General features: G+C 68.6%; 93 protein-coding genes and 1 tRNA gene (1 of these 94 cut by a window edge). 55 read left to right on the top strand and 39 right to left on the bottom strand.

Annotation, left to right across the window (positions count from 1 at the left end; genetic code table 11):
* From ACSVDM_RS19740 to ACSVDM_RS19720, 5 genes are all read right to left on the bottom strand, one after another.
* A partial coding sequence (locus tag ACSVDM_RS19740; protein ID WP_439266888.1) for a family 1 encapsulin nanocompartment shell protein occupies positions 1-336 on the bottom strand: 336 nt, incomplete at its 3' end.
* Between the two features lie 14 nt (positions 337-350).
* Complete coding sequence (locus ACSVDM_RS19735; RefSeq protein ID WP_439266886.1) at positions 351-1,400, bottom strand: Dyp-type peroxidase; 1,050 nt, start codon at positions 1,398-1,400, stop codon at positions 351-353.
* A 34-nt stretch (positions 1,401-1,434) separates the two neighbouring features.
* Complete coding sequence (locus ACSVDM_RS19730) at positions 1,435-1,761, bottom strand: cupin domain-containing protein (protein WP_067485336.1); 327 nt, start codon at positions 1,759-1,761, stop codon at positions 1,435-1,437.
* A gap of 107 nt (positions 1,762-1,868) precedes the next feature.
* Positions 1,869-2,360, bottom strand: coding sequence for a dihydrofolate reductase (locus ACSVDM_RS19725; RefSeq protein ID WP_439266884.1), 492 nt, complete (start codon positions 2,358-2,360; stop codon positions 1,869-1,871).
* Positions 2,357-3,160, bottom strand: a complete 804-nt coding sequence (locus ACSVDM_RS19720) for a thymidylate synthase (protein WP_439266882.1) — start codon at positions 3,158-3,160, stop codon at positions 2,357-2,359. The genes ACSVDM_RS19725 and ACSVDM_RS19720 overlap by 4 nt, the downstream gene beginning before the upstream one ends.
* Before the next feature lie 45 nt (positions 3,161-3,205).
* On the opposite strand from ACSVDM_RS19720, the gene cobF reads away from it, so the two are divergent.
* Both cobF and ACSVDM_RS19710 read left to right on the top strand, forming a co-directional pair.
* Positions 3,206-3,946, top strand: coding sequence for a precorrin-6A synthase (deacetylating) (gene cobF / locus ACSVDM_RS19715; RefSeq protein ID WP_357148248.1), 741 nt, complete (start codon positions 3,206-3,208; stop codon positions 3,944-3,946).
* Positions 3,947-3,960: 14 nt separating this feature from the next.
* Positions 3,961-4,830, top strand: coding sequence for an Fpg/Nei family DNA glycosylase (locus ACSVDM_RS19710; protein WP_225278627.1), 870 nt, complete (start codon positions 3,961-3,963; stop codon positions 4,828-4,830).
* Here ACSVDM_RS19710 and ACSVDM_RS19705 read toward each other — a convergent pair whose 3' ends face one another.
* The 3 genes from ACSVDM_RS19705 to ACSVDM_RS19695 all read right to left on the bottom strand — a co-directional run bounded on the left by ACSVDM_RS19705 (position 4,831) and on the right by ACSVDM_RS19695 (position 7,960).
* Positions 4,831-6,264, bottom strand: coding sequence for a dihydrolipoyl dehydrogenase family protein (locus ACSVDM_RS19705; RefSeq protein ID WP_439266879.1), 1,434 nt, complete (start codon positions 6,262-6,264; stop codon positions 4,831-4,833).
* The gene (locus ACSVDM_RS19700) at positions 6,261-6,506 is read right to left on the bottom strand and encodes a DUF2630 family protein (RefSeq protein ID WP_067485911.1); all 246 of its coding nucleotides are present in this window, start codon (positions 6,504-6,506) and stop codon (positions 6,261-6,263) included. Before ACSVDM_RS19700 ends, ACSVDM_RS19705 begins: the two co-directional genes overlap by 4 nt.
* 71 nt (positions 6,507-6,577) lie before the next feature.
* Positions 6,578-7,960 (bottom strand): PLP-dependent aminotransferase family protein, encoded by a 1,383-nt coding sequence (locus tag ACSVDM_RS19695; RefSeq protein ID WP_439266877.1) that lies wholly within the window; start codon positions 7,958-7,960, stop codon positions 6,578-6,580.
* A 79-nt stretch (positions 7,961-8,039) separates the two neighbouring features.
* Here ACSVDM_RS19695 and ACSVDM_RS19690 point away from each other — a divergent pair, with 79 nt between their 5' ends.
* Entirely contained in the window at positions 8,040-8,729 is a 690-nt protein-coding gene (locus tag ACSVDM_RS19690) for a pyridoxamine 5'-phosphate oxidase family protein (RefSeq protein WP_439266876.1), read from the top strand.
* Between the two features lie 144 nt (positions 8,730-8,873).
* Positions 8,874-9,563: a TetR/AcrR family transcriptional regulator gene (locus tag ACSVDM_RS19685; RefSeq protein WP_356985884.1), complete on the top strand. Its 690-nt coding sequence runs from the start codon at positions 8,874-8,876 to the stop codon at positions 9,561-9,563.
* Between the two features lie 28 nt (positions 9,564-9,591).
* Here the strand turns inward: ACSVDM_RS19685 and ACSVDM_RS19680 are convergent, their stop codons facing one another.
* A complete protein-coding gene (locus ACSVDM_RS19680; protein WP_439266874.1) occupies positions 9,592-10,872 on the bottom strand; it encodes a hypothetical protein in 1,281 nt (426 codons plus the stop codon).
* Positions 10,872-11,660, bottom strand: a complete 789-nt coding sequence (locus ACSVDM_RS19675) for a crotonase/enoyl-CoA hydratase family protein (protein ID WP_439266872.1) — start codon at positions 11,658-11,660, stop codon at positions 10,872-10,874. Before ACSVDM_RS19675 ends, ACSVDM_RS19680 begins: the two co-directional genes overlap by 1 nt.
* A gap of 64 nt (positions 11,661-11,724) precedes the next feature.
* Here ACSVDM_RS19675 and ACSVDM_RS19670 point away from each other — a divergent pair, with 64 nt between their 5' ends.
* The 4 genes from ACSVDM_RS19670 to ACSVDM_RS19655 all read left to right on the top strand — a co-directional run bounded on the left by ACSVDM_RS19670 (position 11,725) and on the right by ACSVDM_RS19655 (position 15,387).
* A complete protein-coding gene (locus tag ACSVDM_RS19670; RefSeq protein ID WP_439266870.1) occupies positions 11,725-12,330 on the top strand; it encodes a TetR/AcrR family transcriptional regulator in 606 nt (201 codons plus the stop codon).
* 17 nt (positions 12,331-12,347) lie between these two features.
* Positions 12,348-13,976 (top strand): acyl-CoA dehydrogenase family protein, encoded by a 1,629-nt coding sequence (locus ACSVDM_RS19665; RefSeq protein ID WP_439266869.1) that lies wholly within the window; start codon positions 12,348-12,350, stop codon positions 13,974-13,976.
* Between the two features lie 51 nt (positions 13,977-14,027).
* Positions 14,028-14,687 carry a nucleoside/nucleotide kinase family protein gene (locus ACSVDM_RS19660; RefSeq protein ID WP_439266867.1) on the top strand — a complete coding sequence of 220 codons (660 nt, stop codon included), beginning with the start codon at positions 14,028-14,030 and terminating at the stop codon, positions 14,685-14,687.
* A 151-nt stretch (positions 14,688-14,838) separates the two neighbouring features.
* Positions 14,839-15,387, top strand: a complete 549-nt coding sequence (locus ACSVDM_RS19655; RefSeq protein WP_439266865.1) for a potassium channel family protein — start codon at positions 14,839-14,841, stop codon at positions 15,385-15,387.
* Here the strand turns inward: ACSVDM_RS19655 and pgi are convergent.
* Positions 15,356-16,996 carry a glucose-6-phosphate isomerase gene (gene pgi, locus ACSVDM_RS19650; RefSeq protein ID WP_439266863.1) on the bottom strand — a complete coding sequence of 547 codons (1,641 nt, stop codon included), beginning with the start codon at positions 16,994-16,996 and terminating at the stop codon, positions 15,356-15,358. The genes ACSVDM_RS19655 and pgi overlap by 32 nt on opposite strands.
* A 116-nt stretch (positions 16,997-17,112) precedes the next feature.
* Between pgi and ACSVDM_RS19645 the strand changes: the two genes are divergently transcribed.
* Positions 17,113-18,570 (top strand): NAD-dependent succinate-semialdehyde dehydrogenase, encoded by a 1,458-nt coding sequence (locus tag ACSVDM_RS19645; protein ID WP_439266862.1) that lies wholly within the window; start codon positions 17,113-17,115, stop codon positions 18,568-18,570.
* A 92-nt stretch (positions 18,571-18,662) separates the two neighbouring features.
* Here ACSVDM_RS19645 and ACSVDM_RS19640 read toward each other — a convergent pair whose 3' ends face one another.
* Positions 18,663-18,956, bottom strand: coding sequence for a chorismate mutase (locus ACSVDM_RS19640; RefSeq protein WP_439266861.1), 294 nt, complete (start codon positions 18,954-18,956; stop codon positions 18,663-18,665).
* Between the two features lie 335 nt (positions 18,957-19,291).
* On the opposite strand from ACSVDM_RS19640, the gene pcrA reads away from it, so the two are divergent.
* Positions 19,292-21,889 (top strand): DNA helicase PcrA, encoded by a 2,598-nt coding sequence (pcrA, locus tag ACSVDM_RS19635; RefSeq protein ID WP_439266859.1) that lies wholly within the window; start codon positions 19,292-19,294, stop codon positions 21,887-21,889.
* A gap of 115 nt (positions 21,890-22,004) precedes the next feature.
* Here the strand turns inward: pcrA and ACSVDM_RS19630 are convergent, their stop codons facing one another.
* The gene (locus tag ACSVDM_RS19630) at positions 22,005-23,399 is read right to left on the bottom strand and encodes a DUF1731 domain-containing protein (RefSeq protein WP_439266857.1); all 1,395 of its coding nucleotides are present in this window, start codon (positions 23,397-23,399) and stop codon (positions 22,005-22,007) included.
* Positions 23,400-23,455: 56 nt separating this feature from the next.
* On the bottom strand, positions 23,456-24,523 hold the full coding sequence (locus ACSVDM_RS19625) for a M23 family metallopeptidase (protein ID WP_439266855.1): 1,068 nt from the start codon (positions 24,521-24,523) through the stop codon (positions 23,456-23,458).
* Positions 24,524-25,037: 514 nt separating this feature from the next.
* Between ACSVDM_RS19625 and sucC the strand changes: the two genes are divergently transcribed.
* From sucC to purH, 7 genes are all read left to right on the top strand, one after another.
* The gene (gene sucC / locus ACSVDM_RS19620) at positions 25,038-26,204 is read left to right on the top strand and encodes an ADP-forming succinate--CoA ligase subunit beta (protein WP_067485387.1); all 1,167 of its coding nucleotides are present in this window, start codon (positions 25,038-25,040) and stop codon (positions 26,202-26,204) included.
* Between the two features lie 12 nt (positions 26,205-26,216).
* Positions 26,217-27,134: a succinate--CoA ligase subunit alpha gene (gene sucD / locus ACSVDM_RS19615; protein WP_067485390.1), complete on the top strand. Its 918-nt coding sequence runs from the start codon at positions 26,217-26,219 to the stop codon at positions 27,132-27,134.
* Between the two features lie 201 nt (positions 27,135-27,335).
* Positions 27,336-28,358, top strand: a complete 1,023-nt coding sequence (locus tag ACSVDM_RS19610) for a DUF5336 domain-containing protein (protein ID WP_439266853.1) — start codon at positions 27,336-27,338, stop codon at positions 28,356-28,358.
* 189 nt (positions 28,359-28,547) lie between these two features.
* Positions 28,548-29,654 (top strand): RNA-guided endonuclease InsQ/TnpB family protein, encoded by a 1,107-nt coding sequence (locus ACSVDM_RS19605; protein WP_067485397.1) that lies wholly within the window; start codon positions 28,548-28,550, stop codon positions 29,652-29,654.
* A 77-nt stretch (positions 29,655-29,731) separates the two neighbouring features.
* A complete protein-coding gene (locus tag ACSVDM_RS19600; protein ID WP_439266852.1) occupies positions 29,732-31,222 on the top strand; it encodes a cell division protein PerM in 1,491 nt (496 codons plus the stop codon).
* A 56-nt stretch (positions 31,223-31,278) separates the two neighbouring features.
* Positions 31,279-31,935: a phosphoribosylglycinamide formyltransferase gene (purN, locus tag ACSVDM_RS19595; RefSeq protein WP_439266898.1), complete on the top strand. Its 657-nt coding sequence runs from the start codon at positions 31,279-31,281 to the stop codon at positions 31,933-31,935.
* Positions 31,932-33,497: a bifunctional phosphoribosylaminoimidazolecarboxamide formyltransferase/IMP cyclohydrolase gene (purH, locus tag ACSVDM_RS19590; RefSeq protein ID WP_439266850.1), complete on the top strand. Its 1,566-nt coding sequence runs from the start codon at positions 31,932-31,934 to the stop codon at positions 33,495-33,497. Before purN ends, purH begins: the two co-directional genes overlap by 4 nt.
* A 56-nt stretch (positions 33,498-33,553) precedes the next feature.
* Here the strand turns inward: purH and ACSVDM_RS19585 are convergent, their stop codons facing one another.
* From ACSVDM_RS19585 to rpmB, 5 genes are all read right to left on the bottom strand, one after another.
* Complete coding sequence (locus ACSVDM_RS19585; protein WP_439266849.1) at positions 33,554-33,985, bottom strand: hypothetical protein; 432 nt, start codon at positions 33,983-33,985, stop codon at positions 33,554-33,556.
* A 68-nt stretch (positions 33,986-34,053) separates the two neighbouring features.
* Positions 34,054-34,311 carry a 30S ribosomal protein S18 gene (gene rpsR / locus ACSVDM_RS19580; protein ID WP_067485410.1) on the bottom strand — a complete coding sequence of 86 codons (258 nt, stop codon included), beginning with the start codon at positions 34,309-34,311 and terminating at the stop codon, positions 34,054-34,056.
* 32 nt (positions 34,312-34,343) lie between these two features.
* A complete protein-coding gene (gene rpsN / locus ACSVDM_RS19575; protein ID WP_067485412.1) occupies positions 34,344-34,649 on the bottom strand; it encodes a 30S ribosomal protein S14 in 306 nt (101 codons plus the stop codon).
* On the bottom strand, positions 34,649-34,819 hold the full coding sequence (gene rpmG / locus ACSVDM_RS19570) for a 50S ribosomal protein L33 (protein ID WP_011211511.1): 171 nt from the start codon (positions 34,817-34,819) through the stop codon (positions 34,649-34,651). Before rpmG ends, rpsN begins: the two co-directional genes overlap by 1 nt.
* An 8-nt stretch (positions 34,820-34,827) precedes the next feature.
* On the bottom strand, positions 34,828-35,064 hold the full coding sequence (gene rpmB / locus ACSVDM_RS19565; protein WP_067485415.1) for a 50S ribosomal protein L28: 237 nt from the start codon (positions 35,062-35,064) through the stop codon (positions 34,828-34,830).
* A gap of 104 nt (positions 35,065-35,168) precedes the next feature.
* Here rpmB and mrf point away from each other — a divergent pair, with 104 nt between their 5' ends.
* From mrf to rpmF, 3 genes are read left to right on the top strand one after another with little or no spacing between them, the layout of a single operon-like run.
* The gene (gene mrf / locus ACSVDM_RS19560; RefSeq protein WP_439266845.1) at positions 35,169-36,473 is read left to right on the top strand and encodes a ribosome hibernation factor-recruiting GTPase MRF; all 1,305 of its coding nucleotides are present in this window, start codon (positions 35,169-35,171) and stop codon (positions 36,471-36,473) included.
* The gene (locus ACSVDM_RS19555; RefSeq protein ID WP_439266843.1) at positions 36,470-36,736 is read left to right on the top strand and encodes a type B 50S ribosomal protein L31; all 267 of its coding nucleotides are present in this window, start codon (positions 36,470-36,472) and stop codon (positions 36,734-36,736) included. The genes mrf and ACSVDM_RS19555 overlap by 4 nt, the downstream gene beginning before the upstream one ends.
* A 3-nt stretch (positions 36,737-36,739) precedes the next feature.
* The gene (rpmF, locus tag ACSVDM_RS19550) at positions 36,740-36,916 is read left to right on the top strand and encodes a 50S ribosomal protein L32 (RefSeq protein WP_439266841.1); all 177 of its coding nucleotides are present in this window, start codon (positions 36,740-36,742) and stop codon (positions 36,914-36,916) included.
* 123 nt (positions 36,917-37,039) lie between these two features.
* On the opposite strand, the gene ACSVDM_RS19545 is transcribed toward rpmF, so the two are convergent.
* From ACSVDM_RS19545 to ACSVDM_RS19520, 6 genes are all read right to left on the bottom strand, one after another.
* The gene (locus ACSVDM_RS19545) at positions 37,040-37,264 is read right to left on the bottom strand and encodes a hypothetical protein (RefSeq protein ID WP_067485421.1); all 225 of its coding nucleotides are present in this window, start codon (positions 37,262-37,264) and stop codon (positions 37,040-37,042) included.
* A gap of 496 nt (positions 37,265-37,760) precedes the next feature.
* Entirely contained in the window at positions 37,761-38,540 is a 780-nt protein-coding gene (locus ACSVDM_RS19540) for an MHYT domain-containing protein (protein ID WP_439266839.1), read from the bottom strand.
* On the bottom strand, positions 38,533-39,159 hold the full coding sequence (locus ACSVDM_RS19535; protein WP_225278646.1) for a GTP-binding protein: 627 nt from the start codon (positions 39,157-39,159) through the stop codon (positions 38,533-38,535). Before ACSVDM_RS19535 ends, ACSVDM_RS19540 begins: the two co-directional genes overlap by 8 nt.
* A complete protein-coding gene (locus tag ACSVDM_RS19530; RefSeq protein WP_067485423.1) occupies positions 39,140-39,511 on the bottom strand; it encodes a DUF742 domain-containing protein in 372 nt (123 codons plus the stop codon). The genes ACSVDM_RS19535 and ACSVDM_RS19530 overlap by 20 nt, the downstream gene beginning before the upstream one ends.
* Positions 39,512-39,517: 6 nt before the next feature.
* Positions 39,518-39,922: a roadblock/LC7 domain-containing protein gene (locus tag ACSVDM_RS19525; RefSeq protein ID WP_067485424.1), complete on the bottom strand. Its 405-nt coding sequence runs from the start codon at positions 39,920-39,922 to the stop codon at positions 39,518-39,520.
* Complete coding sequence (locus tag ACSVDM_RS19520) at positions 39,919-43,131, bottom strand: ATP-binding protein (protein WP_439266836.1); 3,213 nt, start codon at positions 43,129-43,131, stop codon at positions 39,919-39,921. The genes ACSVDM_RS19525 and ACSVDM_RS19520 overlap by 4 nt, the downstream gene beginning before the upstream one ends.
* A gap of 235 nt (positions 43,132-43,366) precedes the next feature.
* Here ACSVDM_RS19520 and ACSVDM_RS19515 point away from each other — a divergent pair, with 235 nt between their 5' ends.
* The 9 genes from ACSVDM_RS19515 (at position 43,367) to ACSVDM_RS19475 (ending at position 51,390) form a co-directional block, all read left to right on the top strand.
* The gene (locus tag ACSVDM_RS19515) at positions 43,367-44,053 is read left to right on the top strand and encodes a response regulator transcription factor (RefSeq protein WP_067485428.1); all 687 of its coding nucleotides are present in this window, start codon (positions 43,367-43,369) and stop codon (positions 44,051-44,053) included.
* Between the two features lie 9 nt (positions 44,054-44,062).
* Positions 44,063-45,520, top strand: coding sequence for a HAMP domain-containing sensor histidine kinase (locus tag ACSVDM_RS19510; protein ID WP_357148182.1), 1,458 nt, complete (start codon positions 44,063-44,065; stop codon positions 45,518-45,520).
* 88 nt (positions 45,521-45,608) lie between these two features.
* On the top strand, positions 45,609-46,883 hold the full coding sequence (locus ACSVDM_RS19505) for a S1C family serine protease (protein WP_225278648.1): 1,275 nt from the start codon (positions 45,609-45,611) through the stop codon (positions 46,881-46,883).
* A complete protein-coding gene (locus ACSVDM_RS19500) occupies positions 46,883-47,425 on the top strand; it encodes a MogA/MoaB family molybdenum cofactor biosynthesis protein (protein WP_181696798.1) in 543 nt (180 codons plus the stop codon). The genes ACSVDM_RS19505 and ACSVDM_RS19500 overlap by 1 nt, the downstream gene beginning before the upstream one ends.
* 4 nt (positions 47,426-47,429) lie before the next feature.
* Positions 47,430-47,621, top strand: coding sequence for a hypothetical protein (locus ACSVDM_RS19495; protein ID WP_067485436.1), 192 nt, complete (start codon positions 47,430-47,432; stop codon positions 47,619-47,621).
* 524 nt (positions 47,622-48,145) lie between these two features.
* The gene (locus ACSVDM_RS19490) at positions 48,146-48,823 is read left to right on the top strand and encodes an MspA family porin (RefSeq protein WP_439266833.1); all 678 of its coding nucleotides are present in this window, start codon (positions 48,146-48,148) and stop codon (positions 48,821-48,823) included.
* A gap of 66 nt (positions 48,824-48,889) precedes the next feature.
* A complete protein-coding gene (locus ACSVDM_RS19485; RefSeq protein ID WP_357397398.1) occupies positions 48,890-49,549 on the top strand; it encodes an MspA family porin in 660 nt (219 codons plus the stop codon).
* Between the two features lie 444 nt (positions 49,550-49,993).
* Positions 49,994-50,659 (top strand): MspA family porin, encoded by a 666-nt coding sequence (locus ACSVDM_RS19480; RefSeq protein ID WP_439266831.1) that lies wholly within the window; start codon positions 49,994-49,996, stop codon positions 50,657-50,659.
* Between the two features lie 62 nt (positions 50,660-50,721).
* Positions 50,722-51,390, top strand: a complete 669-nt coding sequence (locus ACSVDM_RS19475; RefSeq protein WP_439266829.1) for an MspA family porin — start codon at positions 50,722-50,724, stop codon at positions 51,388-51,390.
* A gap of 92 nt (positions 51,391-51,482) precedes the next feature.
* Here the strand turns inward: ACSVDM_RS19475 and ACSVDM_RS19470 are convergent, their stop codons facing one another.
* The 3 genes from ACSVDM_RS19470 to ACSVDM_RS19460 form a co-directional block, all read right to left on the bottom strand.
* Complete coding sequence (locus tag ACSVDM_RS19470) at positions 51,483-52,148, bottom strand: SAF domain-containing protein (protein ID WP_439266827.1); 666 nt, start codon at positions 52,146-52,148, stop codon at positions 51,483-51,485.
* An 86-nt stretch (positions 52,149-52,234) separates the two neighbouring features.
* On the bottom strand, positions 52,235-52,531 hold the full coding sequence (locus ACSVDM_RS19465; protein WP_067641772.1) for an FmdB family zinc ribbon protein: 297 nt from the start codon (positions 52,529-52,531) through the stop codon (positions 52,235-52,237).
* An 81-nt stretch (positions 52,532-52,612) separates the two neighbouring features.
* Positions 52,613-53,200 (bottom strand): 5-formyltetrahydrofolate cyclo-ligase, encoded by a 588-nt coding sequence (locus ACSVDM_RS19460; RefSeq protein ID WP_439266896.1) that lies wholly within the window; start codon positions 53,198-53,200, stop codon positions 52,613-52,615.
* An 87-nt stretch (positions 53,201-53,287) separates the two neighbouring features.
* Here ACSVDM_RS19460 and ACSVDM_RS19455 point away from each other — a divergent pair, with 87 nt between their 5' ends.
* The 5 genes from ACSVDM_RS19455 (at position 53,288) to ACSVDM_RS19435 (ending at position 57,475) form a co-directional block, all read left to right on the top strand.
* Positions 53,288-54,214 (top strand): UTP--glucose-1-phosphate uridylyltransferase, encoded by a 927-nt coding sequence (locus ACSVDM_RS19455; RefSeq protein WP_439266825.1) that lies wholly within the window; start codon positions 53,288-53,290, stop codon positions 54,212-54,214.
* Positions 54,215-54,260: 46 nt separating this feature from the next.
* Positions 54,261-55,520 (top strand): molybdotransferase-like divisome protein Glp, encoded by a 1,260-nt coding sequence (gene glp, locus ACSVDM_RS19450; RefSeq protein ID WP_067485931.1) that lies wholly within the window; start codon positions 54,261-54,263, stop codon positions 55,518-55,520.
* 12 nt (positions 55,521-55,532) lie between these two features.
* Positions 55,533-56,183, top strand: a complete 651-nt coding sequence (locus tag ACSVDM_RS19445; RefSeq protein WP_067485934.1) for a GNAT family N-acetyltransferase — start codon at positions 55,533-55,535, stop codon at positions 56,181-56,183.
* Positions 56,184-56,319: 136 nt separating this feature from the next.
* The gene (gene sepX, locus ACSVDM_RS19440; protein ID WP_439266823.1) at positions 56,320-57,315 is read left to right on the top strand and encodes a divisome protein SepX/GlpR; all 996 of its coding nucleotides are present in this window, start codon (positions 56,320-56,322) and stop codon (positions 57,313-57,315) included.
* An 87-nt stretch (positions 57,316-57,402) separates the two neighbouring features.
* Positions 57,403-57,475: transfer RNA gene (locus ACSVDM_RS19435), tRNA-Ala, on the top strand.
* A 120-nt stretch (positions 57,476-57,595) separates the two neighbouring features.
* Here the strand turns inward: ACSVDM_RS19435 and ACSVDM_RS19430 are convergent.
* Together ACSVDM_RS19430 and ACSVDM_RS19425 are read right to left on the bottom strand one after the other, a co-directional pair.
* Positions 57,596-58,450: a hypothetical protein gene (locus tag ACSVDM_RS19430; protein ID WP_439266821.1), complete on the bottom strand. Its 855-nt coding sequence runs from the start codon at positions 58,448-58,450 to the stop codon at positions 57,596-57,598.
* Between the two features lie 329 nt (positions 58,451-58,779).
* A complete protein-coding gene (locus ACSVDM_RS19425) occupies positions 58,780-59,649 on the bottom strand; it encodes an alpha/beta fold hydrolase (protein ID WP_439266819.1) in 870 nt (289 codons plus the stop codon).
* 54 nt (positions 59,650-59,703) lie between these two features.
* On the opposite strand from ACSVDM_RS19425, the gene ACSVDM_RS19420 reads away from it, so the two are divergent.
* A complete protein-coding gene (locus ACSVDM_RS19420) occupies positions 59,704-61,665 on the top strand; it encodes a BTAD domain-containing putative transcriptional regulator (RefSeq protein WP_439266817.1) in 1,962 nt (653 codons plus the stop codon).
* 452 nt (positions 61,666-62,117) lie between these two features.
* Positions 62,118-62,966, top strand: coding sequence for an SDR family NAD(P)-dependent oxidoreductase (locus ACSVDM_RS19415; protein WP_439266815.1), 849 nt, complete (start codon positions 62,118-62,120; stop codon positions 62,964-62,966).
* 8 nt (positions 62,967-62,974) lie between these two features.
* Here ACSVDM_RS19415 and ACSVDM_RS19410 read toward each other — a convergent pair whose 3' ends face one another.
* Positions 62,975-63,451 carry a GtrA family protein gene (locus ACSVDM_RS19410; RefSeq protein WP_439266813.1) on the bottom strand — a complete coding sequence of 159 codons (477 nt, stop codon included), beginning with the start codon at positions 63,449-63,451 and terminating at the stop codon, positions 62,975-62,977.
* A gap of 143 nt (positions 63,452-63,594) precedes the next feature.
* Between ACSVDM_RS19410 and ACSVDM_RS19405 the strand changes: the two genes are divergently transcribed.
* Positions 63,595-64,539: an ATP-binding cassette domain-containing protein gene (locus ACSVDM_RS19405; RefSeq protein ID WP_439266811.1), complete on the top strand. Its 945-nt coding sequence runs from the start codon at positions 63,595-63,597 to the stop codon at positions 64,537-64,539.
* The gene (locus ACSVDM_RS19400; protein ID WP_067485464.1) at positions 64,536-65,312 is read left to right on the top strand and encodes an ABC transporter permease; all 777 of its coding nucleotides are present in this window, start codon (positions 64,536-64,538) and stop codon (positions 65,310-65,312) included. Before ACSVDM_RS19405 ends, ACSVDM_RS19400 begins: the two co-directional genes overlap by 4 nt.
* On the opposite strand, the gene ACSVDM_RS19395 is transcribed toward ACSVDM_RS19400, so the two are convergent.
* On the bottom strand, positions 65,296-68,439 hold the full coding sequence (locus tag ACSVDM_RS19395) for a BTAD domain-containing putative transcriptional regulator (RefSeq protein ID WP_439266809.1): 3,144 nt from the start codon (positions 68,437-68,439) through the stop codon (positions 65,296-65,298). The two genes, ACSVDM_RS19400 and ACSVDM_RS19395, sit on opposite strands and share 17 nt — an antisense overlap.
* Positions 68,440-68,589: 150 nt before the next feature.
* Here ACSVDM_RS19395 and ACSVDM_RS19390 point away from each other — a divergent pair, with 150 nt between their 5' ends.
* Positions 68,590-69,219, top strand: a complete 630-nt coding sequence (locus ACSVDM_RS19390; RefSeq protein ID WP_439266808.1) for a hypothetical protein — start codon at positions 68,590-68,592, stop codon at positions 69,217-69,219.
* Positions 69,220-69,279: 60 nt separating this feature from the next.
* Here the strand turns inward: ACSVDM_RS19390 and ACSVDM_RS19385 are convergent, their stop codons facing one another.
* A complete protein-coding gene (locus ACSVDM_RS19385; protein WP_067485468.1) occupies positions 69,280-70,770 on the bottom strand; it encodes an MDR family MFS transporter in 1,491 nt (496 codons plus the stop codon).
* Positions 70,771-71,061: 291 nt separating this feature from the next.
* On the opposite strand from ACSVDM_RS19385, the gene ACSVDM_RS19380 reads away from it, so the two are divergent.
* A complete protein-coding gene (locus ACSVDM_RS19380; RefSeq protein WP_439266806.1) occupies positions 71,062-71,988 on the top strand; it encodes an alpha/beta hydrolase in 927 nt (308 codons plus the stop codon).
* Here the strand turns inward: ACSVDM_RS19380 and ACSVDM_RS19375 are convergent.
* Positions 71,981-74,158 carry a hypothetical protein gene (locus ACSVDM_RS19375; RefSeq protein ID WP_439266804.1) on the bottom strand — a complete coding sequence of 726 codons (2,178 nt, stop codon included), beginning with the start codon at positions 74,156-74,158 and terminating at the stop codon, positions 71,981-71,983. The two genes, ACSVDM_RS19380 and ACSVDM_RS19375, sit on opposite strands and share 8 nt — an antisense overlap.
* A 182-nt stretch (positions 74,159-74,340) precedes the next feature.
* On the opposite strand from ACSVDM_RS19375, the gene ACSVDM_RS19370 reads away from it, so the two are divergent.
* The 6 genes from ACSVDM_RS19370 (at position 74,341) to ACSVDM_RS19345 (ending at position 81,739) form a co-directional block, all read left to right on the top strand.
* Positions 74,341-74,784 carry a GyrI-like domain-containing protein gene (locus ACSVDM_RS19370; protein WP_067485472.1) on the top strand — a complete coding sequence of 148 codons (444 nt, stop codon included), beginning with the start codon at positions 74,341-74,343 and terminating at the stop codon, positions 74,782-74,784.
* Entirely contained in the window at positions 74,781-75,221 is a 441-nt protein-coding gene (locus ACSVDM_RS19365; RefSeq protein ID WP_067485474.1) for an AraC family transcriptional regulator, read from the top strand. The genes ACSVDM_RS19370 and ACSVDM_RS19365 overlap by 4 nt, the downstream gene beginning before the upstream one ends.
* A gap of 309 nt (positions 75,222-75,530) precedes the next feature.
* A complete protein-coding gene (locus ACSVDM_RS19360) occupies positions 75,531-77,678 on the top strand; it encodes an Rv1355c family protein (RefSeq protein ID WP_439266802.1) in 2,148 nt (715 codons plus the stop codon).
* A 68-nt stretch (positions 77,679-77,746) separates the two neighbouring features.
* A complete protein-coding gene (locus tag ACSVDM_RS19355) occupies positions 77,747-79,564 on the top strand; it encodes a putative bifunctional diguanylate cyclase/phosphodiesterase (protein WP_067485939.1) in 1,818 nt (605 codons plus the stop codon).
* The gene (locus tag ACSVDM_RS19350) at positions 79,565-80,533 is read left to right on the top strand and encodes a GAF domain-containing protein (protein ID WP_439266800.1); all 969 of its coding nucleotides are present in this window, start codon (positions 79,565-79,567) and stop codon (positions 80,531-80,533) included.
* Positions 80,534-80,611: 78 nt separating this feature from the next.
* Positions 80,612-81,739 carry a glycosyltransferase gene (locus ACSVDM_RS19345; RefSeq protein ID WP_439266798.1) on the top strand — a complete coding sequence of 376 codons (1,128 nt, stop codon included), beginning with the start codon at positions 80,612-80,614 and terminating at the stop codon, positions 81,737-81,739.
* 15 nt (positions 81,740-81,754) lie between these two features.
* Here the strand turns inward: ACSVDM_RS19345 and ACSVDM_RS19340 are convergent, their stop codons facing one another.
* Together ACSVDM_RS19340 and soxR are read right to left on the bottom strand one after the other, a co-directional pair.
* Positions 81,755-82,507 carry an isocitrate lyase/PEP mutase family protein gene (locus tag ACSVDM_RS19340; protein ID WP_439266796.1) on the bottom strand — a complete coding sequence of 251 codons (753 nt, stop codon included), beginning with the start codon at positions 82,505-82,507 and terminating at the stop codon, positions 81,755-81,757.
* A 32-nt stretch (positions 82,508-82,539) separates the two neighbouring features.
* On the bottom strand, positions 82,540-83,025 hold the full coding sequence (soxR, locus tag ACSVDM_RS19335; RefSeq protein ID WP_067485487.1) for a redox-sensitive transcriptional activator SoxR: 486 nt from the start codon (positions 83,023-83,025) through the stop codon (positions 82,540-82,542).
* A gap of 121 nt (positions 83,026-83,146) precedes the next feature.
* On the opposite strand from soxR, the gene arcA reads away from it, so the two are divergent.
* On the top strand, positions 83,147-84,382 hold the full coding sequence (gene arcA / locus ACSVDM_RS19330) for an arginine deiminase (protein WP_439266794.1): 1,236 nt from the start codon (positions 83,147-83,149) through the stop codon (positions 84,380-84,382).
* Positions 84,382-84,738 carry a GntR family transcriptional regulator gene (locus ACSVDM_RS19325; RefSeq protein WP_439266792.1) on the top strand — a complete coding sequence of 119 codons (357 nt, stop codon included), beginning with the start codon at positions 84,382-84,384 and terminating at the stop codon, positions 84,736-84,738. Before arcA ends, ACSVDM_RS19325 begins: the two co-directional genes overlap by 1 nt.
* Positions 84,739-84,742: 4 nt before the next feature.
* On the opposite strand, the gene ACSVDM_RS19320 is transcribed toward ACSVDM_RS19325, so the two are convergent.
* A complete protein-coding gene (locus tag ACSVDM_RS19320; RefSeq protein ID WP_439266894.1) occupies positions 84,743-86,293 on the bottom strand; it encodes a dolichyl-phosphate-mannose--protein mannosyltransferase in 1,551 nt (516 codons plus the stop codon).
* 195 nt (positions 86,294-86,488) lie between these two features.
* Between ACSVDM_RS19320 and rsmI the strand changes: the two genes are divergently transcribed.
* The gene (gene rsmI, locus ACSVDM_RS19315; RefSeq protein WP_084456794.1) at positions 86,489-87,316 is read left to right on the top strand and encodes a 16S rRNA (cytidine(1402)-2'-O)-methyltransferase; all 828 of its coding nucleotides are present in this window, start codon (positions 86,489-86,491) and stop codon (positions 87,314-87,316) included.
* Between the two features lie 51 nt (positions 87,317-87,367).
* Here the strand turns inward: rsmI and metG are convergent, their stop codons facing one another.
* On the bottom strand, positions 87,368-88,933 hold the full coding sequence (gene metG, locus ACSVDM_RS19310) for a methionine--tRNA ligase (protein ID WP_439266790.1): 1,566 nt from the start codon (positions 88,931-88,933) through the stop codon (positions 87,368-87,370).
* A gap of 22 nt (positions 88,934-88,955) precedes the next feature.
* Here metG and ACSVDM_RS19305 point away from each other — a divergent pair, with 22 nt between their 5' ends.
* From ACSVDM_RS19305 to rsmA, 5 genes are all read left to right on the top strand, one after another.
* On the top strand, positions 88,956-89,789 hold the full coding sequence (locus ACSVDM_RS19305) for a TatD family hydrolase (RefSeq protein ID WP_439266788.1): 834 nt from the start codon (positions 88,956-88,958) through the stop codon (positions 89,787-89,789).
* 173 nt (positions 89,790-89,962) lie between these two features.
* Positions 89,963-91,090, top strand: coding sequence for a transglycosylase family protein (locus tag ACSVDM_RS19300; RefSeq protein WP_439266786.1), 1,128 nt, complete (start codon positions 89,963-89,965; stop codon positions 91,088-91,090).
* A 167-nt stretch (positions 91,091-91,257) separates the two neighbouring features.
* Entirely contained in the window at positions 91,258-92,337 is a 1,080-nt protein-coding gene (locus ACSVDM_RS19295) for an alpha/beta fold hydrolase (protein WP_439266784.1), read from the top strand.
* 62 nt (positions 92,338-92,399) lie between these two features.
* A complete protein-coding gene (locus ACSVDM_RS19290; protein ID WP_439266782.1) occupies positions 92,400-93,542 on the top strand; it encodes a lipase family protein in 1,143 nt (380 codons plus the stop codon).
* Positions 93,543-93,576: 34 nt separating this feature from the next.
* Entirely contained in the window at positions 93,577-94,458 is an 882-nt protein-coding gene (rsmA, locus tag ACSVDM_RS19285) for a 16S rRNA (adenine(1518)-N(6)/adenine(1519)-N(6))-dimethyltransferase RsmA (protein WP_439266780.1), read from the top strand.
* Positions 94,459-94,500: 42 nt separating this feature from the next.
* On the opposite strand, the gene ACSVDM_RS19280 is transcribed toward rsmA, so the two are convergent.
* On the bottom strand, positions 94,501-94,707 hold the full coding sequence (locus tag ACSVDM_RS19280; protein ID WP_067485507.1) for a cation transporter: 207 nt from the start codon (positions 94,705-94,707) through the stop codon (positions 94,501-94,503).
* A gap of 173 nt (positions 94,708-94,880) precedes the next feature.
* Here ACSVDM_RS19280 and ACSVDM_RS19275 point away from each other — a divergent pair, with 173 nt between their 5' ends.
* Positions 94,881-94,974 carry the 5' portion of a 4-(cytidine 5'-diphospho)-2-C-methyl-D-erythritol kinase gene (locus ACSVDM_RS19275; protein WP_439266778.1) on the top strand. It continues 833 nt past the right edge of the window, so only the first 94 of its 927 coding nucleotides appear in the window; it begins with the start codon at positions 94,881-94,883; the stop codon falls past the right edge of the window.

The raw sequence follows: 94,974 nt of genomic DNA, 5'->3' as shown, positions 1-94,974 counted from the left end.
GGCGATCTTCTGGGCGGCGTCTTTGAGGTTGTCGAGGTCGGCGTCGGGGGCGCCGCGTTCGATGTCGTCGAGTTCGGCGCGCTGCAACGTGAAGGGCACCCGGAGTTCCACGAGCGGCTGCACCACGCGCTGGTGTGCCTGCACACCGTCGTCGGGGGAGTCGATCGGGGTGAGCCTGCCGCGGTTGAGCGCCGAGTAGCCGACGCCGTGCGGGCCCGAGACGTCGACGACCCGGCGTCCGGCGATATTGCGCTTGAACGTGCGGGTGGCCTCCTCCTCGATCTCGGCCCAGGCCTCGTCGGTGATCGGCGCGAGTTCGCGATGCAGGTTGTTCATTCGGATACTCCTTCTCATCGAGTTTTCATCGAGCCGATGGCGAGGGCGCCGTCGGAACCCGCTGCGGAGGTATTTGCCCGTTCCACCGGAATTATCTCGGGCAAGGGTCCGGATTCCGCCTCGTCGGCGATGTTCGCGGGCGCGTCGGGCAGATCGTCGAGGAAATCGACGGTCGGGGTGAAGAACAGGGTGCCGGTCACCGCGACGGAGAAGTCGAGGATGCGGTCGTAGGCGGCTTCCTCGGTGCCGAGGAACATGCGCTCGAGCATCCGCTCGGTGACGCTCGGGGTGGCGGCGTAAGCGACGTAGTAGGTGCCGAACTCGCCGTCGGCGACCGAGCCGAAAGGCATGTTGGCGCGGACGATCTGACGTTCGGTGCCGTCCTCGTCGACGATGGTGTTCACCGCCACATGCGAATCGGCGGGCTTCACATCGTCGGGCAATTCGTAGTCGCCGAGCTTGGTGCGCCCGATCACCCGCTCCTGCTCCTCGATCGACAGGGCGTTCCACTGGTCGAGCGGGTGGGTGTACTTCTGCACGATCACGTAACTGCCCCCGGTGAATTCGGGGTCCTCGGCACCGATCAGGGCAGCGGCGGCCGCGGCACCACCCTCGGGGTTCTCCGTGCCGTCGACGAAGCCGAGCAGGTCGCGCTGTTCGAAGTAGCGGAACCCGACCACCTCGTCGACGACCGTCGCCGCGCCACGCAGCCGTTCGGCGATCACCATGCCCAATTCGAAGCACGGGCCCTGGGTTTCGGCGCGGATGTGGAAAAGCAGGTCGCCGGGGGTGGCGGGCGCGCTGTGCACCGGACCGTTGTATCCCGGGAACTCGTGCAGCTCAGCCGGTTTGGGCCCGGCGAACAGGCGGTCCCACGCGGCGGAACCGATCGAGGTGATGCAACTCAGGCCCTCGCCGGGCACCCGGAATCCGACCGATCGCCGTAAACCGTTGATATCGGCGAGCACATCGCGCACCACCGATTCACCGCCCTCGTCGATGGTGAAGACGAGGAAGAGCGCGGCAGGCGACAGTGGATCGAGAATCGGTTGTGGCTCACCCATGGCGTCCAGAGTACGACGCCGTACCGACAGGTACTTATTTGGCGACGGTGAGCAGGAAGGTCACGTCGTCGATGGCTTTGACGCTGTGGCGGGCGCGCGGAACCACGATCAGATCGCCTGCCGAGCCCTTCCACTCGTCGGTGCCCGCGATCAGTACGAGCGTGCCGGTGAGGACCTGGATCGTCGCGTCGCCGGCATTGTCGTGTTCGGCCAGGCTCTGCCCTTCGGCCAGCGCGACGACGGTCTGGCGCAGGGCGTGGGTGTGGCCGCCGATGAGGGTTTGCGAACTCCGACCACTCGTCGAGGTGGCCGCCAGCTTCAACTGTTGACGGGCCACCGCGGTCAGCGATTTCTTGTCCATGGGAACGCGCCTTTCGCAGGCTTCTCGCGGGCAGGTCTTCGCCTGGGAGTATGCCCGACATCACACCCGCGCTCGGGCGTTTTGCCGCGACCGTTAGCGACGTGTTGTCACTGCCGGACGTAGTGCCGAATGCGGTAGCGCAGGCCGTTTTCGGCGGTACGCCACGGGGTATCCGGTGCGTGCCATTCCGCGCCGATGACCGGGGCGAAGGCATCGCCTGCCACCGTGGTGTCGACCTCGGTGACCAGCAGCGTGGTCGCCAGCGGCAGCGCCTGGCGGTAGATCTCGCCACCACCCGCGATCCAGGTGTCGGCGGTGCCGGTCATGGCCAGCGCGTCGGGCAGCGAGGCGGCGCGTTCGGCGCCCTCGGCGGCCCAGTCGGACTGGCGGGTGACGACGATATTGCGTCGACCGGCCAGCGGCCGGAAGGCGGCGGGCAGGGAGTCCCAGGTGCGCCTGCCCATGATCACCGGGTGGCCGGTGGTCGTCTCCCGGAAATTGACCATGTCCTCGGGCAGCCGCCACGGGATGGTGTTGTCGACGCCGATCACACCGTCGTTGGCCTGCGCCCAGATCAGGCCGATCATGCGGTCGCTCACACCGCCACCGGCGCCTTGATGGCCGGGTGGTGCCGGTACCCGGACAGTTCGATGTCGTCGTAGGCGTAGTCGAACAGGCTGGTGGCCGGGCGCAGGTGCAGGGTGGGGAAGGGGTAGGGCTCACGGGTGAGCTGTTCACGCACCTGGTCGACGTGGTTGTCGTAGATGTGCACGTCGCCACCGGTCCAGATGAACTCGCCCGGCTCCAGCTCGGTCTGCTGGGCGACCATCAGGGTGAGCAGCGCGTAGCTGGCGATATTGAACGGCACACCGAGGAACAGGTCGGCGCTGCGCTGGTACAGCTGGCACGACAGCTTGCCGTCGGCGACATAGAACTGGAAGAAGGCGTGGCAGGGGGCGAGCGCCATCTTGTCCAGGTCGGCCACGTTCCACGCCGACACGATCATCCGGCGCGAATCCGGGTCGGTGCGCAAGGTGTGCAGCACCTGGGCGATCTGGTCGATGTGGGTGCCGTCGGGAGTCGGCCAGGAACGCCACTGCACGCCGTACACCGGGCCGAGCTCGCCGTCCGCGTCCGCCCATTCGTCCCAGATGGTGACGCCGTGCTCGCGCAGCCACGACACGTTGGAATCGCCTCGCAGGAACCACAGCAACTCGTAGACGATGGACTTCAGGTGCACCCGCTTGGTGGTGATCAGCGGAAACGCCTCGGCCAGGTCGTAGCGCAGTTGATGGCCGAAGATGCTTCGGGTGCCGGTGCCGGTCCGATCGGCTTTCGGCGTGCCGTGTTCGAGCACGCGCCGGAGCAGATCTTCGTACTGCGTATCAGGGGTGGCCACGCCTGCCGATTCTACTGCTGTGCGCACCTGGCAAGCTCTGCGCGTATGCGCAAGCTCTACGTGATCGGTATCGGTGCCGGCGACCCCGACCAGGTGACGATGCAGGCAGTCAAGGCCATGCGGCGGGCCGAGGCGTTCTTCGTGATCGGCAAGGGCGCCGAAAAGCAGGAACTCGTCGACGTGCGCACCGCGATCCTGCGCGAGTACGTCGACGGCCCGCACCGGGTGCTCGAGATCGCCGACCCGCCACGCGACCGCGCGCCCGCCGACTACACCGGTGTGGTGCAGGACTGGCACGAACGGCGCGCGGTGCTGCTGGAAGAGGCCTTCGAGCAGGTGGACGGCGACGGCGCGATCCTCGTCTGGGGCGATCCGGCCCTCTACGACAGCACCCTGCGCATGGTGGAGCGGGTGCTCGACCGTGGGCGGGTTCGGTTCGATTACGAGGTGATCCCCGGCGTCACCAGCGTCGCGGCACTGGCCGCCGCCCACCGGGTGGTGCTGCATCGCATCGGTGAACCCGTGCACATCACCACCGGGCGCAAACTGCGCGAAGAAGGCCTCGGCCCGGGTTCGACGGTGGTGATGCTCGACGGCGAATGCTCGTTCACCGAGGTGCCCGGCGACGATATCCACATCTGGTGGGGCGCCTATCTCGGTATGCCCGACGAGATATTGATCGAAGGCAATCTGCGCGAGGTGGAGAAATCCATTCTCGAACGTCGTGCGCGAGCGCGCGCCGAAAAGGGCTGGATCATGGACGTCTACCTGTTGCGTTCCGAATAGCTAGACTGACGCTTGTGCCCGAGTTACCCGAGGTAGAGGCGTTGGCGCAGTTCCTCCGGGATCATGCGGTCGGTGCGGTGGTGGGTCGCGTCGACGTGGCCGCGCTGAGTGCGGTGAAGACATTCGATCCGCCGGTGACCGCGCTGTCCGGCCGGGACGTGACCGGTGCGGGCCGATGGGGCAAGTTTCTCGGAATGGATTGTGGTGGGCTGTGGTTGATCACCCACCTGTCACGTGGCGGCTGGTTGCGGTGGGTCGACGAACCGAATCCGTTGCCGCCCAAGCCCGGCGGTAAGAGCCCGCTCGCCCTGCGCGTGCATTTCTTCACTCCCGAAGGCGCGACACCCGCCATCGACCTCACCGAGGCGGGAACCAAGAAACGCCTCGCGGTGTACATAGTGGAGGATCCGCAGTCGGTTCCCGGCATCGCCCGGCTCGGTCCCGACGCGCTCGCGGTGACCGAGGACGAATTCGCGGCCCTGCTCCGGGGCACATCGCAGCGCATCAAGACCGCACTGGTTGATCAGACCCTGCTGGCCGGTATCGGCAATGCCTATTCCGACGAGATACTGCACACCGCACGCATTTCACCGTTCGCGAATACGAAAACGATGCCAGCCGAAACTGTTTCGCAGTTGTACGCGGCGATGCGTTCGGTATTGCTCGATGCCGTCGACCGTTCGACCGGGCAGGACGCGGCCCGGTTGAAGGGGGAGAAGCGATCCGGCATGCGGGTGCACGCCAGGACGGGGCAACCGTGTCCGGTGTGTGGCGACACGGTGCGCGAGGTGTCCTACGCGGAGCGCTCTTTTCAGTACTGCCCGACCTGTCAGACCGGCGGCAAGGTGCTCGCCGACCGGCGGATGTCGCGGTTGCTCAAGTAGTCAGCGGTCCCGCCAGGTTTCCAGCAGCCGTAACCAGAATTCGCTGACCGCGGGAAACGCGGGTACCGCGTGCCACAGGGTGTCCAGGGGTACCCGACCGACCACCGCGATGGTGGCGGCGTGCAATTGCTCGCCCATGTCGGGCCCGACGAAAGTGGCGCCCAGAAGGCGGTTTTCGGCGGTGTCGACGACGATCTTCGCGCGGCCGTGGAAATCGTCGCGCGACAAGGCGGAACCGGCTACCGAGATATCCATTTCGACGGTGTCGACCGCGTACCCGGCCTTGCGGGCTTGCTGCTCGGTCAGGCCGATGGCGGCGAGTTCCGGTGCGGTGTAGACGACTTGGGGAATCTGCTCGTGGTCGGCGCTCGCGGTGTAGCGGCTCTTGTCCAGCGGCGATCCCTGTGCGCGAGCGGCGATGACATCCCCGCACACGCGGGCCTGGTATTTGCCCATATGTGTCAGTGCCGCACGGTGGTTCACATCGCCCACCGCGTACAGCCATTCACCGGGAACATCGCGGACAGTCAGGTGATCGTCGACGTCGAGATAGCCTGCCGACAGGCCGACGGTGCCCAGGCCGAGGTCGTCGGTCGCGGGTGCGCGACCGGCCGCGACGACCAGCTCGTCGGCCTCCAGCTCACCGTTGTCGAGCACCAAGGTGACCGGGCCGCCGTGGATGCGGCCGACCCCGGTGTCGGCGGGGTCGCGGCGCGACACCATCAGCGCCTCGGTGTTCAAGCGAACCTCGACGCCCTTGTCGCGCAGACCTCGCAGCACCAGATCGGCGGCGAAGGGCTCGACCCGTGGCAGCAGCCGGTCACCGCGCACCAGCATGGTTACCTCGGCCGCGCCGAGCTCGATCAGCCAGGTCGCCGCCTCGCACGCGACGACACCGCCGCCGATGATCGCGACCCGGCGCGGTACGACCGTCAGATTGGTGGCGTCGCGCGAGGTCCAGGGCAGGGCATCGCGCAGTCCGGGGGTGTCGGGAATCGCGGCTGTTGTTCCGGTCGCGATCACGACGGCGTGCCTGGCGCGCAGTTCCCGCACCCCCGCGTCGGTGTGCACTTCGACCCGCCGCTCCCCGGCGAGCCTGGCCGCACCGCGGACCGGGTCGATGCGCGCCGATTTCGCCCAGTCGACCTGGGAGGTGTCGTCGCGATGGTGGACGAAGGTGTCGCGGCGGGCGAGCACATCGGCCACCTCGGGGCCGCTGGCCGTCAGCCCGGGCAACCCGGCGGCGAGATCGAGCACGGCACCAGTGCGCAGCAGTGTCTTGCTGGGAATGCACGCCCAGTAGCTGCATTCGCCGCCGAACAGTTCCCGCTCCACGAGCGCGGCGGTGCGGTCGCTGCCCGCGATGGCGTACGCGGCGGCGTTCTCGCCCGCCGGGCCGCCACCGATCACGATGACGTCGTACTCGTCGGTCACTGCAAGTAGCCCTCGACCTCACGGGGCGAGCGCATCTGCGTGTCTTCGGGAGAGGCGTCGGCGCCTGCGCGGGCGCGGCGCTGGCGCAGCAGATCCCAGGCCTGGTCGAGCATCACTTCCAGCTGGGCGAGCTGCTTGCGCTCGCTGACCGGGTCGATCTCGCCCGCCGTCGCCTTGGACCGCAGTTCGTGTTCTTCGTCGACCAGCTGCTTGATCTTGGCCAGGATGTCCTGATCGGTCATGTGCTCACCACTTCGATTCTCGGAGGGGTAGTGCCGGGCGAACCGCGACCCACGCGGGGTCGTGGTCCATGCTACGACCGCCGGGTGACATGGGCGGCGAGACAGTCGGCCGCGATCGGGACGGCCCGGGCCAATTCGGTGCTGGTCAGGGCCGTGTAGCCGAGGGCGACACCGAACCTGTGCGGCGTGGCGAGGTGGTGGCGGGCCAGCCCGTCGAGCAGGACTCCGCGGCTTCGGGCGGCATCGACCGCGGCGGCCTCGGCGGCGGCGTCGGGCAGTTCGACGACCACATGCGACCCGGCATCGTCACCGAGGACCGGCAGGCCCCGGTCGGCGAGCTCACCGACGAGCAGAGCGCGCCGTGGCGGGACCACCCGGCGCAGGCGACGCAGATGCCGGGCGAGGTCGCCGTTGCGGGCGAATTCGGCCAGCACCAGTTGGCCGGCCGGGCTTGGTGAACTGCCGATGCGGGCGCGGTGCGCGAGGACGGCCGCGGTGATGTCGGGACGAGCGACGAGCCAGCCGACACCGAGGGTGGGGGCGATGATCTTGCTCGTGGTGCCGAGGTGGACCACCACGTCCGGGGCCATCGCCGCGAGCAGGGGCAAGGGCGCGGTGTCGTAGCGCAATTCGCCGTCGTAGTCGTCCTCGATGACCAGAGCGCCGGTGCTGCGGGCGAATTCGACCAGTTCCACCCGGCGCCGGGCAGGCATCCGCGCACCCATCGGAAACTGATGTGCCGGTGTGCAATACACGGCGCGAACACCCGGCGGAATGCGGTCGACACACAGTCCGTGCGCGTCGACGGGCACCGGGAGCACCGTCGCCTCCGCGGCCTGGAACGCGCCGACCGCGCGCAGATAGCCGGGGTCTTCGATGGCCACGGTGTCGCCGGGACGGAGCAGGGCCGCGGCGAGTTCGCCGACGGCGGTGCTCGTGCCCGCGGTCGCCAGTACCACCGACGACGCGCCCGCGGCCAGTCCGCGATGCCGGAGCAGATGCTCGGCGACGGCATCGCGATAGCCGGGCTCACCCGCTCGATCCTTGCGAGCCTCGGGTGCGCGGTCACCGGCCGAGCGCCACGCGCGGCGCCAGGCCGCGCGGTCGAGGGCCTCGATGCACGGTGCGCCTGCGGCGAGGTCGAGCAGGGTCGGTGCGTCCGCGATGCCCTTCATCGCGACGGTGCTCGGCGGTGCTGTCGCGGGGGCGGTGCTCAGGTAGGTGCCGGACCCGCGTCGACCGGTGAGCCAGCCCTCGGCGTGCAATTGGTCGTAGGCGGCGGCGATCACGGCCCGGCTCACTCCCAGCCGTTGTGCGAGGGTGCGCGAGGGCGGTAGCCGGTCGCCGACGCGTAGGACGCGGGTGGTCGCGGCGGTGCGCAGGGCATCGGCCACCTGTACCGACAGGGGTTCGGCGGCGGAGCGGTCGAGCGGGATCGGGAAGTCGTCGAGCATCGCCCACCTCTGATTGGACTGTCGTTCCTGCGTCGAATTGGACCTGTGCGAAGGCCAATCGTGCGGCGATGCTCATCTTATGAGCACGCACACCAGAACGCCGCTGTCCCCGACCCCGCGCACCACGGTGACCAGATCCAAGGAACGCGCCCGCAGCGACCGGGCCGAACTGGACGCGGTGCTCGACGCGGGACTGATCTGCCACCTCGGAGTCGTGCTCGGTGGTTCGCCGGTGGTGCTGCCGACCGTGTACGGCCGGGCGGGCGACACGATCTACCTGCACGGTTCCACCGGTGCGGGCAATATGCGCGCCGCCATCGGCACCGACATCAGCATCGCGGTGACTCATGTCGACGGCCTGATCTATGCCCGCTCCGCCATGCACTTCTCGATGAACTACCGGTCGGCGGTGGTGCGCGGGCGGGCCGAACTCGTTACCGACGAGGACGAACGGCTGGAAGCGCTACGGGTGATCGTCGAGCACGCGGCGCCCGGATCCTGGGACCGTGTCCGCCCGCCCAGCCGCAAGGAGATGGCGGCCACGATGGTGCTGGCCCTCGACCTCACCGAGGCGTCGGTGAAAGTCCGGACCGGCGGGCCGAAGGACGACGAGGACGACATCGCCGCAGGCGGGGTGTGGGCCGGGGAGCTCCCACTGCGGCAGGTGTGGGGTGTGCCGGTGCCGTCGGCGGACCTCGAACCGGGGATCGAGGTCCCCGCCGAGGTGGTGGGGCGGGTGGATTCGGCGATGCCGGTCGCGCTGCGGTAGGGAAGGGGTCGACGTTCCGCAGACTGCTGCGGATGGTCGTCGGGCTGGGTGATTCGATCAGTCGCGTAGTGCGGCGATGGAGTCGCGCGATTCGCTCGTCGTGGCACCTCGGTGGGCGGGTGCGCGCTCGGTACAGTCCCGCTTATGCCGTCGAGTCCGCTCAGCGGGGGCGAGCCGCCCGAACAGTTGTCGTGCACCGAGGATCGGGTGGTGGACGCGGCCCTGGCAGTGCTCGACGAGGGCGGGGCGGGTGCGCTCACGGTCGAGGCGGTTGCGGAGCGACTCGGCGTCGACCCGGCCGCGCTGGCTTGCGATCGGAGCGGACTGGAACGGGCCGCCATCGAACGCGTGCTCTCGAACGTGCGGCTCGGGCCGCTCTACGACCGGGGCGTCGAGTGGGTCTCGGCGGTGATCCAGTTGGCGCTGAGTATGCGGTCGCGGCTGTGGGAGCATCCGGCGGTCGCGGTGCTGATGATGTCGGGTCCGCACGACGGTCCGGCGGCGGACGGGCCCGCCGCACGCGATATCGAGGAGGCGTTGTTCGCCTGCTTCGCGCGCGGTGGTCTGCATACGCAGATGCGGGCGCACGGGGTGTACGCGGTGCTCGTCTATGTCCTCGGTTCGACGGCGCTCGATATCGCGGAGACCGACGGAAGACCGCCGCTGCCTGCTGATTCGGAGCGGATCGCGCGGCGGCGCGAGCAGCTCAGGGACCTGGATGTGGATCGCTGGACGCGTACCGCCGCGCATGTGGACGAGATCGCGGCGTGGACCTCCGTCGACCAATTCGTCTGGGGGCTGAGGGTTCTGCTCGTGGGTATGACGGCGAATTGAGTTGCTGCGACCCGGAGGCCATGCGATCTCACCAGGGCTCGGCGGACAACCCGGCCTTCGACAGCACGAGATCCGCTGCAGCGGTGAGTGATTCGCATGTGTCCAAGCTGACGAGCGCCAGGGTGTAGGTGTCGGCCAGACGGGAGAGGTAACCGGAGAGGCGAGTACGTGGAAAATCCGTGATGCCCGGATGGATCGCGCGGGCGGCCACGCGGGTGCATTCGTGCGGGCCGACGGTGCGCAGGGCGTCGGGCATTGTGCCGATATTGGAGCACAGGATGTCGCGCTCACCAGCACCTTTGCTGAGCTTGTACGCCAAGCGATCGGGGAGTACTTGCAGGATTTCCTCGGGCAACCCGGCAGGTGCCGACATGCGGCGTAGATAGGCGTCGCGGGCTTTGACGCGAATCGTCTCCGGGGTGTCGGCGCGATCGATCCGGATCTCGGTCACGGCGAGATCGTTGTCCACGCGTGGTTCGTCGCGGGTGTCCACCGGCAGGCTCGCGGTGATGGTGTCGTCACCGAAGCCGTTCTCCCACAGCATGTTCGCGACCAGGTAGATGAACAGACTGTTCGGCGTACCACTGGTTCCCGCCGCGACGGAATCCCATTGTGCGGCATCGAAAGCCAGCAGAGAGCTGCGGACGGTGCGACCTGGAGACGCCGTGGAAGCGATGGCCTCGGGCGGTCGGGGAACACCGTTGCGCAGTGCGCGCGCGGTCCCGCCGAGCACCGTTGCCCACTGCGTCCGAGCATCGGTCCAGTCCGAACGGGCCTCGTCCGCGGACCGTTCGCGGCACTGGTGTCGTGCGGTGGAGGTGACCGCAGTCGACGCATGTTCTGTAGGTGCGCCGTTCAGCGATCGCAAGGCCAGCGCGACGGCGTGGATCAGTCCGCGTGCGTCGGCAAGGGCGTGCGAACAGGTCAGGGCGACAACGGTTCCGCCGTCTGCCAGAGGTGCCGCCGACAGCCGCCAACCGGGGAAGTACTCGGGATCGAGGTCGGCGCCGAGCGTATCGGCCCACGGCAGGATTTCCTCCGCACGCAGGGGAGCACGGTGGGCGTCGGCCGCGTGGTAGTCGAGCGGGTGGGTTCGGACGGTGGGCCGCCAGGCGCGGCGGGCGCCGGGGACGCGGGCGCGGACGACTCTGCGGCCCAGCGGACCATGACTCAGGTCGTGGTGGATCTGTCGCAGCAGAGCCGGATCCATCGCGTCCGGCGTTCGCCACAGTCCCTGCAGGGCGATCGGCGTGCCCATTCCCCGATGGGTACGCAGGAAGATCTCGTCGACGACGGTCAGGCGGTCCATTACGACGTGGAGGCGGCGCCGTGCCTGCCCGCGCCCGCGGCGAAGCGGGCCGCACCCTCCAGCGCTCCATCGGCGAGAGCCTTGACGCCGTGCGCGAATTCGATGCGCAGCGCCTCGTCCTCGGAATAACCGACCTGGTCGTACACGGATTCGCGGTCGGAACGCAGACAGGTCTGCGGGAGCGCCGCGAGTTGCCCGGCCAACTCCTCGGCCACCCGGCGCGCATCCCCGGTGGGAACCACACGGGTGACCAGTCCCATCTGCAACGCTTCGGGTGCGCTCACCGGCCGACCGGTGAGAATCATGTCCAGCGCCCGCCCCTCGCCGACGATGCGCGGCAGACGTACCGTGCCGCCGTCGATGAGCGGCACACCCCAGCGGCGACAGAACACGCCGAACACGGCGTCCTGTTCGGCCACCCGCAGGTCGCACCACAGTGCCAGCTCGAGCCCACCGGCTACCGCGTGCCCGGACACCGCGGCGATCACCGGTTTGGACAGCCGCATCCTGGTGGGACCCATCGGTCCGTCACCGTCGGGCGTCGCCTGGTTGCTGCGGTCGGTGCCGAGCGATTTCAGATCGGCGCCGGCGCAGAACGTGCCGTGCTCGCCCCACAGCACCGCCACCGAGGCGGTCGGGTCGGCGTCGAACGCGCGGAAAGCCTCGGCCAGGGCGCGGGCCGTCGGCCCGTCGACGGCGTTGCGGGCGTGGGGACGGTTCAGGATCACCGTGGTGACCGGCCCCGCCTTCTCGACACGCACCGAATCGGACGCGGGACCTGAGCTCATAGCTCGACCATACGACGAAACCCACCCTTGTGTGAAGAGGTGAATCAGTGGTTCACTTCTTCGTATGGTGTACCGGAGGACGCCGGCCGTGCAGGCCCGGCTCGACGCGCAACGTGCGCTGATCGTGCAGGGTGCGACGGCTGTGCTCTCGCGCGACGGGTTCGCCGGCTTGTCGATGGCCGCGGTGGCCGCCGAGGCGGGTATCGCCACCGGCACGGTGTACAAGCAGTTCGAGAACAAGGCCGCGCTGGTGTCGGCCGTGTTCGAGAAGGTCGTGGCCCGCGAGGTCGCCGCGGTGCGCGCGGCGGTCGCCGAGGGCGACGTGCTGCAGCGGGTCAGCGCGGCCGTGGAGACCTTCGCCGGGCGGGCGCTCAAGAATCCGCGACTCGCCTACGTATTGCTGGCCGAACCCGTCGACGCCGCCGTCGACGTGCAACGCCTGGAATTCCGCCGCGCCTTCACCGCCTCGTTCGAAGCGGCCATCACGCACGGTATCGCTGAAGGTGCACTGCCACCGCAGGATTCGCACCTGTCGGCCGCCGCGCTCGTCGGCGCCATCGGCGAGGTGCTCGTCGGCCCCCTCGCCACGGCCCCGCCCGCCGAGTCCGTCGTTCCCGAGCTGGTCGCTTTCGCCGTTCGCGCGCTCGGTGCGCGCCCGGAATCGTTGTAGCCCTAAGGAGTTCCGCCGTGATCACCCATGACGTGTTCAATCAGGTACCACCGCTCGTCCCCTTCGACGCCTCGCGCAATCCCGCGCTCATCGAGGGCCTGCACCGGGAAGGTGCGGGCTGGGTCGAGGCCGAGGTACGTGAACTCGGGGCTCTCGCAGGCGGTGTCGCCGCACAGGAATGGGGCAGGCTGGCCAACGAGTACCCGCCGGTGCTGCACACCCACGACCGGTGGGGGCACCGCGTCGACGAGGTCGAGTTCCATCCGCACTGGCACGACCTGATGAATGTGGCGGTCACGCACGGCCTGCACGGCTCGCCGTGGCTCGACGAGCGCCCCGGCGCGCACACCGCCCGCGCGGCCAAGTTCTACACCTGGGGTGTGGCCGACGCCGGGCACATGTGTCCCATCTCGATGACCTACGCGGTGGTGCCCGCGCTGCGTCACAACCCCGAACTCGCCGCCCGCTTCGAGCCGCTGCTCGGCTCGCGCACTTACGATTTCGGATTGCGTGAGCCCTCGACGAAAGCCGGGTTGATCGCGGGCATGTCGATGACCGAGAAGCAGGGCGGCTCGGACGTGCGCGCCAACACCACCACCGCCACACCGCAATCGGACGGGTCGTACCGCATCGTCGGGCACAAGTGGTTCACCTCGGCGCCCATGTCGGACATGTTCCTCACCCTCGCGCAGGCGCCGGGCGGGTTGTCGTGCTTCCTGCTGCCGCGCGTGCTGCCCGACGGCACCCGCAACCCGATCCGGATCCAGCGGCTCAAGGACAAGCTCGGCAACAAGTCGAACGCCTCCTCGGAGATCGAGTACGAGAACGCCACCGGGTGGCTCGTCGGCGCCGAGGGTGCCGGGGTGAAGACGATCATCGAGATGGTCAATATGACCCGCCTCGACTGCGTGATCGGCTCGGCCACCGGCATGCGGGTCGGTGCGGTCACCGCCGTGCATCACGCCAGGCATCGAGAAGCGTTCGGCGCGAAGCTGATCGACCAGCCCGCCATGCGCAATGTGCTGGCCGACCTGATCGTTGAATCCGACGCGGCGACCACCGTGATGATGCGTCTGGCCGGGGCAACCGACCGTGCGGGCAGCGACCCGGCCGAGGCGGCGCTGCGCCGGATCGCGCTGGCCATCACCAAGTACTGGGTGTGCAAGCGGGCGCCCGCGCACGCCGCCGAAGCGCTGGAATGCCTCGGCGGCAACGGGTATGCCGAGGAATCGGGGATGCCGCGCCTGTACCGGGAGGCGCCGCTCATGTCGATCTGGGAGGGGTCGGGCAATGTGGCGGCGCTGGACGCCCTGCGCGCCATGGGGCGTCAGCCGGAGACCGTCGAGGCCTACTTCGCCGAGGTCGGCCTGGCTCGTGGCGCGGACCCGCGGCTCGACGACGCCATCGACCGGGTCGGCAAGGAACTCACCGACCTGTCCGATATCGAGTACCGGGCGCGCCGGGTGGTCGAGTTGATGGCGCTGGTGTTGCAGGGTGCGCAGTTGGTTCGCCACGGTCATCCGGCCGTCGCCGATGCGTTCTGCGCGACCCGGCTGAGCGGCGACTGGGGTATCGCTTACGGCACCTTGCCGGTGGGTGTGGACACCGGTGCGATTCTCGAGCGAGGGTTCGTCGATACGCACTGAGCCGGCTCCGGCCGATCCTTCGCATGGCCGGGCCGGCGGTACCGTGATCGCGTGGCTCGAGCGGACGATATTTTGACAGCGGGGGACCTCGCCGGGCTGGTGCCGGCGCGCGCGGACCGGCTTCTCCTCGGTATCGCGGGCCCGCCGGGCGCCGGTAAATCGACTCTCGCGCAGCGTCTTTGCCACGAGCTGAATCGTCTCGGGCGCAGTGCGGTCGTCGCGCCGATGGACGGTTATCACCTGCGCAACGACGTGCTGCGAGCCAGGGGCGCGCTGGCCCGCAAAGGCGAGCCCGACACCTTCGACGCGGCCGCGTTCGTCACCGGCCTTCGCCTGCTCCGGGAGACACCCGTCGGCGAACCGGTGCCGTGGCCGCTGTTCGATCGGGCCGTCGACGAACCGACCGAGGGCGGTGTGATGGTGCGCGACGAACGCGTAGTGGTCGTCGAGGGGAACTACCTGCTGCTCACCGACGCGCCGGGTTGGGCGCCGGTACACGGACTGCTCGACGAATGCTGGTATCTCGACGCGCCACGGCAGGTGCTCACCGAACGCCTGCTCGACCGGCACGTCGAAGGCGGGCGCACCGAGGATGAGGCGCGGGTGAAAGTGATGGACAGCGACCTGCGCAATGCCGACCTCATCGCCGCCACCCGAAGCCGCGCGGATCGCGTTTTGAGCGCGACGGGCCGTGGCTACGCCCTGGCCTGACCGCCCCCACCCTTTCGCGCCGCCGCACCCCTTCGCGCGGCCACGGCCCTTCGCCACGTAGCCCCCCTTCCCCGCGCGGCACCCTTGTCGGCCGCGGCACGCCGGGCGTGTGTCGCGCGGAAAGCGGCGGGCTCGGCGCAATCATGGACTGATGAAGCGACGAGTCCCCGTGCACGCGGTCCGCAACGGCGCGGCGGCGGTCTGCGCGCTGCTGCTGTACTACAGCGTTCCGGTGGGGTGGGTGTTCGAACTCGACGCGTGGCCGGGGCGGGTCGCCGGGGTCGTCGTATTCGTCGCGAGCGTTGCCGGGCTCGGCTGGCTCGTGTGGCGGCGGATCGAGCACCTGCTCGCGGAGTCGACCGCGGTGGGCGAGCGGGTCGACGGGGTACTGCTCGTGCTGTGCATCGTGTGCGTGGTGTTCGCGCTCGTCTACTACCGCATGCAGCAGCTACACCCGAACCAGTTCACCGGGCTCGAGACCCGGACCGACGCGCTGTATTACACGCTGGTCACCCTCGGGACCATCGGCTACGGCGACATCCACGCCACCGGGCAGGCCGCCCGCATCGTGACCATGGTGCAGATCGTGTTCGACCTGGTGGTGCTCGGCACCCTGCTCGCCATCGTCACCACCAGCGTCACCAGCCGGATCCGCGCCGCGAACGAGGTCAGCGCCGCCGCGCGCGATACCACTCGATGAGCGCGTCGGTCGACGAGTCACCCACCGACTCAGGGTTTTCCGACCCGCTGAGCAACGGCATCAGGGCGAGCGCCTGCTGCTTGCCCAGCTCCACACCCCACTGATCGAAACTGTCGATACCCCAGATGATTCCCTCGACGAACACCTGGTGCTCGTACAGTGCGATCAGCTGACCCATCGTCGACGGTGTGAGCTCCGGCGCCATGATCGTGGTGCTCGGCCGATTGCCGGGCATCACCTTGTGCGGCACCAGCTTCGGATCGGTGCCCTCGGCCGCGATCTCCTCGGCGGTCTTGCCGAACGCGAGCACCTTGGTCTGCGCCAACAGGTTGCTCATCAGGATGTCCTGCATGCTGCCGGTGCCGTCGCGGGTCGGTAGGTCGTCGGTCGACCGGGCGAAACCGACGAAATCGGCCGGAATCAGCCGCGTGCCCTGATGCAGCAGCTGATAGAAGGCGTGCTGGCCGTTGGTACCCGGCTCACCCCAGAAGATCTCACCCGTCGACGACGTGACCGGAGTACCGTCGGCGCGCACCGACTTGCCGTTGGACTCCATCGTCAGCTGCTGCAGATACGCGGGGAACCGCGCCATATCGTTCGAATACGGCAACACCACACGCGATTCCGCGCCGAAGAAATTCGAATACCAGACGCCGAGCATCGCCAGCAGCACCGGACCGTTCGACTCCAACGGTTCCGCCGCGAAATGCCGGTCCACGGCGTGCATTCCGCTGAGGAACTCGCCGAACCGTTCCTTGCCGATGGTCACCATCACCGAGAGACCGATCGCCGAATCCACGGAGTAGCGGCCGCCGACCCAATCCCAGAAACCGAACATGTGCGCGGTGTCGATACCGAAAGCCGCCACCCGCTCCGCGTTCGTCGATACCGCGACGAAATGCTTGGCCACCGCGTCCTCACCGAGCGCCGCGACCAGCCAGCGCCGCGCCGCCGTCGCGTTGGTGAGGGTCTCCAAGGTGGAGAACGTCTTCGACGCGACGATGAACAACGTGCGCGCCGGATCGAGACCCGCCAGCTTGGACACCAGATCGGCCGGGTCGACATTCGACACGAACCGGGCCTCGATCTCCGGATCGGCATAGTGGCGCAACGCGCGATACACCATGTCCGGCCCCAGATCCGAGCCACCGATACCGATATTGACCACCGTGGTGATGCGCTCACCGGTGGCCCCGCGCCACGCACCCGAGCGCACCGAATCGGCGAACTCACCCATCCGGCGCAGCACGTCGTGCACGGCGGCATCGGCGTCGGTGCCGTCGATGTCGAGCTGCTCACCCACCGGCAGACGCAACGCGATGTGCCCCACCGCGCGGTCCTCGGAGGTGTTGATGTGCTTGCCGGAATACATCTCGTCGCGTCGCTGCGGCACCCCGGCCGCGCGCGCGAGATCCACCAGCAGACGCAAGGTTTCGCGGGTCACACGATGTTTGCTGTAGTCGATGTGTAGATCGGCCACCTGCACGGTCAACTCCCGGCCGCGCGCCGGATCCTCGGCGAACAACTGCCGCAGATGCAGAGGTGCGACAGTGCGGTGATTGGTTTGCAGTGCCTGCCAGGCCGCCGACGCGGTGATGTCGCTGCTCACCCGCCCGAGAGTACTGGGTTATCGGAGCGCTGGCGCGCTCGAGTGGTGTTCTTTTCGGGGTGATCGGTCTGGTGTTTGGCCGGAATTCGGACGGGGGGTCGGCATAGGGTGGGGGCATGGTTTCTGAACGGGATGTGATCGAGTTCGTACCAAAGGGTTTGTGGATCGGGTCGGGGCCGGTAGACGCTACCGGCGGGGCCACATTTCCCGTGCACAATCCGGCCGACGGGTCGGTGATCACCGAGGTGGCGGATGCGACGCCCGAGGACGCGATGCGGGCGCTCGACGCGGCGGTGGCGGCCGGGCGGGAGTGGGCGCAGACGCCGTCGCGGGAGCGCGGTGAGATCCTGCGGGCGGTGTTCACCGAGCTCACGGCGCGGGCCGAGGAGTTCGCGTTGCTGATGACGCTCGAGATGGGCAAGGCGCTCGGGGAGAGCCGCAACGAGGTGCGTTACGGCGCCGAGTTCTTCCGGTGGTTCAGCGAGGAAGCGGTGCGGGTGCACGGGCGGTATCTGCACGCGCCGTCGGGCACGGGGCGGATCATGGTCGCCAAGCAACCGGTGGGCCCGTGCCTGGCGATCACGCCGTGGAACTTCCCGCTGGCCATGGGTACCCGCAAGATCGGTCCGGCGCTGGCGGCCGGCTGCACGATGATCGTCAAGCCCGCGTCGGCGACGCCGCTGACCATGCTCGCGCTGGCCCGCCTGTGCAGCGAGGCCGGACTGCCCGACGGTGTGCTGTCGGTCGTCACAACCAGCCGTTCCGGTGCCGTCACGGGCCCGCTGATCGACGATCCGCGCCTGCGCAAGCTCACCTTCACCGGGTCGACCGAGGTGGGTAAGAAGCTGGTCTCGTCGTCGGCGAACCGGCTGCTGCGCACCTCCATGGAACTGGGCGGCAACGCGCCCTTCGTGGTGTTCGACGACGCCGACATCGACAGCGCGGTGGCCGGTGCCATGCAGGCGAAACTGCGCAACGGCGGGGAGGCGTGCACGGCTGCCAACCGGTTCCACGTGCAGCGCGGTGTCGTCGCGGAATTCACCGAGAAGCTGGTGGCGGCGATGACCGAATCGGTGGTGCTCGGGCCGGGGACGGACGCCTCTACGACGCTCGGCCCGCTGGTGAGCGCCGAGCAGCGCGAGACCGTCGCCGAACTCGTCGACGACGCGGTCAGCACCGGCGCGAAGCTGCTGCTCGGCGGGGAGACCCCCGACGGGCCGGGCTGGTTCTACCCGGCCACCGTGCTCGCCGACGTGCCGCCCGCCGCCCGCATCCTGCGCGAGGAGGTGTTCGGTCCCGTCGCGCCGATCGTCGCCTTCGACACCGAGGAGGAGGGCGTCGCCGCCGCCAACGACACGCAATACGGCCTGGTCAGCTACGTCTACACCCGCGACCTGGATCGTGCGCTTCGGGTGTCGGAGGCGATGGAGACCGGGATGGTCGGCGTGAACCGGGGTGTCATCTCCGACCCGGCCGCGCCCTTCGGCGGCGTCAAGGAGTCGGGCTTCGGCCGCGAGGGCGGGACCGAGGGCATCGAGGAATACCTGGACACGAAGTACATCGCCCTCACCTGAGCGAAAAAATAACCGCCCCGGGGATGTTGTCGCACCCGGGGCGGCTTTTCGTGAGCGGCGATCTGGACGACCGCCGCGTGGTTGGAGTGGGCCTAGCGGCCGAGACGTCCGCGACCGAGGCGGAGCAGGAGCATGGCGAGGGTGTGGCCCTCCTGGCCGAGCTCACTGAAGCGTTCGAGCACTTTCATCTCACGGCTGTGCACCAGCCGGGGACCCCCAGAGGCCATCCGGGTGCGCCCGATGATCCGCGAAATTTCGCTCCGGCGTTTGATCGCGGCGAGGATGGTGGCGTCGAGTTCGTCGATTTCGAGGCGAAGCTTCTCGATCTCCGCCTCAGATTTCGGCAGTGCCGCCTCTGACCCGGCGGTTGTAGCAGGGGTGCTCATCATTCATCTCCTCGTGTCAGAACTGGGATCGGTCGATACGGACGTCGTGTTACCGATCTGTTCCTTCACCCTGAAAAACTTTCCGGCTGGGCGCCTGCCGCCACGATATCGGATCGATTGCCGATCCGGACAGGCGAAGCGGCGCTGACCACGCGGCCCAGTCTGCCACGGGTCGGTAGGTATGCAAAACAGTTGTGTTTGTGAATCCGCTGAGAACATTCACACGGGTGGGTACGACACCGGTCGTCGTCGGGTTCACTCGCGGTTTGCCCGCCGGTGGCCGCGCCGACGGCGGTTGGCCGCTTGTCGGTGCCCGCCGGTAGCGTGGACAGACGATGGATATCACGGTCGCTCCCTCCGCAGACGAAACGTCGTCCACCGCGCCGAACACCCCGGTCGCGGCACCAGACAGCACCGCCGCACCGCAGGGTGACGGCGGTGGCGGTGGTGCGGCTCGCAGCGGTCTTGCCGAGGCTGCGGCCCGGCACAGCGCCGAACAGGAACAGCGCCGCAAGGAGCGCGAACAGCGTCGCGCCGAGGAAACCGAGCGGCTGCTCGACGGGCTCAACCCGCAGCAGCGCGCCGCCGTGGTGCACGCCGGTTCGCCGCTGCTGATCGTGGCGGGAGCGGGCTCGGGCAAAACGGCCGTGCTCACCCGTCGCATCGCCTACCTGCTCGCCGCACGCGGAGTGCAGACCGGACAGATCCTGGCCATCACGTTCACCAACAAGGCTGCTGCCGAGATGCGGGAGCGGGTGGCCGGGCTCGTGGGTCCGCGCGCCGCGAGCATGTGGGTGTCGACTTTCCATTCCAGCTGTGTGCGTATTCTCCGTATGCAGGCGGCTTTGCTGCCGGGTCTGAATTCGAATTTCTCCATCTACGATGCCGACGATTCGCGCCGATTGCTCACGATGATCAGCCGCGATTTCGACATCGATACCAAAAAATATTCGGCGCGGTTGCTGTCGACGGCCATCTCCAATTTGAAGAACGAATTGATCGGGCCCGAACAAGCCGCCCGCGACGCCGAGGCCGACGACACCGAACTGCCCGCGCTGGTCGCTCGCGTGTACGGCGAATACCAGAAGCGGCTGCGCGCGGCCAATGCTCTCGATTTCGACGATCTGATCGGTGAGACGGTCGCGCTGCTGCAGAACCACCCGCAGGTGGCCGAGTACTACCGGCGCCGGTTCCGGCACGTCCTCGTCGACGAGTACCAGGACACCAACCACGCCCAGTACGTGCTGGTGCGCGAACTCGTCGGCCACCACGGCGATTCCGGCGACGAGCAGGTGCCGCCCAGCGAGCTGTGCGTCGTCGGCGACGCCGACCAGTCCATCTACGCCTTCCGCGGCGCGACCATCCGCAATATCGAGGAATTCGAACGCGATTTCCCCGATGCCGAAACCATTCTGCTGGAACAGAACTACCGCTCCACCCAGCACATCCTGTCGGCGGCCAACGCCGTGATCGCCCGCAACGAGGGCAGGCGTGAGAAGAAGCTGTGGACCGATTCCGGTGAGGGCGAGCTCATCACCGGCTACGTCGCCGACAACGAACACGACGAGGCGTCGTTCGTCGCGAAGGAAATCGACCGGTTGGTCGACGCGGGCGAGGCCACCTACGGCGATGTGGCGGTGTTCTACCGCACCAACAACAATTCGCGTGCGCTGGAAGAGATCTTCATCCGCATGGGGCTGCCGTACAAGGTGGTCGGCGGTGTCCGCTTCTACGAGCGCAAGGAAGTGCGCGATGTGGTGGCCTACCTGCGCGTGCTGGAGAACCCCGACGACGCCGTGAGCCTGCGCCGCATCCTCAACACCCCGCGCCGTGGCATCGGCGACCGTGCCGAGGCCTGTGTCGCGGTGCACGCCGAGCAGCGCGACATCGGTTTCGCGGCGGCCCTGCGCGACGCGGCCGACGGCAAGGTGGCGCTGCTCAATACCCGTGCGCAGCGGGCCATCGCCGGTTTCCTCGACCTGCTCGACGAGATCCGGGCGGCCGGACAGCGCGCCGACAGCGAGTACCCCGATGTGGGCAATGTGGTCGACGCGGTGCTGGACCGCACCGGTTATCGCGCCGAACTCGAGGCCTCCGACGACCCGCAGGACGGCGCGCGGCTGGACAACCTCAACGAATTGGTCAGCGTCGCCCGCGAATTCAGTTCCGAGGCGTTCAACAACGCCGAGGCCGCACGCGAGGAGGGCCTGCTGCCCGAGGTGGGCGACGGTGAACCCGAACCCGGTTCGCTCGCGGCGTTCCTCGAACGGGTGTCGCTGGTCGCCGATACCGATCAGATCCCGGACGAGGGCTCCGGGGTGGTCACCATGATGACCCTGCACACCGCCAAGGGCCTGGAGTTCCCGGTCGTTTTCGTCACCGGCTGGGAGGACGGGCAGTTCCCGCACATGCGGGCGCTCGGCGATCCGAACGAGCTGGCCGAGGAACGCAGGCTGGCGTACGTGGGCATCACCCGCGCCCGTCAGCGGCTGTACCTGTCGCGAGCCGTGGTCCGGTCGGGCTGGGGACAGCCGGTGTCGAACCCGGAATCGCGGTTCCTGCAGGAGATTCCGCAGCATCTGCTGGATTGGCGCAGGCTCGAACCGGTGGTGTCGCCGGTGCAGCGTGGCCGTAGGCGCGGCGAGGACAGCGGGTTCGACCGGGACTGGACGCGTGGCGACGGCTGGGACCAGCGGCCGGGCGTGCGCGGCGGCACCGGCACCCGCAGGCCGGCCCCCGGCGGTGCGGTGAAGCGCAACAACACCGACCTCGTTCTCGCCGTGGGAGACCGGGTCACCGACGACAAGTACGGCCTGGGCCGAGTGGTCGCCGCCGACGGTGTCGGCCCACTGGCGACCGTCACCATCGACTTCGGCACCGCCGGAAAGATCCGGCTGATTCCCCAATTCAGCCGGACCATCGTCAAGTTGTGAATTGGTGGCCAACCCACTGATCTCGTCAGAACATGGGTAACTCCTCAACCACCTCCCGGCCCTCATGGTCCGACGTGAGCCCGACTGCCAGCAGTCGAGCTCCCGGACGGCACGCCTAATTCGCGGGGAGGCGGGTGGGCAGGAGGTCGGTTAGGGCCTTGTCCAGGGTGGGGTAGCGGAAGGTGAAGCCGGTTTTCGGCAGCACCTCCGAGGTGGCGTGACGGCCGGTGAGACCGAGTGCCGGATCCGAGCGCAGCACAACCGCGCCCACCGACAGGATCGCTTTCGGCGTCGGCGGGGCCGCCGGGCGATGCAGCATTCGGCGCAGCGTCGCCATGAGTTCGGCATTGCGGACCGGGTTCTCGGTGGCGGCCACCAGGATGCCGTCGGGGATGCTCACCTCGGGATCGAGTCCGAGGCAGGCCCGCACGATGCGCAGCCAGTCCTCGATGTGGATCCAGCTGAACCATTGGTCGCCGGGGCCGACCCGTCCGCCGAGCCCGGCCTTTGTGAGCTGGCTCAGGCGTTTGAGCGCCGGGGCGTCCGGGTCGAGCACGATGGATGTGCGCAGGATGGTCCAGTGCGCGGCCTGGGCCGGGTCGAATGCCTGCTCCCACGGCTCGGCGACGCCGGTCATCTGCGGCAGCCCTTCGGGCACGGGTGTTGTTTCCGTGCAGCGCGTTTCGCCCGCGTCCGACCAGATGGCGGTGGTGCTGGCCTGCACCCAATAGTCGACCGGGGTGTCACGGGTGCGGGCGGCGGCGACCAGTGCCGTGGTGGAATCGACCCGGCTGCTGCGCAGTTCGGCGATATTGCGTTCGGTCGGCCTGCAGTCGACGAGTTTGCCCGCCAGGTTGACGACCGCGATCCGGCCGGGTTCGCGGAGTTCGGCGGCCCAGGCACCGACCGAGCGGCCGTCCCATTCGGTCTGCCGGAACGGTATTCCGGGGTTGCGGCGCCGGGTGAGCAGGGTGACGCGCTGACCACGGCAGGTGAGGTCGGCGGCGATCTGCACGCCGAGCGCTCCGGTGCCACCAGCGATCACCACGTTCAAGGCGTCGTCGGCCGGGACGAGGCCGGCGAGCCGGGCCAGGCGCGAGAAGTTCACGCGCGCACCGGTTTCGATGAACGGTCCGGCCGCCGCCCGCATCGCCGCTGCCGACACACCGCTGAAGCGCAGTTCCTGAGTGATCTCTGTTCCGCCCGCGCACGGTTCGAGCCGCCAGGTGAGCACCATGGTCCCGGCGGGTTCGGGCTGCTCGATGGTCAGCTCACGTTCGGGCACAAGAGTTGTCACGGTGAACGGGGCGCCGAACCGCTCGTGCACGCGCGCGGACAGTTTCCCGTTGGGCACATAGTCACCGGTCGCACCGACGGCGACAGGCCCGTGCATCCGCACCGCACGCACACCCGGATTCCATTCCGGCCACTGCGTGAGATCCCCCAGCACCGCCCACACCGATTCCGGTGGCAGGGCAATGAACTGCGTGTACTTCGTCGTACCAGCCATACGAAAACGCTACCCCGCTAACGGGAAAGCGGAACCGTGCTGCTGGTCACCCGTCCTCAGTCGCGCTGGGCGCCCAGACTGATGCCGCGGGTGGCGAGCCAGGGGATGGGGTCGATCTTGTCGGTGCCGTTCTGCCACACCTCGAAGTGCACGTGCGGGCCGGTGGAGAAGCCGCGGTTGCCCATGGTGGCGATCTGGTCGCCTGCCATCACGCGTTCACCCTGCGAGACCGTCGCGGTGTCGATGTGACCGTAGATGGTGACGGTGCCGTCGTCGTGCAGGATGCGCACCCACATGCCGAAACCGGAGGCAGGGCCCGCTTCGATGACGGTGCCGTCGGCGACCGCGTAGATCGGGGTGCCGATCGGACCGGCCACGTCGATGCCGAGGTGCTGCACACCCCAGCGGGCGCCGAACCCGGAGGTGTAGTTACCGGTGGTGAATTTGGCGAACAGGGGCCGCAGTTTGGCGGACTCCTGGGCGGCCAGGTCTTCGGCGAACTTCTGGCCCTTGGCGAGGATGTCGTCGAAGTGGCTCCTGTCGGCCACGGCGGTGGCGTCGAGTACCTGCGGCGACGAGCCGGTGACGTGGTCGGCGACCTCGGTGGTGCTCATCGACTGGGCGGCGATCTCGTGGATCTGGCCCGCGGCTTCGTAGTCGACGCCCGTGTCGGGCTGCTGCGGGGAGGCCATGGCGGCCTGGCCGGCCGCGACGACCGCGCCTGCGGCGACGGCGATGACGGCGGCGCGGCCCTTCAGCGCGGTGGGCGGTGCGGGCACGCGGTGGGCACCGCCACGCCGCTCGGCGCGACGCGGTTCGGGTGCCGGGGTCTCGGGTTCGGCGGGCGCCCAGTCTGTTTCGTAGGTGCCGGAGTCGTAGGAGCCCGACTCGTCGGCGGTCCATTCGTCCTCGGCGGGCGTCCACGAGGCGTTGTCGGACCAGGCGTCGTTTCCGGACCAGGAGTTCTCGGTGTGCCAGGAATCGGTGCTCGGCCAGGCAGGCTGCTGCGGTTGTGGCGCGGCGGCGCGGGGGCTTCGCGGGTGCGAGGTGAACTCGTCGGCGTACCGGTAACGGTGGCCTGAGCTGTTGCGATCTTCAACTGGGAAGGTGGAGCGGTGGTTCATCGGCTACGCCTGACGTTCCTCAAGCTTGTCGTCCTCCTCAGTCCTGACCTGCCAGTCGTGACCTGGTTGTCGTGACCTGGTTGTGACATCGACCGCATTGACGGTAACGAAGCGATTGCAGAGTGGCAAGCGCTGGTCGAGAACCTACACTTGTCTGTGAGATTCGTCACCGTAATGCTGCAGAATAACTCACCGATTCGCGACACTTCGGGTGAGGTCGATCGACGACATAACGTAGTAGATGGCGGGGCGTTCCCCCTTTAGGTGTTCCGACCTGCCACGGCACCGAAAAACTACTCACCAGTAGCCTTGGCCAGCGGTTTTGGTGACCTCCCCGCACCCGTCGTGACCTGCGCCACTTAGGATGAATGTGGTCGTTTAGCCCTCCCCGTGACTAGTTAGAGTCCGACCGACCCGCTAGCTGACCCCTCGAGCGACCTGCAACCAGTCGCTACGGCAAGTCGGGCCGCCAACAAAGACGTTGTCATAGCAACGCAGACGAGACGGTGAGTACATGGATCTCTTCGAATATCAGGCGAAGGAGCTCTTCGTTAAGCACGGAGTGCCTTCGTCCGAGGGTCGTGTTTGCGACACGGCCGAAGAAGCACGCGCCATTGCCGAGGAAATCGGCAAGCCGGTCATGGTCAAGGCGCAGGTCAAGGTAGGCGGTCGCGGCAAGGCGGGTGGCGTGAAGTACGCCGCCACCCCGGAAGACGCGTTCACCCACGCGCAGAACATCCTCGGCCTCGACATCAAGGGCCACATCGTCAAGAAGCTCCTGGTCGCCGAGGCCAAGGACATCGCGGAGGAGTACTACATCTCCTTCCTGCTCGACCGCTCCAACCGCACCTACCTGGCCATGTGTTCGGTCGAGGGCGGCATGGAGATCGAAGAGGTCGCCGAGAAGACCCCCGAGCGTCTGGCCAAGATCCCCGTCGACGCCGTGAAGGGTGTCGACCTGACCTTCGCCCGCGAGATCGCGGAGAAGGGCCACCTGCCCGCCGAGGTGCTCGACGCCGCGGCCGTGACCATCCAGAAGCTGTGGGAGGTCTTCACCAAGGAAGACACCACCCTGGTCGAGGTCAACCCGCTGGTGCGCACCCCGAACGACGAGATCCTCGCCCTCGACGGCAAGGTCACCCTGGACGAGAACGCCGAGTTCCGTCAGCCCGGCCACCTCGAGTTCGCCGACGTCGACGCGACCGACCCGCTCGAGCTCAAGGCCAAGGAGAACGACCTCAACTACGTCAAGCTCGACGGCGAGGTCGGCATCATCGGCAACGGCGCCGGTCTGGTCATGTCGACCCTGGACGTCGTCGCCTACGCGGGCGAGAACCACGGCGGTGTGAAGCCGGCCAACTTCCTCGACATCGGCGGCGGCGCTTCGGCTTCCGTGATGGCCGCGGGTCTTGACGTGATCCTCGGTGACGCGCAGGTCAAGAGCGTGTTCGTCAACGTCTTCGGTGGCATCACCGCGTGCGACGCCGTGGCCAACGGCATCGTGGGCGCGCTCGAGGTGCTCGGTGACGCGGCCACCAAGCCGCTGGTCGTTCGCCTGGACGGCAACAACGTCGAAGAGGGTCGTCGCATCCTCGCCGAGGCCAACCACCCGCTGGTGACGCTGGCCCAGACCATGGACGAGGGCGCCGACAAGGCTGCCGAACTCGCCGCAGCGAAGTAAGGAACAGCGAACATGTCCATCTTCCTGAACAAGGACAACAAGGTCATCGTCCAGGGCATCACCGGCGGCGAGGGCACCAAGCACACCGCGCTGATGCTGAAGGCGGGCACCAACGTCGTCGGCGGTGTCAACGCGCGCAAGGCCGGTACCACGGTCAAGCACACCGACAAAGACGGCAACGAGATCGAGCTGCCCGTGTTCGCTTCGGTGGCCGAGGCCATGGAGAAGACCGGCGCCGACACCTCCATCGCGTTCGTGCCCCCGGCCTTCTCGAAGGACGCCATCATCGAGGCCATCGACGCGGAGATCCCGCTGCTCGTGGTCATCACCGAGGGCATCCCGGTGCAGGACTCCGCCTACGCGTGGGCCTACAACGTCGAAAAGGGCGAGAAGACCCGCATCATCGGCCCGAACTGCCCCGGCATCATCACCCCCGGCGAGGCGCTGGTCGGCATCACCCCGAACAACATCACCGGCAAGGGCCCGATCGGCCTGGTGTCGAAGTCGGGCACGCTGACCTACCAGATGATGTACGAGCTGCGCGATTTCGGTTTCTCCACCGCGATCGGCATCGGCGGCGACCCGGTCATCGGCACCACCCACATCGACGCCATCGAGGCGTTCGAGAAGGACCCCGAGACCAAGATCATCGTGATGATCGGCGAGATCGGTGGCGACGCCGAAGAGCGCGCCGCGGCCTACATCAAGGCCAACGTGACCAAGCCGGTCGTCGGCTACGTCGCGGGCTTCACCGCCCCCGAGGGCAAGACCATGGGCCACGCGGGCGCGATCGTGTCCAGTGGTGGTGGCACCGCGCAGGCCAAGCAGGAAGCGCTCGAGGCAGCGGGTGTGAAGGTCGGCAAGACGCCGTCCGCCACCGCCGCGCTCGCTCGCGAGATCCTGGAGAAGGCGTCCATCGCCTCTGCGTAATCCGCAAATCACACTGTCGAAGGCCGCTTTCAGGTTTAGCCTGGGCGGCCTTCGTCGATTCATCCACAGGCGGTGGTTTATCCACAGCCTGCATCGGTAGGTGATGACCGCGGGCGTGGCGTGCAGTAGCGTCAGGTATCGGATCAGGCACCAGTCAGTTCGACGCGACCGATGCGCACGACTCGACAAGGAGACGACGACATGTCCTACCCGACAGGGGGCTCCGGGTACAACGCACCCGCGACACCCGCCGCGCCCGCGCAGGGCCCGAGCACCGGAGCCGCCGCGGCTGCGTCCGTGGACGACGGTGGCGCCAAGGGGCTGCCCTTCATTCTCACCGCCGCGGGCGCCGGACTCGGCGTTGTCACCTTCCTGCTCGGCTTCGCGCCGTTCATCGGTTTCTCCCTCGGGGCGAAAACCGAGACCAGCAGCATGTTCGATTCCAGTGCGGGCGGTTACGCGGCGCTGATCCTGGCCGCCGCGATCGTGGCCGGTCTGTCGCTGCTGCCCAAGCTGAACAACCTCCCCGTGGCCGTCGCTCTCGCCGCGGCCGGATTCGTGGGCGTCGTGGTGGCGCTCATCAGCATCGAGAGCGCGGAACTGCAGTGGGGCGCCTTCGTCGTCTCGGTCTTCGCGTTCGTCGTCACCGTGTTGCTCGTGGTCGCGCTGCTGTTCCAGCTCGGCATCATCAAGCCGCCTGCGCCCAAGCCCGCGCAGCCGCAGCAGCCGGGTCAGTACGGGCAGTACGGCCAGCAGGGTTACGGGCAGCAGGGATACGGCCAGCCGGGTCAGCAGCAGTCCTTCGGTCAGGGTGGTTACGGCCAGGCCTCGACCGGTGGGCAGTACCCCACGCAGTCGCCCTACGGTCAGCAGAGTTCGCCGTCGATGCCGCAGGCGCAGCAGCCGTCCTACGGTCAGCCGGGTCAGCAGCAGGGTTACGGCCAGCCGCAGCAGCAGTCGCCCTACGGCCAGCAGTACGGCGCCGCGCCGCAGCAGCAGCCCTACGGTGGGGCCCCGCAGGCGCAGCCGCGTCCGGATGAGAGCGCAACCCAGACCTTCGGTGGCCAGCCGACCGGTCAGCCGTTCGGTGCGCCCAATTACGGTGGCGCGCAGCAGGGTTCGGCTCCGCAGCCTGGGCAGAGTCAGCCGTTCGGTGGCGAACAGAACGCCGACCCGGCGGCCGACGCGACCACCGCGTTCCGTCCCAGCGACGACCAGAAGTAGGAAAAACCGACGGCTGGTTGTGGCCCCAGGTTTCGATCGCGAGCCCACAGGTGTGCCTGTGGGCTCGCGGCGCGCCTGACCCGCGCTCGCCGGGGAAGCTGCCACGCTGAATTGGCGTCGGCCATATCGAGCGGAGACACGGCAATTCCGTGCCCGTCTCTTACATTTTGATGTGCTAATTTGTAAGCCATGTCGCAGGTGGTGAAGCGGGCCTACAAGTTCCGCTTCTACCCGTCCGGTGCACAAGCCGCGGAGCTGTCGCGCACGTTCGGATGTGTTCGCCTGGTCTGGAACAGAGCATTGGATGCGCGGCAGCGTCGTTACGCGACGGAGTCGAAGTCGACCACTTATGTGCAAGCGTCCGCTGAACTGACCAAGTGGAAGAGCTTGCCGGAGTTGGCATTCCTCAACGAGGTCTCTTCGGTTCCGCTCCAGCAAGTGCTCCGGCATCAGCAGGCGGCCTTCGCGGCGTTCTACGCCAAGCGCGCCCGCTACCCGAGATTCAAGTCGCGAAAGCGTTCGCGTGCGTCCGCCGAGTACACCCGATCGGGTTTCCGGTGGCGCGGCGGGGAACTGACTCTCGCGAAGATGGCCGAACCGCTCGATATTCGGTGGTCCCGGCAGATGCCAGACGGGGCAGTGCCGTCGACAGTCACCGTTTCGTGTGACAGCGCGGGTCGGTGGTTCGTGTCCTTGTTGGTAGAGGAGACCGTCGCCGCGCTGCCATCCACACCGCAGACAGTCGGCGTCGACGTTGGGTTGACCTGTTTGGCTGTCCTGTCAACGGGGGAGAAGATCGTCAATCCTCGTCACGAGCGTGCCGACCGGCGCAGGCTGGCGAAGGCACAACGCGACCTGGCCCGGAAGATGAAGGGGTCGAACAATCGGGAGAAGGCCCGCCGAAAGGTGGCGCGTATTCATGCCCGGATCACCGACCGGCGTACCGATTTCCTGCACAAGTTGTCCACGAGACTGATTCGCGAGAACCAAGCGGTCGCCATCGAGGACTTGACGGTGCGCAACATGGTCGCCAACCACGCCCTGGCCCGTGCGATTTCGGACGCGAGCTGGCGGCAGCTGCGTTCGATGCTGGAGTACAAAGCGGACTGGTACGGCCGCGAGGTGTTGGTGGTGGATCGCTGGTACCCGTCGACCCGGGTGTGCTCGCATTGCGGTGCATTGCACGCCAGGCTGCCGCTGGACGTTCGCGAGTGGACTTGCCGCTGTGGCGCCGTCCATGATCGGGATGTGAACGCGGCTCGTAACATCCTCGCTGCCGGGCTGGCAGAGAGGTGAAACGCCTGCGGAGTCGGTATAAGTCCGGTCGGGAGTTCTCCCGACCGGCGGCCGATGGTGATGCAGGAATTCCCGCCGTGTACGGCAGGGAGGATGCCAAGAGCTCCCGTAACGCCTCCCGTAACCCCTCCCCCGGGGTCGAGCCGCCCTGGTGGTCGCTGCCACCGGACCGGGCGCGGGCCCTGCTGCTCGTCGCCGCCCGGCCGACGATCTGCGCGCTGACCGCGATGATCGTCGTGGTGCTGCTGGTGATGCTCACCTCGGGCACCGAACTCACCAGTGCGCCGGGCGCGGTCGCGGCGACCTGGCTCGCGGCTCATCAGATTCCGCTCACCGTCGGCCGGACCACCCTCGGTCTGCTGCCGCTGATACCGACCGTCGTGCTGGTGTGGCTGGCCGCCCGCGAATGCGCACGGGCGGTGCCGAACCGGCCGACGCCGGTCGACCTGGGCTGGCTCACCGCCGCCGTACTCGCCGGGCCGCTCGTCATGACCTCGGTGTGCCTGGCCGTTGTGGGTGATGCCGCGGGCGTCACGCCACTCGAACCGCCCGGTGTGGTCACCGCTTTCGGCTGGGTGCTGGTGCTGTACCTGGCCGCGGCCGCCGCCGGGATCTGCGCCCGAGCCTGGGATTCGCTGTGTGCGCTGCTCCCCGCGGAAATCCCGGAGTGGGCGGTACTCGGTGCGCGCGCCGCCCGCCGCACCGTGCTGCGCATGCTCGGCTGCGCGGCGCTGGCGACGGTGATCTCGTTCGGCACGCACCTGTCCCGCGTCGGCGAGACCTATCAGCAGGCACACGATGTGACCGATGTGCTCGGCATGACCCTGCTCTCGCTGCTCTACCTGCCGAACGTGATCGTCGGCGCCGCCGGGATGCTCAGCGGTGCCGCGGTGCAGTTCGGGATCGGATCGGTGGGATTGTTCGGTGTGAGCGCCGGGCAGGTGCCGCCGGTCCCCGCGTTGATCCCGCTGCCCACCGGTCCCGCCGCCGCGTGGTGGCCGGTGCTGCTGCTCGTGCCGCTGGCCGTCGGCGTGCTCGGCGGCGTGGAGCTCGGCCGCACGAGCGACGACCGTCCCGGTGCGCCGTGGGCGACGCTCACCTGTGCCGGCCTGTCGACGCTCACCTTCCTGGTCCTGGCGATCCTGAGCAGCGGTCAGCTCGGCGCCGTCGGTTGGGTGGGGCCCGATCTGTTGATGCTGGTCGTGCTGATGATCACCTGGTTCGGTTTCGGCGGCTTCGTCGGCATGGTCTTCGCCCGCCGCTTCCTCGCACCGGCCGTCGATTACGACGACTACTCCTACGACGAAGACGACGATTACTACTACGAGGACGACGACGAAGACGAGGACGACGACTACGCCGACGATCACGACTACGCGGACGACGACCACGAATACCCCGCCGACCCGGCCGTGGAGGTCGACGCCGAACTCGTCGAGGACATCGACGACGAACCCGAGGTGAGCATCGCCGCCCCCGGCTCGACGACCCCGCCGACCGACGACATCGTCGACGCCGAGGTGGTGGAGCCGGACCTGCCGGAGGGTGACGGGGACACCGGTCGTTAAGCTCGACCCGGCGCATTGTCGATCGCCGCCACCCGACCACACGCAGGAGTAGAGCGCTGACGTCCTCGTTTGCCCAGTGGAAGCCCGCACGGACCCCGGCCACCCTCGTCGTCCTCGCCTCGGGCACCGGCTCGCTGCTCAACGCACTGCTGGCCGCCGCCCGCGAACCCGGTTACCCGGCGAAGATCGTCGCTGTGGGTGTCGACCGGGTATGCCAGGCCACCGAACACGCCGAGGCCGCGGGCGTCGACCACTTCCGGGTCGCGGTCAAGGATTTCGACGACCGAGCCGCCTGGGACCGCGCGCTCACCGACGCGGTCGCCGCGTTCGAACCCGACCTGGTCGTCTCGGCAGGCTTCATGAAGATCGTCGGCCCCGCGTTCCTGGAACGCTTCGGCGGCCGGTTCATCAACACCCATCCCGCGCTGCTGCCGTCGTTTCCCGGCGCGCACGGTGTGCGTGACGCGCTGGCCTACGGCGCCAAGGTCACCGGCTGCACGGTGCACCTGGTCGACGGCGGGGTCGACACGGGCCCGATCCTCGCGCAGGAGGCGGTCGACGTGCTGCCCGGCGACGACGAGGCCGCGCTGCACGAGCGCATCAAGGTTGTCGAGCGACGGTTGCTGGCGCAGGTCATCGCCGCCGTCGCGACGCGAGGCATTGTCTCCGACGGACGAAAGGCAGAGATACCAGATGAGCGAGCACACCGGTGAGTGAACGTAAGGCGATCCGCAGGGCGCTGGTGAGCGTCTACGACAAGACCGGGCTCGTCGAGCTGGCCACCGGACTGCACGCCGCGGGCGTGGAGCTGGTGTCGACCGGTTCGACCGCGGGCAAGATCGCCGAGGCGGGCATTCCGGTCACCCGGGTCGAGGACCTGACCGGTTTCCCGGAGACCCTCGACGGCCGCGTGAAGACGCTGCACCCGCGCGTGCACGCCGGCATCCTGGCCGACACCCGCCGCGCCGAGCACCTCGACCAGCTCACCGAGCTCGGTGTCGAGGCGTTCGAGCTCGTGGTGGTCAACCTCTACCCGTTCACCCAGACCGTGGCCAGCGGCGCCGGTGTGGACGAGTGCGTGGAGCAGATCGACATCGGCGGTCCGTCGATGGTGCGTGCCGCCGCCAAGAACCACCCGTCGGTGGGTGTGGTCGTCGACGTCACCGACTACGACGACGTGCTCGTGGCCGTGAAGTCGGGCGGCTTCACCCTCGCCGAGCGGACCGCGTTGGCCGCCAAGGCTTTCCAGCACACCGCGAACTACGACGTGGCTGTGGCGAGCTGGATGGGCTCGGTCGCCGTGCCCGCCGTGCAGCCCGAGACCGAGCAGTTCCCGAGCTGGGTCGCCGGTTCGTGGGAGCGGGCGGCGGTGCTGCGCTACGGCGAGAACCCGCATCAGGCCGCGGCGCTGTACACCAGCAACGACGGCACCGTCGGCATCGCGCAGGCGCAGCAGTTGCACGGCAAGGAGATGTCGTACAACAACTACACCGACGGTGACGCCGCCTGGCGCGCCGCGTTCGACTTCGACGAGCCCGCCGTGGCGGTCATCAAGCACGCCAACCCGTGTGGCATCGCCGTCGGCGCCGATATCGCCGAGGCCCACCGCAAGGCGCACGCCACCGATCCGGTGAGCGCCTACGGTGGCGTGATCGCCGCCAACCGTGAGGTGAGCGTCGAGATGGCCGAGCAGGTCGCCGAGATCTTCACCGAGGTGATCGTCGCCCCCGGTTACGCGCCGGGTGCCGTCGAGGTGCTGCAGCGCAAGAAGAACGTGCGCGTGCTGGTCGCTGAGCCGCCGCGCCGCAAGGGTGTGGAACTGCGTCCGATCAGCGGCGGTGCGCTGCTGCAGGACCGCGACGTGCTCGACGCCGCGGGTGACGACCCGGCCAACTGGACCCTCGCCGCCGGTGATCCCGCCGATGCCACCACGCTGGCCGACCTCGAATTCGCTTGGCGCGCTTGCCGTGCGGTGAAGTCGAACGCGATCCTGCTGGCCGACGACGGCGCCGCTGTCGGCGTCGGCATGGGGCAGGTGAACCGGGTCGACTCCTGCAAGCTGGCCGTGGAACGCGCGGGGGAGCGGGCCAAGGGTTCGGTCGCCGCCTCGGATGCCTTCTTCCCGTTCTCCGACGGCCCGCAGATCCTGGTGGCCGCGGGCGTGCGCGCCATCGTCCACCCGGGTGGTTCGATCCGCGACAAGGACACCGTGGAACTGTGCAAGGAAGCGGGCGTCACGCTGTACCTGACCGGGGCGCGTCACTTCGCGCACTGAGTTCGCTTGCCCCGCAACGGGTGCCGCGCCGTCACGGTGCGGCACCCGCTGCTGTTTCAGGCCGCGTCGACGACCTGCCGGGAGCCCAGCGGCGCGTCGAGGGTGATCTCCAGCGTGCCGAGGACGGCCTCCATCGTGCACATCCGCCCGACGGCGTCGGCGGGGGTACCGGCACGCAGTGCGACGGTGACCGTGTCGGCCGTTTCGGTGACGACGGCGTCGACGCCGTTGCACTGGGGATTGCCGGTCTGGAAGTCGACCGCGATGGCTGCCTCGCCCACCCGGCGCCACGCGGTGAACGGCAGCGGATGCGGGTCGACCAGGTTCGGGTCGGCGGTGAACGGCCGGCCGACTCCGGGACCGGTGCTTTCCGGGCGGGTGTTCGTCGGTGCCGAGGTGGGTGTGGTGTCCCCGGAACTCGCGCAGGCCGGTGCGAACAGCACGGCCAGGCTCGCGACGAGGGCGAAGCGGCGCGACAGCGGTGTCATGGCGTCCACCCTAGCCACGGCACGAAAACGGCCCCGGAGCACCAGCTCCGGGGCCGTCTGTCACGAGCTCACTTGGTGGTCGTGAACGGCAGCAACGCCATCTCGCGCGCGTTCTTCACCGCGACGGCGACCTGGCGCTGCTGGCGCGGGGTCAGCCCGGTGACGCGGCGGCTACGGATCTTGCCGCGATCGGAGATGAAGGTGCGCAGCAGGTTGACGTCTTTGTAGTCGACGTACTCGATGCCCGCGGCGATCAGCGGGTTCTTCTTCGGCTTGCGGCCCTGCTCGGCGCGTGCCTTCTTGGACGGTGCTCGCTTCACTGCCATGGGATTTTCCTTCTCACGAGATCAGTGGGTGTCTACCAGCTCGATTTGTGGACCCCAGGGAGCTCGCCCCGGTGGGCCATCTCGCGCACACGTACCCGGGAGAGCCCGAACTTCCTGAGATGGCCGCGTGGCCGGCCATCGGCTGCATCCCGATTGCGCAATCGTACCGGACTGGCATCGCGGGGCTGGGCGCGCAGTTCGGCCTGGGCCGCCGCGCGCTCGTCGTCGCCGGTGCCCGGCTTGCGGATGATCTCCTTGAGCTCGGCACGGCGCGCGGCGTAGCGCTCGACGATCACGCGCCGCTGCTCGTTACGGGCGATCTTCGACTTCTTCGCCATCAGCGCTCCTCGCGGAAGTCCACGTGCTTGCGCACGACGGGGTCGTATTTGCGCAGGACCATCCGGTCGGGGTCGTTGCGGCGGTTCTTGCGGGTGACGTAGGTGTAGCCGGTGCCCGCGGTGGACTTGAGTTTGACGATCGGCCGCAGTTCGGTCGATTTCGAGGCCATGGGTGCTCCTAGATCTTGTCGCCGCGAGCGCGGATACGGGCCACTACGGCCTCGATCCCGTCGCGGTCGATGGTCTTGATGCCCTTGGCGGAGACCGTCAGCGTGACGCGGCGGCCCTCGCTGGGCAGGTAGTAGGTCTTGCGCTGGATGTTGGGGTTCCAGCGGCGGTTCGTGCGCCGGTGCGAATGCGAGACGGCTTTTCCGAAGCCGGGCTTGCGTCCGGTGACCTGGCAGTGGGCCGACATGCGACCTCCCTCCACGGTTATGACAACCATTTTCGACAATGCTTATTCCGCACTGTACCGTTGCCCTCGAAGTAAATGAAAATCGTTATCGAAAGGGGTACCGGGTGCGTGACCAGTCCGACCGGAGAACACCCGTGGTGCTGCTGGCCGGTTTCGCCGGACCCGCCATGACCGGCGTCGAGCACATCGCGGCGGTGCTGAGCGAGGATGCGGGCACGGTCGTCGTGCACCACGACCTCGCCGAACTGCGCGAGGGCGTGGTTCGGCGCACGGTGCGCACCGCGGGCAACGTGACGACCACGGTGCTCGAACTGGCGCACGGCTGTGTGTCGTGCACGCTGCGCGCCGATCTGCTGCCGATGCTGTGCACCCTCGCCGCCCGCGAGCCGGTGCGGCGCATCGTGCTCGCCCTCGACCCGGCCATCGAGGCCGAGGCGCTGTGCCACGCGATCGAGACCGTCGAGGTGACCGGTGTCGCCGACCGGGTCGACGGTCCCGCCGCCCGGAATGTGCGCATCGAGGCCGTGCTGACCTGCGTCGACGGCAACCAGTGGCTCGCCGACGCCACGGGTGACGAGGCGCTGGCCGACCGTGGTCTCGCCTCGGCCGACGACGAACGAACCGTCGCCCAGGTGGCAGTCGGCCAGGTCGACTTCGCCGACGCACTCGTGGTGCTCGCCGACGGCGTGGAGCCCCTCGACCGCGAACGCCTCGACGCGGTGCTCACCCGGCTCGCGCCCGGCGCACCGACCGCCTGGCTTCCCGACCTGTCCGGCTTCGACGCCGTGGAGGTGGGCGCGCTGCTCACCCGCGTGCCCGACGATGCCCGGCGCGGCCGCATCTTCGACGCCCACGCACCGCTGCTGCGCGGTCAGCCGCCGCTGAGCACCGACTGCGGTGTGTCGATCATCGAGTTCGCCGCCCGCAGGCCGTTCCATCCGGCCCGGCTGCACGACGCCCTCGACGTGCTGTTCGACGGTGTGGTCACCGCGCGCGGCCGGATCTGGCTGGCCACCCAGCCCGACCAGGTGGTGTGGCTCGAATCGGCCGGCGGTGGGCTGCGCGTCGGCGGGGCGGGCAAGTGGCTGGCCGCGATGACGCCCGAGGAGCAGGCCGAGGTCGATCCCGCGCGGCGCGCGATGGCGGCGCTCGGCTGGGACGACCGGTTCGGCGACCGCGATGTGTCGCTGGTGGTCCTCGCCCACGACGCCGACCCCGCCGAGATCCGGCACGCCCTGCACTGGGCGCTGGTGGAGGACGACGAACTGCTGCTCGTCGATCGCGCCCCCGAGCGGGTCGCGCGGTGGGAGGACCCCTTCGGCGAATGGCACGAAGACCCGTGCGCCGACCCCGCCGAGGCTCCGGCCGCGGCGAGCGAGCACACCAACCCGAGAGGAGAAACGGCATGAAAGCGGGCATCCACCCCGAGTACCACCCGGTCGTGTTCGAGGACGCGAACACCGGCAAGAAGTTCCTGACGAGGTCCACGGCCACCAGTGACCGGACCGTCGAGTGGGAGGACGGGAACACCTACCCGCTGCTCACCGTCGACGTGACATCGGATTCGCACCCGTTCTGGACCGGCACCGCGCGCAATCTCGACACCCAGGGCCGGGTGGAGAAGTTCGAGCGCCGCTACGGCAAGCGTTCGCGCCCGGGCAAGGAGGGCTGAGGCATGGCGGTTCCCAAGCGCAGGATGTCGCGCTCGAACACCAGGAGCAGGCGTTCGCAGTGGAAGGCCGAGGCGCCGCAACTCGTCCCGGTGACCGTGGCGGGTGTCGAATATCGGGTGCCACGTCGTATCGTTGGTGCCGTACGGAAGGGCATGATCGATCCCGCGCGGATCTCCTGACCTTTCCGAGGTGTTCGAGAGCCGGTTCGGAGGGGACAACCCGAAGCGGGGTATCGGACAAAATGCAACGGCCTGCCGGGGTGTGAACCCCGACAGGCCGTTGCCATGTCAGCCGGTTACTTCTCAGCCTTCTTGCTCGGCGAGGGCGACCAGTGCGACGGCGAGCTTGATGTACTTGTTGGTGCCGAGGTCGGCGATGGTCTTGATCTTCAGCGCATCGAGCAGCTGCTGATCGACGCCTGCGGCAAGCCCCGCGAGGGCCGACGGCGGCGCGGACAGGATTTCCTTCAGCGTCTTGTTCTCGTATTCCTTGTCGAGAACTTTGTCGAGCACCACGTTGACGGCCATGCGAACTCCTTCGAACGAACCTTGGATGTGCCGGGCGAGACGAAAGCGCCCTGCGGGGACGATAACCCGCCCGAGGCCCGGATGTGGGCCTAACGCACCGTCTGCCGTGTGAGCTGGGAAGCCTGGTGTCCAGGGGGCTTACTGGGCACTTGTAATGCCTGGTCAGGGGCTTGTCCGGGAGGTGGGGGCAATCGCCCGGTTACCGTTGTGACGCATGCCACGTGGACTTGCCGCTAGAGAAAGCTTGCCGACCGATTGCTGAACGCCCAGATACCAACTCGGGGTTTGTTTTTCGGCACAGTAAAATTCCTGAATCACTGATGCGTAGTCCTGCACGGGTATGTACTCTCGTGCGGGAGGGCGGGTTCTCCTACCAAGGAGAACCCGCTCATCGCCACTTCAGGGGCGGTTTTCGCCCGAATCCACCACCGCCGGGCCGCATTCGGGCAGCGGGGCGGAAGACGGTAAAGATTCCGGCAAACCGGACGTTAGCCAGTTATCGCGCACCGACGGTTTCGGCCTTCTCGGCGGCCTCGATGGCCTCGCGCCGATCGGGTGCCACCAGGATCGCCGTGATGGGCACAGTGAGGCCGAGTGAACCGAGCACGAACATCGGGAACACCAGGTCGAACAGCTGCAGTCCGTCGGGTGTGCGAGCGCCGGAGTTCACGTCGAATTCCAGCGCGCCGACCGCCGTGTAGTACAGCGCCGCGACACCGACGGCGAACAGCAGTGACAACACCACGCGCAGGGCGATCAACCGCACCGTCTGACCGGCCCACAGCACGCCCGTGCACAGCGCCATCGACATCAGCAGTACGAGCCCGATGAGGCCGAGCGACTCCGTCACGGTGCCCTGCACCGCGAGCGCGTCCAGGGTGAGATAGGTCGACAGGCCGACACCCAGCCCCATCGTCAGCCCGCCGATCACGAGCCGAGGCAGATCGAGACGCCGCCCGCCGATCAGGAATCCGGCGAACACGGCGATCACCGCGATGGCGGCCGAGGCCGTGCCGAGGGCCAGGTTGTAGCGCACCGCGCTGCCCTCGACGTGAATGCCGAGCAGCGCGACCGAATTCGCCAGCCACAGGCCGACGCCACCGAGCGAGACGGCGGCCATCGTGAGCCACACGATGCGGAACCGCACCGAGTACTTGGCGTGGCGCACACACGCGAACGCCACGACCGCGCCGACGGCCGACAGATCGAAAGCCAGCCACGCCACGCCCGTACCGCGACCGAACACCTCCGCTCCGGTCGCGAGCAGATCAACCACGCCTGCCAGCTCCCTCGAATTGCTGCGGCTCGAGTTGGGCGATGGCGTATTCGGTCACCGCCGCCAGCGCCTGACGCACCTCGACGGCGTTGCGAGCGTCGATGTCGACGATGGGGATGCCCTCACGCACCGACAGCGCTTCGCGCAGTTCGGCGATCGGGAAACGCGGGGCGTTCGGGAAACGGTTGACCGCGATCAGGAACGGCAGCCCGCGCGCCTCGAAGAAGTCGACGGCGGCGAAGCTGTCTTCCAGCCTGCGGGTGTCGATCAGCACCACCGCGCCGATGGCACCGCGGATCAGGTCGTCCCACATGAACCAGAACCGCTTCTGGCCGGGCGTGCCGAACAGATACAGCACCAGGTTGCCCGGCAGCACGATGCGGCCGAAGTCCATCGCGACGGTGGTGGTCTCCTTCTCCGGCGTCTCGGCGAGATCGTCGATGCCGTCGGAGAAATGGGTCACCATCGCTTCGGTGCGCAGCGGAACGATCTCCGACACCGAGCCGACGAAGGTCGTCTTCCCGGCGCCGAAACCGCCCGCCACCACGATCTTCGTCGAGGCGACCCGTTGCTCGGGTGCCTGCTGGCGCGGTGCGCCCTCAGAGGCCACGGAGTCCACGCAAAGTCCTCTCCATCAGTGATCGGCGTTCGTCGTAGCTCGCCTGCTCGGTCAGCGTCGAGTGCACTCGAAGTATCCCGCCCACAACGAGATCGCCGATCATCACCCGGACCATACCCAGTGGGCGTGACAGGTATGCCGCGATCTCGGCGACCGAGAGGCGATGTGTGGCAAGGCGCACTATCTCACTTCGTAGATCGCCTGCGGGCCATTCCAGGTGTGCGGTATAGGAAACCGTCTCCACGACCGCCTCCAAGGGCAGCGCGATCGCGGGTTCGGTGCGGCCTGCGGTCAGGGCATAGGGCCTGACGCGTGTGGTCGGCCGGATTTCGGATCCGTACGGGCTCGACATCTCACCTCAGCCGGCGGAGCGGGCGGTGGCGGTGACCGCCGAGCCCACCCGGTCGACGAGCAGTGCCATCTCGTAGCCGATACGGCCGATGTCATGGCTCTTGTTGGCCAGAACCGCCAGGTGCGAACCGTTTCCGACGCTCATCACCAGCAGGTAGCCGCGCTGCATCTCGACGATCGACTGCATCACCTTGCCGCCGTCGAACAGCTGCGCCGCACCGGTGGACAGGCTCGCCAGGCCCGCGGTCACCGCCGCGAGTTGTTCGGCGCGGTCGGCGGGTAGATGCGGGCTGGTCGCCTGCAGCAACCCGTCGGCCGAGACCAGCACCGCGTGCGAGACGCCGGGCACGTCCCGGGTGAAGCGGGCGACCAGCCAGTTCAGATTCTCGTCTGTGGGGTGCGCGTTGCTCATTCGAGGCCTCCGTCGTTGTACTGGATCTCGGCACGGCCACTGCGGACGCCGCTGAGATGTCGGGTCAAGTTGTTGCGGATCTCCTCGGGATCGCGGGCGCCCGCTTCCTCGGCTGGTGCCAGTCCGCCGGGCACCAGCTGTGCGCCCGGTTTACGGATCGGCAGTCCACCGGAGGTGCGTGCGGAGGTCGGTGGCTTGTCCGCACTGGCCGCCGCCGTCCATCCCGCGTCGCCGGGGGAGCTCCATGATGCCCCGTTCGACGCGGATTCGCTTGCGGCTGTGGAAGGTTCGACGAGCCACTCGGAAACCATGCGCTGATAGATCGGCGTCGGCGCCTCACCGTTGACCGGCTGCAACCTGGTCGAGGAGGTGGGCACGGGGTCGGCAGCGGAGTCCTCGACGGGCTCGGCCGGCTCGGGTGGTGCTTCGTCGAGCGGGTGCAGGCGCGCGGGGGAATCCTGTCGCTGCTCGTCGACCGGTTGCACGACGGCGGACGGGTTCTCCGCGGACCGGTCGGTGTCCGAGCCGCTGCCGTCGAGCGAGTGGAGGCCGGTCGGCTGGGCCGTGTCCGGGCCGGAGCTCGAGCCGCTGTCGAGCCGGTGGAGATCGGCCGAGGGCGCCGGATCGCGGCGATCGTCGAGTGATCCCGAGTGGGATCGCTGTGTCGCGTCGTCGGTGTCGGCGCGGCTGCCGCCCGATCGTTGCGGGAGGGCCGACGGTGTCGCGTCGGCCGGGTCGCGGCGACCCTCGGAAGGTCGCGGGTCGGGCGAGGCCGGGCCGCTGTCGAGCGAGCGCGGGTCGGCCGAATCGGTGCGAGCGCCGCCGAGCGGTTGCAGGCGCACGGGAGCGGCCGGGTTCTGTGCCTGACGCCCGTTCGAATCGTGCTGGGGCGCTTCGTCGGAGCGGTTGCGGGTCGGTAGGGGCCAGGCGGCCGCTGGCTGCCCCGTGGTCGGCCGCACCGGCGGCGGGACCTGCCAGGACGCGGACGGGGTGCGCTGGGGAAGCCCGGTGGACTCGGTCTTCGGCTCGGGTAGGTCCTCGACCGGGTGCTCGGCCCACAGCCCGCTCGGCGTCTCCTCGACCGGCTCGGATTCCGGCGCTGCCGACGGAACCCGTTGCGGCAGGCCTGCCTTGGTGAGCGGCGCGCGGTATTCGCTGGCGTCGTAGGCGCCGGTTGTCGAACCGTATTGCGGCGGTACCAGCGGGTTCGCCACCGGGATCAGCGGGTTCGGTGTGCCGACCGGCATGATCGGATTGGGTCCGGTGATGTCGGCGGCGGTGAGGCCCGACGGGACAAGCGGATTCGGTCCGGTCGACACCAGCGGGTTGGGCCCGGTGGCCGGACCCGAGGAGGGCGGCGGGGGAGCGACGAGCGCACTGGGCAGATGCACGCTCGCGGTGATCCCCGGCTGCGGCGCCGAACCGTTGGTGCGGCGCAGGCTCACGGTGATGGTGTGCCGCTTGGCGAGCCTGCCGACCACGAAAAGACCCATCCGGCGGGCGGTTTCGATGGTCACCTCACCACCGGAGGCGAGTCGCTCGTTGGTGGTGCGCAGATCGTCGGCCGACATGCCGAGGCCGCGGTCGGTGATCTCGATCAGGTACCCGCCGTCGACGGCCCGGCCCACGATCACCGCCACCGAGGTGCTCGGCGGCGAGTAGCGCAGCGCGTTGTCGATGAGCTCGGCGAGCAGGTGCTCGATGTCGACGGCCGACTCACCGGCGACCACGCCGTCGGGCACGTTCCCGATCTCGACACGCTGGTAGTCCTCCACCTGCGACACCGCGCTCCAGAGCATGTCCGACAGCGGGACCGGCGGCAGATGACCACGGCGCAGGGCGGTACCGGCGAGCACGAGCAGGTTGTCGCCGTTGCGGCGCATGCGGGTGGCGAGGTGGTCGAGGCGGAACAGGGTCTGCAGGCGTGAGGGGTTGTCCTCGTCGTGCTCGAGTTCCTCGATGAGCGCGAGCTGCTGCTCGACCAGCGACTGGCTGCGCCGCGACAGCGTCTCGAACATGTTGCCGATCTGCAGGCGCAGTCGCGCCTGGTCGGCGGCCAGGTTGAGGGCCTGCTCGTGCATCTCGTCGACGGCGCGGGCGAGCTGACCGATCTCGTCGGTGGAGTGCACGCCCACCGGCGCGATCTCCGGGGTCGCGCCGCCGCTGCGCACCACGGCGAGCTCGTCGGGCAGCTTCACGTGCGCCACCTCGAGCGCGTCGCGGCGCAGCCTGCGCACCGGCACGACCAGCGTGCGCGCCACCGCGAGCGCCAGCGCCAGACCGGAGAGCAGCATGCCGAGCACCAGGGTGGCCTCACGCAGCGCGGCGGTCTGGGCGGTCGAGGTGTTGAGGTCGAGGGTCTTGTCGATCTCGTCGAGCAGACCGGAGATGGTCGCCGCGTAGGTATCGGCGCTGACCTGCAGGGTGTTGAGCACCGCCGCGTTGGTCGTCGGGTCGCCGTTGTTCTGGCTGAACACGCTGATCCTGGTCTGGACCGCGTCGAGCAGCGAGGCCATGCTGCCCGCGTTGCCGGGCAGGATCATCGCGTAGGTCTTGATCATGGTCTGCTCGGAACCGAGTTCGACCAGCATCCGCGCGCGAGCGCTCTGGCTCGTTCCCGCGTCGGGCGACACGACGAGCGTGCGTTCCCGGGTGAGCACCCGCCGCGCCTGGTGCAGCGCGGTGAGCTGCAGGAAGTAGCGCTGCACGACATAGTCCTCGACCACGGGGGTCTTGGCGAGGGCGTTGCCGATGCGTTCACCGATCTCGTCGGTCTGTTCGCCGACCATCGCGGGCGAGCCGCTGCGCACCGTATTGCGCAGTGTGGCGCCGGTGGTGGTCGCGGCGGTGAGTTCGTCGGCGACTGCCCGGTCGATGCTTGCCATGCGCAGCGCGCTCTGCACCTCGGCGAGGGCTTGGTCGTAGGTGGTGAGCGCGGCGTCGGTCTGTGGGTCGGCGATCGCACCCCAGTTGGCGGTCGCGGCGACGGCGAGTTGTTCGGTGGCGGTGGCGAATTTGACGACGGGCCGGATGACGGCGGCCTGTTCGGTCGCCGCACCGAGTTGGGTCATGGTCTCTAGTTCGGCATTGATGCGCAGCACGGCGAACGTGGTCGCGAGCATCACCGGCAGCACGAGAACCACACCGACCTTGCGCGTTACCGACCAGTTCGACAGGCTGAATTGCCAGGAGCGCGATGCAGGTTCCATCCGCGTGCGTTGCCTCTGCTTCCACGTGTGACCCCGGCCCGCGCGGGGGAGGTCGCGGACCGATGCGAGCGCAGAACCAACTGAAGGTCTTCTTTTATCGCAGGAAAGATACCGTGCCGGGTGGTCAACGGCAATCCGGGCAGGACAGCCCGAAATCGCCGAATATGTGCTGACGCAACGCCGACCACCGCCACCCTCTCAGTACGTTCTCAGTCGCTAACGGCAAACTGAGCACATGCGCATTCTGGTTGTCGACGACGATCGTGCGGTGCGGGAATCACTGCGCCGATCACTGAGCTTCAACGGCTACACCGTCGACCTGGCCGTCGACGGCATGGACGCTTTGGAGAAAGTCACAACAGCCAGGCCCGATGCGCTCGTTCTCGATGTGATGATGCCCCGTCTGGACGGCCTCGAAGTGTGCCGCAGGCTGCGCAGTACCGGCGATGATCTGCCGATTCTCGTTTTGACCGCGCGCGATTCGGTCTCCGAACGCGTGGCCGGGCTCGATGCGGGCGCCGACGATTATTTGCCGAAGCCTTTCGCGCTGGAGGAATTGCTCGCGCGTTTACGCGCTTTGCTGCGCAGGCGGGCGCCCGATCTCGGCGAAGCATCCGAAGCGATGGTGTTCGCTGATCTGTCGCTGGACCCGGTCACTCGCGAAGTTTCGCGCGGCGAACGTTCGATCAGCTTGACTCGTACCGAGTTCTCGCTGCTGGAGATGTTGATGGCCAATCCGCGCCGGGTGCTCACCAGGGGGCGGATCCTGGAAGAGGTGTGGGGTTACGACTTTCCCACCTCCGGCAACGCGCTCGAGGTCTACATCGGCTATTTGCGGCGCAAAACCGAGGCCGACGGCGAGGAACGCTTGATCCACACCGTGCGCGGCGTCGGGTACGTGCTGCGCGAGACCCCTCCCTAGGCCGCGGGCATGGCACACAAGGAACCGGTGGTCGCCGGGCTCGGCCGTCCGCTCGACCCCGGCGAGATGCGCCCACCGATGCCGCTCACGCGCTCGGTGTCGCTGCGCTGGCGGGTCACCCTGCTGGCCGCCTCGGTGGTGCTGATCGCGGTGGCCGTCACCTCGATCGCGGCCTACGCCATGGTCGCGCGCGCCCTCTACGCCGACGTCGACGCGCAGCTCGAGGCGCGGGCGGCGACCATGATCAACAACAATTTCGAGTCGATCGGGTTCCAGTCGATCGTGCTCGCCGGGTTGTACTCCAACGAGGTCGGCGTCGCGCTGATCTATGCCGATCACAAGCCGTATATGCCGCCGCAGCAGACGATTCCGCCGGTCGGCGCCCAGGAACTGGCGGTGGCCGACGGCAAGCTGAACTCCTCGCTGCGCACCGTCGGTGACCAGCGCGTCCTCGCGGCGCGCACGCACAGCGGCGCCACCCTCATCATCTCCCAGAAGCTCTACCGCACCCGCGAGGTGCTCGACCGGCTGGCCTGGCTGCTGTTCGTCGTCGGCGCCTGCGGTGTGGTGCTCGCCGCCGCGGCCGGTACCGCCGTCGGCCGCACCGGTCTTCGCCCGATCGCGCGCCTGACCGCCGCGACCGAGCGGGTCGCGCGCACCGACGACCTCACCCCGATCCCGGTCACCGGCGACGACGAATTGGCAAGGCTCACCGAGAGTTTCAACACCATGCTGCGCGCCCTGGCCGAGTCTAGGGACCGGCAGCGCCGTCTCGTCGCCGACGCCGGACACGAGCTGCGCACCCCGCTCACCTCGCTGCGCACCAATATGGAACTGCTCATCGCCTCGAGCAGGCCGGGTGCGCCACGGGTGCCCGACGAGGACATGGTGGAGCTGCGAGCCGACGTGGTCGCCCAGATCGAGGAGCTGTCCACGCTCGTCGGCGACCTCGTCGACCTGGCCCGCGAGGACGCCCCGGAAACCGTCTACGAGCGGGTGGATCTCGGCGAAGTGGCCGAGCGGGCGCTGGAACGCGCGCGGCGGCGGCGCGCGGGCATCACCTTCGTCGCCGACCTGCGCCCGTGGTTCGTCTACGGCCACGAGGCAGGCTTGGAACGCGCGGTGCTCAATGTGCTCGACAACGCGGCCAAGTGGAGCCCGCCCGACGCGGTCGTGCGGATCACCATGCGCCCCGCGGGCCCGGGACTGCTGGAACTCGCCGTCGCCGACGCGGGCCCCGGCATTCCGCCGGGCGAACGCGAGCTGGTGTTCGAACGCTTCTACCGGACCACCGCGTCCAGGTCGATGCCCGGTTCCGGGCTCGGGCTCGCGATCGTGAAACAGGTGGTGACCAAGCACGGCGGAACCATCGCCATCGACACCTCCGACCGGGGTGGCGCCCTGGTTCGCATCGTCCTGCCCGGTGAGGCGGCGCCCGTGGCAGTGGAACCGGACGAGGCGTCGTGAACCGAGTCTCGGGCAACTGACGGGCCGGTCTCAGGCGCTTCTCAGTAGCCGTCGCCAAGCTTGTCGGCAAGCGTGAGAGAAGGTGACCATGAACGACGATCCCCAGCAGCGGCCCGCCGACCACCCCCTCGGCGGCCACGGCCCGGGACAGGCGGATCACCCCGCCACCGTGCCGGGTAGCCACCCGTATGGGCCCGCGCAGCACGGCTACGGACCCCAGCCGTACCCCCAGCAGCCCTACACCGCCCCGCCCGCGGCCCCGCGAAAGCCGCTGCGGCTCGGGTTGATCGCCGGAGCCACCGCGCTGGCGCTGGTGAGCGGCGGCGTCGGCGGCGTGGTCGGCGTGCTCGCCGCCGACTCCGATCCGGCGCCGGTGACCAACGCGCTCGAGGCGCCACGACCCGAGGTGAACAACGCCGCCAACGCGCCCGCCGGGTCGACCCAGGCGGTGGCGCAGCGGGTGCTGCCCAGCGTGGTGATGATCAAGGTCGCGGGCACCCGCGCCTCCGGTGAGGGATCGGGGGTCGTGCTGTCCTCGGACGGGCTGATCCTGACCAACAACCACGTCGCCGCGGGTGCCGGCTCGGGGGCGAAGATGGAGGTGGTGTTCAGCGACGGCAGCACCGCGCCCGCCACCATGATCGGCGCCGATCCGGTGTCCGACCTGGCCGTCATCAAGGCCGACAAGACCGGCCTCACCCCGATCGAACTGGGTACCTCCGACGGACTCGCGGTGGGCCAGCCGGTGATCGCGATCGGGTCGCCGCTCGGCCTGGCAGGCACCGTCACCACGGGCATCGTCTCGGCGCTCAACCGGCCCGTCTCGACCAGCGGTGAGGGCACACCGAGCCAGGTGAACCCGGTCATCGACGCGATCCAGACCGACGCCGCGATCAACCCGGGCAACTCCGGCGGCGCGCTCGTCGACGGCCAGGGCAAGCTCATCGGCATCAACACCGCCATCGCCAGCCTCGGCGGCGAGATGTCGGGCGCGCAGAGCGGATCCATCGGCCTCGGCTTCGCCATCCCGGTCGACCAGGCGCGCCGCGTGGCCGACGAACTCATCAAGACCGGCAAGGCCACCTACGCCCAGATCGGGATCAAACTGCGTCCGCTCGACACGGCCGCCCGGGTGCTCGAGGCGACCCCGGACGGGCCCGCCGCCAAGGCCGGCATCCCCGCGGGCGCGATCATCACCCGCCTCGACGACCGGCCCATCGATTCCGGCGACGCGCTGATCGCCGCCGTCCGTTCCCGCCAGCCAGGAGACACCGTGAAGATCACCTACACCGACGAACAGGGCGGAAACGCCAAGACCGTGGACGTCACGCTCACGGCCGCCGCGGCGGAGAGCGGCCGATGATGCGATCGAACGCGGCACTGTCGTGCGTAGGCGCTACGGTGATGACCATGGACATCGATGCTCCCGTGGCAGGGCGGGCACTTGTAGTGGTCGTCGACGACCGGACGGCGCACGGCGGCGTCGACTCGCTCGGCCCGCTCGTCACCGAATTGCTCAACGAAGCGGGCTTCCTGGTCGACGCCTCGGTGACCGTGCAGGCCGACGAGGTCGAGATCCGCAACGCGCTCAACACCGCCGTCATCGGCGGTGTGGACCTGGTGATCTCGGTCGGCGGCACGGGTATGTCGCCGCGTGATGTCACCCCCGAGGCCACCGCCCAGGTGCTCGACCGGGAACTGCCCGGCATCACCGAGGCGCTGCGCGCGTCGGGTCGCGTGGCGGGGTCGCTCGACGCGGGTCTGTCGCGCGGGGTCTCCGGCATTTCCGGCAGCACCCTCGTGGTGAACCTGCCGGGCACCCGCTCGGCGGTGCGCGACGGCATGGCCACCCTCGGCCCGCTGGCGAGCCGGGTGATCGGCGAACTCTCCGGTCTGGACGAGTGATTCGGTGAACGCGTCGGACAGCACATCGCCCGAGGAGCGCGAGGCCGCGCGGCGCAAGGCCGCCGAAGCGGCCCGGCTCGCGCGGATCTTCGGCGATGTGCTGCCCGAAACCACCGCTGACGAGCGCGGGGACGGTTCGCGCGGTTCCGATGACGACGAGTGGCTGCGTTCGCAAATACCGCCGCACCACGGGTGACCGCCCCGTTATCTGCCTTTCCCGCTACGTGATAGCCAACCGGGGTTAATCCAGTATTAACCCATTGCGAAGCGGCTACATTTTCCGAGGACCACACTTCATGTGTGGTCCTTTGTCGTATAAGCGACGGTTTGCGGTTCGGGAAGCGGAGCTGTTCATCCCACTTGACAAACCCGAAGCTCAGGGCATTCATGCATGTCAAAGCATGTGGCGATGTATGAACTTGTGCCGGGCGTCACAGTGAAATTTACGAACTCTACGGTTGCTGGAACTAGAACGCAGCGTTTAATGTTCGCCATCCAGACCCACCACAATCGGTCCCCGCAGTACTCAACTTCTGTGCGTTGAACATCCGGTGCAGCCCTACCCTCGGGTAGCTCCGCCGACCCCGGCCGTATCGCCGAAATAACAGTCGGTTACGTAACGGCAACAAAGGGGCGACACACTGAGCTGGGCCTGTGAGGTCCACCCGTCCGGTCACGAAAGTCGAGACCGGCTGTTAGAGAACACTGATGAGGGGAAGTATGAGCGAGAACCGCACCACCGGTGTGCGCCGCAGCGCCCGTGCCGCGGGCGTCGGCGCTGCCGCGGCCGCCATGGCCATCGGCCTGCTGTCGACCGGTGCCGCCAACGCAGATACCTTCGTGCCGTTGCCGGACGGTCAGAAGGCAGGCCCCGGGGTGACCATCACCCGTACCGGCGAGCACGCCCTGATTTCGCCGTCGATGGCGGCCAACGGCGCAGGTCGCGTCGTGTGGGTCTCGGGCTCGGCCATCGCCGACGTCACCGCGACCCCCGAGGGCGAGGCAGGCCCCTGGAACGGCCCGAGCGGCCGCGACGGCTCCAACAACTCTTCCTCGCACGGCACCTCCATCCTCAGCACCGGCTACATCGTCGGCTGCCAGGTGAGCATCGCCGACGACGCGATCGGTGCCGGTGTGTCCGGCGGCGTGAGTACCGGCGGCGTCAACGCGGGTGGCTCGATCGGCGTGAACCTGGGCCCCGGCGAGGTCAAGTTCGTGCAGATCAACTCGAAGGACATCGTCAAGGCGGGTGTCTACGCGATCGATTACCAGGACGCGGAGATCGAGATCCAGGGCTGCGCCGGTTACGCGCAGGCCCGGGCGTACACCGTGGTCGAGATCATCGGCGACCACTACTCGAAGACCACCCTGTACGGCATGCCGTTCAGCATCGGCTGACGTCTTTCGAACCGGTACGAATCCTCTTCTCGCTACGGCGAACTCACTCCTCGAGGGACAAATCCTATGATCAACCGTAAGTTCATGGCGCGGATGGCGGGCGTCGGCGCCGCGGCCTCCGTGGCTGTCGGCCTGCTCTCCACGGGCGCGGCCAATGCCGATACCTTTGTGCCGCTGCCGGGCGGCCACATCACCAAGACCCTGTCCGACGGCACCGTCGTCGACATCAGCCTGGTCGGCGAGTCGGCCCTCATCAGCCCGTCGATGGGTTCCACCCCGGTGCACCGCAACGCGTGGGTGTCGGGCAGCGCGCAGGTCACCGTTTCCACCGGTGGCGCGGGCAAGATCTACCCGGGCTACACCGTCGGCTGCCAGGTGAACATCGCCGGCGGCGGTGTCTCCGGTGAAGGCAATGTCGAGTCCGACTGGGAAGGCAACGCCGCGGGCGGCGTCGGCACCGGCGGCGAGCTCTCGCTCGGCCCCGGCCAGGCGAAGTCGTTCTACGTTCTCGACATCGAGAAGGCCGACGACTACGGCAACGAATCGCACAGCAAGAACAACAAGTTCAAGAACGGCAGTGGCTCGGTGACCTGGTCGGACACCACCATCGGCCTGTCCGGCTGCGCCGGCTACGCGCAGGCTCGTGCCTTCGTGAGCGTCGAGGTCGAGACCGACAATGTGATCAGCTGGGTCACCCTGTGGGGCCAGCCCTTCAGCCTCGGCTGATCTGTTGTCCCGCCTCCCCGCGAATTCAGGCCAGACCTGGGCGCGGGGAGGCTTGCGTCGGCGGCCGGACCAGGATGGTGGCGGGGTCAGCCCGTCCCCGGCGAGTTACCCATGTTGGTGCGAGATCAGCTGATCGGTAAGCGAAAGGGCCCGTGCGTGTGCACGGGCCCTTTCGGCGTTCGCTGGACATAGCCAAGGGCTCTCATTATGTTTGTTGCGAATCGACTGCTCTCGCGGTCGGATTCACCCGCGTTTCGTTCGCCGATCGGCTCAGCTCGCGCCGATTCGGTGACCGCAGGCTTCTCGATCCACCTCCCGGCAGGACTGTCTGTCCTGTTGCCAGCGGTGCTGTGCCCTTGTGGCACACCTCAGCTGGGGCCGGGTGCGTTACAGATATCGACCTCGATGGTCGAGGTCGATTTTGCGTATACCTCGAGGGGAACAATGAGCGAGAACCGCACCAATCGTGTGCGCGGCGCCTGGAGCGCAGGCGCCGCGGCGACGGTGACGATCGGCCTGCTGTCGGCCGGTGCCGCCAACGCCGATACCTTTGTCCCGCTGCCCGACGGTCATAAGGCCGGGCCTGGTCTGAGCATCACCCGCGTCGGCGAGAAGGCGACCATCTCGCCTTCGCTCGCCGCCAACGGCGCGGGCCGGGTGGCCTGGGTGAGCGGCAGCGTCGTGGCTGACGTCCAGCAGACACCCGAGGGTGAGCCCGGGCCGTGGAACGGTCCGTCCGGTCGTCCCGGCTCCAATAATTCGTCCACACATGGCACTTCGCAGCTCAATACCGGCTACATCGTCGGTTGCCAGGTGAGCATCGCCGACGACGCGATCGGTGCCGGTGTGTCCGGTGGCGTGAGCACCGGTGGCGTCAGCGCCGGTGGTTCGATCGGGCTCAACCTGGGCCCGGGTGAAGTGGCGTTCGCGCAGATCAGTTCGAAAGACATCACCAAGCCCGGCGTCTACGCCATCGACTACCAGGACGCCGAGATCCAGGTGCAGGGCTGCGGCGGTTACGCCCAGGCCCGCGCGTACACGGTGGTCGAGATCATCGGCGACCACTACTCCAAGACCACGCTCTACGGCATGCCGTTCAGCATCGGCTGAGCCGGACGACCGCCGAAAATCCTGCCAGCTCGATCGAATTCACCCTCGAGGGGTCTACTGAGATGATCAATCGCAAGAGTATGACGCGGGCGGCGGGCGTGGCTGCCGCCGTGTCCTGCACCATCGGGCTGTTCTCCGTCGGCGCCGCCCATGCCGACACCTTCGTGCCGCTGCCCGGCGGCGAGATCACCAAGACGCTGTCGGACGGCACCGTCGTGAACATCAAGATGGTCGGCGAATCGGCAACCATCAGCCCGTCGATGGGGTCGACTCCGGTGCACCGCAACGCGTGGGTGTCGGGTAGTGCCCAGGTGTCGGTGTCCGGTGGTGGTGACGCGTCGGGCGGCAAGATCTACCCCGGCTACACCGTCGGCTGCCAGGTGAACATCGCCGGTGGTGGTGTGAGCGGCGAGGGCGAGGGCGCGGTCGATGATGCGGGCGAGCCCTCCGCCGGCATCGGCACCGGTGGCGAACTGTCGCTCGGACCGGGCCAGGCGCAGTCGTTCTACGTGCTCGATCTCGAGAAGGCCGACGACTACGGCAACGAATCGCATTCCAAGAACAACAAATTCAAGGGTTCCAACGGCTCGGTGACCTGGGCCGACGAAACCATCGGCCTGTCCGGCTGCGGCGGGTACGCGCAGGCGCGCTCGTTCGTGAGCGTGGAGGTCGAGACCGACAATGTCATCAGCTGGGTGACGCTGTGGGGTCAGCCTTTCAGCCTCGGCTGAGCGTGACCGGGGCCGCTCTCCTCGAGGGCGGCCCCAATTCCCTTGCGCGATGCAGGTTTCGGCCCACCTCTACGTCGCGCTCACGGACGGTGTCAATGGAACACCACAGTGAGCGCTGTGCGTAAGGACGCCCCGGCCACCGCGGTCGCGTACTCGGTGGCCAGCGCGACGAGTACTACCCGTTCGGCCCGACGATCGGTCGTCGCCGTCACGAGCACCACTGCGGCATCTTTCGCCAGCGTGCGCGCCGGTGCGTCGGCCCCGGGCCCACCGGCGTCGTCCACGCCGACCACATCCACCCGGTCGCCCGCACGCAACACCTCGGCCACCGCCGAATCGGCCAATCGGATCGGCACGATGCGGGCGTCGTCGGTGCCCGCCGCGGCCGCCGCCAAGCGCGGACCGACCACCCGCAGATCGGTGAACGTCTCGCCCGCACGCATGGCGCCGGTGAGCGTCGCACCGAGCAGGGGAGCGGTATCGGTGACGAAACCGGTGGGCAGAGTTCGGGTTTCGTGCTGATCGACCCGCACGTCCTCGGCGGTGAGCACCCGTCCCGGTGACAGATCGTGGGCCGCGACCACCACCGGTTGCCGTGCCCCACCCGGATCGCCACGCACGAACAGGACGACGGCGACAACGGCGAGCGCGGCGGCCACGATGCGCCGCGCCAGCAGGGCATCGGCCCAGGCAGGGCGATTACCGAGAGCGAACCGCCAGGAGCTGCCACGTCCCAGGTCGGCAAGGCTGCGAGTCATGCCCGAAGCCTAGGAACGCGGCGACAGCACCGACAACGGCGAAAAGCCCGCCTGTGGACAACTCGGGGGTGTGGAGAACTTTTCGCTCAGCTCGCGGCGGCGGGAGCGGCGGCGCTCGACGTCGACCCGCTCGCGGACGACCCGCTCGACGAGGAACTGCCGTTGCCGTCCGAGGACTTCGCCGGCTCGCTCGCGGTGGACGCGCCACCACGGCTGTCGGTGCGGTAGAAACCGCTGCCCTTGAACACAATCCCGACCGAGTTGAACAGCTTCCGCAGCTTCCCCGTGCACTGCGGGCATTCCGTCAGTGAATCCTCGGAGAAGGACTGAACGATGTCGAAGCGGTTGTCACACTCGGTGCACGCGTACGAATAAGTTGGCACAGGATCCTCCGCAAGTCTCGTCGATCTAGCACTCTACCGCCGACACTGCCAACCTCGCCAATCGCCTTTTCATTCCGCCGCTCACGCGCGGGGATCACCCAGCTCGCTCAGGCCCGCCTCGGGCGTCAACGCCCAGCCCATCCGATGGTCGTGCGGTTCCTCGGGCAACTCGACAACCAGCTCCACGTCCCGGACCACCGCGATCAACCGCGCGCCCGCACTGGCCACGCCGAGGGTGCGGTCGTAGTACCCGGCGCCGCGGCCGAGGCGCACGCCGCGCCGGTCGACCGCGAGCGCCGGGACGAGGATCGTGGCGGCCTCGGCGACCACCGGTGGCGGCAAGGTCTCGGTGGTCGGTTCGAGCAGGCCGTAGCGCGCGGGACGCAACGAATCGGCGCCCGCGTAGTGCGCCCAGCTCAGCGGTCCCGGCGCTCCGGTGACGGGCAGCAACACTGTGGCGCCGCGCTCGCGCAGCGCGTCGAGCATGCGCAGATCGCCCGGTTCGGTCTTCGTCGGCACGTAGGCGCACACCACCTCATCGGCCCCGGCCAGCAGGGCCGCGGTGGCCGCGAGGGCACTCGCCTCACGGGCGTGTTCGGCGGGTCCTACGGCGGCCCGGGTGGCCAGGATCTCACGTCGCCACGCATATTTCGTGCGCTCACCGGGCATCTCCACAGCGACCACCCTAAGCTCTTGCCGACGCCGGATCGTCGCGACGGGCGATCGGACGGCACGCTGAATGGATAGGGTATGCGCATGACAGACAAGACTTCCGGTTTCCGCACTGCGGTTGTCCCCGCGGCCGGACTCGGAACGCGGTTTCTGCCTGCGACCAAAACGGTGCCCAAGGAACTGCTGCCGGTAGTCGACACGCCCGGCATCGAACTGGTCGCCGCCGAGGCCGCGGATTCCGGTGCCGACCGCCTCGTGATCGTCACCTCGCCGGGCAAGGACGGCGTGGTCGCCCACTTCGTCGAGGACCTCGTCCTGGAGAGCACCCTCGCCGAGCGCGGCAAGTTCGCGCTGCTCGAGAAGGTACGCAAGGCGCCGGGCCTGCTCGACGTCACCTCCGTGGTGCAGGAGGAGCCGCTCGGTCTCGGTCATGCCGTCGCTCAGGCCGAGCCAGTCCTCGACGCCGACGAGGATGCGATCGCGGTGCTGCTGCCCGACGACCTCGTGCTGCCGTGCGGTGTGCTCGAGACGATGAGCCGGGTCCGTCGTGAGCGCGGCGGCACCGTGCTGTGCGCGATCGACGTGCCGAAGTCGCAGGTCAGCGCCTACGGCGTGTTCGACGTGGAAGACCTGGCCGAGGGCGCGGAGGCCGATGTGCTCCGGGTGCGCGGCATGGTCGAGAAGCCCGACCTGGCCGACGCGCCGTCGACGTTGGCCGCCGCCGGCCGCTACCTGCTCGACCGCGCGATCTTCGACGCCCTGCGCCGCATCGAGCCGGGCGCGGGCGGCGAGTTGCAGCTCACCGATGCCATCGCCCTGCTCATCGCCGAGGATCACCCGGTCCATGTGGTCGTCCATCGTGGGTCGCGCCACGATTTGGGCAACCCGGGCGGTTATCTTCGAGCTGCCGTCGATTTCGCCCTCGAGCGGGACGAATACGGGCCGCAACTGCGCGAGTGGCTGCAATTCCGGCTCAGCCCGGAATGGGACCCGCAAGCGCCGGTCGCGTAAAACGATGGGAACCGGCGAAGCCGTCGCCGATACACACAGGAGCTCGATGCGCTCGGTTGAGGATCAGCTGATCAAGGTCACCGCGGCAGCGGTCGCGCCCCGGCCGGTCCGGGTGGCGATTTCCGAGGCCCAGGGTTTGCTGTGCGCCGAGGACGTGGTCACCGAGCGGCCGCTGCCCGGCTTCGACCAGGCCGCCATCGACGGCTACGCGGTGCGCAGTGTCGATGTGAGCGCCGCCGGTGCCGAGGTGCGCGACGAAGAGGGCGAACTCATCGACCTCACCCTGCCGGTGGTCGGTGAGGTGGTCGCGGGCTCGCGTCAGCCGATCCGGCTGCAACCGAGGCAGACGGTGCGCGTCGACACCGGCGCGCCCATGCCGACCCTGGCCGACGCGGTGCTCCCCGTCGACTTCACCGACGGTGGCCGGGCCAGGATCAAGGTGTTCGAGCCGGTCCGCTCCGGCGATTACGTGCGCCGCGTTGGCGACGACGTACAGCCCGGTGACGTGGCGGTCCGCGCCGGAACCATCATCGGCGCGGCCCAGGTGGGCCTGCTCGCCGCCGTCGGCCAGGACAAGGTGCTTGTGCATCCGCGCCCCCGGCTGTCGGTGATCTCCATCGGTGGCGAACTGATCGATATCGACCGCACACCCGGCCCCGGCCAGGTCTACGACGTGAACTCCTACGCGCTGGCCGCCGCCGCACGTGACGCGGGCGCCGACGTGAACCGGGTCGGTATCGTCAGCGCCGACCCGCGCCGCCTGCGCGATGTGGTCGAAGGTCAGCTGGTGCGCTCGGAGGTCGTGGTGATCGCGGGCGCGGTCGGCGGCTGGGCGTCGGAGCAGGTGCGTGAGGCGCTCGACGGGCTCGGCGAGCTCGAGGTGGACCGGGTGGCCATGCACCCCGGTTCCGTCCAGGGCTTCGGCCGGCTCGGGCGCGACGAGGTGCCGACCTTCCTGCTGCCGTCGAACCCGGTGAGCGCGCTCGTGGTGTTCGAGGTGATGGTGCGGCCGCTGATCCGCATCGCGCTCGGGCGGCGTCAGCCGATGCGGCGAATCGTCAACGCGCGCACCATCACTCCCATCACCTCGATGCCGGGCCGCAAGGGCTACCTGCGCGCCCAGCTGCTGCGCGACGAGGCCACCGGTGACTACCTGGTGCAGCCGCTCGGCAACGGCAACGGCGGCTCCTCGCATCTGCTCGCGACGCTGGCCGAGGCCAACAGCCTGATCGTGGTGGAACCCGACGACACCGATTTCCGCACCGGCGACGAGGTGCGGGTCGCGTTCCTGGCGCAGCGCGGCTGAGAAGTGGAGTCCATGAACGTCTTCCGGGCCGGACAGCATCCCGGGTGGCCTGCTCGTCTCGGTCCGGTGATCGTGGCGGGCGGCCAGGTCACCTTGCGGCCGGTGCGATTTCGCGACGCCGCCGCCTGGAGCCGGATCCGGCTGCGCGACCGCGACCACCTCGAACCGTGGGAACCGACCGGTCGCGGCAGTTGGGAGGCGCGCAACCACGCCTCCAACTGGCCGTCGCTGTGGACGAGCCTGAAGGCCGAGGCGCGGCGCGGGGCGATGATTCCGCTGGTCATCGAGGTCGACGGCCAGTTCAGCGGGCAGCTCACCATCGGCAATATCGTGCGCGGGGCGCTGCGGTCGGCCTGGATCGGGTATTGGGTGGCCAAGGATCTGGGCGGTCAAGGGGTGGCGACGGCGGCGCTCGGGCTCGGGCTCGACCACTGCTTCGGGCCGGTCGGCCTGCACCGGGTGGAAGCCACGGTGCGGCCGGAAAACCTTGCCAGCCAAGCCGTTCTGCGCAACGTCGGGTTCCGGGAAGAGGGTTTGCTGCGTCGTTACCTCGACGTCGACGGCGCCTGGCGCGATCATCTGCTGGTGGGCTTGACTGTCGAAGAGGTCATGGGCACCGTCGTAGATCGCCTGGTCAGGGAGGGTCGAGCGGCGCTGCCGTGAAAATTCTGTTACTCATGTGGCAGGTGTGCACGGCGCGCCTGCCACACGGGCGCGCGTGCCCGAATTAACCTACGGACGTCGGTAGTGCGTCCACGGATGGACAACACGTTGGCGGGGACGGGAGGTGATGACCGCGATGCCTAATTCGATCCTGTGGATCGGACTGGTCGTTCTGTGGGTATTCGTCCTGTTCCCGATCCTCGCGGACCGGCATCCCCGGATCCGCCGCACCACCGACGCCGCACTCGCCACGCGCGTGCTGCACCGTGGCGGGGCCGAACGACGGATTCGCATCGGGGCGGCGGGCGGACACGAGAGTGACCCCGACTATCGCCCCCGTGTGCTGACCAAGCGCCCCCACCGTACCGATTCGGAGGATCGGATGACGACCGATGAGCCCGTCACCGAAGGCGATGACGAAAAGCCCACCGTCACAGCAGAACTCGACGACATCGAGCACGGCCCCGACGAAGAACCCGACAACGACGCCGAACTCACCGCCACCGAGGCCGACGACGCAGCGGCCGAACCGGATTCGGGCGAGGCCGTAGTGGAGGAGCCGCCGGTCTCGGCGCGCATCCCACCCGCACCACCCGCCCGCCTCGACGACCTGCCCGAACCCGCCGCGCTCGACGACGACGAGGACTTCGTGCCGTCGCGGCGCGGACGCGGCGGCTACGACCCCGAGGCCGACGCCATCGCCCGCGCCGCCCGCTACAGCTTCCGCCAGCGCGCGGTGCTCGGCCTCATCGTCGCCGTCATCCTGTTCGCGGCCTTCGGTCTGCTGCTGAACTCGATGTTCTGGTGGGCCTGCGGCCTGTCCGCCGCCGTGCTCGCCGGCTACCTGGCGTACCTGCGCAAGCAGGTGCACGTCGAGGAGGAGATCCGGCGCCGCCGCATGGCCCGCCTCGCGCGCGGTCGCACCCGCGACACCGCCACCGCCACCCCTGAGGCGGCCACCACGCGCCGCACCATGGACCGCGACACCGCCCGCGCCCTGCGCCGCCGCTCCACCCTGCTCGACACCGACGACGAGGACCCGATGTTCGAACACCTCGAAACCTTCGACCCCGCCACCGCCCGAGCCCTACGCCACCGGGTCACCGACCTCGGTCGAGCCGTCGGCGAATAACCGGCAAAACAGCAGGTCAGCACACCGATTCGGTATCCGGCCGCACCGCCTGATACAGTGTCACAGCGCGGTTCGCCAGAGCCGCACGGGGCTATAGCGCAGTTGGTAGCGCGTCTCGTTCGCATCGAGAAGGTCAGGGGTTCGATTCCCCTTAGCTCCACAGTTCGAGTCAGGCCGGGTTCCGAAGAAATTCTTCGGAACCCGGCCTGACTTGTTTCCCCACTACGTCACCCGTTGGTTGAAGTGAACGAAACTTGGATGCTCGCCCTGCCGAAGTCGATCACCGATGGGCGATTATTTCGATCCGGCCGATGTCCTCGTTGGTCACGTAGAGATGATGGGTGGCGGGATCCACTGCAGCTCCCCAAGTGGACGAACCGTATTCGGTGGACGGGGTGATGCCGGAGAGGCGTGCGGCGGTGAGCGTGCGGTTACGTGTATCGATCATCGACACAGTGCTGTGTGCCATACCGGTGAGGTAGACGGTGTGCTCGGCGGGATCGATGACGGCCGCGTAGCCGGTCACCCGATCGCCCAGCGAGACGCTTCCCGCTGGCGTGCGGCTCGCGGTATCGAACAGCGAGACCGAGTGCCCATTGAAATGGGTCACGTAGGCGGTGTGCGTTGGGTGGTCGATGGCGATGTGCACGGGATCCTTCCCGACAGCGATATTGGTGCTGACGGTGTAGGTCGTCGGGTCGATGACGGAGACGTTGCCCTCGTTGACGACCCACAGGTGGTGTGTGTTCGGATCGACCGCCAGGCCGGTGGGATAGCCGTCGACCACAATCGTGGCGCGGACAGTTCGAGTGATGGCGTCGATCGCGGTGACGGTTCGGGAGAGGCGATTGGCGACGTAGAGGGTGCTGCGGTCCGGATCCACTACGACTGCGAAGGGGTCACCCTCGAAGTCGATTGTCGTGGTGACAGTGTCGGTATCAGGACTGATAACCATCACCTGGCCTGCCGAGTTACCGCAGACAAGGTAGACGAGGTGGGTGACCGGGTCCACCGCGATCGACTGGGGCCCGTGCGGATACACCTTGCCCACCGGTATTCGGGCGGCGACGTCCCGCGTGCGGGTGTCGATCACGGAGACTGTCTGCTGATCGGTGGAGTCTGCGTAATGGGCCACGTATGCCCTGCGTGTTCCGGGATCTATCGCAACGCTGCGTGGGTTTTCGCCCACAGCTATCGTCGCCTCCACTCGGTACGGGCCGGGACCGATACTCGAACCGCCGATGGTGGCCGGATCGGTGGTCGTAGGTGCGGCAACGGAGGTTGTCGATGGCTGGGTGGCTGGCCTCGGTGCGCTGCACCCGGAGAGGGAAATCCCCACCGCTACCGCCAGACCGAGTACAGCCACGAGCCTTGTCTTCGAGAGCATTTGCCGAAACCTATCAGCGAACGCGCTAACCAGCCGACCGTGATGTGGAACTCCGGGACAGCCGCGGACCGAGGTTGTCAGCGGGTGAGTAGGGTGCGGATTTCTGTGGCGACCAGGGCTGGATCCTGTTCGGCCATGAAGTGGCCTGCTTCGACTGTGCGGTGGCGGAGGTCGGGGGCCCATGCTTTCCAGAGGGCGGTGGCGTCGTAGCCGAGGGCAGCACCCCAGTCCTGTTGCAGCACGGTGACCGGCATGGTGAGGGTGTTGCCCGTTGTTCGGTCGGCGCGATCGTGGTCGACGTCGACGGTGGCCGAGGCGCGGTAGTCGGCGACGATGGACGGGACCGCTGCCCGGCTCGCGGCCAGGTAGGTGTCGCGGACCTCCGCCGGGAGGGCCTGCGGATCGAGGGTCCAGGCGTCGAGGAAGTAGCCGAAGAAGTCGTCGGCCGCGGCCGTGATCATCCGTTCCGGCAGACCCGGCGGCTGTGCCATCAGATAGAGGTGGAAGCCGATAGCGCCGACGGTCCCGTGCAGCGCATCCCACATGTCGAGGGTGGGCAGTACGTCCAAGCAGGCGAGATGAGTGATGACCTCCGGGTGATCCAGCCCGGCCCGGAATGCCACCAGCGCGCCGCGGTCGTGCCCGACCAGCGCGAAGCGATCGTGGCCGAGAGCGCGGGCCAGTGCCACGATGTCGGCGGCCATGACGCGCTTGCTGTAGGTGTCGCCGTCGTCGAGCGGCTTGTCGCTCGCGCCGTAACCGCGCAGGTCGGGGCAGATGACGGTGTGTTCGGTCGCGAGGTCGGCGGCGACGTGCCGCCACATCAGACGGGTCTGTGGAAAACCGTGCAGCAGCACAATCGGGCTCCCCGATCCGCCGACGGCCGCCGAGAGTCGCACCCCGTCGGCTACCTCGATGATGTGGGTCTCGAAGTGGGGGAAAGTCATGGTTGCTCCATTCGTTCGGTCCGGTCCAGAGTGCGTGCCGCGAATGAGCAACCGATGAGCGTCGGTACGGTACGTCGGGTGGAGATCGGTGTGTTCGGGGCGGTGTGGGCGCTCGACGCGGCCGGTGCGCCGGTCGCGCTCGGTGGGCCGCGGCAGCGCGCCGTACTGGCCAGACTGGTCGCCGCCCACCGCCGGGTGGTTCCGGTGGACGTGCTGGTGGCAGACCTGTGGGACGAACCACCCCGCGACCCCGTCGGCACGGTGCGCACCTTCGTCGCCGCGTTGCGCCGGGGCCTCGAACCCGAGCGCGCGCCGCGCACGCCTGCCCGTGTGTTGGTCACCGAGGGGCCCGGCTACGCGCTACGCCTGCCCGACGACGCGGTCGACGTGTGGCGCTTCGCCCACACGGTGGAAGCACTCGGCGACGCGCCACCGGCCCGCGTGGTGACCGGGCTCAGTGAAGCGCTGAGCTGGTGGCGCGGACCCGCTTACGCCGAAGCCGGCGAAGCGCCGTGGGCGGTTGCGCCGCGAAGCCGGCTCACAGAACTGCGCTCGCTAGCGGTCGAGCGGCTGGCCGCGGCGCGGATCGAACTCGGTGACACGGCCGCCGCCGTCGCCGATCTGGACGCGCACGTCGTCGAACATCCGTGGCGGGAGGACGCCTGGCACCTGCTTGCGCTGGCGCTGTACCGCGCCGGTCGGCAGGCCGACGCCCTCACGGTGCTGCGGCGCGCGCGGGCGATGCTGCGCGACCATCTCGGTCTCGAACCCGGTCCTCGCCTGGCCCGGCTGGAACAAGACGTCCTGCGCCAAGCCGGCTACCTGGATCGCACCGGTGACGCGGCACGGCTGTGGGCGCAGGCGACCGCCGCCTACGACAGCACCGTCTCCGACCGTGTTCGGCTCGAATCCACGGTCGGTTTGATGCGCGACCTGGCCGTCACCGGGGGTGCGGGACTCGATGCGGCACAGCGGCATCGGGCCGCGGCCGTCACCGCCGCCGAGCAACTCGGCGACCCGATCCTGACCGCGCGCGTGATCGGCGCCTACGACGTTCCCGCCGTGTGGGCCCGCTCCGACGACCCGGCCCGGGCCCGGTCGCTGGTCCGCAGCGCCGAACGCGCGCTCGCCGCGATACCGGGCGGGCCCGCCGCGCTGCGCTGCCGACTGCTGGCGACGATCGCGGTGGAGTCCCGCGGCGTCGACGCCGGACCGCGCGCCGAACGCGCCGCCCGCGAAGCCGAGTGTTCGGCGCGCGAAATGGGGGATGCGCCATTGCTGGCCTATGCCTTGAACGGTGTCTACATGCAGAGCTTCGCCCGTACCGGTCTGGCTGCCGAACGTGCGGTGCTCGGAGAGCGTCTCGTGGCCCTCGGCGAGGAGCACGGCTTGGTACGGACCGCCGTCCTCGGTCGCCTGATAAACCTGCAATCCGCTTGTGCCACAACTGATCTCATGCTTGCCGACACTCATGCGCGAGCGGCCGACGAGCTGTCGGCCCGGCACGACCTGCCGCTGGTCGGTGTCTTCACCACCTGGTATCGAGCCCTGCGCACGGCGGTCACCGAGCCTTTCGACCAGGCACGGTCCGCTTACCAGCGCGCCGCCGAACTTCTGCCGGGGTCCGGGATGCCGGGGCTGGCCGACGGACTGCTGCCTCTGGCGCTGCTCGGTCTGCACCTTCAACACCACCGCCCGTTCCGGCCCGAGCCGGGCACGGAGTGGGGACCGGCGGAGCCGTGGATCCGTCCGCTGCTCCTGGCTGAATCCGGCGACCTCGAGGGCGCGCGTCTCGCCCTGCGCGGCCTGCCCGATCCACCGAGAGATCCGCACGCCGAAGCACTCTGGTGCGTCCTCGGCCGCGCCGCGCTGCTGATCGGTGACCAGGACGCCATCGCCCGCGCCCACACCGCCCTGCTACCCGCGGCCGCCGAATCCGCAGGTGCGGCAGGCGGATTGTTCACGGCCGGCCCCGTCGCCGATTACCTCGCGGAACTGTCGGCGGCCCGGAACTGACGGCCTCGCGCAACCCCGCGATGGCGCTTGCCTCGCGAAAGTGCGCGCTCCTTCGGTTCGGCAAATCGCAGCAGTTCGACGGCCGCATCGAGGATGTGGTCCGAGTCGTACCCCATAGCCCCGTTCAGAGCAGGCTCGCGACGAGGCGGTGGCTACGCTCGGTCATTGCCTCCGCGGAGTGCTGTGGGTGCTGTAGCCACCAATCGACCAGAGCCGCTACCACTCCGGTCCACGCCGCGACCAGGGCGGATCTGTCATCGGGTCCGTCAGTCCTCGGTGAGCGAGAAACGACGAAACGCCCTGCTCGGCTTCGGCGGCGATCCGGGCTCTGGCCGCTCGGGCCGCTTCGGCGGCGGTGAAGATCGCGGCCGGTGACTTACCATTTGGTCAATTCGCTGGAGAGTCGCTGCGAGGCAGTCGGCCCCACTCACCTCCGAACCAGGGCAGGCGCAATGAACAATCCCGTGACGAAGGTTCTTCTCAATCCCGCACCTTCCGCCAAATCCGTGCTGGGTGCGGCTCTTTCGGGGCCGGTCGACCTCAGCGGGAAAGTTGTCGTGCTGACCGGGGCGTCGTCGGGGATCGGTGAGACCACCGTGCATCTGTTGGCGAGCCACGGTGCCCATATCGTCGCCGTCGCCCGCGATCGGGAGCGGCTCGATCAGGTCTGCGCCGACATCGCCGCCGCGGGTGGGAGCGCGCACGCGGTGCCGTGCGATATGACGGACGCCGATCAGGTCAGCGCACTGGCCACGACGGTGCTCGACCTGTTCGGGGTACCGGACATCATCATCAACAACGCGGGACGCTCGATCCGGCGCACGGCGCTCGACGCCGCCGAACGGGCGCACGACTACGAACGAACCATGGCGGTCAACTACTTCGGGCCCGTCCGGCTGACGCTGGCGATGCTTCCCGCGCTGCGCCTGGTGAACCGCGGCCACATCATCAACATCGGTACCTGGGGAACCACCGCCGGGGTGATGCCGAAATTCAGCGCCTACCACGCTTCCAAAGCCGCCCTCGCCGCCTTCGGCCGCAGTGTCGGCGCGGAATGCCACGGCACCGGTATCAAGGTGACCACCATCGGATTCCCGCTCGTGCGCACTCCGATGATCAGTCCCACCGCCGAGTACGACAGCCGAGCGGCCCTCACCCCCGATCAGGCCGCGCAGTGGGTGCTCACCGCCGTCCGGGACCAGCCGGTCGAGCTGTACCCCGTCTACGCCGGAGTGCTGCGACTGATGTCGGCCCTTTCCCCGCGCCTCACCGACGCTGTCGTCCGAGCCGCCGGTATCTGAGCCGGGGATCAGAAGACCAGGTAGCGGAGGCTCAGGAAGCGGGCCAGGCCGACGGCGGCCATGATCGCCAGCATGGCGCCGGCCTGGGGGAGGTCGCCGAGGGTGGGGGCGAAAGACTCTAGGGCGGCCAAGGCGGCTGTGGTGATGCCCAGGCCGATCAGTGCGAGGCCGCCGCCCTGATATTGGGCCGTGAACCAGGGGACGGCGGTGGTGCGGAAGGTGAGGCGGCGGTGTAGTTCGTTGGCTATCACCGTGCTCACCACGGAGCCCGCGACATTGGCGCCGAGCGGGCCGAGGCCGGTGCAGGACATGAACAGCAGCACGTAGGCGATGTTGCTGACGCCACCGACCACCGCGAAGCGCAGCAGCTGGGCGACGGCATGGTCGCCGAGCGCGAACCGGCGGCCCCAGGTGTACAGACGGGACCAGTCCGGCGCGGGGGCGACGAGGGGACCGAAGACGGGGGCGATGGCGATGCTGTTCACGAGAGGAACCGTCGCCCGGTGCGCTGACGCGGACCTGACGCCGCACTGACAGACATCGCACACGGCATGACGCTGATGTGTGTCAGGGGAGGTGTCAGGTCGCCGTCAGTTCGGTGTCAGCCTGCCCGGCGACTGTTGTCGGCATGAACAGCACAGCAATCGCCGCCTCCGGGCTGCGGAAGTCCTACGGGGACAAGAAAGTTCTCGACGGCATCGACATCACCGTCGAAGCGGGCAGCATCTTCTCCCTGCTCGGCCCGAACGGCGCGGGCAAGACCACCACCGTCAATGTGCTCACCACGCTGCTTCAGGTCGATGCGGGAACGGCGCGGGTGGCGGGCCATGACCTGATGGCGGAGACCAAGGCGGTCCGTAAGGCCATCGGCGTCACCGGGCAGTTCGCCGCCGTCGACGACCTGCTCACCGGTGCGGAGAACCTGCGGCTGATGGCCGACCTGCACCGCCTGCGCGGTGCCGCGGGCAAACGGGTGATCGCCGACCTGCTCGAGCGTTTCGACCTGGTCGAGTCGGCGAACAAGCAGGCGGGCAGCTACTCCGGCGGTATGCGCCGCAAGCTCGATCTGGCGATGACGCTGGTGACCAAGCCGCGGATCATTTTCCTCGACGAACCGACCACCGGCCTCGACCCACGCAGCCGCCGCACCATGTGGGACATGGTGCGCGAACTGACCGACGAGGGCGTGACGATCTTCCTCACCACCCAGTACCTCGAGGAAGCCGATCAGCTGGCCGACAAGATCGCGGTACTCGACCAGGGTCGCATCGTCGCCGAAGGCACCGCGAGCGAACTCAAGCGCCGAATTCCCGGCAGCCACATCAAGTTCCGCTTCACCGGTGCCGTCGAACTCGCCGCCGCCGCCCGTGCCCTGGCCGACTCCGTTCCCGACGAGGACTCGCTCACCCTGAGCGTCCCCGGCGACGGTGGAACGAAAAATCTTCGCGCGCTGATGGATCAGCTCGCCGCCCACGACCTCGAGGCCGACGAGGTCTCCATCCACACCCCCGATCTCGACGACGTTTTCCTCGCCCTCACCGGGCGCGCAACCCAGGAGGCCGAAGCCCGATGAGCACCACCACGTCCAACCCGCTGTCCAGCGCACTGTTCGATTCGTCGGTCATGTTGCGGCGCAACTTCACCCACATCACCCGCAGCCCGGTGACCATCTTCAACGCCGCGCTGATGCCGGTGATGATGATGCTGATCTTCGTCTACGTCTTCGGTGACGCCTTCGATGTCGGCGAGAACTACATCGACTACGCGGTGCCGGGCATGCTCATGCTCGCCATCAGCTACGGCCTGTCCGGCACGGCGGTGTCGGTGAGCTCGGACATGACCAAGGGCGTCATCAACCGGTTCAAAGTGATGGACGTGTCGCGCGGTGCCGTGCTCACCGGGCATGTCGCGGCGAGCATCGTCACCAATGTGATCGCCCTGACGGCCGTGCTCGGCGTCGGTTTCGCGCTCGGTTTCCGGTCACCGGCGAGCGCGGTGCAATGGCTCGGCGCGCTCGGTGTGCTGCTGGCGACCGCCTTCGCCGCCGCCTGGCTCACCGTCGCCCTCGGCATGGCCGCCAAGACCCCGGAGGCCGCGGGGATGTCGGTGGTTCCGCTGCTCATGCTGCCCTTCCTGAGCAGCGCGATCGTGCCCGCCGAGAAGATGGGGCCCGGTGTGCGGCAGTTCGCCGAGTACCAGCCCTTCACCCCGATCATCGAATCGGTGCGCGGTTTCCTGGCCGGCACGCCGTCGGGCGGCCACACCGTCGCCGCCTTCGCCTGGTGTGCGGGCTTCGCGGTGATCGGCTATGTGTGGTCGCGCTCGACCTTCAGCAAGCGAGTGTGAGCTCGACCAGTTCGGTGACATCCGACTCCGACCCACGAGCCACCGCCTCGGCGAAGTCCGCTTCGCCGAGGCTTCGGCGTGTCTGCTCCTCGATGCGGGCCGCGTCGGGCAGCGACAGGTCGGGCACGCCGCGGGTGACGGTGGCGGCACCGAGCAGGCGGGCGGCCTGCTCCGGTTGTTCGGCGCGCAAGGCCAGATCCGCGATCCCGACGAGGATCTGGGCCAGCAGCGCCGCGTGACCGGCGCTCGATGCGGCCTGGAAGGCCGCGCGGTGGCTGGTCCGTGCCTCGTCGAGATCGGCGGCGAGATAGCCGCGCAGATCGTGGGCCATGGCGCTCACGACCGGTTGTCCGGCCTCGTCACCGAGCAGTTTCTGTGCCAGTTCCATCTGCTGTTGCGCGAGCACGGGTTCGCCGCTCCACCTGGCCAATTCGGCGCGGACGAGCGCGACCTCGGCCAGTGAGGTCGGCCAGCCGGTGCGGTCCGCGCACTCCTGCGCGTGCGCCAGCGCCGCCTCGCTCGCCTCGCTGTCGTCGAGCAGCCAGTACAGCTGGGCCTGGCGTGCGCGCATGCGTACCACGGCCTCGAGCGTGCCGACCTCGGTGACCACCGCGATCGCCTCGTCGAAAAGCGCGCAGGCGGCATCGAATTCGCCGCGCATGGCCGTACGGTTGGCCAGCTCGGTCAGCGCGAACGACATTCCCCAGCGCTCGCCGATGACGCGGAATTCCGCGAGCGCCTGCTCGAGCAGTTCGTCGGCCGCGCGGCCCGGATGGCCGAGCACGGTGCGCAGCTTGCCCAGTTGCAGCCGGGCCAGTGCGCGCACCCACGGATCGTCGTCGGCGAGCAGCGATTCGAACGCGGGCAGATAGTGCTCGGGTCCGGCCAGGATGCGCTCGAGCGCACCGGCGAACCGCAGCGCGGGATGCCCGCCCCGGCTGTCGCGGCCGTACCGGTTGGCCTTGCGGATCCACTCACCGACCTCGTGTTCACCACCGCGACCACCGCTGAGGAAGTGCACGACCAGGGCATACACCGTTGCCCGTGTCTCGTCGTCCACGTCGCCGGACAGTTCGGCGGCGGCCAGGACGAACTCGGTGCCCTCACCCTTGTAGCCGGCCAGCCACCAGTACCAGCCGGCCGCGGCGGCCAGGCGCATCGCGGCATCGGCGTCGGCGGCGGCGAGGGCCGTGCGCATGGCGACCGCGAGGTTGTCGTGGTCGGCCTCGAGTACGGCGAGCCAGTCGAGCTGCTCGGCGCGGCGCAGGTGCGGTTCGGCGGTGGACGCCAGGGCGATGAAGTGCGAGATGTGTGCTCGGCGTGCGGATTCGGCGTCGTCCGCCTCGTCGAGGCGTTCGGCCGCGTACTGCTTGATGGTCTCGAGCATGCGGTAGCGCGGCTGTGGATTCTCCGACACCGTGAGCAGCGACTTCTCGGTCAGCGTGGTGAGGTGTTCGAGCACCTCCCAGTCCTGCACCGTCGCACCGTCGGCGCAGACCTGTTCGGCCGCTTCGAGACTCGCACCACCGGAGAACACCGCGAGCCTGCGCAGCACGGTCTTCTCCGCGTCCGACAGCAGTTCCCAGCTCCAGTCGACCACCGCGCGCAGGGTGCGGTGCTGGGCGATCGCGGTGCGGCTGCCGCCGGTGAGCAGGCGGAACCGGTCGTCGAGGCGGTGGGCGAGCTGTTCGAGCGACATGGTGCGCAACCTCGCCGCCGCCAGCTCGATCGCGAGGGGGATACCGTCCAGGGCGCGGCACACCCGCGCCATCGTCGCCAAAGCCGTTGCGTCCGAACCGAGGTCGCCGCGCACCGCGCCCGCACGGTCGCGCAGCAGGACGACGGCGGGGGAGGACTCGATCGCCTGCGGGTCGGCGTTCTCCCTCGGCACCGTGAGCGGCGTGACCTGCCACAGCGCCTCGCCGGTGATGCCGAGCGGTTCCCGGCTCGTCGCCAGGATGCGCAGACCCGTGCACTCGCCGAGGATCCGGTGGGCGAAGGTGGCGGCGGCCTCGATCACGTGCTCGCAGTTGTCGAGGATCAGCAGGGTTTCCCGGTCGCCGATGGCGGCGACGAGCCGGTCCATCGGTTCGGCGTTCGGGGTGTCGCCGATCAGGGCGTCGCGCCTGCCGAGTGCCGCGAAGGCCAGCTGAGCGAGGTCGCCGCTCGCGTCGGTGGCGGCGAGTTCCACCAGCCACGCGCCCTCGGGGAGGTCGTCGAGCATGGTGCGGGCGGTTTCCACCGCCAGCCTGGTCTTGCCCGAGCCGCCGGGGCCGGTGATCGTCGTGAGCCGGTGTGTCGCGAGGAGTTCGCGCACCACGGCGATGTCGCCGTGCTTGCCGATATAGCTGGTGAGTTCGGCGCGCAGGTTCGTCGAGCGCTGCGCGGGCCGGGCGCCGACCTCGCCACGCAGCAGCGCGACGTGCAGCTCCGACAACTCCGGTGACGGGTCGACGCCGAGTTCGTCGGCCAGCGCCTCGCGGGTGCGCTGGAACACCACCAGCGCCTCGGCCCCGCGACCCGCCGCGCCGAGCGCGCGCATCAACGCGGCCACCAGCCGTTCCTGAACGGGATGCCGCGCAACGACTTCGGTGAGTTCGGCGACGACCTCCGGGCCACGACCCAGCCGCACCTCGGCCTCGTACCGGTCCTCCATCGCGGCCAGGCGCAGCCCTTGGAAACGGGTGATCACCGGGTCGAACGGGGCACTGTCGGCGACATCTTGCAGCGGCTCGCCGCGCCAGAGTTCCAGTGCCTCGCGCAGCAGTTCGGCCTGACGCGGGTCGTCGGTGCCGCGCGCTTCGTCGAGCAGCCGTTCGAAGCGCACCGCGTCGACGGCACCGGGGTCGACGGCGAGACGGTACCCGCCCGCTTGCACCTCGAGTGAACCGTCGGGCAGCAGTCTGCGCAGCCGGGAGACCAGCGCCTGCAAGGCATTCGCGGCGTCGGCCGGGGGTTGTTCGTCCCAGATCAGGTCGACCAGGCGGGTCTTGGGGATGGCGCGGCCCGGTTCCAGCGCGAGGGCGATGAGCAATGCCCGCAATCGGGCGCCGGGTATCGCTATCGATCCACCGTCTGCTGTCCGGATCTCCAGCGGCCCGAGCATTCCGATCTGCACGTCGCCCATTGTGCACCGGGTGACCGGGCGATGCCCAGCACAGCTGGTCGCCTGTCCGGATATGGTGTCCCCGGGTGCGTCAGGGTGGTGTCAGCCTCGTGTCAGCGCCGGTCGCGACAGTATGGTCATCAACCGAACGGATCCACCGAGGAGCACCCGATGTACACCTTCGCCACCACCGCACCGGTCACCGTCAGCGTCGATGTCCTGTCGGCAGGCGTCACCGTCATCGCCTCCGACCGCACCGACGCCGTGGTCACCGTCGCGCCGTCCGATCCGGGCAAGAAGGGCGACGTGCGCGTCGCCGAACAGACCGAGGTGAACTTCGCCGACGGCAAGCTCACGGTGGTGACGCCCAAGAGCTGGCGCACCCACAGCCCGTTCGGTGGCAACCCGTCGATCGAGCTGACCATCGAGGTGCCCACCGGCTCACACCTCACCGGAACGGCCGGGGTCGGGCAGCTGCGCGGCAACGGTGCGCTCGGCGCCTGCGACCTGACGATCTCCCTCGGCGACATCGTCCTCGAACGCCCCGCGGGGCCGGTCACCGCCAAGGTCGCCAAGGGCGACATCCGCATCGGTGAGGTGACCAGCGGCGAGATCCGGGTGGAGACCTCCATGGGCGAACTGGAGGTGGGCATCCGCCCCGGCACCGCCGTGCAACTCGAGACCGAGGCGACCGTCGGCGCGGTGCGCAACACGATCGTGCCGGTCGCCCCGAACGGTGAGTCGGTGCGTCTGCACGCGCGGAACACCGTCGGCGACATCATCATCCGCCCCGCGGCCTGACCGGCCGGGAGGACGACGAAGCCCCCGTCCACGAGGAACGGGGGCTTCGCTGGGAACAGGTCAGTTCTTGACCAGCTCCGGGGTTTCCTCCTCGGCGTCCTGCACCGCCGGGGCGGCGTGCGGGTCGGCCGCCGCGCGAGCGGGCAGCAGCACCGCCATCGCGATGACGATCAGCGCGAGGACGGCGGAGACACCGAAGGCCAGGCGCATACCGTCCAGGCCGGCCGTCGCCGGGTCGGTGCCCGCGTCGATGAGCGAGGTACTGCGCGCCGACATCACGGTGACCACCAGCGCGGTACCGAAGGCCGCGGCCACCTGCTGCAGGGTGCCGAGCATCGAGCTGCCGTGCGAGTACAGGTTCATCGGCAGGGCGCCGAGGCCGAGGGTGAACACCGGGGTGAACGTGGCCGCCAGCGACACCATCATCAGGATGTGCAGGCCGAGCAGCTGCCAGTAGGGCATATCCGTCGAGATCTGGGTGAAGCCCGCCAGCGAGACGGTGATGCCGATCGAGCCGGGGATCACCAGCACGCGCCCGCCGAACTTGTCGAACAGCTTGCCGACGGTCGGACCGAGCAGACCCATCGCCAGACCACCCGGCATCACCAGCAGACCGGTTTCCAACGGGCTCAGGTGCCGCAGGTTCTGCAGGTACAGCGGCAGCAGGATCATCGAACCCATCATCGCCAGGAACGCGACCGACATCAGCACGAGTGCCTTGGTGTAGGTGCCTGCCAGCAGCACGCGCAGGTCGAGCAGCGGGGTGCCGGTGCGCTGCAACCGGATCTGACGCAGCGCGAACGCGCCGATCATGGCCAGGCCGACGGCGACGATCACGATCGCGGTCGTGTAGTCGTCACCGTGGAACTTGCTCAGCCCGTACACCAGCCCACCGAAACCGAGCGCCGCCAGCGCGACACTGAGCAGGTCGATGGCCCCGGCCTCCGGCTCGCCGACGTTCTCGAGCTGGCGAAGACCCAGCCAGGTGACGATGCCGGTGATCGGCAGCATCAGCACGAAGAGCAGTCGCCACGAGTCGATCTGGGGCACGCTGATCTGCAGCACCAGCCCGGACACGACCGGACCCATCGCGGGCGCGACCGAGATGGCCAGGGTGACGTTGCCCATCACCCGGCCGCGATCCTTCTCCGCGACAACGGTCATCAGCGTGGTCATCAGCAGCGGCATCATCACCGCGGTGCCACCGGCCTGGATGATCCGGCCGATGAGCAGCACGGCGAAGGTCGGCGCGACGGCCGAGAGCACCGTGCCCGCCATGAAGGTGGCCATCGCCGTGGCGTAGGCCGTCCTGGTCGTGACCCGCTGCAGGAACCAGCCGGTGGTGGGGATGATCGCCGCCATGGTGAGCATGAACGCGGTGGACACCCACTGCGCGGCCACCTCGGTGACCTTCAGATCCTCCATCAGGCGGGGGATCGCGTTGATCATGATGGTCTCGTTGAGGATCACGACGAAGGTCGCGAGCACCAGGACCCGGATGACAGTTGGTGTCCGCTCCTTCGCGGCAGGTGCGGATATGTCGGCTGGCATTCGGGTAAACCTCCGGGGCGGGGAACGGCGGGTGTGCGGGCACCACAAGAAAGAAGACGGGGGCCGTCGGTCCAACTCATCGGGCGCGGGCAAGTATTCCGGTCACCACCGACACAAATCATCTGGTTTTCCGGGTGCCGAGTGCTCGGCTATCGGTGGAAACAGCAGCTCACCAGCACCTCATAGGACATACGTCCAGGTCGCAGTGACCCTGGTCACCATCCGGTGGCGGTGACGGGCGACCGCGTGTGTTTCCGTGTCGAACCCGGGAGCAGGGGGTATACCGGATCGGTGACTACATCGAGGGTGTGGCTTGCTGTGGTGTGCGCGATCGTTGCTGTTGTCGGTGGGGGCCGGGCGACAGCCGAGCCGGGGGCTCATGTGACGGGGGAGGTGCCGTTGGGCGGGCGGGCCGCCCAGCTCGACGTGTACTCACCCGCGATGGGGCGGGTCGTGCAGAACAAGGTGATCAAGGCGGCGGGTGCGGGTGCGCCGACGCTGTACCTGCTCACGGGTGCCGGCGGTGGCGCCGACGGCATCTCCTGGTGGGACAACACCGATGTGCGGCACTTCTTCGCCGACAAGTTCGTCAATGTGGTGATGCCGGTCGGCGGTGCGTTCACCCTGTACACCGACTGGATCTCCGACGATCCCGCCGTCGGCCGCGTGCGGTGGGAGACCTACCTGACCGAGGAACTGCCCGGCGTGATCGACGGCGCGCTCGCCACCAACGGCCGCAACGCCATCGCAGGCGTATCGATGAGCGCGGCGTCGGCGCTGGATCTGGCGATCCAGGGCGGTCCGAGGTTCTCGGCGGTCGCGGCGCTGAGCGGATGCCCGTGGGCGGCCGACCCGATGGGTATCGCGATGGCGAGCGCCCAGGCTGTGCGCGGCGGCGGCAACCCGGGCAACATGTGGGGTGTGCCGGGCGGGCCGACCTGGCGCGAACACGACGTCTTCGCCAATGCCGCTCGCCTCGCGGGCAAGTCGATCTTCCTCGCCGCCGCGACGGGCGCACCGGGTGCCGCCGACCGTGGTCTGCCGATGCCGCCGCTCGAGACCATCGCGGGCGCCTGCACGGCCGCCTTCGCCGGGCGCCTCGCCCAGCTGGGTATCCCGGCCGTGCACGTGCACCGGCCGACCGGTTCGCACACCTGGGGTCAGTTCGAGGCCGACCTGCACGAAGCCTGGCCGCACCTGGCCGCCGCGATCAGCTGACCGCGACGCGGGGGCGTTCGGCGGCCGGCTCCTCGACCGCCGGTTCGTCCTCGCGCCGGTACCACCAGTGCAGCGCCGCGATCCCCAGCACGGCCAGTAGCGCCGCCGTGAGGCTGATCGACAGGCCGGGCGGTCGCCAGGTGATGGTGAGTTCGGCGTTGTGCGTGCCAGGCGGAATGTCGACGGCGAGGAAGGTGCCCGCCACCGCGCGGGTCGGGATCTCGCTCGGGCCGAGGGTGGCCGTGTAGCCGGGCCAGGCCAGGCGGGAGAAGACGATCCGTCCGCCGGTGCCGGAGGAGACGGTCGCGCGGTTGGTGAGCCCGGCCTCCGACATCACCGTGGCGTGGACACCGGATTCGTGCGCGATCATGTCACCGGGGGAGGGCAGCGGATTCACGCGTTCCAGCACCCAGATCTGGTGTTCGTGGCCGGGGTAGCGGACGAACGCCCAGCCCGGCGGTGCGGGCTTCTCGCCCGCGTCCGGGTACTGCGCGCGTTGCAGCACAACGCGATCCAGTCGCATCAGGTCGACGATCGGCGTGTCGGTCGACGGTTCGACGGCGAACACCCGGCGATAGGCGTCCGGGCAGGTGCCACCGTCCCACGCCATGCACAGCAGGCCGGCGAAGGCGGCGTGCCCGACAGGGGTGTACCCGTTCACGTATTGCAGGCCCATGTTCTTGGCATAGCTGCCGAGCGCGATCGATCCGTAAGTGCCCGCGAGCGTGCGCTCCTCGTCGCGCACCGCGATGCGGTCGGCCAATTGCAGTGTGCGCCCGCCGAAATCGGGGAAGGCGGCGAGCATCTCCGAGCGCCGCTCCGGGAACCCGTAGGACAGCGGGGTTTCGGGAGCAGCCGCGACCTGCGCGAACGCGATGGGCATGGTCGCGGCGATCATCGCCGTCGCCGCCGCGGCCGCGCCACGATGACGCGCGAGCCACAGCGCACCGGCGCCCATCGCCACGACCTCGACGACGGCGAGCACATGCCGGACGAGGAGTTCCGGTGCGGCAGAGAAGGATCGGATGAACAGCAGCCCGATCAACGCGCCCGCCGCCGCGTACCGCCGCCGCGACGACGCGAACGCCCCGTACCTGCTGAGCAGGACGCAGACGAGCACGAGCACGGCGATGGCGAGCATCGGCAGCACCCGCGCGGGCCAGCGCAGCGGCCCGATCGCGCCGGGTCCCGCCGTCCACATCAGCGTCGCCACCCCGAACAGGGCGATGCCGCTCCACTCGCTCGCCGTCTTCGCCGCCGCCTTCCAATCGATGAAGGCGAGCGCCGGAATCGCGAACCACGCGATGTAGACCATCGGCAGTGGTTGCACATGCCCCCACCACGCGGTGAACGCCGGAACCGTGCTCGGCAGACTGGCATTGAGCGATTCCGACCACGGCACCGTGAGGAACGGATCATTGTGGATGGTCGAGACGTCGCCGCGCCAGGTGGCCTGGGACGACAGCAGCAGCGGCAGATTCGCGATCAGCGAGGCCAGCGCGGCGAGACCGGCGGCGGTGAGCATCCGCAGCACCGGCACCCACTTGCGCTGATACAGGTACTCCCCGGCGGCCACGGCCACGATCATCAGCGCGGCTTCGACCGCCGGGAAGACGTATTGGATCGTCAGCGCCAGGTACAGGAACACGAACAGCGGGATCGGGCCGGATCGTTTGCGCGCGTAGAGCACCGCCGAGGCCCAGGCGTGCACGAGCCACGCGGTGCCCGTCTGGGAGGTGAACCAGCTCGCCTCGTCGAAGAACAGGAACCAGCCGCTGAAGGGGAACGCCACACCGGCCAGCGCCGCCCACGGCGCCCGCGCACCGTAGGCCAGGCAGATACGGAACACGCCGAGCGCCGCGATCGCGGAGAACACGAACTTCACGGCCGTGGCGTAACCGGCCAGATCGTCGAACGAGGGCGCGAGCAGATACACCAGCAGCTGGGCCGGGTTGTAGAGCCCGGCCTCCTCGAGGCTGTAGTTGCCCGCCATCCATTCCCACGGGACCATCGCCGGGAAACGGCCGGCGCGCAGTTCGGCGCCGAGCAGCTGCCACATGGGCACGTACTGCGCCTCGGTATCGTCGGTGTAGAAGTGCCGCGCGTCGCCCAGCAACACCGCGATGTACCCCGCCAGGACCGCGAGAACGACAAGTCCTGCCCACCGCATCACTTGTTTTCGCGGTTCGAGCGCCGCGCGTACCCACACGAGCGCGGGAGCTTAGGGCATGGAGGTGAATCGGACAATGCCCCGCGTGGTGATGGACGTTTGACCAGCTCAGCTGTGGTTAGGTGGGGTCGACCGATGTTGATAGCATGGCGCAACCGTGCCGACCTTCGAGAGAGTCATCAATGCAGTTCGAAATCGTCGAGCGGGACGAGACCTGGGTGGCCGGTTTGCCGGTCCGCAGTCCCAAACGCGCACTCGGTAAGCTGCGCGACCACGACCTCGAAGCCGCCTGGTCGGCGGTCCTGCACCAGGATCTCGGCGGGCCACTGGCCAGCGCCTACACCGATTTCAGCGGCGAGCTGGGCACCTACAACACCCAGATCGTCGGCTATCAGTGCGATTCGCTCGACCAGGTCACCCGTGGCCATCTCGCCGCCCGGCTCCCGCGCGGCGCCTACGCCCGCTTCTCCTCGGTCGGTAACTTTCCCCAGGTGATGACGGATCTGTGGACCCAGATCGCCTACGCCGAGGAACACAACCAGATCAAACGCACCTTCACCGGCGATTTCGAGTGCTACCCGCACGCGTACAAGATCGACCTGTACCTGGCGGTCGATCCGCGATGACCTACACGATCGTGGTCCGCGGCGGGGCGCTCTACGGCGGCCTCGCCGTACCGCGCGTGCATCCCAGTTTCAAGGTCTCCAACAGCGATCTGATCGAGTTCCTCAAGGACCGGCTGCGCGACCGTCCCGGCGGGCGCGAACCACTGCACACCGTTTACGTGCCGGACCCGGCCGGCAACTGGAACGCCCTGGTCGCCCGCGAATTCGCCACGCCCGACGAGGTGCCCGTCGGTGACCTCATGGTCAGCGTGCCCAAGGGCATCTACGCCCGCTTCGCGCCCAACGGCGACTACCACGACCCGGTCGAGGACGTGTGGGCCCAGGTCGACGACGCCACCGCCTCCGCCGAGATCTCGCGCGCCTACCGCGAGGAGATCGAGGTCTGGCACGGCCCGACCGACGTGGAACTGTTCGTCTCGATCCAAGTCGATAACTGATGGGTAGCTGCATTCGGACCGTACGGTCTGCGAAAATTTACTCAGTGCACCCTAACCGCTTCTGACCTGCGGTTATTTCAACTGGCTCAGAAGGTTTCCGGGAAATTAGCCACTTGTCTGGTGGATTCGTAACCGATGACGGATACTGCACCAGTCGGCATCTATGGGACGCCGACCCCTTGCGGGCGTGAAGCATGGAGTAGGAACCCGATGGCTGTCGATGCAGCATGCGGCGAAACGCGGTTGCGGCGGATTCACCGTCACACCACCGCGGTCGCGACGGCACATTTTCGTGGGGTCGATCGCTAGATGAACGAACAAGCACCACAGACGGCGGACTACCGGCCACGTCTGCTCGATCCGCGCGACCCCACCGACCGGGCAACCTTGCGGCAGCTCGCCGACACACCTGGCATCCAGACCGTCGACCTGCGCGCCGGACTGCGTGCCGAACTCGATCAGCTCACCGGCCCACCGCCGGGTCTCGACCCCGGCGAGGAACGGTGGGTGCACTACCCGTGGCGCAACGCGCTCGTCGCCGTCCTCGGGCCCGACGCCTTCGCCGCGATCCGCTCGGACCGCAACCGCAACAAGCTCACCCGAGACGAACAGCGGCGGCTGCGGGAACTGCGCGTCGGCGTCGTGGGGCAGAGCGTCGGCCATTCGGTGGCCTACACGCTGGCGCTCGAGGGCACCTGCGGGCTGCTGCGCCTGGCCGACTTCGACACCATCGAGCTGTCGAACCTCAACCGGGTCCCGGGCGGGCTGTTCGACGTCGGCGTGAACAAAGCGGTGGTCACCGCCCGCCGCATCGCCGAACTCGACCCGTACCTGCCGGTGGAGATCTGGCAGACCGGTGTGCTCACCGAGACCGCCGACGAATTCCTCGACGGGCTCTCCCTCGTCGTCGAGGAATGCGATTCGCTCGACATCAAATTCGCGGTCCGCGAGGCCGCCCGCCGCAGGCGCATCCCGCTGCTGATGGACACCAACGACCGCGGCCTGTTCGACGTCGAACGCTACGACCTCGAACCCGGCCGCGAACCCTTCCACGGCCTGCTCGGTGCGACCACCGGCGCCCAGCTCGCCGGTCTGGACACCAGGTCCAAGGCACCACACGTGCTGCGCATCCTCGACCCGGCCCAGCTGTCCGCGCGCATGGCCGCCAGCCTGGCCGAGGTCGGCGAAACCATCACCACCTGGCCGCAATTGGGCGGTGAGGTGCAGCTGGGTGCCGCGATCGTCAGTGCGGCGGTCCGCCGGATCGGGCTCGGGGTGAAGCTGTCGTCGGGCCGAACACGCATCGATCTCGAGGCCGCCCTCGATTCGCTCGCCGAACCCGGCTACCTCGACGACGACGCCGACGACCACGCCACCGAACTCGACGACGAGCCACCGCCCGCCGACACCATCGGTGCGATTCTCGCCTGCGCACAGCGCGCGCCCTCGGGTGGCAATGTGCAGCCGTGGATCCTGCGCGGCGACGACGAGCTCATCGAGATCGCCCTCGATCCGACGGACACGACGGCGATGGACGTCGACCTGCGCGGCAGCGCGATCGCCGTCGGTGCCGCGCTGTACAACGCCACGGCGGCGGCCGCCGCTCACGGTTTGCTCAGCGACACGCAACTGCTCGTCGACGAGCCGTCGGCACCCCTGATCGCCCGCCTGCGACTGCGTCCCGGCACCGACGCCGAGCTCGCCGCCGACTACCCCCTCGCCTGCGCGCGCCACACCAACCGGCGCCTCGGCAATGCCGCCGACCTCCCGGATTCGGTGCTGCCCGCTCTCGCTCGAGCAGCGGGGGACCAGGCGATCGTGCACGCGATCACCGGGCGCGAACGCCTCGCCGAGGCCGCGGATCTGCTCGGTGCCAGCGATCGCGTCCGCTATCTCACTCCGCAGCTGCACCAGCAGCTCTACGCCGAATTGCGCTGGCCGGGCGAGGATATCCGCACCGGCATCGACGTGCGGACCCTCGACCCGGCACCGGACGAACTCGCGAAACTCCAAGTCGGCAGCCGCAGCGATGTGATGGACCGGTTGCGTGAGTGGTCGGCAGGCACCGCGCTCGGCGAATTCACGGTCGATCGGGTGCGGTCGAGTTCCGCGCTGGTCGCCGTGGGGTTCCGGAAACGCGGCGGCGGCGCACCGGATCTCGCGGACTACGCGCGGGCCGGTGCCGCGGTCGAAAAGGTCTGGTTGCGGGCGCAACTGCTGGGGCTGGCGGTGCAGCCGGTGTCTCCGGTGTTCCTGTACGCGAACCGGCCCGAGGATTTGCGCCGCGTTTCTCCCGAGTTCACAGATACACTTGCCAGCATTCAGAGGCGTTTCCTGGACATCATGGAAATCTCTGAGGATGAGAACGTGGCATTGGTTCTTCGTCTGAGCTACGCCGCCGCTGCGAGCGTTCGCAGTCGACGGTTGCCGGTGCCTGGCAGTAGGAACGACGGATAGCGCGGATCGGAGACAGCGTGCATCGGCAATCGCTCGACTCACTGGTGACCGAGGTCGCCTCCGAGTTGATGGGTGTCGACGCCACGACCATGGTGGCGGCGAGCGAGCGGGTGCTCGCCGCACTCGTCGAACATTTCGACGTCGATTTCAGCTATCTGCGCCATACCGACCGCACCCGCCGCGCCACCGTGCTCGTCGCCGAATGGCCGCAGCGCGCGGATACGCCGGTGCCCGACCCGTTACGGGTGGTGGAGTTCGACAAGGCCGACTCGGTATTCCGCGCTCTCGAATTCGCCACCGAACCGCTGATCGTCCGGCCCGGTAACGACAGCGAGGACTACCAGGAAACGATCCGCAAATCCTCCGGCATCCCGCAGGTCGCCATGGCCTGTGTGCCGCTGGTTTCGCGGGGTGAGTCCACCGGTGTGCTCGGCTTCGTGAAGATGGGCGACCGCACCTGGACCAAGCGCGAACTCAATGTCCTCAAGGCGATCGCCGCCCTGTTCGCGCAACTGCAGGCGCGCGTGGTCGCCGAGGAGAAGCTGCGCTATATCGCCCTGCACGACGATCTCACCGGCCTGGCCAACCGGCGCGCCCTGCTCGAATACATGGAACGCAGGCTCGCCCCCGAAAACCCGGGCCCCGTCGCCACCTTCTTTCTCGATCTCGACCGGCTCAAGGCCCTCAACGATTTCCTCGGCCACAGCGCCGGCGACAATTTCATCCGCACTCTCGCCCGCAGGCTGAAACAGAACCTCGGGCCCGACGACATGATCGCCCGCCTCGGTGGCGACGAATTCGTGATCGTGCCCGCCGAACCGATGGACGCGGTCGCCGCCGAACTCGAGGCCGCGCGCATTCAGCAACTCATCGGGCGCCGGGTCTCGGTGGGCCAGGAGTCGGTGAGCCGTGGTGTGAGTGTCGGTGTGGCACTGGGTATTCCGGGCGAGACTTCGGTGTCGGATGTCTTGCGCCGAGCCGATCACGCCCTCCTGTCCGCCAAATCCGGTGGCGGCAACGGCGTCGCGGTGTTCACCGACGCCATGCGCGCGCAGTTCGAACTCCAGGACGATGTGGAGCTGAACCTGCGCAGCGCGGTCTCCGACGGGTCGCTGATCCTGCACTACCAGCCCGAGGTCGACCTGCGCACCGGTCGGATCGTGGCGCTCGAGGCGCTGGTGCGCTGGCAGCATCCCACCCGTGGGCTGTTACCGCCCGGCGCGTTCGTTTCGGTGGCCGAGGCGACCAACCTGGCGGGCGAGCTCGGTCGCTGGGTGATCCGTTCGGCCTGTTCCCAATTCGCCGACTGGCGGCGGCGTGGCCTGGCGGCCAATGTCGTCATCCGGATCAATGTGTCGCCGGTGCAGCTGGTGAGCGCCGATTTCGTCGAGCGGATCGAGGACATCCTCCGCCTGTTCGAGATCGACGGCAGCTCGGTGTGCCTCGAGATCACCGAACACGTTGTCGTGCAAGACCTCGTGCGCACCCGGGTGACCCTGCGCGGGCTCAAGCGGATGGGCGTGCAGATCGCCATCGACGACTTCGGCACCGGTTACAGCTCGCTGTCACATCTGAAGGCCCTGCCGGTGGACGCGGTGAAGATCGACCGGGGGTTCGTGCAGCGCCTCGGCGACAGCAACGACGACCTCGCCATCGTGAAATCCATTATCGGCCTGGCCGGTTCGTTCGGGCTCGGCGTGGTCGGCGAGGGTGTGGAGACACCCATGGCGGCCCGGACCCTCGTCGGTCTCGGCTGCTACCGCGCCCAGGGATTCCTGATCGCACGACCGATGCCCGCCGAGGAGGTCGAGGTTCAGCTTCGGGAGGGGCGTATTCCGCTCGATCTCGATCTCCCACGTGCCGGACGCGGCGTGGCACCCAGCTGAATGACCGCCGACGGGTGGTTACTGGTCGAGACCCTCACCGAGGATCTCAAACCGGCTCTTGTCGCCGACGACGCGCGGATCAGGGAATGGATCGCCCCCCAACGCTGGTCGCGCGCGATCGGTCCCGCCAAGGCGAAACTGCTGCGTGACGCGGTACGCGGCGGGGAATCCGCGCGTCTGGGCGATACCGTCGTTGTCGTCGAACCCGTGCGGTGCGCACTGGGCGGGACACACGGCGTCCAGGTCTGGATCGGGCCCGCCGACGCGCCCGTGCCGCCACGCCGTCACGTCGCCGCCTGGGATTGGGATGCCCGCACCGAACTCGCCCATCACGGACCGGGTCTGGAGGAACTGATCTTCGCGCGCGAGCCCGGGGCCGTGCGGGTGGTACGCACACCGCCCGAGGCGTTCGGGCGCATGGTCCGTTTCGACGGCCGGGTCGACTATTTCGCGATGGCGAGCACCCTCGAGCCCGGTGGGCGCTGGCAGGGAGTGGTCGACGTGCTCGGCGACGACGAACAGGTCCGCCGGTTCCAGATGGTGGCGCGGGCCCGGCCGGAGCTGCGCCGGGTGAGCGGGTTGATGCACGCCGTCCCCGAACTCGGCGGCGAAACCGTCGACCTCGAGGTCGCGATGTTGCGCGCCGTGTCCAAGGGAGTGGATGTCGGTGCCGGGCTGATCCTGCTCGCCAGCGGCGTCATCTACGAATGGGTGGCTGATCCACCGCCGCCGCTGGATCGCTGGGCCGTCGAACGACCGACCATCGATCCCGCCGATCTGACCGCGTTGCGTGCCGCCTGTGCCGAGCTGGTGCAAGCTCCGGACACGACGCGGCGCCTCACGCTGCGGGTGCGCTTCGCCGAGGGCGAGTGGATCCGCGCGCACGCCGAGCTGGCGACGGTCACCACGGCCGCCACCGGGCACGGATTGCTCCGGGTGCGGCCCTCGCTCGACGGCGAATCGGGTTAAGCGGCTCTTTCACGGGTGTTCACGTGCCATTCCACGGGCAGGAGCCGCGAGTAACCCGGACGGCTGGACCATCGGCATGTGCGCATCGTGCAGCTAGCGAATTTCTACGGCCCACGATCCGGTGGGTTGCGCACCGCGCTGCACCACCTGGGGGAAGGGTATGTGGCCGCCGGGCACGAGGTGGTGCTGATCGTGCCCGGCCCGCGCCGCAGCGAGGAAGTGCTGTCCACCGGCGCTCTGCGAATCACATTGCCCGCGTTCGGTATTCCGTTCACCGGCGGGTACCGCGCGGCCGATCCACGAGCGGTGGCCGATGTACTCGCCGGACTGCGGCCCGATGTGCTCGAGGTGTCCGACCGGCTCACCCTGCGCGGTTTCGGACGGTGGGCCGGGCGACGCGGCGTCACCAGCGTGATGATCTCGCACGAACGGCTCGACCGGCTGCTCGGTCAGGTGCTCCCCGGGCCCGCCGCCCGGCGCTGCGCCGACGTGGCCAACCGGCGCACCGCCGACGACTACGACATGGTCGTGTGCACCACCGATTTCGCCCGTGAGGAGTTCCTGCGGATCGGTGCCCCCAATGTCGAACTCGTCCCGCTCGGTGTGGACCTCGACCTGTTCAGCCCGCGCAGGCGCGACCGTCGGCTCCGTGCCGACCTCGGCGTGGACGGTTATCCACTGCTCGTGCACTGCGGGCGGCTGTCGGTGGAGAAACGGGTGGACCGCAGCATCGAGGCGATCGGCGCCCTGCACCGCGCGGGCATGCCGACCCGCCTGGTCGTCGCGGGCGACGGCCCCCGCCGCGAATCCCTCGAACGCCGCGCCCGCACCCTGCCGCCCTTACCCGGCGGCGAACCCGCCGTGCACTTCACCGGTTTCATCAGCGACCGCGCCGAGGTGGCGACCCTGCTCGCCACCGCCGACGTCTCCCTGGCACCAGGACCCCACGAAACCTTCGGCCTCGCTGCCCTGGAAGCCCTGGCCGCGGGCACCCCCGTGGTGGCCAGCCGCTCCTCGGCCCTGGCCGACATCATCACCGCCGAATGCGGCGCCGTAGCCGCCGACCGCCCCCGAGCCTTCGCCCGAGCCGTCACCGACGTCCTCGCCATGCCGACCACCGACCGTCGCCAAGCCGCCCGCCACCGCGCCGAACAATTCACCTGGCCCCGGGCGGTGGCAGGCATGCTCGCGGTCCTGAACCGCTGACCTACCTCAGCCGGACTACTTCCAGGTCTCGAGCAGACGGGTCGCTTCAGTCGCGAGCGCCGCCTGGAGGAAGGGCCCGAAGCTGATCCGGGCTACCCCGAGGTCGGCGAAATAGGACTTGGCGGGAGTACCGGGTTGGCCGATCGCGTTGACCGGGCGCGGCAGTTCGGTGGTCAGGCGGCGCAGGGTTTCGTCGCTGTGGCGGCCGACGGGATAGAGCACGTCGGCGCCCGCTTCGGCGGCGAGGGTCAGGCGGGCGACGGCGCGGTCGACGCGGTCGGCTTCCTCGCCGTCCTGACGCAGGAACAGGTCGGTGCGGGCATTGACGACCACGTGCACGCCGGTGGCGTCGGCGGCCTCGCGCAGGCCGCGCACCAGGTCGGCGTGCTCCTGGGCCTCGCGCAGCCGCTTGCCCTCGCTGTGCACGGTGTCCTCGATATTGAGGCCGACAGCGCCCGCCCCGAGCAGGCCGTCGATGAGCTGCAACGGTTCGAGGCCGTACCCGGATTCGATGTCGACCGACACCGGCACCTCCACCGAGGCGGTCACCTGCGCGACACGCGCGAGCAGCTCGTCGAAGCTCATCCCCTCACCGTCGGGGCGTCCGATCGAGTCCGCGACCGGGTGACTGCCCATCGTCAATCCCGAAAAGCCCGCACTCACAGCGACATTCGCCGACCAGGCGTCCCACACCGTCGGCAGGACCACCGGGTCGCCGGGACGGTGCAGCGCGAGCAGGGACTTGGCGCGGGTCTCGAGTGAAGTCATACCGCGATGATGCCCCAGCCGTGCGGCAGTGGCTAGGCGCAGCCACTTTTCGGTGGGCAGTTCAGGTGTACGTCGAGCACGCGCGCGCCCGGCCCCTCCGCACCGAGGCGGTCGTGTTCGTTGACGAGCTTGCACGAACCCAGCGACAGGCAGCCGCAGCCGATGCAACCGGTGAGATTGTCGCGCAGGCGCGTGAGCTGGGTGATTCGTTCGTCGAGGTCCGCACGCCAGGTGGTCGACACGGCCTCCCAATCGCGTCGGGTCGGTGTGCGGCCCTCGGGCAGCCGGTCGAGCGCGGAGCGGATATCGCTGAGCGGGATGCCGACGCGCTGGGAGATACGGATGAACGCCACCCGCCGCAGCGTCTCGCGTGCGTAGCGGCGTTGATTGCCACTGGTTCGACGACTCGTTATGAGACCTTCGCGTTCGTAGAAGTGCAACGCGGACACTGCAACTCCACTACGCTCGGAGAGCTGCCCGGGGGTCAGCTCCTTCGTTTGCCAATCGGCCGTCGTCATTTCCTGTCTCCTCCCGCTTTCACCTCAACCATACTTGAGGTACTTGTGTGGTGTACGAAAACGGGGTGACTCGGTGCGGGTCCTCCTGGCAGGCGCGCCCCGCTCGCATTACGGTTTCGGCATGGGAACGGACTCGCGCCTGGCTGTCACCTCCGAGGTCGGCACATTGCGCACGGTGCTGCTGCACCGGCCCGGCGATGAGCTGCGCAGGCTCACCCCGAGCAACAACGATCAGCTGCTCTTCGACGGCATCCCCTGGGTGGAACGCGCCCAGGAGGAACACGACGCCTTCGCCGCCGTCCTGCGCGGGCGCGGCGTCGAGGTGCTGCTGCTCGCCGACCTGCTCACCGAAACCCTCGCGACCAGCGGCGCCGCCCGTATCCAGGGCATCTCCGCCGCCGTCGACGCGCGCAGGCTCGGCCACGATCTCGCCGACCAGCTCGCCGCCGAACTCCGCAAGGTCGAGGCCCCCGAACTGGCCGACATCCTCATGGCCGGAATGACTTTCGACGAACTGCCGTTCGGTCCCGACTCCACGTCGCTGGTGCGGCGGATGCATCACGGTGCCGATTTCGTCATCGACCCGCTGCCCAACCTGCTGTTCACCCGCGACTCGTCGTTCTGGGTCGGTCCCAAGGTGGCGATCACCTCCCTCGCGCTGCCCGCGCGCAGTCGCGAAACCTCCATCACCGACCTCGTCTACGCCTTCCACCCTCGTTTCCTCGGCGTGCGCCGGGCCTACGAATCACACACGGCCCCCATCGAAGGCGGTGATGTGCTGCTGCTCGCTCCCGGCGTCGTCGCGGTGGGCGTGGGCGAGCGAACCACCCCCGCCGGTGCGGAAGCGTTGGCGCGCAGTCTTTTCGACGACGACCTCGCGCACACCGTGCTGGTGGTGCCGATCGCCCAGAACCGCGCGACCATGCACCTGGACACCGTGTGCACCATGGTCGACACCGATGCGGTGGTGATGTACCCCGGTGTCCGGGAATCCCTGCAGGCGTTCACGATTCGCCGCGAGGACGGCTTCGCCGGACGTGGTGACACCGAACGCATCAGCATCAGCGGCCCCGAACCGTTCCTGCCCGCCGCTGCCGCCGCGATGGGTATCCCGACCCTGCGGGTGATCGACACCGGCCGCGACGGACCCGCCGCCGAACGCGAGCAGTGGGACGACGGCAACAACACCCTCGCGCTCGCCCCCGGCGTCGTCGTTGCCTACGAACGCAACGAGATGACCAACTCCCGCCTGACCGACGCGGGGATCGAGGTGCTCACCATCCAGGGTTCGGAGCTGGGGTCCGGGCGCGGCGGCCCCCGATGCATGTCCTGCCCGCTGTCCCGAGACGAGGTGTGATGTTCCACGTCGAGCTGTCCGCCGATTCCACCCAGCCGCCCTACGAACAGTTGCGCATGGCGGTGATCGAACAGGTCCGCGCGGGCACGCTCACGGCGGGCACCAAGATCCCCACCGTGCGGGCGCTGGCCGCCGACCTCGGCATCGCACCCAACACCGTCGCCCGCGCCTACCGCGAACTCGAGGCCGACGGTGTCCTCGAAACCCGTGGCCGCCAGGGCTCTTTCATCGCGTCGTCGGGCGACCCCACCCGCGATATCGCCGGCCGCGCCGCCGTCGACTACGTGACGACCATCCGCAGGCTCGGCCTCGCCGACAGCGACGCCATCGACTTCGTCCACCGTGCGCTCGGCTGAGGTGTCAGCGCCAGCTCGGTAACCAGAGGTGGTCCTGCCAGGTGGCGGGGCTGATCGGCATCCCGGTGAGAATGGGCCACAGCCAGACGAAATTCGCGATCACCAGGCCCAGGTAGATGGAGACGATCAGCAGCCCGAGGGCGTAGCGCTCGTCGACCGGGGCGGGCAGGTAGGTGCCCGTCGGGCTGCGCGGTATCCCCACCGGTCGCGACGAACCGAGGATGTCGCCGAGGACCAGCGCGATACCCATCACGAGGAACGGGGCGAGCACGACGGCGTAGAAGAAGTACATCTGCCGGTCGAGGGTGAGGAACCAGGGCAGCAGACCTGCGCCGTAGCCGACGAGCACCGCCGCGTACCGCCAGTCCCGCCGGGTGACGCTGCGCCAGATCATCCAGCCCAGCGCAGGCAGCGCGAGCCACCACAGCGCCGGGGTGCCGATGGCCATCACGGCCTTCACACACTGCGCCTCGCCACATCCGGTGACGGTGCCGTCGGCGTAGTAGTAGAGCATCGGGCGCAGACCCATCGGCCAGGTCCACGGCTTGGATTCCCACGGGTGGTGATTGCCCGCCGAATTGGTGAGAGTCGAATGGAAATCCAGGGTTTCGCCCTGGTAGTACCAGAGCGAGCGCAGGGCGTCGGGCAGGAACGCGAATGCCCCACCGGTGCCGATCTGATTGCCGACCGCGTGCCGGTAGGTCCCGGTCTCGCTGGCGAACCACGCCCAATACGACGACAGGTACACCACGAGCGGAATGACGACGAGGGCGTACAGCGCGGGCCCCACATCGCGCACCAGCGTGCCGACCCACGGCCTGCGCACCCCGTACGCGCGTCGGGCGCTCACGTCGAACGCCACGCTCATCAGCCCGAAGAACATGATGAAGTAGATGCCCGACCATTTGGTTCCACAGGCCAGACCGAGCAGCACACCGGCGCCGAAACGCCACCAGCGCACCCCCAGCCGTGGGCCCCAGTCGGTGAGCCCGACGCGACCGGCCAGGTCGGCGGCGGCCATGCGCTCACGCACCTCGTCGCGATCGACGATCAGGCAGCCGAACGCGGCGGTGACCAGCAGTGCCATGAAGATGTCGAGCATGCCGATGCGCGAGGACACGAAGGTCAGGCCGTCGGCGATGAGCAGGATGCCCGCGAACGCGCCGATCAAAGTGGAGCGTGACATCCGGCGCACGATCCGGATCACCAGCAGCACCAGCACGGTGCCCGCCAGGGCGGCGGTGCCGCGCCAGCCCCAGGCGTTGTAGCCGAACAGGGCCTCGCTGAGGGCGATGAACTGTTTGCCGACCGGGGGGTGCACCACCAGGCCGTAGGCGGGGTTGTCCTCGACTCCGCCACCGGTGACCATCTGCCAGGCCTGCGGGGCGTAGTGCTTCTCGTCGAAAACCGGTGTGCGCGCGTCGGTGGGATAGTTCAGGTTCAGGAAGCGGGTGACGCCCGCGATCACCGTGAGCACCAGGGTGACCGCCCAGCCCCGCGCGGTGTCGAGCGGCCCGAAATCGGGGGCCGGTCGCAGCGGCACCGGGCTCACCACGGCCGACACCGGGCGCGTCGAACGGGCTTCGGTCACCGGGATCACGCCCCGATCGTAGGCGGTGCCACCGACTCGGGCCGAGCCGACACCGGTCGGGACCGGGTCACCTGACAGAATGGACGTCGCGCCATCCACTGGCACCGCGCGCCGCACGCACCGCCTGCGGCCGAACTCCCGGAGAGGCGGAACCCCACCGTGTTGGTCCTAGCGGCAACCCCGATGGGCGATATCGGCGATGCGTCGCAGCGTCTGCGCGACGCGCTCGGCACGGCCGATGTGGTCGCCGCCGAGGACACCCGCCGCACCAGATCGCTCGCCAAGGCTCTCGGGGTGGAGATCACCGGACGCGTCGTCAGCTTCTACGACCATGTCGAGACCGCCCGCATCCCCGCCCTGCTCGACGACATCGCGAGCGGGCTCACCGTGCTCCTGGTGACCGACGCGGGCATGCCGTCGGTGAGCGACCCGGGTTATCGGCTGGTGGCCGCCGCCGTGGAACGCGACCTGCCCGTCACCTGCCTGCCCGGCCCGTCGGCTGTCACCACGGCGCTCGCCCTGTCGGGCCTGCCGGTCGAACGGTTCTGCTTCGACGGTTTCGCGCCGCGCAAAGGCGGCCAGCGCCGGGAGTGGTTGCGCACCTTGGCTTCCGAACAACGCGCCTGCGTCTTCTTCGAAGCACCCCACCGCCTCGCCGACTGCCTCGCCGACGCCGTCACCGTCCTCGGCCCCGACCGCCGTGCCGCCGTCTGCCGCGAACTCACCAAAACCTACGAAGAAGTCGTCCGCGGCACCCTCGGCGAACTCGCCGAATGGGCGGTCGACGGCGCGCGCGGCGAAATCACCGTGGTTCTCGAAGGCGCCCAACCGGTTTCGGCCGAACCGGCCCAACTCGTCGACGAAGTCGAAACCCTCGTCGCGAGCGGTATGCGCCTCAAGGACGCCTGCGCGGAAGTATCGGCAGGCCGAGGCGCCTCCCGTCGCGAACTCTACGACGCCGTACTCGCCGCCCGATCCGCCGAGTGAGGACGACACTGCGGCGCATCCGAGATCGGGTGCGCCGCAGTGGTTCCGGATCTACTCCTTCGGCTCCACGTACCGGGGGAACACCGGTTCCGGGGCCGGGAGGTCGGTGCCGGGGACGAGGGGGGTGGGGATGTCGGCGAAGGTGCGGGCATCCTGGCCGAGGAGGTCGAGGATCTTCGCGGCGGAGCCGGGCATCACCGGCTGGACCAGGATCGCGACGATGCGGACCACCTCGAGGGTGACGTAGAGGACCGTCGCCATGCGGGCCAGGTCTTCCTCGGTGCCCGACTTGCGCAGGGCCCAGGGGGCATTGGCGGAGAAGTAGCGGTTGGTTTCGCCGAGGGTGAGCCAGACGGCTTCCAGGGCCAGGTGCATCTGCTGGGCGTCGAATTCGGTGCGGCACTTGTCGAGCAGGCCCGCCGCGCGGTCGAGCAGGGCGCGGTCGTCGGCGGTGAATTCGCCCGGCGTGGGGACCTTGGCGTCGCAGTTCTTGTTGACCATGGTCAGGCTGCGCTGCACCAGGTTGCCGAATTCGTTGGCCAGGTCGCTGTTGATGCGGCCCGCGATGGCCTCGTTGCTGTAGCTGCCGTCCTGGCCGTAGGAGATCTCACGCAGCAGGAAGAAGCGCACCTGGTCGAGGCCGTAGGTGGAGACCAGTTCGAGCGGGTCGACGATATTGCCCGTCGACTTCGACATCTTCTCGCCCTTGTTGTACAGGAACCCGTGCACGAACACGCGCTCCGGCAGTTCGATGCCCGCCGACATCAGGAACGCGGGCCAGTACACCGTGTGGAAGCGGGTGATGTCCTTGCCGATGATGTGCACGTTCGCCGGCCAGAACTTGCGGAACCGCTCGGAGTCGGTATCCGGGAAGCCCACGCCGGTCAGGTAATTGGTGAGCGCGTCGACCCACACGTACATCACGTGATCGGGATGACCGGGCACCGGAACACCCCAGTCGAAGGTGGTGCGCGAGATCGACAGGTCTTTCAGCCCGGCCTTGACGTAGCTCACGATCTCGTTGCGCCGGGTCGCCGGGGCGATGAACTCCGGACGCGTCTCGTAGAGCTCGAGCAGTTTGTCCTGGTACTGCGAGAGCTTGAAGAAGTAGTTCGACTCCTCGGTCCAGGTGACCGGGGTCTGCGTCTCGGTGGACACGCGGGTGCCGTCGTCGAGGAGGGTGGTCTCCTCCTCGGTGTAGAACGCCTCGTCGCGCACCGAGTACCAGCCGGAGTAGTTGTCGAGGTAGATGTCGCCGTTGGCGAGCATGCGCTCCCAGATGGCGACGCTCGCGGCCTTGTGGTCCTCGTCGGTGGTGCGGATGAAGCGGTCGAAGGAGACGTCGAGGGCCTTGTCCATGGCCTCGAACACGTCGGAGTTGCGTGCGGCGAGTTCCTGTACCGGAACGCCTTCGGCGGCCGCGGTCTGCTGCATCTTCTGGCCGTGCACGTCGGTGCCGGTCATGAAGAACACGTCGTAGCCGTCGAGACGCTTGAAGCGGGCAAGCGCGTCGGTGGAGATGTACTCGTACGCGTGCCCCATATGCGGTGCACCGTTCGGGTAGGCGATGGCCGTGGTGATGTAGAAGGCCGGCTGCTGCTCGCTTCGCTCGCTCATGATGGCAACTACTGTAATCCGCGTGGCAAACCAGAATCGTCCGGCTCCGCCTCCTCCCGCACCGCTCGCGCCGCTGATCGACGCGCACACCCACCTCGACGCCTGCGGCGCGACCGATGCCGCCTCGACCACCGCGATCGTCGACCGGGCCGCCGCCGTCGGCGTGGGCCATGTGGTGACGGTCGCCGACGACCTCGCCGCCGCGCAGTGGGCGGTCCGGGCCGCGCACTGGGACCCGCGCGTGTACGCGGCCGTCGCGCTGCACCCCACCCGCGCAAACGCCCTCGACGACAAGGCCATGGCCGAACTGGAGAATCTCGCCACCGATCCCCGCGTCGTCGCGATCGGTGAGACCGGCCTGGACTACTACTGGCCGGGCAAACTCGACGGTTGCGCCGACATCGAGACCCAGATCGAGGGTTTCCGCTGGCACATCGACCTGGCCAAGCGGGTACGCAAGCCGCTGATGATCCACAACCGCGAGGCCGACCACGACCTGCTCACGGTGCTGCTCGACGAGGGCGCCCCCGACACCGTGATCTTCCACTGCTTCTCCTCGGACGCGAACATGGCGCAGGCGTGTGTGGCCGAGGGGTATGTGCTCAGTTTCTCGGGAACGGTGAGTTTCAAGAACGCGCACGAATTGCGTGAGGCGGCCAAGCTGGTACCCGCCGATCAGATCCTGGTCGAAACCGACGCGCCGTATCTGACGCCGCATCCGTATCGGGGGGCACCGAACGAGTCGTACTGCCTGCCGTACACGGTGGGCGCGTTGGCCGAGATCCGCGAACAGGACCCGGTCGAATTGGCGGAGACGACCACGGCCAATGCCCGAAGGCTCTATCGCATTCGCTGAGTCCCTTTCGCCCTGTTGTCAGGGGACTGGACGATAAACGTGTTTCGGCTCACATTTCTGTGTCGAAGCCGTTATCTACCTGCGATGTCTATATCGAATCGTGATGTGTGGTCCCGCTGATCGGGCGGCACCCTGTTGTCCCATGTCGACATGCTCGTTATCGTTCCGTAACCATGTCGGCTTTCGCACGGATCAACTCGTCCCGCTCGCCGCTGCTGTACGCGGCGGCGGCGGCCCTGTTGCTGGTGTTGCTCGTCGGCGCCTCGATGGCCATCGTCAATCACAAGACGGTGGCGATCGTGGTCGACGGAGAACGCGTCGAGCTCACCACCATGTCGCGCGATGTGCGCGCGATCCTCGACGACGCGGGCTACGAACTCAGCGAACACGACGACGTCCGCCCGTCGGCGGGCACGAAGGTGTCCGACGGCGCGACCATCACCCTCAACCGCGGCCGCGAGATCATGGTGATCGTCGACGGCGCCGAACGCAAGGTGTGGACCACCGGCATCACCGCCGGTGAGGCGCTCGCGCAGATGCAGATCCCGGCCGACACCCACGTGGTGCCCACCCGCACCGAGAAGCTGCCGCTGGCCGGTGCCGCGCTGAGCGTGTACACCCCGCGCACCGTCACCGTCGTCGACGGTGGTGGCGAACCGGTCGACGTGCGCCTGGCCGCCCCGACCGTCGGCGATTTCCTCACCGCCGCGGGCATCCCGCTCAAAGACCAGGACTTCGCCGAGCCCGCCGCGAGCACCCCGCTCACCGGCGATATGAAGGTCACCGTCACCCGTCAGCGCGTCGAGGAGCGCACCGAGACCCTGCCGCTGGAACCCACCGAGCAGGTGATCGAGGACGTCACGATGAACATGAGCCGCACCGTCGTGGAGAACCCCGGTGCGCCCGGCCTGCACGAGGCGACCTTCGCGGTGACCATGATCAACGGTGTCGAAGCCCATCGCGTGCAGACCAATTCGAAGGTCATCACCCCCGCCCAGCCCAAGACCATCCGCAAGGGCGCCAAGCCGGGCACCGAGGTGCCGCCGGTCCGCGACGGCGACATCTGGGACGCGCTGGCCAAGTGCGAGTCGACCGGCAACTGGTCGATCAACACCGGCAACGGCTACTACGGCGGCATCCAGTTCGACCAGAGCACCTGGGAACGCCAGGGCGGCCTCAAGTACGCCCCCCGCGCCGACCTGGCCACCCGCGAGGAACAGATCGCCATCGCCGAAGTGACCCGCGCCCGCCAGGGCTGGGGCGCCTGGCCCGCCTGCACCGGCCGCCTCGGCCTGAGCTGATCAGGTAAGTCGCTGTCACGGCGGGGGATTGCCGTGCGGTAGCGTGCTCTCGTTTCGCCGGGTCTGCTGTGCTCGTGCGGCGGGGTCGGCTTCGGACGAGTCGACGGGTGGTTGAGATGCGCGGTGTTTCGGCGATGCGATGCGCTGCTGCGGCGGTGGCTGTTTCGATGGGGCTCGGAATCTGTGCGCCGGGTGCGCACGCGGAGTCGCCAGGGGAGGCGCTCGCCGTGATGCCCGCGGTGCTGCGCGGCCTGGACGCCGAGATCATCGACTATTCGACCAGGGGAGTCGGCGGGGCGACCCAGCCGGCCAGTGGTGTGCTGTATCTGCCGGATGGCCCCGCGCCCGAGGGCGGGTGGCCGATCGTCGCCTACGACCACGGCACCACCGGGCTCGGTTCCGGTTGCGGTGGGCAATCCGATCCAGCGGGGGCGCCGTGGCCGGCATCGCAAGTGGGACAAGACGAATTCATCCGGCACGTGGTGTCGCGCGGGTTCGCGGTGGTTGCCCCGGATTATCTGGGGCTCGGCCGGTTCGACACCGGGCCGCATCCGTACCTCGACATCGATACCGAGGCGACCGCCACGCTGGATCTGCTGCGCGCCGCCCGGTCGATGCATCCGGAGCTCTCGGCGGTGTGGCTGGCATCGGGCATGTCGCAGGGTGGGCATGCCGCGCTCGCCACCGCACACCGGCAGGCGAGCTACGCGCCGGAGCTGGATTTCCGTGGCACCATCGCCGTCGACCCGGCCTCGGATGTGGAGAAAGTCGCCCCGCTGCTCGGCCCGGGCAACCCGGACCGCGTGAGCGGCGGCACCCTCGGTTTCTCGGCGAGCATTCTCGCCGGCTTGCGTGCGGCCCGGCCGGAGGCGCAGGTCGACAGCTACCTCAGCCCGCTCGGTCGGCAGGTGCTCGACGAGATCGGCACGCTGTGCCAGGACGCCATCGACGACCGGGTCGCCGATCTCTACCTCGGCGACCTGCTGTCGCGCTCGCTCGGCGAGGAACCGCTGCGCTCGGTGATGACCGACTACATGGCCGTGCCGACCAGCGGTTACGACGCACCGATCCTGCTGCTGGTGAACGCCACCGACCGGACGGTGCCGTCCCCGCTGCACGCGGCGCTCGCGGCACAGTTCGCCGCGGGCGGCGTGGCATTCGAGACGGTGGTCGGCACGGGGAGCCACACCCAGCTGAGCCCGGCGATGTGGGTGGCTATCGATCAATTCCTGGCTCGAGCACGCTGATCCCGACCACCTATCTGTACACTCGTCCAAGTTCATGATCCCCCTGGTGGAGAGACGAGTCCATGTCTGACAAGCCGATCAGAGCGGCCGTTGTCGCGGCCCTGACCTCCGCCGCGCTGCTTGCCGGTCTGGCTCCCGCGTCCGCCGAAACGCCCGGCTCGCTCATCTCGGCGCAGGCCGAGGCGGCGGGCTGGCACGGCCTGGATCGCGGCTCGTCCATCGAGTACTGGATGACCGACTCCGCCGGCGTCGCCCGCCCGGCCAGCGGTGCACTGTTCCTGCCGAGCGGTGACGCACCCGCCACCGGCTGGCCGATCATCGCCTACGACCACGGCAGTTCCGGCTCCGGCCGCGGCTGCGGCGGTCAGGCCGACCCGGAGACCGCGCCGTTCCCGGCGCAGCGCGCGGCCGAGGACCGTCTCATCAAGCGCTTCGTCGAGCAGGGCTTCGCCGTCGTCACGCCCGACTACCTGGGCCTGGGCCGCTTCGACACCGGTCCGCATCCGTATCTCGAGGTGCGCAGCGAGGCGACCGCGACCATCGATCTGGTCCGCGCGGCCCGCGCCGCCGAACCCGACCTGTCGCGCACGTGGAGCGTGGTCGGTACCTCACAGGGCGGACACGCGGCGCTGAGCTCGGCCCACGTCCAGTCCGCCTACGCTCCCGAACTCGATTTCCGGGGCACCGTCGCCATCGATGCCGCCTCCGATGTCGAGAAGGTCCTGCCGTTCATGGGACCGGACGTGCCCGGCCCGCCGGGGAGCACGATCTTCCTCGTCAGCATCCTCGCGGGTCTGCGCGCCACCCACCCCGAACTCGACGTGGACTCCTACCTCACGCCGCGTGGCAAGGCCGTCATCGACGCGGCCGCGGGCCAGTGCCTCGACACGATCGTCGCCGAGACCAAGGGGATGACCTCGCGCGATATGTTCGTCCGCCCGATCGAACCGCTGCGCGGCGCCCTCGCGGCCTACATGGCCCTGCCGACCAGCGGCTACGACGCGCCGATCCTGCTGACCATGAACGTCACCGACACGATCGTCCCGTCCCCGCTGCACGCGGCGCTGGTCGCTCAGTTCGCCGTGAACGGAGTGGACCACCAGGTGCTGCCCGGCACCGGCACACACGGCTCGGTGACACCGGCCCAGCTCGATGCCATCGACGCCTTCCTCGCCCGTGTCAACGCCGCCCCACCACAGCGCTGAGCTGCCCGATCGGCGAGGTTGGTAAGTTCTAGCAGTGTCCCAACCCGATAATTCCGCTCGCGGTCCCGCCGCGCTGCTCGGCCCCGCCGAGGTGCGTACGCTGGCCGAACGCTTCGGCGTGCGACCGACCAAACAGCTCGGGCAGAACTTCGTCCACGACGCGAACACGGTGCGGCGCATCGTGTCCGCGGCGGGTGTGGGTCGGGGCGATACGGTGCTCGAGGTCGGTCCCGGCCTCGGCTCGCTGACGCTGGCCCTGCTCGATGTGGTCGACCAGGTAGTCGCCGTGGAGATCGACCCGGTGCTCGCGAACTACCTGCCCGAAACCGTCGCCGATCGCGCTCCCGACCTGGTCGGGAATCTGCGGGTGGTCGAGGCCGACGCGCTGCGAGTGCGCGCCGATCAGCTGCCCGCGGAACCGACCGCGCTGGTGGCGAACCTGCCGTACAACGTGGCCGTGCCGGTGCTGCTGCACCTGCTCGCCGAGTTGCCGAGCATCAAGGTCTCGCTGGTGATGGTGCAGGCCGAGGTGGCCGACCGGCTCGCCGCCGAGCCGGGCAACCGGGTGTACGGGGTGCCGAGCGTCAAGGCGGGTTTCTTCGGCAAGGTCCGGCGCGCGGGTCATGTGGGTACACAGGTGTTCTGGCCGGTGCCGCGGGTGGAATCGGGCCTGGTCCGCATCGATCGGTATGCCGAGCCGCCGTGGCCGATGGACGACGCGCATCGCAGGCGGGTGTTCGAGGTGATCGACTCGGCCTTCGCCCAGCGGCGAAAGACCTTGCGGGCGGCGCTGTCCGGCTGGGCGGGTTCGCCAGCCGAGGCCGAGCGCAGGCTGGTCGCCGCGGGTATCGATCCGACGGCGCGTGGTGAGACTCTCGAGACCGCCGCGTTCGTGAAACTGGCCGCTCAGGGCTGAACCCTTGTGACCCGCACCCCGTCGGTGCGGGCCACAGCAGGATCAGCGGGCGAGTTCGTACCCCGCCTCGTCGACGGCGGCGGCCACCTCGGCCTCGGACACCTCGTTCGCGCTGTCGACGCGCACGAGTCCGCTGGCCAGGTCGACGTCGACGCTGGTGACACCGTCGATCTTGCCGATCTCCTGCTTGACCGAGCTCACGCAGTGTCCGCAGGTCATCCCCGTGACGGTGTAAGTGGTGGTGGCCATGGCCGACTCCTTCGCTCGAATATACGGTCCCGGGGTATGCCCCCGACACGAACGAACATACCCCCCATGGGTACTGAGCGCAAGCCCTCGGTTCGTCCATCGCGGATACCCACCGACCGGTCGGCCGTTTCTGCACACATACTCGTCGGTACTACCGGTTACGCTTGGTGATCGTGCTGTCAGTTGTGCCCAGCCCGGTCGTCGTGCGCGCTCCTTCGAAGGTGAATCTGCATCTCGGAGTCGGTGATGTGCGCGCCGACGGGTACC

This window comes from Nocardia sp. JW2 (assembly GCF_051843015.1).
Taxonomy (GTDB): domain Bacteria; phylum Actinomycetota; class Actinomycetes; order Mycobacteriales; family Mycobacteriaceae; genus Nocardia; species Nocardia coubleae.
The sequence above is the reverse complement of the archived record's forward strand: the minus strand, read 5'-3'. Positions and strand labels throughout refer to the sequence as shown.

Bases quoted from the DNA above. Each gene is read 5' to 3' on its own strand.
- ACSVDM_RS19455 (WP_439266825.1), top strand. From the start codon at position 53,288: ATGACAGACAAGACTTCCGGTTTCCGCACTGCGGTTGTCCCCGCGGCC.
- ACSVDM_RS19445 (WP_067485934.1), top strand. From the start codon at position 55,533: ATGAACGTCTTCCGGGCCGGACAGCATCCCGGGTGGCCTGCTCGTCTC.
- ACSVDM_RS19670 (WP_439266870.1), top strand. From the start codon at position 11,725: ATGGTGTACCGGAGGACGCCGGCCGTGCAGGCCCGGCTCGACGCGCAA.
- ACSVDM_RS19685 (WP_356985884.1), top strand. From the start codon at position 8,874: ATGCCGTCGAGTCCGCTCAGCGGGGGCGAGCCGCCCGAACAGTTGTCG.
- ACSVDM_RS19460 (WP_439266896.1), bottom strand. From the start codon at position 53,200: ATGCCCGGTGAGCGCACGAAATATGCGTGGCGACGTGAGATCCTGGCC.
- ACSVDM_RS19695 (WP_439266877.1), bottom strand. From the start codon at position 7,960: ATGCTCGACGACTTCCCGATCCCGCTCGACCGCTCCGCCGCCGAACCC.
- metG (WP_439266790.1), bottom strand. From the start codon at position 88,933: ATGAGCGAGCGAAGCGAGCAGCAGCCGGCCTTCTACATCACCACGGCC.
- rpmB (WP_067485415.1), bottom strand. From the start codon at position 35,064: ATGTCGGCCCACTGCCAGGTCACCGGACGCAAGCCCGGCTTCGGAAAA.
- ACSVDM_RS19385 (WP_067485468.1), bottom strand. From the start codon at position 70,770: ATGCCAGCCGACATATCCGCACCTGCCGCGAAGGAGCGGACACCAACT.
- ACSVDM_RS19375 (WP_439266804.1), bottom strand. From the start codon at position 74,158: ATGCGGTGGGCAGGACTTGTCGTTCTCGCGGTCCTGGCGGGGTACATC.
- ACSVDM_RS19655 (WP_439266865.1), top strand. From the start codon at position 14,839: ATGAAGCGACGAGTCCCCGTGCACGCGGTCCGCAACGGCGCGGCGGCG.
- ACSVDM_RS19630 (WP_439266857.1), bottom strand. From the start codon at position 23,399: ATGGCTGGTACGACGAAGTACACGCAGTTCATTGCCCTGCCACCGGAA.
- ACSVDM_RS19400 (WP_067485464.1), top strand. From the start codon at position 64,536: ATGAGCACCACCACGTCCAACCCGCTGTCCAGCGCACTGTTCGATTCG.
- ACSVDM_RS19355 (WP_067485939.1), top strand. From the start codon at position 77,747: ATGGGTGTCGACGCCACGACCATGGTGGCGGCGAGCGAGCGGGTGCTC.
- ACSVDM_RS19480 (WP_439266831.1), top strand. From the start codon at position 49,994: ATGAGCGAGAACCGCACCAATCGTGTGCGCGGCGCCTGGAGCGCAGGC.
- ACSVDM_RS19675 (WP_439266872.1), bottom strand. From the start codon at position 11,660: ATGAGCTCAGGTCCCGCGTCCGATTCGGTGCGTGTCGAGAAGGCGGGG.
- ACSVDM_RS19645 (WP_439266862.1), top strand. From the start codon at position 17,113: ATGGTTTCTGAACGGGATGTGATCGAGTTCGTACCAAAGGGTTTGTGG.
- ACSVDM_RS19520 (WP_439266836.1), bottom strand. From the start codon at position 43,131: ATGGAACCTGCATCGCGCTCCTGGCAATTCAGCCTGTCGAACTGGTCG.
- ACSVDM_RS19350 (WP_439266800.1), top strand. From the start codon at position 79,565: ATGACCGCCGACGGGTGGTTACTGGTCGAGACCCTCACCGAGGATCTC.
- ACSVDM_RS19690 (WP_439266876.1), top strand. From the start codon at position 8,040: ATGAGCACGCACACCAGAACGCCGCTGTCCCCGACCCCGCGCACCACG.
- ACSVDM_RS19390 (WP_439266808.1), top strand. From the start codon at position 68,590: ATGTACACCTTCGCCACCACCGCACCGGTCACCGTCAGCGTCGATGTC.
- ACSVDM_RS19300 (WP_439266786.1), top strand. From the start codon at position 89,963: ATGTCGGCTTTCGCACGGATCAACTCGTCCCGCTCGCCGCTGCTGTAC.
- glp (WP_067485931.1), top strand. From the start codon at position 54,261: ATGCGCTCGGTTGAGGATCAGCTGATCAAGGTCACCGCGGCAGCGGTC.
- rpsR (WP_067485410.1), bottom strand. From the start codon at position 34,311: ATGGCAGTGAAGCGAGCACCGTCCAAGAAGGCACGCGCCGAGCAGGGC.
- ACSVDM_RS19290 (WP_439266782.1), top strand. From the start codon at position 92,400: ATGTCTGACAAGCCGATCAGAGCGGCCGTTGTCGCGGCCCTGACCTCC.
- ACSVDM_RS19625 (WP_439266855.1), bottom strand. From the start codon at position 24,523: ATGAACCACCGCTCCACCTTCCCAGTTGAAGATCGCAACAGCTCAGGC.
- ACSVDM_RS19515 (WP_067485428.1), top strand. From the start codon at position 43,367: ATGCGCATTCTGGTTGTCGACGACGATCGTGCGGTGCGGGAATCACTG.
- ACSVDM_RS19505 (WP_225278648.1), top strand. From the start codon at position 45,609: ATGAACGACGATCCCCAGCAGCGGCCCGCCGACCACCCCCTCGGCGGC.
- ACSVDM_RS19640 (WP_439266861.1), bottom strand. From the start codon at position 18,956: ATGAGCACCCCTGCTACAACCGCCGGGTCAGAGGCGGCACTGCCGAAA.
- rpmF (WP_439266841.1), top strand. From the start codon at position 36,740: ATGGCGGTTCCCAAGCGCAGGATGTCGCGCTCGAACACCAGGAGCAGG.
- rpmG (WP_011211511.1), bottom strand. From the start codon at position 34,819: ATGGCCTCGAAATCGACCGAACTGCGGCCGATCGTCAAACTCAAGTCC.
- ACSVDM_RS19325 (WP_439266792.1), top strand. From the start codon at position 84,382: ATGTTCCACGTCGAGCTGTCCGCCGATTCCACCCAGCCGCCCTACGAA.
- ACSVDM_RS19470 (WP_439266827.1), bottom strand. From the start codon at position 52,148: ATGACTCGCAGCCTTGCCGACCTGGGACGTGGCAGCTCCTGGCGGTTC.
- ACSVDM_RS19415 (WP_439266815.1), top strand. From the start codon at position 62,118: ATGAACAATCCCGTGACGAAGGTTCTTCTCAATCCCGCACCTTCCGCC.
- ACSVDM_RS19365 (WP_067485474.1), top strand. From the start codon at position 74,781: ATGACCTACACGATCGTGGTCCGCGGCGGGGCGCTCTACGGCGGCCTC.
- ACSVDM_RS19735 (WP_439266886.1), bottom strand. From the start codon at position 1,400: ATGGGTGAGCCACAACCGATTCTCGATCCACTGTCGCCTGCCGCGCTC.
- ACSVDM_RS19405 (WP_439266811.1), top strand. From the start codon at position 63,595: ATGAACAGCACAGCAATCGCCGCCTCCGGGCTGCGGAAGTCCTACGGG.
- ACSVDM_RS19370 (WP_067485472.1), top strand. From the start codon at position 74,341: ATGCAGTTCGAAATCGTCGAGCGGGACGAGACCTGGGTGGCCGGTTTG.
- ACSVDM_RS19680 (WP_439266874.1), bottom strand. From the start codon at position 10,872: ATGGACCGCCTGACCGTCGTCGACGAGATCTTCCTGCGTACCCATCGG.
- ACSVDM_RS19340 (WP_439266796.1), bottom strand. From the start codon at position 82,507: ATGACTTCACTCGAGACCCGCGCCAAGTCCCTGCTCGCGCTGCACCGT.
- ACSVDM_RS19295 (WP_439266784.1), top strand. From the start codon at position 91,258: ATGGGGCTCGGAATCTGTGCGCCGGGTGCGCACGCGGAGTCGCCAGGG.
- ACSVDM_RS19730 (WP_067485336.1), bottom strand. From the start codon at position 1,761: ATGGACAAGAAATCGCTGACCGCGGTGGCCCGTCAACAGTTGAAGCTG.
- ACSVDM_RS19555 (WP_439266843.1), top strand. From the start codon at position 36,470: ATGAAAGCGGGCATCCACCCCGAGTACCACCCGGTCGTGTTCGAGGAC.
- ACSVDM_RS19530 (WP_067485423.1), bottom strand. From the start codon at position 39,511: ATGTCGAGCCCGTACGGATCCGAAATCCGGCCGACCACACGCGTCAGG.
- ACSVDM_RS19585 (WP_439266849.1), bottom strand. From the start codon at position 33,985: ATGACACCGCTGTCGCGCCGCTTCGCCCTCGTCGCGAGCCTGGCCGTG.
- ACSVDM_RS19610 (WP_439266853.1), top strand. From the start codon at position 27,336: ATGTCCTACCCGACAGGGGGCTCCGGGTACAACGCACCCGCGACACCC.
- ACSVDM_RS19425 (WP_439266819.1), bottom strand. From the start codon at position 59,649: ATGACTTTCCCCCACTTCGAGACCCACATCATCGAGGTAGCCGACGGG.
- cobF (WP_357148248.1), top strand. From the start codon at position 3,206: ATGCGCAAGCTCTACGTGATCGGTATCGGTGCCGGCGACCCCGACCAG.
- rpsN (WP_067485412.1), bottom strand. From the start codon at position 34,649: ATGGCGAAGAAGTCGAAGATCGCCCGTAACGAGCAGCGGCGCGTGATC.
- ACSVDM_RS19395 (WP_439266809.1), bottom strand. From the start codon at position 68,439: ATGGGCGACGTGCAGATCGGAATGCTCGGGCCGCTGGAGATCCGGACA.
- ACSVDM_RS19420 (WP_439266817.1), top strand. From the start codon at position 59,704: ATGAGCGTCGGTACGGTACGTCGGGTGGAGATCGGTGTGTTCGGGGCG.
- ACSVDM_RS19485 (WP_357397398.1), top strand. From the start codon at position 48,890: ATGATCAACCGTAAGTTCATGGCGCGGATGGCGGGCGTCGGCGCCGCG.
- soxR (WP_067485487.1), bottom strand. From the start codon at position 83,025: ATGACGACGGCCGATTGGCAAACGAAGGAGCTGACCCCCGGGCAGCTC.
- pcrA (WP_439266859.1), top strand. From the start codon at position 19,292: ATGGATATCACGGTCGCTCCCTCCGCAGACGAAACGTCGTCCACCGCG.
- ACSVDM_RS19360 (WP_439266802.1), top strand. From the start codon at position 75,531: ATGAACGAACAAGCACCACAGACGGCGGACTACCGGCCACGTCTGCTC.
- sucC (WP_067485387.1), top strand. From the start codon at position 25,038: ATGGATCTCTTCGAATATCAGGCGAAGGAGCTCTTCGTTAAGCACGGA.
- ACSVDM_RS19280 (WP_067485507.1), bottom strand. From the start codon at position 94,707: ATGGCCACCACCACTTACACCGTCACGGGGATGACCTGCGGACACTGC.
- ACSVDM_RS19490 (WP_439266833.1), top strand. From the start codon at position 48,146: ATGAGCGAGAACCGCACCACCGGTGTGCGCCGCAGCGCCCGTGCCGCG.
- ACSVDM_RS19545 (WP_067485421.1), bottom strand. From the start codon at position 37,264: ATGGCCGTCAACGTGGTGCTCGACAAAGTTCTCGACAAGGAATACGAG.
- sepX (WP_439266823.1), top strand. From the start codon at position 56,320: ATGCCTAATTCGATCCTGTGGATCGGACTGGTCGTTCTGTGGGTATTC.
- ACSVDM_RS19700 (WP_067485911.1), bottom strand. From the start codon at position 6,506: ATGACCGATCAGGACATCCTGGCCAAGATCAAGCAGCTGGTCGACGAA.
- ACSVDM_RS19500 (WP_181696798.1), top strand. From the start codon at position 46,883: ATGCGATCGAACGCGGCACTGTCGTGCGTAGGCGCTACGGTGATGACC.
- arcA (WP_439266794.1), top strand. From the start codon at position 83,147: ATGGGAACGGACTCGCGCCTGGCTGTCACCTCCGAGGTCGGCACATTG.
- ACSVDM_RS19510 (WP_357148182.1), top strand. From the start codon at position 44,063: ATGGCACACAAGGAACCGGTGGTCGCCGGGCTCGGCCGTCCGCTCGAC.
- ACSVDM_RS19525 (WP_067485424.1), bottom strand. From the start codon at position 39,922: ATGAGCAACGCGCACCCCACAGACGAGAATCTGAACTGGCTGGTCGCC.
- ACSVDM_RS19605 (WP_067485397.1), top strand. From the start codon at position 28,548: ATGTCGCAGGTGGTGAAGCGGGCCTACAAGTTCCGCTTCTACCCGTCC.
- ACSVDM_RS19475 (WP_439266829.1), top strand. From the start codon at position 50,722: ATGATCAATCGCAAGAGTATGACGCGGGCGGCGGGCGTGGCTGCCGCC.
- sucD (WP_067485390.1), top strand. From the start codon at position 26,217: ATGTCCATCTTCCTGAACAAGGACAACAAGGTCATCGTCCAGGGCATC.